Source organism: Paenibacillus wenxiniae (assembly GCF_039822605.1).
Taxonomy (GTDB): domain Bacteria; phylum Bacillota; class Bacilli; order Paenibacillales; family Paenibacillaceae; genus Saccharibacillus; species Saccharibacillus wenxiniae.
Window position 1 is genome coordinate 687,852 of sequence record NZ_JBCGUH010000001.1, and the last position, 113,311, is coordinate 801,162.

General features: G+C 45.8%; 83 protein-coding genes, 2 tRNA genes, 2 pseudogenes and 2 riboswitches. Of the genes and pseudogenes, 15 read left to right on the forward strand and 72 right to left on the reverse strand.

The window, feature by feature from the left end:
- Positions 1-394: 394 nt before the first annotated feature.
- The 6 genes from AAHF22_RS02870 to AAHF22_RS02895 all read right to left on the reverse strand — a co-directional run bounded on the left by AAHF22_RS02870 (position 395) and on the right by AAHF22_RS02895 (position 6,487).
- Positions 395-1,243: a PRD domain-containing protein gene (locus AAHF22_RS02870; RefSeq protein WP_347323451.1), complete on the reverse strand. Its 849-nt coding sequence runs from the start codon at positions 1,241-1,243 to the stop codon at positions 395-397.
- Positions 1,244-1,264: 21 nt separating this feature from the next.
- Positions 1,265-3,103: a PTS transporter subunit EIIC gene (locus AAHF22_RS02875; protein WP_347323452.1), complete on the reverse strand. Its 1,839-nt coding sequence runs from the start codon at positions 3,101-3,103 to the stop codon at positions 1,265-1,267.
- 780 nt (positions 3,104-3,883) lie between these two features.
- Positions 3,884-4,420, reverse strand: coding sequence for a hypothetical protein (locus AAHF22_RS02880; protein ID WP_347323453.1), 537 nt, complete (start codon positions 4,418-4,420; stop codon positions 3,884-3,886).
- A 229-nt stretch (positions 4,421-4,649) separates the two neighbouring features.
- On the reverse strand, positions 4,650-4,874 hold the full coding sequence (locus AAHF22_RS02885; RefSeq protein ID WP_347323454.1) for a hypothetical protein: 225 nt from the start codon (positions 4,872-4,874) through the stop codon (positions 4,650-4,652).
- 236 nt (positions 4,875-5,110) lie between these two features.
- Positions 5,111-5,248: a hypothetical protein gene (locus AAHF22_RS02890; protein ID WP_347323455.1), complete on the reverse strand. Its 138-nt coding sequence runs from the start codon at positions 5,246-5,248 to the stop codon at positions 5,111-5,113.
- 258 nt (positions 5,249-5,506) lie between these two features.
- A complete protein-coding gene (locus AAHF22_RS02895; protein ID WP_347323456.1) occupies positions 5,507-6,487 on the reverse strand; it encodes a DMT family transporter in 981 nt (326 codons plus the stop codon).
- A gap of 159 nt (positions 6,488-6,646) precedes the next feature.
- Positions 6,647-6,796, reverse strand: a riboswitch (FMN riboswitch).
- Between the two features lie 376 nt (positions 6,797-7,172).
- On the opposite strand from AAHF22_RS02895, the gene AAHF22_RS02900 reads away from it, so the two are divergent.
- Positions 7,173-7,466 carry a hypothetical protein gene (locus AAHF22_RS02900; protein ID WP_347323457.1) on the forward strand — a complete coding sequence of 98 codons (294 nt, stop codon included), beginning with the start codon at positions 7,173-7,175 and terminating at the stop codon, positions 7,464-7,466.
- Between the two features lie 261 nt (positions 7,467-7,727).
- On the opposite strand, the gene AAHF22_RS02905 is transcribed toward AAHF22_RS02900, so the two are convergent.
- The 5 genes from AAHF22_RS02905 to AAHF22_RS02925 form a co-directional block, all read right to left on the reverse strand.
- Positions 7,728-8,549 (reverse strand): hypothetical protein, encoded by an 822-nt coding sequence (locus AAHF22_RS02905; RefSeq protein WP_371834007.1) that lies wholly within the window; start codon positions 8,547-8,549, stop codon positions 7,728-7,730.
- A 571-nt stretch (positions 8,550-9,120) separates the two neighbouring features.
- Entirely contained in the window at positions 9,121-10,527 is a 1,407-nt protein-coding gene (locus tag AAHF22_RS02910; RefSeq protein WP_347323459.1) for an MBL fold metallo-hydrolase, read from the reverse strand.
- A gap of 7 nt (positions 10,528-10,534) precedes the next feature.
- Positions 10,535-12,208 carry an ABC transporter permease gene (locus AAHF22_RS02915; RefSeq protein ID WP_347323460.1) on the reverse strand — a complete coding sequence of 558 codons (1,674 nt, stop codon included), beginning with the start codon at positions 12,206-12,208 and terminating at the stop codon, positions 10,535-10,537.
- A 30-nt stretch (positions 12,209-12,238) separates the two neighbouring features.
- Entirely contained in the window at positions 12,239-13,282 is a 1,044-nt protein-coding gene (locus tag AAHF22_RS02920; protein WP_347323461.1) for an ABC transporter substrate-binding protein, read from the reverse strand.
- Between the two features lie 157 nt (positions 13,283-13,439).
- On the reverse strand, positions 13,440-14,516 hold the full coding sequence (locus AAHF22_RS02925) for an ABC transporter ATP-binding protein (RefSeq protein WP_347323462.1): 1,077 nt from the start codon (positions 14,514-14,516) through the stop codon (positions 13,440-13,442).
- Positions 14,517-14,737: 221 nt separating this feature from the next.
- Here AAHF22_RS02925 and AAHF22_RS02930 point away from each other — a divergent pair, with 221 nt between their 5' ends.
- Entirely contained in the window at positions 14,738-15,646 is a 909-nt protein-coding gene (locus AAHF22_RS02930; RefSeq protein ID WP_347323463.1) for a LysR family transcriptional regulator, read from the forward strand.
- 357 nt (positions 15,647-16,003) lie between these two features.
- Here the strand turns inward: AAHF22_RS02930 and AAHF22_RS02935 are convergent, their stop codons facing one another.
- The 3 genes from AAHF22_RS02935 to AAHF22_RS02945 all read right to left on the reverse strand — a co-directional run bounded on the left by AAHF22_RS02935 (position 16,004) and on the right by AAHF22_RS02945 (position 19,228).
- A complete protein-coding gene (locus AAHF22_RS02935; protein WP_347323464.1) occupies positions 16,004-17,341 on the reverse strand; it encodes an MBL fold metallo-hydrolase in 1,338 nt (445 codons plus the stop codon).
- A 365-nt stretch (positions 17,342-17,706) separates the two neighbouring features.
- The gene (locus tag AAHF22_RS02940) at positions 17,707-17,952 is read right to left on the reverse strand and encodes a type B 50S ribosomal protein L31 (protein WP_188773884.1); all 246 of its coding nucleotides are present in this window, start codon (positions 17,950-17,952) and stop codon (positions 17,707-17,709) included.
- Between the two features lie 247 nt (positions 17,953-18,199).
- The gene (locus tag AAHF22_RS02945; protein ID WP_347323465.1) at positions 18,200-19,228 is read right to left on the reverse strand and encodes a protoglobin domain-containing protein; all 1,029 of its coding nucleotides are present in this window, start codon (positions 19,226-19,228) and stop codon (positions 18,200-18,202) included.
- A gap of 440 nt (positions 19,229-19,668) precedes the next feature.
- Here AAHF22_RS02945 and AAHF22_RS02950 point away from each other — a divergent pair, with 440 nt between their 5' ends.
- The 4 genes from AAHF22_RS02950 to AAHF22_RS02965 all read left to right on the forward strand — a co-directional run bounded on the left by AAHF22_RS02950 (position 19,669) and on the right by AAHF22_RS02965 (position 23,990).
- On the forward strand, positions 19,669-20,385 hold the full coding sequence (locus AAHF22_RS02950; protein WP_347323466.1) for a DUF2161 domain-containing phosphodiesterase: 717 nt from the start codon (positions 19,669-19,671) through the stop codon (positions 20,383-20,385).
- A gap of 103 nt (positions 20,386-20,488) precedes the next feature.
- Positions 20,489-21,490, forward strand: a complete 1,002-nt coding sequence (locus AAHF22_RS02955; protein WP_347323467.1) for an ROK family protein — start codon at positions 20,489-20,491, stop codon at positions 21,488-21,490.
- 204 nt (positions 21,491-21,694) lie between these two features.
- Positions 21,695-22,909 (forward strand): MFS transporter, encoded by a 1,215-nt coding sequence (locus tag AAHF22_RS02960; RefSeq protein ID WP_347323468.1) that lies wholly within the window; start codon positions 21,695-21,697, stop codon positions 22,907-22,909.
- Positions 22,910-23,168: 259 nt separating this feature from the next.
- Positions 23,169-23,990 (forward strand): Cof-type HAD-IIB family hydrolase, encoded by an 822-nt coding sequence (locus AAHF22_RS02965; protein WP_347323469.1) that lies wholly within the window; start codon positions 23,169-23,171, stop codon positions 23,988-23,990.
- 235 nt (positions 23,991-24,225) lie between these two features.
- Here AAHF22_RS02965 and AAHF22_RS02970 read toward each other — a convergent pair whose 3' ends face one another.
- A complete protein-coding gene (locus tag AAHF22_RS02970) occupies positions 24,226-25,452 on the reverse strand; it encodes an aminotransferase-like domain-containing protein (protein WP_347323470.1) in 1,227 nt (408 codons plus the stop codon).
- 33 nt (positions 25,453-25,485) lie between these two features.
- Positions 25,486-26,259: a response regulator gene (locus tag AAHF22_RS02975; RefSeq protein WP_347323471.1), complete on the reverse strand. Its 774-nt coding sequence runs from the start codon at positions 26,257-26,259 to the stop codon at positions 25,486-25,488.
- Between the two features lie 275 nt (positions 26,260-26,534).
- Here AAHF22_RS02975 and AAHF22_RS02980 point away from each other — a divergent pair, with 275 nt between their 5' ends.
- Together AAHF22_RS02980 and AAHF22_RS02985 are read left to right on the forward strand one after the other, a co-directional pair.
- Positions 26,535-26,948 carry a hypothetical protein gene (locus AAHF22_RS02980; RefSeq protein ID WP_347323472.1) on the forward strand — a complete coding sequence of 138 codons (414 nt, stop codon included), beginning with the start codon at positions 26,535-26,537 and terminating at the stop codon, positions 26,946-26,948.
- Positions 26,945-28,012, forward strand: coding sequence for a phosphodiester glycosidase family protein (locus AAHF22_RS02985; RefSeq protein WP_347323473.1), 1,068 nt, complete (start codon positions 26,945-26,947; stop codon positions 28,010-28,012). Before AAHF22_RS02980 ends, AAHF22_RS02985 begins: the two co-directional genes overlap by 4 nt.
- A 381-nt stretch (positions 28,013-28,393) precedes the next feature.
- Here the strand turns inward: AAHF22_RS02985 and AAHF22_RS02990 are convergent, their stop codons facing one another.
- The 15 genes from AAHF22_RS02990 to yfcE all read right to left on the reverse strand — a co-directional run bounded on the left by AAHF22_RS02990 (position 28,394) and on the right by yfcE (position 50,706).
- Positions 28,394-31,639 (reverse strand): NACHT domain-containing protein, encoded by a 3,246-nt coding sequence (locus AAHF22_RS02990; RefSeq protein WP_347323474.1) that lies wholly within the window; start codon positions 31,637-31,639, stop codon positions 28,394-28,396.
- Positions 31,640-31,963: 324 nt separating this feature from the next.
- Positions 31,964-32,218 carry an AbrB/MazE/SpoVT family DNA-binding domain-containing protein gene (locus AAHF22_RS02995; RefSeq protein WP_188773877.1) on the reverse strand — a complete coding sequence of 85 codons (255 nt, stop codon included), beginning with the start codon at positions 32,216-32,218 and terminating at the stop codon, positions 31,964-31,966.
- Positions 32,219-32,451: 233 nt separating this feature from the next.
- Positions 32,452-32,916, reverse strand: a complete 465-nt coding sequence (gene trmL, locus AAHF22_RS03000; protein ID WP_347323475.1) for a tRNA (uridine(34)/cytosine(34)/5-carboxymethylaminomethyluridine(34)-2'-O)-methyltransferase TrmL — start codon at positions 32,914-32,916, stop codon at positions 32,452-32,454.
- A 157-nt stretch (positions 32,917-33,073) separates the two neighbouring features.
- Positions 33,074-34,165 carry a 3-phosphoserine/phosphohydroxythreonine transaminase gene (serC, locus tag AAHF22_RS03005; protein ID WP_347323476.1) on the reverse strand — a complete coding sequence of 364 codons (1,092 nt, stop codon included), beginning with the start codon at positions 34,163-34,165 and terminating at the stop codon, positions 33,074-33,076.
- Between the two features lie 301 nt (positions 34,166-34,466).
- Positions 34,467-35,891: a type I glutamate--ammonia ligase gene (gene glnA / locus AAHF22_RS03010; protein ID WP_347323477.1), complete on the reverse strand. Its 1,425-nt coding sequence runs from the start codon at positions 35,889-35,891 to the stop codon at positions 34,467-34,469.
- A 660-nt stretch (positions 35,892-36,551) separates the two neighbouring features.
- Positions 36,552-37,616, reverse strand: coding sequence for a 3-deoxy-7-phosphoheptulonate synthase (aroF, locus tag AAHF22_RS03015; protein ID WP_347323478.1), 1,065 nt, complete (start codon positions 37,614-37,616; stop codon positions 36,552-36,554).
- A 628-nt stretch (positions 37,617-38,244) separates the two neighbouring features.
- Entirely contained in the window at positions 38,245-39,219 is a 975-nt protein-coding gene (locus AAHF22_RS03020) for a 4-hydroxy-3-methylbut-2-enyl diphosphate reductase (protein WP_347323479.1), read from the reverse strand.
- Positions 39,220-39,716: 497 nt separating this feature from the next.
- Positions 39,717-41,333: a sensor histidine kinase gene (locus AAHF22_RS03025; protein ID WP_347323480.1), complete on the reverse strand. Its 1,617-nt coding sequence runs from the start codon at positions 41,331-41,333 to the stop codon at positions 39,717-39,719.
- A 16-nt stretch (positions 41,334-41,349) separates the two neighbouring features.
- On the reverse strand, positions 41,350-42,039 hold the full coding sequence (locus AAHF22_RS03030) for a response regulator transcription factor (RefSeq protein WP_347323481.1): 690 nt from the start codon (positions 42,037-42,039) through the stop codon (positions 41,350-41,352).
- Positions 42,040-42,218: 179 nt separating this feature from the next.
- Positions 42,219-43,937 carry a S1C family serine protease gene (locus tag AAHF22_RS03035; protein ID WP_347323482.1) on the reverse strand — a complete coding sequence of 573 codons (1,719 nt, stop codon included), beginning with the start codon at positions 43,935-43,937 and terminating at the stop codon, positions 42,219-42,221.
- Positions 43,938-44,266: 329 nt separating this feature from the next.
- Positions 44,267-44,932, reverse strand: a complete 666-nt coding sequence (locus AAHF22_RS03040; protein WP_371834001.1) for a response regulator — start codon at positions 44,930-44,932, stop codon at positions 44,267-44,269.
- The gene (locus AAHF22_RS03045; protein WP_347323484.1) at positions 44,895-45,965 is read right to left on the reverse strand and encodes a sensor histidine kinase; all 1,071 of its coding nucleotides are present in this window, start codon (positions 45,963-45,965) and stop codon (positions 44,895-44,897) included. The genes AAHF22_RS03040 and AAHF22_RS03045 overlap by 38 nt, the downstream gene beginning before the upstream one ends.
- Positions 45,966-45,971: 6 nt before the next feature.
- A complete protein-coding gene (gene liaF / locus AAHF22_RS03050; protein WP_347323485.1) occupies positions 45,972-47,198 on the reverse strand; it encodes a cell wall-active antibiotics response protein LiaF in 1,227 nt (408 codons plus the stop codon).
- Positions 47,199-47,548: 350 nt separating this feature from the next.
- Positions 47,549-49,489 (reverse strand): threonine--tRNA ligase, encoded by a 1,941-nt coding sequence (gene thrS, locus AAHF22_RS03055; RefSeq protein WP_347323486.1) that lies wholly within the window; start codon positions 49,487-49,489, stop codon positions 47,549-47,551.
- Positions 49,490-50,160: 671 nt separating this feature from the next.
- Complete coding sequence (gene yfcE, locus AAHF22_RS03060; protein ID WP_347323487.1) at positions 50,161-50,706, reverse strand: phosphodiesterase; 546 nt, start codon at positions 50,704-50,706, stop codon at positions 50,161-50,163.
- A gap of 97 nt (positions 50,707-50,803) precedes the next feature.
- On the opposite strand from yfcE, the gene AAHF22_RS03065 reads away from it, so the two are divergent.
- The gene (locus tag AAHF22_RS03065) at positions 50,804-51,133 is read left to right on the forward strand and encodes an antibiotic biosynthesis monooxygenase family protein (protein WP_347323488.1); all 330 of its coding nucleotides are present in this window, start codon (positions 50,804-50,806) and stop codon (positions 51,131-51,133) included.
- 366 nt (positions 51,134-51,499) lie between these two features.
- Here the strand turns inward: AAHF22_RS03065 and mqnC are convergent, their stop codons facing one another.
- From mqnC to metA, 8 genes are all read right to left on the reverse strand, one after another.
- Positions 51,500-52,636 carry a cyclic dehypoxanthinyl futalosine synthase gene (mqnC, locus tag AAHF22_RS03070; RefSeq protein ID WP_347323489.1) on the reverse strand — a complete coding sequence of 379 codons (1,137 nt, stop codon included), beginning with the start codon at positions 52,634-52,636 and terminating at the stop codon, positions 51,500-51,502.
- A gap of 739 nt (positions 52,637-53,375) precedes the next feature.
- Positions 53,376-54,176, reverse strand: coding sequence for a meso-2,3-butanediol dehydrogenase (gene budC, locus AAHF22_RS03075; RefSeq protein WP_347323490.1), 801 nt, complete (start codon positions 54,174-54,176; stop codon positions 53,376-53,378).
- 478 nt (positions 54,177-54,654) lie between these two features.
- The gene (locus AAHF22_RS03080; RefSeq protein WP_347323491.1) at positions 54,655-55,212 is read right to left on the reverse strand and encodes a hypothetical protein; all 558 of its coding nucleotides are present in this window, start codon (positions 55,210-55,212) and stop codon (positions 54,655-54,657) included.
- A gap of 8 nt (positions 55,213-55,220) precedes the next feature.
- Entirely contained in the window at positions 55,221-56,642 is a 1,422-nt protein-coding gene (locus tag AAHF22_RS03085) for an AAA family ATPase (protein WP_347323492.1), read from the reverse strand.
- Positions 56,643-56,928: 286 nt separating this feature from the next.
- Positions 56,929-58,182, reverse strand: a complete 1,254-nt coding sequence (locus AAHF22_RS03090; protein ID WP_347323493.1) for an aminotransferase class V-fold PLP-dependent enzyme — start codon at positions 58,180-58,182, stop codon at positions 56,929-56,931.
- Between the two features lie 5 nt (positions 58,183-58,187).
- Positions 58,188-59,378: a PLP-dependent transferase gene (locus AAHF22_RS03095; RefSeq protein ID WP_347323494.1), complete on the reverse strand. Its 1,191-nt coding sequence runs from the start codon at positions 59,376-59,378 to the stop codon at positions 58,188-58,190.
- A 74-nt stretch (positions 59,379-59,452) separates the two neighbouring features.
- On the reverse strand, positions 59,453-59,977 hold the full coding sequence (locus AAHF22_RS03100; RefSeq protein WP_347323495.1) for a DUF6756 family protein: 525 nt from the start codon (positions 59,975-59,977) through the stop codon (positions 59,453-59,455).
- Positions 59,910-60,851 (reverse strand): homoserine O-acetyltransferase MetA, encoded by a 942-nt coding sequence (gene metA, locus AAHF22_RS03105; RefSeq protein WP_347323496.1) that lies wholly within the window; start codon positions 60,849-60,851, stop codon positions 59,910-59,912. Before metA ends, AAHF22_RS03100 begins: the two co-directional genes overlap by 68 nt.
- A 146-nt stretch (positions 60,852-60,997) precedes the next feature.
- Positions 60,998-61,134, reverse strand: a riboswitch (SAM riboswitch).
- A gap of 885 nt (positions 61,135-62,019) precedes the next feature.
- Here metA and corA point away from each other — a divergent pair.
- Positions 62,020-62,955 (forward strand): magnesium/cobalt transporter CorA, encoded by a 936-nt coding sequence (corA, locus tag AAHF22_RS03110; RefSeq protein ID WP_347323497.1) that lies wholly within the window; start codon positions 62,020-62,022, stop codon positions 62,953-62,955.
- A 602-nt stretch (positions 62,956-63,557) separates the two neighbouring features.
- Here corA and AAHF22_RS03115 read toward each other — a convergent pair.
- Positions 63,558-66,791 (reverse strand): HAD-IA family hydrolase, encoded by a 3,234-nt coding sequence (locus AAHF22_RS03115; protein WP_347323498.1) that lies wholly within the window; start codon positions 66,789-66,791, stop codon positions 63,558-63,560.
- Between the two features lie 245 nt (positions 66,792-67,036).
- On the opposite strand from AAHF22_RS03115, the pseudogene AAHF22_RS03120 reads away from it, so the two are divergent.
- Positions 67,037-67,129 (forward strand): annotated as a pseudogene (locus AAHF22_RS03120) (GNAT family N-acetyltransferase); the annotation flags it as partial.
- 279 nt (positions 67,130-67,408) lie between these two features.
- On the opposite strand, the gene AAHF22_RS03125 reads toward AAHF22_RS03120, so the two are convergent.
- The 13 genes from AAHF22_RS03125 to AAHF22_RS03185 form a co-directional block, all read right to left on the reverse strand.
- Positions 67,409-67,870 carry a disulfide oxidoreductase gene (locus AAHF22_RS03125; protein WP_347323499.1) on the reverse strand — a complete coding sequence of 154 codons (462 nt, stop codon included), beginning with the start codon at positions 67,868-67,870 and terminating at the stop codon, positions 67,409-67,411.
- 5 nt (positions 67,871-67,875) lie between these two features.
- Entirely contained in the window at positions 67,876-68,643 is a 768-nt protein-coding gene (locus tag AAHF22_RS03130; protein ID WP_371834002.1) for a DsbA family protein, read from the reverse strand.
- Positions 68,636-69,535, reverse strand: a complete 900-nt coding sequence (locus AAHF22_RS03135; RefSeq protein ID WP_347323501.1) for an ROK family protein — start codon at positions 69,533-69,535, stop codon at positions 68,636-68,638. Before AAHF22_RS03135 ends, AAHF22_RS03130 begins: the two co-directional genes overlap by 8 nt.
- Positions 69,536-69,830: 295 nt before the next feature.
- Positions 69,831-70,940, reverse strand: coding sequence for a phosphodiester glycosidase family protein (locus AAHF22_RS03140; protein WP_347323502.1), 1,110 nt, complete (start codon positions 70,938-70,940; stop codon positions 69,831-69,833).
- Positions 70,937-71,800, reverse strand: coding sequence for a 5'-3' exonuclease (locus AAHF22_RS03145; protein WP_371834008.1), 864 nt, complete (start codon positions 71,798-71,800; stop codon positions 70,937-70,939). Before AAHF22_RS03145 ends, AAHF22_RS03140 begins: the two co-directional genes overlap by 4 nt.
- Before the next feature lie 349 nt (positions 71,801-72,149).
- Complete coding sequence (locus AAHF22_RS03150; protein WP_347323504.1) at positions 72,150-72,623, reverse strand: GNAT family N-acetyltransferase; 474 nt, start codon at positions 72,621-72,623, stop codon at positions 72,150-72,152.
- 296 nt (positions 72,624-72,919) lie between these two features.
- Positions 72,920-73,282 carry an arsenate reductase family protein gene (locus AAHF22_RS03155; protein WP_347323505.1) on the reverse strand — a complete coding sequence of 121 codons (363 nt, stop codon included), beginning with the start codon at positions 73,280-73,282 and terminating at the stop codon, positions 72,920-72,922.
- Between the two features lie 310 nt (positions 73,283-73,592).
- Entirely contained in the window at positions 73,593-74,630 is a 1,038-nt protein-coding gene (locus AAHF22_RS03160; protein ID WP_371834009.1) for an RluA family pseudouridine synthase, read from the reverse strand.
- An 88-nt stretch (positions 74,631-74,718) separates the two neighbouring features.
- Positions 74,719-75,291 carry a cob(I)yrinic acid a,c-diamide adenosyltransferase gene (locus AAHF22_RS03165; RefSeq protein WP_347323506.1) on the reverse strand — a complete coding sequence of 191 codons (573 nt, stop codon included), beginning with the start codon at positions 75,289-75,291 and terminating at the stop codon, positions 74,719-74,721.
- Between the two features lie 307 nt (positions 75,292-75,598).
- Entirely contained in the window at positions 75,599-76,162 is a 564-nt protein-coding gene (locus AAHF22_RS03170) for a hypothetical protein (protein WP_347323507.1), read from the reverse strand.
- Positions 76,163-76,404: 242 nt separating this feature from the next.
- Positions 76,405-76,641 carry an aspartyl-phosphate phosphatase Spo0E family protein gene (locus AAHF22_RS03175; RefSeq protein WP_347323552.1) on the reverse strand — a complete coding sequence of 79 codons (237 nt, stop codon included), beginning with the start codon at positions 76,639-76,641 and terminating at the stop codon, positions 76,405-76,407.
- 160 nt (positions 76,642-76,801) lie between these two features.
- The gene (locus AAHF22_RS03180) at positions 76,802-78,004 is read right to left on the reverse strand and encodes an aminotransferase class I/II-fold pyridoxal phosphate-dependent enzyme (protein WP_347323508.1); all 1,203 of its coding nucleotides are present in this window, start codon (positions 78,002-78,004) and stop codon (positions 76,802-76,804) included.
- A 15-nt stretch (positions 78,005-78,019) separates the two neighbouring features.
- The gene (locus AAHF22_RS03185) at positions 78,020-78,520 is read right to left on the reverse strand and encodes an Lrp/AsnC family transcriptional regulator (protein ID WP_188773844.1); all 501 of its coding nucleotides are present in this window, start codon (positions 78,518-78,520) and stop codon (positions 78,020-78,022) included.
- A gap of 243 nt (positions 78,521-78,763) precedes the next feature.
- On the opposite strand from AAHF22_RS03185, the gene AAHF22_RS03190 reads away from it, so the two are divergent.
- Positions 78,764-80,023, forward strand: a complete 1,260-nt coding sequence (locus tag AAHF22_RS03190; protein ID WP_371834003.1) for an NAD(P)/FAD-dependent oxidoreductase — start codon at positions 78,764-78,766, stop codon at positions 80,021-80,023.
- A gap of 653 nt (positions 80,024-80,676) precedes the next feature.
- Here the strand turns inward: AAHF22_RS03190 and AAHF22_RS03195 are convergent.
- From AAHF22_RS03195 to AAHF22_RS03205, 3 genes are all read right to left on the reverse strand, one after another.
- Complete coding sequence (locus AAHF22_RS03195) at positions 80,677-81,291, reverse strand: hypothetical protein (RefSeq protein WP_347323510.1); 615 nt, start codon at positions 81,289-81,291, stop codon at positions 80,677-80,679.
- Positions 81,292-81,352: 61 nt separating this feature from the next.
- Positions 81,353-81,772: a DUF350 domain-containing protein gene (locus AAHF22_RS03200; RefSeq protein ID WP_347323511.1), complete on the reverse strand. Its 420-nt coding sequence runs from the start codon at positions 81,770-81,772 to the stop codon at positions 81,353-81,355.
- 108 nt (positions 81,773-81,880) lie between these two features.
- Positions 81,881-84,250, reverse strand: a complete 2,370-nt coding sequence (locus tag AAHF22_RS03205; RefSeq protein ID WP_347323512.1) for an endonuclease MutS2 — start codon at positions 84,248-84,250, stop codon at positions 81,881-81,883.
- 507 nt (positions 84,251-84,757) lie between these two features.
- On the opposite strand from AAHF22_RS03205, the gene AAHF22_RS03210 reads away from it, so the two are divergent.
- A complete protein-coding gene (locus AAHF22_RS03210) occupies positions 84,758-85,177 on the forward strand; it encodes a cupredoxin domain-containing protein (RefSeq protein WP_347323513.1) in 420 nt (139 codons plus the stop codon).
- Between the two features lie 713 nt (positions 85,178-85,890).
- Here the strand turns inward: AAHF22_RS03210 and AAHF22_RS03215 are convergent.
- Positions 85,891-86,184: pseudogene (locus tag AAHF22_RS03215) on the reverse strand (ArsR/SmtB family transcription factor); the annotation flags it as partial.
- 254 nt (positions 86,185-86,438) lie between these two features.
- On the opposite strand from AAHF22_RS03215, the gene AAHF22_RS03220 reads away from it, so the two are divergent.
- Positions 86,439-87,839, forward strand: a complete 1,401-nt coding sequence (locus tag AAHF22_RS03220) for an MFS transporter (protein ID WP_347323514.1) — start codon at positions 86,439-86,441, stop codon at positions 87,837-87,839.
- Between the two features lie 401 nt (positions 87,840-88,240).
- Here AAHF22_RS03220 and AAHF22_RS03225 read toward each other — a convergent pair whose 3' ends face one another.
- The 14 genes from AAHF22_RS03225 to leuB form a co-directional block, all read right to left on the reverse strand.
- Positions 88,241-89,182 carry a serine hydrolase domain-containing protein gene (locus AAHF22_RS03225; RefSeq protein ID WP_347323515.1) on the reverse strand — a complete coding sequence of 314 codons (942 nt, stop codon included), beginning with the start codon at positions 89,180-89,182 and terminating at the stop codon, positions 88,241-88,243.
- A gap of 411 nt (positions 89,183-89,593) precedes the next feature.
- Positions 89,594-93,154 (reverse strand): cell division protein ZapA, encoded by a 3,561-nt coding sequence (zapA, locus tag AAHF22_RS03230; protein ID WP_347323516.1) that lies wholly within the window; start codon positions 93,152-93,154, stop codon positions 89,594-89,596.
- A gap of 601 nt (positions 93,155-93,755) precedes the next feature.
- On the reverse strand, positions 93,756-96,197 hold the full coding sequence (gene pheT, locus AAHF22_RS03235) for a phenylalanine--tRNA ligase subunit beta (protein WP_347323517.1): 2,442 nt from the start codon (positions 96,195-96,197) through the stop codon (positions 93,756-93,758).
- A gap of 69 nt (positions 96,198-96,266) precedes the next feature.
- The gene (gene pheS, locus AAHF22_RS03240; protein ID WP_347323518.1) at positions 96,267-97,298 is read right to left on the reverse strand and encodes a phenylalanine--tRNA ligase subunit alpha; all 1,032 of its coding nucleotides are present in this window, start codon (positions 97,296-97,298) and stop codon (positions 96,267-96,269) included.
- A gap of 638 nt (positions 97,299-97,936) precedes the next feature.
- On the reverse strand, positions 97,937-99,907 hold the full coding sequence (abc-f, locus tag AAHF22_RS03245; RefSeq protein WP_347323519.1) for a ribosomal protection-like ABC-F family protein: 1,971 nt from the start codon (positions 99,905-99,907) through the stop codon (positions 97,937-97,939).
- 607 nt (positions 99,908-100,514) lie between these two features.
- On the reverse strand, positions 100,515-102,239 hold the full coding sequence (locus AAHF22_RS03250) for a hybrid sensor histidine kinase/response regulator (RefSeq protein WP_347323520.1): 1,725 nt from the start codon (positions 102,237-102,239) through the stop codon (positions 100,515-100,517).
- Positions 102,240-102,662: 423 nt separating this feature from the next.
- A tRNA-Gly gene (locus AAHF22_RS03255) sits at positions 102,663-102,733 on the reverse strand.
- A 10-nt stretch (positions 102,734-102,743) separates the two neighbouring features.
- Positions 102,744-102,817 (reverse strand) — tRNA-Pro (locus AAHF22_RS03260).
- 277 nt (positions 102,818-103,094) lie between these two features.
- Positions 103,095-104,066, reverse strand: coding sequence for an aldolase catalytic domain-containing protein (locus AAHF22_RS03265; RefSeq protein WP_347323521.1), 972 nt, complete (start codon positions 104,064-104,066; stop codon positions 103,095-103,097).
- A 170-nt stretch (positions 104,067-104,236) separates the two neighbouring features.
- Positions 104,237-105,604, reverse strand: a complete 1,368-nt coding sequence (locus AAHF22_RS03270; RefSeq protein ID WP_347323522.1) for a DUF4129 domain-containing protein — start codon at positions 105,602-105,604, stop codon at positions 104,237-104,239.
- A gap of 399 nt (positions 105,605-106,003) precedes the next feature.
- Positions 106,004-107,155: a DUF58 domain-containing protein gene (locus AAHF22_RS03275; protein ID WP_347323523.1), complete on the reverse strand. Its 1,152-nt coding sequence runs from the start codon at positions 107,153-107,155 to the stop codon at positions 106,004-106,006.
- A gap of 1 nt (position 107,156) precedes the next feature.
- Positions 107,157-108,305, reverse strand: coding sequence for an AAA family ATPase (locus AAHF22_RS03280; protein WP_347323524.1), 1,149 nt, complete (start codon positions 108,303-108,305; stop codon positions 107,157-107,159).
- Positions 108,306-108,717: 412 nt separating this feature from the next.
- Positions 108,718-109,122 carry a hypothetical protein gene (locus AAHF22_RS03285; protein WP_347323525.1) on the reverse strand — a complete coding sequence of 135 codons (405 nt, stop codon included), beginning with the start codon at positions 109,120-109,122 and terminating at the stop codon, positions 108,718-108,720.
- A gap of 173 nt (positions 109,123-109,295) precedes the next feature.
- Positions 109,296-110,378, reverse strand: coding sequence for a 3-isopropylmalate dehydrogenase (leuB, locus tag AAHF22_RS03290; RefSeq protein ID WP_347323526.1), 1,083 nt, complete (start codon positions 110,376-110,378; stop codon positions 109,296-109,298).
- A gap of 848 nt (positions 110,379-111,226) precedes the next feature.
- Between leuB and AAHF22_RS03295 the strand changes: the two genes are divergently transcribed.
- Positions 111,227-112,216, forward strand: a complete 990-nt coding sequence (locus AAHF22_RS03295) for an aldo/keto reductase (protein ID WP_347323527.1) — start codon at positions 111,227-111,229, stop codon at positions 112,214-112,216.
- A 398-nt stretch (positions 112,217-112,614) separates the two neighbouring features.
- On the opposite strand, the gene AAHF22_RS03300 is transcribed toward AAHF22_RS03295, so the two are convergent.
- Positions 112,615-112,971, reverse strand: coding sequence for an immunity 51 family protein (locus AAHF22_RS03300; RefSeq protein WP_347323528.1), 357 nt, complete (start codon positions 112,969-112,971; stop codon positions 112,615-112,617).
- Positions 112,972-113,311 lie beyond the last annotated feature (340 nt).

A 113,311-nucleotide genomic window follows, 5' to 3' on the forward strand; every position in this document is an offset into this window, starting at 1 on the left:
GATATGCTGTTGCTGACACCTATTCTATACCGCTCGCTCTGAACAAGACTATAGACAGAACGAACCAATTTGGAAGTTGAAGCAAAATGACCTTTTTCGCAAATTTTCATAAATAAACATCTTTTTTAGTCTTATTCTCACATTTTCAAAAGTGGTATTTTGTCGTTAACCGTTATCGTCTAGCTACTTTTCAACTAGATAAAACTTGAAAATGAACCATTTTGCTTAGTCGCTATGGCAGGTATATGGAACTGTATCCATATGACCCATAAGCTCATCCATTACTGTATCGACTCCAACATAGTTAACTTGTCTAGCTCATTTGCTACTAGCATACGAATGTCAGCACAACTCTGTACACTTCTATACACGATCGTATACTACAACCCCGATGTCAACGGGCAGGATGACCTAACCTTTCCTGCAAACGTTGCAGTTCAATCGCGATCAATACACGCTGACTATCGGTGCACGTATATCCATATTCATCTTCCGCATGATCGGTCATTTCCTGTGCATGCTCATACCAGTCAGCATATTTTTGACGAGCGATCACAATAATCTCTTCGTCCAATTCAGCAGCAGGATGACCGTCTACCGACGATTGCAAAATGCTTTTCAATTGACTGATTAATCGTTCATAAGCTGCCGATTTGCGATCGAGCGGTTGATTTAACGCATATTCAATATCTTCGACCAAATCGCGAATGAGCGCCGCCAAACCAGCGGATGCAGCCCCGGAGCCTGCATTCATCACAGCGGTATGAATGTGCATTGCGATATACCCTACCTCATCCTCAGGAATATCCACATGCAGCTGCTCGGCAATTAACTGACGTGCATATAGCCCGATACGAAATTCCGCCGGATACAAAATACGTATTTCCTCCAGCAGCGTATTATGAATCATCATCCCGCTGCGCAGTCGTTCCAGCGCATGGGAAAGATGATCGGTCAGCGCAATATGAATATGCTCGTTAAACGATACGTTCAATTGCTGTTCAGCATAGGAAATGATCCGCTCGGAAACGGCGATTTCTGCTTCCGGTAGCTTTTGCAGCATTTCCTGCAAGTAGCCGTATCGCTCTTGATCTTCCAAAATGAATATTTTCTCGATGCGGCTCGGATCGACCACGTCGTTTTTACCTTTTTCAAACGCGACACCGCCGCCCATCACAATTTTCTCCTGTCCCTGATCGTCGACGATGACCGCGTTATTGTTCAAAATCTTTTTGATTTTCATCGGATTCACCTCCATCGTGCTTTATGATGAACGTCCGCCTTTGCCCAGCAGCAAGGTCAGCATAAATGCCGTCCCTGTCGCCAGCACAAATCCGGTCATATAATGAACAAAATTAGACCAGCCAAACGGAATAATAAATGCCAGCATCGGAATGCCCGTCAAGCCAAATGAACTTGCCACCACATGATGCCAGCCAATATAAGCGCCCCCGATCGCACCACCTGCGGCGGCAGCGAGAAACGGTCGCACTAGCTTTAGATTGACGCCAAGCGCTACCGGCTCTGTAATACCGAGAAAAGCAATGAGCGCTCCAGGTAATGCCGCTTTGCGTAGCCCAGCATCGCGGGTACGGAAATATACGGCTAAACCGGCACCACCCTGTGCTACATTAGCCATCGACCAGATCGGCAATAAAAAATTAACCGCAATCGTCGGGTTGGAGATCAATCCCGCCTCAATTGCCTGCAAGCCCTGGTGCAGTCCGGTCAGTACAATGCTGCTATACACGCCGCCCAGCACAAGTCCAAACCATGTCCCTCCATAGGCGTACAACTGCGCTAGCAGGGCGGCACACCAGTGACCGAGTAGCCCGGCAAGCGGCCCGATAACAAATAAGGCAAGTGCACTACCACCTAGCAGCGATAGTACTGGAATGACCAGTACATGCACCGAGCCATGAATGATGCGGCGCAGATACATTTCCAGCTTTGCCATCAGCAGCGCCGCTACGATGACCGGAATCGCCGTTCCTTGATAACTGAACTGCGGCAATGCCACCAGGCCAAACGACGAAATAACCGATGGTGGCATGCCATCGCTGCCGACAATTTCCGGCCTTGACATCAACATGCCAAGCACTGCACCGAGCACAGGTGTACCACCAAACCGTTTGGCCGCATAATACCCGAACATCACACTAATAATTTGAAAAATCGATCCGGTTAACAGTTGCAACAACCGGAACCAGAGCGCTCCTGCCGGCACCCAGCCAAGAAATTGCAATAGACTGACCAGACCAAGCAGGATACCAGCTGCTACGAATACCGGAATCATCGGTACGATAATATCGGAAAAGAATGCTACCGCATCCACCATACGTCCGATTGGCGAACGAGCGGCAGTAAGTGGGATATTCGCTGTTGGAGCAGAAGCGGTAGTTGATGGCAAAGGCGGCCGTTCTGCTAGTAGCGATTCACCGGATGCAGGCAGTTGTCGTCCTGTCATATGCTGTTGTTCTACTGCATTATGTTGCTGGCTTATACTCTGTTGTTGCTGGGTTGTACGCTGTTGCTGTTCCATTGCGCCGATGCTGTGATTGCGATTTCCTCTGTTCTGTTGGACTATACGCTGTTGCTGTTCTATACGTTGTTGCTCTGCCATGTTCTGTTGCTCTGCCATGTTCTGTTGCTCTGCTATATTTTGTTGGGTTACCGACTCTGCTTGTCTCGCCGGTTTCGTTGGCTCTAACGTGTGCTGTTGCTGCGGACCTAGCTCGACTTTAGCCATTTCATTAGGCAAATTCGCCTGTACATTGTCAGCTGGCGACGGATCGCCAGCTGCACGCTGCAATTGACGCTCAATTTGCCGATGCAGCCGAAACGTTAGCTCCGGTCCTACGATAATTTGCAGCTGACTGCCAACCTGGCGTACATTGTGCACCTCTGCAAGTTCGGTAAGAGCCGAATGATTCGCTAGCTCAGGATGATGCAGCCGCAGGCGGAGACGGGTCGTACAGTGAAGAACACTCTGTACATTGGCTAGTCCACCGGACTGTTCAATCAACTGTTCTGCGAGCTGCTGCATCTGTCGACGCTGTTCACGCCGTTTCGCAGCTGGCGAATGACGCTCCTCCTGCCGCATGATCCTTCCTCCTTCGCTGATGATTGAGTATGCCTGTGTCACGTACTGCATATATCGAACGATCCTGAAGTACGTGATATCGGGTTAGGGTATGATCACTAGTTGTTTGGTGATCATAGATTGTAGTATGACGCAATTTTTTTATTTTATTTAAACGATTGTAATGAGGCATAATATGCTGAATGATCACCTGTCAGAGACAATTTATACATGGCATACTTGTGCAGCTGTATTGGTATACAATGCTTGCTTACATTGTTTATATGCTTTACTTTGCATACATGGCATGGTGGTTGGATATTCAGCACGGTATCAAATCATCGTGTACGCGCTCAGCATCAAACATCATGATACATACGCCCTGTCTGTAAAGTATCGAATCATCGCATAGACGCTCAACCCTTGATATCATGCAACTTTGACAGTATACGGCACATTTCTGGCTAAAACAACTTTATCAAGAACCGGTTCCATTTTATCTAACTTAAAATACAGAATTATAGATACTCAAACAATTTCCCATAGCAAAGTGGTCAAATTCATTACAATCGAATCATCAACTTTTCTCTGTGCCAGCAATAAAGTGAACAGGAAAAGACTGTTGACGTTAATAAAAAATAAACCACCCGTCTGTTCTATATTATAGGATAGACGGGTGGTTTGGATGAAAACGATAGATTCCAACTTCGCGTATTAGCGTATAGGTTGGTACGCTTATTGTTATTTGGAACAGTAAGAGACAGTAGATCTGATTCCAACATTACTAACAAACATGCTCCTTTAATAAGATCGGGTATCTATTCGCTTCTCATCCGGTATCACATAAGAAATCGTACCGGATTGATCAGAAACACTTCCACCTACGTTATAGATTCTCCCTGTTTGATGATAACTATTGTTCGCTTTAATAATAGCGGATACTTGCAAATAACTATCGCCCCAACCTCCACGTAAATAATAAGCGAAGTTTGCATACTTTAATGGAATATTGCCCCATTTGTCTTTCAATTGAAATGTAAGCAGATCATTCACAATATGAAAATCGTCTGTTGCAGCGCTTAATCCATGAGCCTGCCATGTAATAACCGGAAAATCCTGTTTAAATTCGATCAACGAAATGGTATCTCCATAAATATGGTAGAACCGTAATGCTTCGCCTTCTGGAAATAGAAACTCCTGATCCAACCGTTCACCATCGGATTTGACATCCAGCGGTTTGCGCAAGCTCTGATTTCCCGGAATAGGTATCGGCAAACGTCCACTTGTGATCAATTCACGTGCTGCTGCCAGATCTCCTTGATATAAAACTTGTTTCATTGATGCGTTTATTGGCGATTGCATGGTCAATATATAGTTATTGTAATGATAGGAATACCCCAATTCCTCAACAAAAGACAATGGAACATACAGTTGACTATTCTTTTTCCATACCGTTTCGCTATTACGCGTATTCCACATTCTGCTAGTGTCATTTAGTATGTAGTCAGTTGCATTGACTTTTAATGTATAAACTTCACCTGGCCAGCGCGCAAACGTCACTGTATTATTATTGCTGTTCACACTCAGATGAGCGTGGGTTGGCCTGAGCAAACTGACGCAATGGAACAGCGAGCCTTTGTTTGGGTGTAAATACCGTACCTCTATCCAGCTTTTGTCCATCTGGCGCGATAATCGTTAGGACGCGATGGGCAGTTGCAGCTTGTATCGTTACAGGCCACAGCAGTCCGATTATAATCGCGAGTAGTGGGATCGTACAAAATACTTTTTTCAATCTCCATCTTCCTTTCCATATTTTTGAAGTGCATAGGATTAGACTTCACTATTGTTAAAAAGGTTGCATCCCCACTACAGGCTGCCACTATTATGTGTGGAATTGCTTTATTATTTCGTTAATCACCGGAAGCGCTATAACTCACTTTAGTGATGGAGTGCTTCTTTTTATCCTCATAGGCACAAATACTAAAGATCAGCTTCAATTACAATCGCTTTACACTGCGCGCTACGTTCTCATCTAAAATAATGATTAAGCAGTATAATAACAACGACAACAATAATCCCTCCTATACCAAATGTACCGATATGTCCTTCTCGTTCACGCCTGCTCCTGTCATCCTGCAAAAACTTCAATTCATTGCGTTTCTTCATTGTAGGCTCCTCCTTCATCATCTTTCCTTTTTACTTTAACGGAGTTGAACTCCTAGTCGCATGTGATAAAAGTTCCTTTTTTATCAATTTCTTTCATTCTAAGGAAAATAGAAAAGCTTCCAACTGGTGTATACATCATCCAGTGGAAGCTTTTGATCAGAAGCTATTTTACTTATCTTATTTATCTTATTTATTTATCTTAGATTGTTTTCGTTGTTTTCATTATTTTCGTTATACCGAGTGGAATCATAGTGTAGCTTACGAATGAGCAGGCACTACATCTTTCGCTTCCGTCGGTTGCTGTTGTCTGGAAATTGCGAACAACACACCCCAGATCAGCATAAAGCCGAGCAATTGCGGCCATGTGATCAGCTGTTTGTACACGATCCAGTTGACCAGTACCCCAACCATTGGGAAGCTTAGCTCTGCCAGTGTAGCGACAGAAGCTTTAGTCGTCGACAATCCTTTATAATACATCAGCAGACTGAGCAGACCCGGCAGCAACGCCTGTCCGAACAGGTTAAGCAAGATCAGCAACACCGGAATCGTGCCTGCTGGCAGCCCCCATGCTGCATTTTCATGCACAGTCAGTACGATCAGCAGTGGAATGGCTAGAATGAAGCGCAGTGATGTGACCGTTTCATACTTCATTTTACCAACCATCAGGCGTCCCATAACGGTAGAACCGCCCCATAGTGCGGCTGCACCCAGGGCGAGCAGTGAACCTACCTGGGCAATATCGTTCATATGTCCGATCGGCAGTGTGAAGCCGAACGTGAGTAAATACGTACCTGCCAGTGCCAGACCGAACAGCCAGCCAAAACCGCGTGGCAATACTTCCTTCAGTAGCAGACGTGCCAGAATGATCGCGAACAGTGGTTGTAGCTTTTGCAATAACAGCACAGCGTTCAAATCGCCATAGGTCAAACCCATCGTGAACAACACGGTTGCGATCGCCGAGCCACCCCATGATAGGAACAACAGTGCGCCGACATGCTGCCATTTCAGTCCTCTCAGCTCATGACGGTTCACCCATAAAATCGGAGCTGCGGCAAGCATAGCCACCAGATGCTCCAGCAAAACGATCTGGGTTGAAGTGAACGTCTCCAACAATAAAATACGGAATAACGGATCGACACCCCATAATGCCGCCCCGAAAAATACGAGCCAAAATCCACTTTTAATTGTACGTTGCTTCGTTTCCTGTGCTGACTGAAATTGATAATTGACATTTTCCATCATTCAAACTCCTCATGTGATTAGAATTTGAATAGGCGATCTCATACGGAAAGCCCCTGAGCATCGAACATCGACATTCAGGGGCTGATCAAATAAACATGCCAGTATCGTTATCTGCGCGCAATATGCGTCAGCAAATACACCTGAACAGGTTCATCCATTGATCTTCTCCCATCCGGACTTTACCGTCGGCTCTGGAATCGCACCAGATCAGTCAACTGCTCTCTACAGAACAGCGAGTCGCGGGCTGCTGCCGAATAGATCGACATTCACCGCCGGTTAGGAATTTCACCTACCCCGAAGATCTCTATTCGATTAGTTAAAATCATAGTCAAATCGTACCATAATGCTTCTTTTCATTAACGATACGAAACTTTTTTGAAAATTCCAAAAATTAATCGTTCAATAAATCTCATTATAAAGATACTTTTAGTAACTTGCAACTGGTTTAGTTCAAAAATTTCAAATTTCTTTAATTCTGATCTGTAAACACGGAATTACCCTATAATCGGTCTTACATAAACTTGATTTTTTTCACATTTATGCAAATTCTAATCTTCTATAGGTCTAAACTAACATTTCATCCCTTATTTTGTTGTTATATGGGTGTTAGGGCGCTATAATGAAGCTGATTTAACGTAAGACCATCTTTACATAATCTAATACGTGAAAGGGGTAGGGTCATTTGGATTACAATAACGCACCTCCAGGCTATCCGCCACAACCAGGTCAGCCGACACAAGTTATTAGTGTCAAAGAATGGATGATTACACTGCTGTTGCTGGCGATCCCAGTCGTCAACCTCGTCATGTTGTTTATCTGGGCATTTAGTGGAGGAACGAATCTGTCCAAGTCGAACTATGCAAAAGCAGCTCTGCTATGGGCAGCGATCTGGATCGTCGTTTACATTGTGTTCTTTGTACTGTTTGGTGCAGCCTTCTTCGCCAACATGCAACATCTGCAAAATAGCGGCTATTGATCCCCTCGCAGGAGTGATCTGGCCTCGTTATCGCATGCTGTAAACAACGTACATGTTGTTTCACAGTTGAACACTAGAAGAAGTACATGAAGTTAGATGAGCAAGTGATATGAAGAAGTTTAGCTTGAAGGAATGGTTCACTAACGAAAAGAAGCCCTGTATCAGGGCTTCTTTTTTTGCTTCGTTCTCCGTCCATATCATGTCCAATATAAAAAATAGGCATATATACAATGCAGCAATACTGATTGATAACGATTCAGCTTAATAACGATCCAGCACCAGCTGTGTTTTAAGTGAATCTTGCGGTACAAGCCAGCCTTTATCCTGCAAAGCTTGCATCAATTTGTCGCGATTGTCGGATGCATCGGAATAAGTATCCGCTTTGAACGAAATTTCGATAACTGGCTCGGTTCCTTCTCCACTTGCTTTGCGGATCGGCCATACTTCCACATCGATATCGAGACCGTTCCAGCTTCCTTCGTACTTGCTTGCTGTAATCGGGCCATACACACGGGAGTTTTTGAGTCTATCTTTACCCCAGCCGGATGATTTCCAGTTTTCCAATTTGCCTGGAATATTATCGACAACAAGCTCCAACGCTTTTTTCGCGGATGGCAATGACGCACTCGTATCCGGTGCTTTGCTGTCTTTATCGTTGGACAGACTCAGTGTTTGCTTGCCATAGCCCCAATCGACTTCGGCATCATAATTCGTATCATTCGCGTCAAACCCGTCTTTATTCGCCTGAGTTAAAGCAGCGTCAATATCGCCGTTTTCGATCGCATAGCGCTTTTTGTAAGTCATTTCGTATTTGGTTTTGTTTTCTTTTTTACGCAGACGCACATTCCAGCCTTCTTCATTCAATTTCTGGTTGTTCGTGTCAAAGTATTCGATGGCAATTTTTTGCGGCTTGGACGGCAGGGCAAATGCACGGTTTAACTCGCTGGTCGGTGCACCATCTGCATTTAACACATCTTGATCCAGTACAAATTTCACCTCGTATGTTGGCGTCATATTTGCCGCAGCTTCCGTTGGTGCTGGCTGCGCAACGATAAACGTCCCGGCAAGCAATGTGCCGCTCATCCATACGGCTACCGTCTTTTTCCATTTCACTGTTAATTGATTCATCGGTTCCTTCTCCCCTTTATCGTTTGGAATGCGTGTTGTATGAACTCTTTTAGTTTAGAAAATGGGCATTAGCGTGGAATCAACATTTCTATGGCAGAGCGTCAATTTTCCATATAGTCTCTATATGGAAAGGATGAATTATTCGATAAGCTGGTACCAAATATAGATTTATAGGTGCCAAAGCAGTGCCATCGTTTACTATGTAAAAATTACTATTTTATTAAGCAGATGTTAGCAAATAAGCATATCTTAGCAAATCGCTACTATGATGAGTTTCACCCTCTTGTTCCTCATCTCCATTATGTGCTTTTTGCAATCTCTAATTATTGCTCGATTCGATCATTCAGAATAGGGTTGGAAGCTATACCTCCTACTTTGAAAAAGAAAAACACCAGACCAGCATGAAGGCTGTGTCCAGTGTTTGGGTGATTGAGAAGGCGTTCAAGTGCATATTCATTTTGCTTTGTCCATTTGTGTATGCCATAAAATCAACCATCACTTGCTCACAGGCTATGCGAGCAATCACTTAAAAATCGAGCTTTGCTGTCGGGATCAACGAATGAATAGATCGATAACCGTGTTGGCGCAAGTAGGAAGCTAGTTGATCCGTGCGTGCCTTAGGAGCATGGACGAGCACAGATGGCGGACGATTCAGATCGTTGAGCATCTGTTCTACATCCGGTAAGCCCTGATGTACTTTGTAGCCAATCCTTTTGATTCTACAGCCGCTGAGCGGCGGTGTAGCTACGAACTGTCTACCGGGGGAACCTTTAGCAAGATGACCGGTGAAGATCATTGTGCTGTGTGGATCATATTGCAGACGTTCATAGTGTCGGCGTGCCAGACTTGTTTGCAACATACCGTCGGGGGTGAAGATGATTTTGCTACGATGCTGTGTATAGAGGGCATCGGTCTGCTCTGGATCGTAAAGTGAATACAGCTGTGCATGATGGAGTAAACGCTCGATTCGCGGCTGTATATCGTGATACAGCCAATCCCTATAACTCGTAAGAAGCTGTATGCCTTCTAACAGTACCGATTCTACTAACAGTGGGATATGTGAATAGTGTTCACTTGCCCACAGCAGCAGCTCCTGTCCACGTCCATAGAGCGGTACAGGCAATAAAATGGAACCTCCTGTTTGTAATGCGTCATCTATATGTGTCTTAATCTGATGCAGTTTGTCGGTCTGTGATTCTGAATCGTCTCCATAAGCAGCATCGACGATTGCCAGATCGAGATCGGGTAATATCGGTGAAGCAGTTAGCGCTGAATACTTCGATTCCGATATTGCTGTATATGCTAGTTGTTCATGACTATGCATCGTCTGTATAGGCACGGTCTGTAGCACCTGTGCTTCATTGTACTTGTATGACTGATGCAGTGGTCGATCTGCAACGAGCATTTGAGATTCGGACGTATAATCACCGGAAAAGAAAATGGATTTCCCTTTCCATTTCAGTGCCAGCCAGATCGAACCGGGCAAGTGCCCTGATCGTCCCCAGCAGATGTCTAGTCCAGACTGTAGCTGCCCCCATTGTCCAGGCGTAACTACATCTTCCAGATAGCGATAATGAATGAGCTGCTCGTCCTCATCATCATAAGGACGCGTCACATGACGTTGATCGGTATACTTTTTCCATGCGTTAAAATAGGCAGGTAACTGCTGCACCGTCGCTCTTGTCGTCCACACTTCTCCACGATAACCATGCCGATACAAAATCGGCAACCCGATACAATGATCCTCATGAGCATGAGACAGAAACACCGTCTGCAAACCGCCAATCAGTTGTTCCATATTTTCCACTACCGGATATTGTCCGCCGTCTTCCTTTTTCACACCGTAATCTAGCAAAATATGCGCCTGCTCTTCGGTGAGCAAATAGCTAGAACGACCATGCTCCCCCGCGCCGCCAAGTACCGTCAATTGCATACGATGCTCACGGCTGCTTGCTGCCTGTAGCAGGCAACGCGTTCAGGATGAGCAGCAGAATGGTCGTAATGCCGACCGATACGACGGCCATCGCCATTCCCATCGAGACCGCTCCCTGTTCAAACTGGGCAAAAATATACGTGGCAGACGTCTGCATCGACGGCGGAAGAATAAGCAAAGACGCTACCAGCTCACGATTGGAAATTGTAAAAGTCATCATCCAGCCAGCAATAATGCCCGGCACAAGCAGCGGTAGTAAAATACGGCGGAATACATACCACGGACGACCACCGGACATCGCTCCTGCCTGAAGCAAAATCGAGTCGATTTGACCATAATTCGCTTTCACATATTGCACCGTATACGGCAGAAATAGAACCACATACGTTAATACAACCATGCCATATGTATTGTACAGGTGCACAGGCATCCAGGTTGAATTCCAGAATAGAATCAATCCAACTACAATAACGATACCGGGCACCGTATTGGGCATCAGACTGAACAGATCGATCCATTTTTGCGATAGACGGCGGCTACGATCAACTTTGAGCGCAAGGAATGTGCCGATCACGACCGCAATCGTTGATGATGCGAGTGATAGTGTAAAGCTGTTCATTAATGCCTGCATGCTATCCGAGCCTGGCTGTAGCAGCTCAGCATAATGCGCGAATGTCCAGTTGCCTGCCGCAATGCCTATACCGCGCAGCTTGAGCAGCGAAGCGGTAATAACGGAGAAGTACGGAATGCCGATCGATAGCACAAGCAATGCGATCACATATGTCCAGCTCAGTACACCTTTCCAGCCACCGAGACGATAGCCACTTTGACGACTCCCTTTGCCACCTGTCAGACGATACGAATAGCGGCTGCTCAGCACGCTCTGAATATACCACATCACCAGGCATACACTGAGCAATAACGATGCCAGTGCAGTCGCCTTACCAAAATCAATCGGCCAGCTGGAAATATATTTGTGAATTTCCGAAGTCATCACATAATAACCAATCCGGCGCCCAAATGTAGCCGGTGTGCCAAACTCCGCAATCGTTTTGACGAAAATAAGCAATGCACCCATGACATAGCTGGATAGCAGTAATGGCAAAATAATACGCCGAAAACGATACGCTGGCGAACCGCCATGCAGCGCCGCCGCTTCTTCGGTACTGCCGCTAATTTGTAGCAATGTATTCCGCAAAATCAAATACAAAAATGGAAACAGATGCAAACTCATAATGAGCACCATCCCACCCAGACTGAAAAAGGCAGGCGTCCATGCCGCAGATGCTGGCAGCAATTGCTCCATATAGCCGTTTTTTTGCATAAATAACATCCAGCCCATCGAACCGATATACGGCGGTGTCATAAATGGAATGAGCAGCACCACATCAAGCAAGCGCCAGCGTCCAAGCGCCGAGCGCGCCATAATCCATGCTAGCGGCAATGCCAGCAGTGTGGTGAGCACAATAACAAGCGCGCCGAGCCAGATTGAATTTAACATTACAGAACCAAGACTGCTACTCGCAATCGTGTGAAACGGTGCGAGCCAATCGATCGTTCCATCACTATCGATCGCGGTTCGGAAAATAAGCAGCAGCGGTAAAACAATCAGTACGGTCAGCAGCATAAATGCCGCGACCGTACTCCATCTTTGAAACCAGTGTCCTGATGCCTGTATCATAGATCCATCCCCTTTACGTGAAGCCCGAACTTACTTGTACAGCTCTGTGAAACGAGCCGCTACGTCTGCGCCATGCTCGTCCATCCAATCCCATTTCACCGGATACGTTTTAATATCCGACAGATTGGCACGATTGTCAGCCTTAATGTCGGTACGTCCTGGCAGCAGGGAAGCTTTAGCGACCAGCTGTTGTGCTTCATCAGACAGCAGGTAATCGATAAATTGTTTCGCCTGCTCTTCATGCTTCGTCGTTTTAATGATCGCCGCTGGACGTGGGCTGATGACTGTACCTTCGGATGGATACACGATATCTACAGGCTCGCCGTCTTTTTTAGCTTTGTAGGCCATATAATCGACACCAGCAACGACCACATCTTTTGCCCCCGTAACGACCGGATCAAGCGCCTCCTGGTTAGCACCTGCCATCGCTACTCCATTTTGCTTATATTGCTGGAACAGTGACCAGCCACTATCGCCTTTGACACTCAAATAACCTGTAATAAAGTCTAATGCCGAACCGGACAGGGATGGATCAGGAATGTTCACTTTGTCTTTCCATTGCGGCTTCGTCAACTCTTCCCATGATGTTGGCGGTGTTTTCACCTGCTTGGTGTTGTATACGATACCGAGTGCCGAAGCGCTATAGCTAAAATAGTTGCCATTTGCATCCGACCAATCTTTGACCAGCTTATCGTGATTGGCTGCTGCTGGATAAGGCAATGTTAGCCCTTCCTTCGCCATCGATTGCATCGAAGGTAGCGAGGCGAGGACAACGACATCAACGACCGGATTTGATTTTTCCGCTTCCATCCGAGAGAGCACTTTACCGGTCGTACCCTGGAACATTTCCACCTGAATACCGGTTTTCGCTTCAAAGCCAGCTTCGATTTTTTTCGCCAGTCCTTCCGGGCCTGCACTGTACACTACGAGCGTATTGTCGCCTTTGCTAGCCGAACTGCCTGCTGCACTTGTCGTGCTGTTGCTACCTGTATTGCCGCAACCTGCCAGTGTCGTACCGAGCATTGCCGTTACTGCGAGTAAACTTGTCGTTTTCCACATTTGATTCCAATTCATGCGTTATTCCCCCTCATATATATGTTGGTGCTTGTAAACGAGTGCCATAACGACCTGCGCTATCATGACCTACCATCCTATCGACTCTAAACCTTGCGCCATCTCGCCAACATTTCACTTATCCTACTTCGTGCTATCGCTCGCTTGCGATCATCGATCATGAAATATGCTGCCTGCCACCGGGTGAAGGCGCTGATCCATGCTGAGCATCCTGGACACTTGGAGCAATCGGCACATCTTCAGCTGAACGATGATGCTCGCCAACTTCGCATAGATGCTGGGCAGATACATAGAGCTGCACTTTACTCCCAATGCTCATGCGCTTGTCATGGTACGCTGTCCACATTCGTCCTTCCCCTGCATTCAGTTCGATTTCATATCGATCTCCCATATAACTCACACGCTGAACTGTAGCAACATACGAATGCTCTTCGGATTCAGATTCAGCTATCGGTTGCCAGCGTGCATGCTCTGGACGGAATAGCGTTTGCTCCGGCTCAATCCAATTGGATCGACCGATAAAACGCGCGACAAAGGGATGCACAGGCTGTCGATAAATTTGCTCTGGCGTACCGCGCTGCAATACATGACCAGACTGCATAACTAGAATCTCGTCCGACATCGACATCGCTTCCGTCTGATCATGGGTCACATACAGTGCAGTCAATCCTAGCTCACGCACCAGGTTCATCAGTTCATCTCGCATGTCCTCTCGTAACATCGCATCCAATGCGCTAAGCGGCTCATCAAACAGAATCAGACCGGGCTGCATCACAATCGCACGTGCAAAGGCAACCCGTTGCTGCTGACCACCAGACAGCTGATGTGGCTGACGCTTCTCCATTCCGGTTAGCCGTACCTGATCCAAGGCATGCTGTACACGCTCACGGATATTGTTTTTCTGACCGTTAGCTTTTAAACTAAAGGCTACATTTTCGTAGACGGTCATATGCGGCCAGAGTGCAAATTCCTGAAATACCATGCCAAAATGTCGTTTATGCGGCGGCAAGTTCACTCTGCGCGCCTGCGAGAACACCGGTTCACCATCCACCAGAATTTCACCGCTATCCGGCGTTTCCAGTCCGGCGATCAGTCGTAGCAAGGTAGTCTTACCGCAACCCGACGGGCCTAGCAATGTTGTGAACTTGCCCGCGGGAATGATCATATCGACTGGTTTTAGCGCCTGCACGCCGTCATAGCGTTTGCTCACGCCTCGAAGCGTAATTTCTGTCATCTGCCTTACTCCCCTCTATGTACTTGTTGCTTGATCGGTCATCTATGAATACTGGCTTACATATACCAGCAGGCAGCAATCGTTTTGTTCAACTGAATTCAGTATAAAAGGTGAGTTTGTCCGGCATATGTGGGGAATGTAAACGAAATATCAATTTTTACTATGCTCTATTTTGATAATCATCGAATAATTCTATGCTAGATTGAACATGGAGGTGTGAGATGAATCTGATCAAATTACAAATCGTTGAGCTGCTAAACCGACATCAGAAAATTACAGCAGTCGCTGATGAGCTAGGACTTAAGCAGCCTACCGTTACGTTTCATATGAAAAGTTTGGAAAAGGAAATGGGCGTGGCGTTATTCGAATCCCGTGGCGGCAAAATTGTACTGCGCGAGCCGGGCAAAGCGCTGCTGCATTATGCAACGAAGATCAATGCGCTTGCCGCAGAATCGAAGCGCATTGTGCAGGAATTTGGTGCGTTAGAGCGTGGGCAATTGCGGATTGGCGCAAGCTATGTACCGGCAACGTATTTTTTGCCGGATCTGATTCATTCGTTTAGCCATCAATATCCGGGCGTACAGCTCTCGATTGCGGTCAAGACCGCACCGGTCATACGTGATATGCTCATCAATCATGAAATTGATATGGGCATTATGCTAACCGAGCCATTTGAACATCCTGCTCTGGTCAAAGGATTAATAGGTGAAGATCAGATGGTCGTCATTTTCACACCGGATCATCCGCTGGCAAGCGAATCAGAGCTGAATCTGGACATGCTTCAGCGCAGCCGGTTCGTGCTGCACAGTCACGATTCCAGCACACGTCAAATTAGCGATCGCTGGATGCGCGATAACGGACTGGAAACCAGTTCTTTTATCGAGCTTGATTCTGCCGAAGCGATCAAACGTGCCGTGATGCTGGGCGGCTATGCAGCCTTTCTGTCGCGGATGGCTGTCGAGGAGGAGCTGCGCAGTGGGAAGCTACAGATGCACAGTTTGCCCGATCAAGCACTACGCCGATATTTGTACTATGCGTACAACAAGGAGCGTCATTATTCCGGCTTGATTCATCGCTTTGCTGCCTGTCTGAACGAATCGACAGCAACGTCTGATGCTGCCGTAACTTGATTATTTTTTCCACATATCAATCGACCTCTCTGTTACAGTGCAAGTTTTCCCTATAACACAGGCTCTTTTTCGTGATGTGGATCGCTGCCTCTTCTACACTACAAATTACTTTTCTATACTAAAATCAATACTATAAATCGATATTTCTACACTTCTACACCATCATAATCTGTTATCACCACGTCAGTCGGTGCTTCTATTACACATTCCCTTCCTAAACGTGCCTACAGATGACGGCATACAAAAAAAGAACGTACAGCTGCATTCCCGCTCTGCTGTACGTTCTTTTTATTATTTCATACCGATATCGCTCAGTATATTACTATAGATCAGCCTACTCACATCGATCAATATCGATCAGCCAAACGAAAGCTGCTCTTCTGCCAGCAAAGAATGCACCTGCTGAAACCCTTCCTGCTCCAAACGCAGTGCAAGTCCATCGGTGCGTGAAGCTGGCGCATGCACGAGCAATGCGCGTGGACTTTTCAGATCAAGCAGCATTTGCCGTACATCTGGCAATCCTTGATGCACCTTGTAACGCACATGCAAAATCTGACAGCCGCGATGTTCCATATCCATCATGAGCATTCGCCCGAAGGAACCCTGCGCCAGATCGCCTGTGAAAATAACACGGTTATCGTCTCTAGCAGCAATACGCATATAATGCTGCTGCGCCTTACTCGACTGCATCATGCCATCATCTGTAAAAATGAGCGCCGATGGATGCGTCTGAATGAGCTGCTCACGGGAATGATCATCGGTCATCTGATATAGACGTGGCGATTGAAGGAGTCGCTCAATCCGTTCCGCTCCATCCGGCTGCAACCATTGCTCGTCGGAAGCAAATAGTTGTAGCGCATCAAGCAAATCTTGCTCGACTAGAATCGGAACTTTCGGAAACTGCTCAAACGCCCATAACATCAACTCTTGACCACGGCCATACACAGGCACTGGTAACAATACTGTACCTGCATGCAGCAGCGTTTCTTTCATATACCGACCTAATTGAGCGAGCTTATTGCCCTGTCGATCGGTATCGACACCATACGCTGCATCCACAATAGCCAGATCGAGATCAGGAATTTGTCCGGGTAATGGATAGGCGCGTGACACAATACGGGAATGATGCAGCGGACGATCCGCTTGCAGCAAACGCGATTCTGCACTGTAATCACCGGTGTAAAATATGTTCTTACCATACCATTTCAGCGTAATCCAGATCGAACCTGGCACATGCCCGGCTCGTCCCCAGCAGATTTCCAGCTCTGGACGAACCGATATCCATTGCCCCGGTGAAACGATATCTTCCACATACCGAAATTGTAGCTCATCGCTGCTGTTTGCCGCTGCTTGCTGCGTATGCATTGCACCTGCCTCAGCCAGAGCGTAATGCTGGTACTCCATTTTTTTCAGACAGACAGGCAACTGACGCACTGTAGCTCTTGTCGTCCAAATCTCACCCTGATATCCATAATGCTGTAAAAATTGAAGACCGCTACTATGATCTTCATGGGCATGCGATAAAAATACCGCCTGTAACCCGGGTATAATCGGTCTGAGCCTAGCATGCTCCTCATCATATTCCGGCTGTATGTCAATTCCGCAATCCAGCAGTATATACTGATCATCCCGCCGAAGCAGATAGCTGGAACGGCCATGTTCTCCGGGACCACCGAGAATAGTAAGCTCCATCATGTTAATCAACTCCATCTGTTTTCGCCGTTTTTTCAGCAGAACCGGCTTCCATCATTTTACGTAGCTTTGAATGTATACAAGAGCAGCACGTGTCTTGAACAGTATATCGCCTTAATTTGCAGACAGTGTATGGACAATGTAAACGCAATATAAACTTTTCCTACCTCATGGTCCCTTTCGTTTAATGATGCTCGTACAATACTGTACATCCTCTTTACGAATAGGCTGTATAGATCTATCCTATCCATCTATTTATGTATACAAAAAAAGCGTACCAGCCTGCATTCAACGAATGCTTGCGGTACGCTTTTTATGACGGTTCACAACCGAAACGGTTATGAAGAAAAGTTCATCAACAATCGGTCTTATTTCAAGCCGTATTTTTTGTTGAACTTGTCTACGCGGCCACCCACGTCTGCGTTTCTTTGTTTACCAGTGTAGAAAGGATGAGAAGCAGAGCTGGTATCAACACGAATTACAGGATACGTGTTACCATCTTCCCACTCCATAGTTTCGCTGGAATATTTCGTTGTTCCACTCAGGAATTTATATCCACAGCTAGGGTCCAGGAAAATAGCCTGTTGAAATTGAGGATGTCCTTCTTTTTTCATGAGTAATCACCTTATTTCATAAAATTAATCGCACTATTCCCATTATACACTGTTGATTCAAAATGTCAAAGAACTTCTGCTTTTTTCTAGCGTGAATTTTCGAGTAGAATGAGGCAGCTTTTCACGTCGCCCATCACACTTTAATTCGTTGTTATATGCTCTAAATAAACAAATTCGCCGTCTGTTATTCCGACAGACGACCAATTGTTAACTTTGCTTATATCTAAAAAAATTTACAATCTCTGCATTATGCTTGAGACATACTATCGTCACGCTCTTGAAGCGCGGATAGCTCGCGTGCTACCTCTTCAATTGTACGTGCAAAAATCGCCAGTTCCTCTGAGCTTTGCGCTTGCTGGTGGGATAACTCTACGTTTTGTTTGAAGTCGCCCTCTACCTGATCGAGCTTGCGTAAAATAACGTCCAGTGTTGCCGTAATATCCTGTAGTGCACTATGCGACGAGCCTGCCAGTTTGCGTACTTCCTGCGCAACAATACTGAATCCTCGTCCATATTCTCCAGCATGTGCCGCTTCAATCGAGGCATTCAGACCGAGTAAATGTGTCTGATCAGATAGCTCTCTCATCAATGAGCCTACTTTGCCGATCTGCTTCACTTCATCGCCCAGCGTATTCATCTCTTGCAGTGAATTTTCCTGCGTGGAAGCGATATGACTGGCAGAATCTGAAATAGCACGCGCATTAGCATTCAAACGGGCGATCATATCGCTAATCCGATTCACTACTTCCGTAATGGCGGCAAGCATATGCTCCTTTTGCTCACCCATTTTACGAATCTGGCTTTGTTCACGCTCCCCATACGCTTCCAGCACAAGCTGTGAATCCAGATTGAACATTTTGGTCAGCGCATTCAGCACATCGATCCATTCATCCGGTAGCTCTCGGCTCAGCACACGAGCGGAGATGTCGGTATAGGTCATGTACGTACCGAGATAATAATCCAGGTTCAGACCGATTTGCGAATGAATACGTCCTATTTTGAGGCGTGTTTCAATAAATTCATCATCGATCTTGCCGGCAGCTAAAGATAGCCAGTAATCCCGCTGAGTTTGCTTGAGTCGATGTACCGATGATTGATTGCGCTGGATCACCTGCTGTAGATCGGGATACCGCTCGATATGATTGTAAAAATAATCAACTACCTCATCGACGACCTTTGCGAATAGGTCACGATGTTTATATAATAACTGTACTTCTTTATCGGTCAAACCCATATATTCTAATTGTCGCTGACGTGTTGCCGAAACATGAATCATACTCTATATCCCCCTTTTTCTATATCCCCTGTACGAATTTGATGCTGTACAACTCCACTTATTTTTACATAAAATTAATAATTTCTTATTAGTATTACATCGGATCAATTATCATGTTAGTTTAGTAAACAAATGACGGATTTTGAAATAATTTGGCGAACAATCATGAGCGTGATTGGCTTGTGAATGACGCATTGATCATGTGAGTCTTCTCGCTCTGACAGGCATGTATCAATAGTTTTATCCCTACTCCATATATGTTTAGGATGGGAGATCACTCATTGCTTTTTCCACTTGTCCTTTTAGTCGCGCCTATCCTTTTAGCTTGTTCGTTTATTTGCTCCTTTATTTTGTTCCTTTATAATAATAAACAGAACCAAAGCTTGAATAGGCTCATCGATCCGCTTGATGATCCTACAATGAAGGAGAACCTATACGCTATGGCTGTACAACGAGAAACGGAACTTTATTTACCGATCAAGCATTTCTTTGTCAAACAGGGCTATGAAGTAAAGAGCGAAGTACGACATTGCGATCTGGTCGGTGTCAAACATAATGACAATGAACCGCTAATTATCGAGATCAAAAAAACGTTTAATCTAGCGCTGCTGCTTCAAGGCATCGAGCGGCAAAAGCTAAGCAGCAATGTGTATGTTGCTGTAGAACGCAATCGAGCCAAAAAAGGCGCTGCCAATCAGCGCTGGAGCGAACTGATCGTCCTTTGTGAACGGCTAGGGCTGGGACTGATCACGGTCACCTTTTACAAAACGAAGTCGCCGCTGGTGGAAATTTTGTGCGAGCCTAGTGTGGCTGCGACTACAGTTAAGCCGCGCAAAGGTAGTCGCCGTGAACGACTTGTGCGCGAGCTGGCTGAACGCAGCGGCGATTACAATCTGGGCGGTAGCTCAGGCGTCAAACTCGTAACAGCTTACCGTGAAAAGGCATTGCGAGTAGCTCAGGCGCTTGGTTCCAGGGAAGGGATCTCCCCACGCGAGCTAAGAGAACAGAGCGGTGTTCCCTCTGCCGCCGCAATTATGCAGGACAATCATTATGGCTGGTTTGAACGCATCGCCCGTGGAAGCTACCGTCTGACCGAAGCTGGCAAGCTGGCACTTGATGAATATGTGCATATTAGGAATCGCTTTGGTTCCTTATAGATCATGTAGCTTGAACCGAAGGGCATCTGTACAACACGATACTATGCAGCAATGCGGATACAAACCAAAATCTAGCAGCCGATATCCGCATGGAAAGGAACACATGAAAACAGCAAATGCTAATATGATGAAGCAAATGAATCTCCATCATGTACGTCAGGTGATGAAGCAAGTCGAAACAGCGACCAAGCCACAGCTGGCCGGATTGACAAAGCTTAGCGTCGTTACGATCAATTCACTTGTACGCGAGCTGCATAAACGCGGTGAGATTTTTGAGGATGCGCTTGTACCGTCCAATGGTGGGCGACCCGCACTAACGTACCGTTATAATTACGATTTCAGTCTCGGCCTGGTCATTTATATGAAGGATTGTGGCGGAAAGTTTATGTTATCCAGTGTGGTCATTAATCTGGAAAATCGGGTGTTAAGCAAGCGAGAACAGATCGTATCGTCATTTAAGCAGGACACGCTCGATCAGCTCATGGATGAATGTATAGCCGCCTATCCAGCTATCCAGGCTATTGGAATTGGTGTGCCCGGTCAGGTTGTCGATGGCGAGATTATGACGAGCAGTCATCGAGAGCTGGAGGGCGTGCGAATGATTGAACAGATCGGACAGCGATTCAACTTGCCTGTCTTTCTTGAAAATGATGTGAATGCGGCTGTGTATGGCTATCATACGAACCATAAGCTTGATCCAGACCATACCGTTACCGGTCTTTATTTTCCGGATCGGTATCCACCGGGCATGGGAATTCATCAGGAAGGCAGACTGATTCGCGGCAAAAGCGGAATGGCGGGTGAAATCAAGTTTCTGCCTTTTGATATCGACTGGTATACAGAATCGAATTCAGAGCGACTGGCGGATGCGATCGGCTGGATTATTCAAAGTGTCAATTCCATCCTTGCACCTGAACATATGGTGATCTATCAAAATAGTGTGGCTGAGGGCGCATGGCGACAGGCACTGGAGAGATATCAAGCCCGATATCCAAGCCCTGTCTATCCCGATATTTTTCAAAAGCATAATTTTGAGGATGACTTTGAGACCGGTATGCGCTGGCTGACACTGCAAGCATTACAGCCTGCTACCTCCTACGAATGATTAGCCTACTCCAACACGATCGAATAGCCATGCATCGTTTTATACGATTTATGGCTATTATGATTTCTGTCCCTTTCACACCCAATTCGTCTTCGCGCGTTTATTTGCAGATACTTAATAAAATATCTTTATAAAGTTAATAAAGTATGTTATCTTGAACTTGTTATTTGAAGCTTAGCTACTACACAGCAAAGGGGTATGAACATGGCAACATGGTTTTTAGTAATTGTGTATCTCGCATTTATTAGTCTGGGCTTACCAGATTCGCTACTAGGCGCAGCATGGCCTGTTATGCGACAGGACTTGAACGCTTCGCTTGGATCAGCAGGACTTATTTCGATGATCATTGCGGCAGGAACGATCGTATCCAGCCTATGCAGCGGCAAATTGATCGAAAAGATAGGCACTGGCAATATTACATTGCTTAGCTGCCTGATGACCGCGCTCGCGTTATTTGGCTTTTCCTGGTCACCGTCCCTATTATGGCTCATGATACTCGCCATTCCGCTTGGACTGGGCGGCGGTGCGGTCGATGCAGCGCTCAATCATTATGTAGCTGCCCATTATAAGGCTCATCATATGAACTGGTTACATTGCTTCTGGGGTATTGGCGCTACACTCGGTCCGATTATCATGGCACATCATCTCGCTAATCAAGGAGCATGGCGACAGGGCTATACTACCGTCTCGATGATTCAGTTTGGACTCGTCATTGTATTGCTATTTAGCTTGCCGCTCTGGGGCAAAGTCGCTGCGGCACGCAGACGGAATAATGGAGCTTTAGATAATGAACCTCAGCAATCTACTGAAACGGATGGAATCACTACGTCCGCATCCACTTCCATTTTCAAGCTATATGGAGTGAAACCGACTCTGCTCGCTTTTTTACTGTATTGCGGTGTGGAAACGACGGTCGGATTATGGGGTGCCAGCTACCTTGTTGGCATGCGTGGGATTACAGCTCAAACCGCTGCGGTCTGGATTTCTCTATATTACGGAGGGATCACACTTGGTCGCTTCCTTACAGGCTTTCTATCGCTTAAGCTGAGCAATCTGTTAATGATTCGGTTTGGACAATGGACCGCTCTGGTCGGCGGCATTATCGTGCTATTGCCGTTACCTGAAGGCTTTGCTTTGACTGGCTTAATACTGATAGGTCTCGGTCTGGCACCTATTTATCCGAGCCTGCTGCATGAAACACCTGCTCGTTTTGGTCAAGGGAACTCTGCTCGCCTGATGGGTTATCAGATGGCTGTTGCTTATACCGGCACTACCGTATTGCCGCCACTGTTCGGTGTGATGGCAGCATCGCTATCGGTCGGACTATTTCCGTTTGTGATTGCAATTTTTCTGCTCTGTATGCTAGGCAGCACTGAACGTGTGAATCGTATACTGGCATCCAGAAATAAGGAGGCGTAACCATGATCGTATCGTTAATCGGGCTTATAGTCGTATGTGCTGCTTTAGCAGCAATCGTCTGGTTGAGCGCATATGGCTGCATGCGAATGTCCAATGAAACTATAACCGTAAAACCGATTTGTTCAGCTAATGACTGGTTTGAATAATTGTTGAATAAATAGAAAATAATCAGTTGACATGTAACGGGTTCCAACAGATATGCTTGGTCTAGGTACTTAATAAACAATATTTATAAAGTCGATAATGTGGAGGTTGTATGATGATCAAGCTGGTCGTAACCGATTTAGACGGGACATTCCTGAACAATCAAAGTAGCTTTGACAGAGAGCTATTTCAAAGTGTGTATGCACGAATGAAGCAGCAAGGAATTGCGTTTGCTGCTTGTACAGGCAAACAATGTGAGCGTGTAGAAAAGCTATTTGAGGATGTCGGTGAAGGGATCTGGATTCTTGGAGATAGTGCTACACGGATCAAGCGTGACGGTCAGCTCATACGTGAATTTACACTAGAGCGTGAGTTGGCGCAGCAGGCGATCCGCCTGATTACGGAATTTGATCCGCAATTGACGATTATCGCCTGCACGAGCGACTCTGCCTATGTGCATTCATCGATTGATCCAGCGATCTATGATATTGTCAAAGGGTCATACCAGCAAGTTATTCAAGTGGATCAGCTAGAGCAGATCGATACACCGTTCATTAAGCTGACTGTCTACGATCCGTGGGAGCGCAGCACTGCACTTCGCGAGCATATTGAACACAGCATGCTTGGGCAAATTTATATTGTTGATTCCGAGGCACGCTGGCTTGATATTACCGAGCTTCATACGCACAAGGGAGAGACGGTTCGACGCTTACAGGAAATGCTTGGAGTAAGCATGGCAGAGACGATGTCTTTTGGCGATGGTGAAAATGATATCGAGCTGATGGGCGTTGCCGAATACAGCTTTGCTGTACGTAACGCATGTGAAAATACGAAGCAGGCCGCTCAATTTATTACTCGTTCCAATGAGGAAAATGGCGTTCTGCTCACGCTCGACAAAATGTTATCTCTACAGGCGCTGCGTCAGTCGATCTCATAGAAGCAACTACCTGATCAGGAGAAAAGTAACTACCTGATCAGGCGATTCAGCAGCCCTTTCTCTCCTGCTCCAAACAAAAGCCGCAGAATGGACAGCAGTCCCTGCGGCTTTTTCATATATGTACACCATGTCGGTGCATTCATCAGCCTGGTACCTGTATAACGCGTACATCAAGCATTGTATATGTATAGCAGCATCGGCTGCTTGTCCCTCTGTCCAACCATTGCGGTTGCGATCAACCCTGTTCGTTTCTCATTTCAGCAATAGCTTCTGAAATTAGATTCATACCAAGCAGCAATTCCTCACGCCCCGGATGGGTAAAATTAAGCCGAATATAACTGCCGCCCTGTCCGTCAGCATAACATCGTCTGCCCGGTAAAAACGAGACCCCTTTCACGAGTGCACGTTGCAGCAACTGCTCGCCATCCAGCTCATCCGGCAAATGCGCCCATAAAAACATGCCGCCTACGGGTACTTCTACTTCTGTACCACGCCAGTTCGGCCGTTTGAGCAGCTCCAACATTAACTTAAGCCGAATATCGTATTCCCGATTGAGCATCGTAATATGGCTATCCCAGTCAAAACGCGGCGATTGCAACAAGCGTAACAGAATCGCCTGATTCATCGTGCTGGATTGCCAGTCTGCGGTCTGCTTCGCTGCCGATAGCACCTCAATCAACTGTGGATCGCCTGCCGCCCAGCCGATCCGAAGCGCAGGCACAATCGTTTTGCTAAAAGAACCGATATACAGCACATGGTTCCCACCAAGCTCCCGATCGAGCTGAAATAAGCTTGGATAGCGGCGCCGAAAAGAACGTACTTGCTCCGATCCAAAATGCAGATCGCCATACGCATCATCCTCCGCAACGAGCAGCTCATGCCGACGGCATAGCTCTAATACGGCTTTCCGCCGCTCCAGCGTCCATGCTCTGCCCGTCGGATTGCCAAAATTCGGCGATACAAATAACAGCTTGGGTTGATGATCGGCAATCAGTCGTTCCAGCTCTTCGGGTTGCATGCCGTCTTCATCACACTCCACATGAATAACATGGGCGCCCTGCAAATGCAGCACCTGCAAGCAACCTGGAGGTGCAGGCGACTCGATCAGCACCACATCGCCATGATTTACATAAATACGAACGAGCAAATCAATCGTCTGCTGACTGCCTGAAGTGAGCAAAATATCCGCTGGGTCCACAACAAGCTTCTGATCCTTTTGCCAGCGACTGTGCAGCCATTGTCGTAATGCAAGCGACCCGGCAACATCACCATATTGCAATGCAAGCGGACCCGCTGAAAATACCGCACCTGCCGCTTCACCGAGTTGAGCAAGCGGAAATAGCTCCTCTGCCGGCAATTCCTCTGCCAGCGAAATCCATGATTCACGGCGCTGGGCACGGCGATCCGGCCGAACCGAAAAGGGCGGCATTTTGCTTACTCTGGATGCAAATGAAAATTTCACCGTTTCAGCCTCCTGTACGATGCTTTTTCAAGATCATACACCTGAACTTGAATCCAGAGCAACCTTTTTCGAGGTGCCTTTCGCCTTTAATGTACGGATCGGCTCGATACCTACTGATGACTCTACCGCAATCACATTCGGGTGACTTTCCAGCGCACCCTTAAACGATGCGGTATGCGAATACAGCGTATACTTCTCAATCGCCTGTGCGCGACTGCTCACGCCCAGCTTGTCATAAATTTTGCGCAAATAATTATCAACAGAACGGCGGCTTACACGGATCGTCTCAGCGATCTTATCGTATGTAAACCCCTGTGTAATCTGCGTCATAATCGTGTGTTCAATTTGAGACAGTTCAAAATAGCCATCGGTCGGAATTTGAGCAGGCACCGGAACGACACCTTGACCTAGCCACGACAGCGGAATAACCGTTAATCCCTGACGCAAACCACTGATCAGATGCAGCAGTTGGGCAGGCGAAGATTCTTTAGAAAGCACACCACTTGCACCCATGCTCATCAATCCAGCAAATAGGGACAGATTATTATCTCCAGTCAATACAATCACATGGCTATCTGGACTACTACGCTTAATTTGACGCAAATAAAATTCAGCATTGCCCTCTGGCAGTGAATCATCAAGCAAAATCAGATGAGGGTTTGTGCGTGTAGCAAGCTTAACCCCTTCTTTTACCGAACTTGCAGTGCCAACAACACTCAAGCTTTCGGTTTCTTCTAATATGATCTTAGTTCCCAGCATTAAGGCTGGATGATTATCGATCATAATAACCTTCCACATACTATCCATTGGGGCACTTCCTCCCTGTATCCATCTATCTATGTTGCGGACGTCTGGTTGCTAATTATTATGACTGTATAGTTACATATCGGTCAGTAGTAGTGGAATTTTAATCCTATCTGCCGCTTTTCTTCTATTATTCATGCAAGTAAAATATTATTTTCTGGACTTACAATATGTAGTGTATTTCCCTTACAAACTGTACTTTTCGGAAATGGACGCCCCCCTACCCGCATGTTAGAATAAAATTTGTTCAAAATAATAACAAAATGAGGTGATCCGACATGGATTCCAAAACAGCGCCTACTTCGCGTTCAACTACACGTCCGAAGCCCTCAGGCGGAACCTCTACCTCTGCACGATGGTTTTTGGTGTTTTTGATCGTCATGATTGCGCTCGGAGCTACAGCGGCGTATGTATATAGCAATCACTTGAAACAGCAGATGATTACCGCCATCAAAGCGGACACCGAGCGACAGATCGCTACCCTGCAAAGCGACTATGAGACTCGACTGACCACGATGTCAAAGGAAATGCAGCAGCTTCAAAGCAAGGTCGATTCCTTTAACGAGCTGCTCACCTTTACAAAAGATAATGCCAGCAACAAGACGGACAATAGCAACAAGCTGTATACGCAGCTGAATGAAGTACAGAAACAACTTGATACGCTACAAAAGAAAATGGAGCTGCTCAAATGAACAACAGGATTAAACGGTTGAATCGGCTGCTGTTGTTAGCCATCGCGCCATTTGTCGGCGTGTTCGCGGTATTGGTGCTTCAACCACATGAAACCCATATTCCGCTTGATCTGGAGTCGTACAAGCCCCTTACTGCATTAAACAAACAGACGTCAGACATTATGACTGGCTTGCAGCAAGCAGAGCAGGTTGCTGTGCAAACCTCAGCCTCGATTGAGAAAACGACACGGCTGTACAATCGTACCACGGCTGCCATGTCGTCCATCGTACGTACCGCATCAACGCAGGCGCAAAAGCCAGAACAGATTTATAACAGACGCATTACTACCAGGCTTGGTGCTGCGGTAGAACGTGTGAATAGCCAGCGTATTCAGATTGAGCTGTATCGTCTCAATCCGGGTTCGTATCATGCGTATGCGATGAAAATTAAGCTGCGTGATCCAGATGCGATGCGGATGACGCTGGGCAAAGATTCGTTTGGCGGTGCGGAAACGACATTGACGGCGACCCAGCGCTATGGAGCGATAGCGGGCATTAACGCAGGTGGGTTTGCCGATTCAGCAGGTAAACGCTATCCGCTCAGCACAACGATGCTGGACGGTCAGTATGTAAGTGGATTTCAGCCTAGCTTTAAAGACTTATTTTTTGTCGGTATGAATCATTCGGGACAGCTGATCGGCGGCAAATTTTCCAATCAGCAAAAATTGGATTCATTATCGCCTTCATTTGGCGCTTCCTTCGTACCAATCCTCATTCAAAATGGGCAAAAAACACCGATTCCCGACAAATGGCAAAAGACGCCACTCCGTGCTCCGCGTACCGTTATCGGCAAATATAAAGATGATCAGCTGATCGTCATTGCAGCCGATGGCTATAATGAAAACGGCAGCTCTGGCGCCACCCTTCAGGAGTTGCAGGACAAACTCTACAAAATGGGTGTCATCGATGCCTACAATCTGGATGGCGGCGGCTCTACCTCACTTATTTTAAATGGGCGTGTCGTCAATCATCCATCTGACGGTTCGCTGCGTCCGGTGGCAACGAACTTTCTGTTTTTTAAATAGTAAGTATATGAACAGTTGTATCATAGTATACCTAAACACGAAGCCACTCCATACACAGAGTGGCTTATTTGTATAAAACTTCTTTATTATCGTCCTTTCATTCTTTAGCGAGACAATGACGCATCAGTATCTAACACAGTAGGTATACCAATCTCTATTAAATAGAAGACGTGGGATAAGTTCATTGCGCACTCGACTAAAGCAACTATATATTGAAACGGAATATATGTACCACTATATGCAGATAACATTCTCTCAACTCTACTTTTCAGTTGAACTTGAGTTGTGATCTCGCTTATTTGTGATACTACTTCCATGTAATTTCTAAAAAAAGCAATAAGCTTATCATTAGGTGGCTAATTTCTATTGAATCCAATCGAACTACCTCAACTTATTATTAAGATCAATATCGTAAATTAATGACTCTTTTAAAAACCATTTTAAAACTTCATACATTTTTCTCCAGTCAACATCAATCTTATATTGTTCAAGAAATTGCGGGATATTACCAATCAACAAATACCAATTACCAATGTATTCTCTATCCGATACTCTAGAAAACATGGAATTATGAATTATTTTCAAGTAGTGCATTCTAATTTCGTCCAAATCGAAAAGAGAGTAGACATCTACAAAAGGTAAACAAGTATACCATCCATCTGAGTATCTTGATACTTCAAGATATCCGATTTGATTATCTTTAATATAGTCCATGTCTTCTTCATGAATACATCCATTTCTAAATGGAATAAACTCTCCCTGTTCTTCTTTTAATTTCTTCAAAGTCTCTATTCCTCTTTCAATAATCATTTCCTCAATTTTTTCATCATCAATCAATCCTAATATTTTGTAACCATAGTAAACTATAGCATCAAGAACTCTTCTACAATACTTGCTTTGTAATGGGTTTTCTATAGTTGCGTATTCAATTGTCCTACCATAATTATGATATGAGAGCATTTCATGTATCCTATCATCAATGTGCTCAATTGAAAGATGATTTATCTTCTCAGGTAATAAATCGAATATATCTACTCGGAAATCACTATCATTAAATGCACCTATTTGATCTAATTTGTCTATTATTGAGTTATCTTTCATATTTATATAGCTTCTAAGTAAATGTCTAATGCCTTTTTCACTTTGATTCATAACTTTTTTTATTATATCAATCGACTTTAATTCTTCTAAAAAACCAAATTTCTCAAAAATTATTAATGCAGTGTCAAGTGCAAACACACTATAATCTTTTCGATTATAATACATTGTCCATACTCGATTAACTGAATAGATATCAATTTGTCTCTTTTCATGATTTGCTAACCTTATAAAGGATGTCGCATATTCTACTACCTCAAAAGATCCATTTGCAGCTTTTTCTTTAATAACATCATCTAAATTTTTATTATAAAATAAATTGCCCTCTCCAAATAATCCTAATTCGTTGAGTTGGTATTTGAAAGATGACAGCATGGTAGCTGACCTTCTGCCCTCAATGCCATACTCTTCGACAATTCTGCGTAGTTGGTATGTTGATATCTTTTCATCATTATTCAAATACTCATCTAGTATTTTAAAATAAATATCCTCTTGGTCTTGATTAATCCAAACATTAACCATATGTCTTATTAAAATATCTTGCTTATCAAACTTAGATATATCATTATTTTGTAACTCCTCTAATACTTTTTTATAATTCGGCTTACTTTCTCGTTTCTTAAAGTAATACTTTTCATTATTACATGTCTCATATAGATCATATATTTGATTTGAATCGTACATATTATCTGTTAAGTATTTTTTATATAATGCTTCATTCTGTAACTTTAAAAGGATAAAAGTGTTCCATAGAGCGCCCGTACTAAATATCTCCTCTTCTATAGTTACATGATCATTCATATATACAAGAATTTGATATACCAAACCATCAAACCCCAGCATATCAGTACGATTAGCCATTTGATAAATCAAGGCAAACGAATAATAATGATATACATCTAGTATTCCTTCTCTATGTTCCAAAACTCTCCTTAGTTGGCTATAAAATGAGGATATTGAATTAAAGTCTAACGTCTTTTTAAGTAAAGTTGAAAAGTTATCAGCTTGGCTATATATAAGTAATAGTTCTTTGTAGAAATCATCAATAAATTCAAATGAGGACAATCTTGACATAAAATCAACATTTTTATTCAACAAACTATTCTGTACAAATTGATTCACTCTGTCTGTTAATTCTGGATAACTTTTAATTTGATGTCTCAGGTATGTGTTAAAACTATCATGAATTAACGATATCCTATTTATTGTCCTTTTAAACAAGTATGGATGCCCTTTAATAAACTCCATGATTGTGTCTACCAGAAAAGGATTTTCAAGAATGGCTCTAAGCTCAGACTCTATAAAGAAACTATTGTTTGTTGCAAAAATAGATAATAAGGATTTTGGATTAACCCTTTCAAGTAACATGTCATAATATTGATTTAAGTTTTCAATTTCTAATGTAATGTTAATCTCTTTATGAATTGTATAATGTTCCGCAATAAAGTGAGTGATTATTGGATAGCCATCGGTAACTACATAGATTTTGCTAGCAACTCTGTATTCGTGAATGTTGTAAGCTAATGCAAGATATAATATGGTTTCTTCAGAATTCCAATTCATCAATTCCATTGGTCTCCAACTCACTTCAGCTAAAAGAGGCCTTGATAAAACAATGAGACGAGCATCCTCCAATGAATTAATGAAATCTATATATGATTGAAGTTCTTTCGAATTATAATTTTCAACATGATCAAGACCATCAATAATTAATATTTTTTCTTGTCTTATAATTTCTTGAGTCAGGTCTTTGATAGTATAACTTCTTGGAGATTTGAACACTCCTAACGCCACATCATTTAAAAACACATCAAATTGCAATCTTTTCATTAATAGTTCATCTTGAGATCCAGTCCAAAATCTATATACTATTGCGTCATCATACTTTTTAATCAATTCTTCAACATAATGGCTCTTACCTACCCCAGGCTTACCATATATCCATAAAACTCCCTTCTCTACACTATTTAATGGTTCTCGAATTAAGATTGTTTTGTCACTTAAATCTAAAGACATCCTAATCACTTTTGGTAGCTTCTCTTCATCTACCACGAAGTTTGATGAAGTTATCATAGAAAATGCAAACTGAATTATCTGGATTTCTCTACTTTCAGTACTAAACATCTCATCAAGTAGATTTTGCACGCCAATAGGAGTAAGTGGTATTATCACAATGCCATCTAATTCGGTTGCTGGAAATCCCATAAATTCTGAATCTGTTTCAATTTGATCAGTATTAATAATTACAATATTATTTTCTTCTTGATTATAGTTATTAAGGTTTTTTTTAATTTTCACACTATCTCCTGTTACAACAATATCATCCAATGTAGTATTTGAGTAATTTTTCACCTGAACTCTATAAGTTTCAGTTGCCTCTATATATAAATCATCAAAATTCCCACCTATGATTGCTTCCGACTCAAGCTTTTTGATTTTTCTTTCAACGTCCATCTTTGCTAAAAAAAGAGTAAATATATAATGTTGAAATGTATAACCTTTAAGTGCATTTCTTGCAGCTTGTCCCATAATATCACTCCTGTATAATTAATTTTTTATTTTACCTTTAATATAAATAATAAAATTCCGTTTTTAATTATGATACAGCTCTCTTCATCATAAACAATATTTTCCATACAGAGTAGCACAAACAATACCCAGCTGGCAAAAAAGACCTTCTCGCCTCATTACAGGCGGGAAGGTCTCTATATTTACAATCAAAATAAAGGGAGATGATTCCTATTTGTATGGGACCCATCATCATGGCATGGCGCAATGTGCTTCCTATCTATTTGTTTTTGCACCGGCGTTATCCTGGTCACTCATCCCCTCAAATGTTACTCATTAAATGAATTAGGCATTTTTCGGAATCAAGTTCATTTCCGTTACGCATTGTGCGCAAATATAGCGATCTTTAAACTCGCTTACTTCTTCCATCGAACCACAGAATACACATTTCGGACGATATCTTTCCAGAATGATATGATCACCCTGTACAAGAATTTCAACCGGGTCTCCTTCATTCATTTGATATCTTTTACGCAGCGACTTTGGCAACACAATTCTTCCCAATTGATCAACTTTACGTACAACGCCTGCCGGTTTCATACAATTATACACCTCTCTAGTAATTGATACTGAAGTGTCTGCATTATATACAAACACTCGATGACAAGTGAAGGAAGAATAACAGTTTTATAAAATTTGGAATATAAACTATATATTCTCTATTTCACTATTCTGTATATTCTTCACTTACTTGTTGAATCCTGCTAACTTTTACTAATTTCTATTCTTTCTTTTAGAAACGAGCCTTTTCTCACTGCATCCGATTCTGAAAATTAGCTCAGTCCAGGGAAATCCAATTGCCGTAATGCTTCATATACGATGATGGCCGCTGAATTGGACAGGTTCAGCGAGCGGACATCACCGGACATGGGCATCCGCATTGCCGTTTCCGGATTAGCTGCGATCAGTTCAGGTGGCAGTCCCTTCGTTTCCTTACCAAACACAAAAAAATCACCATCTTGAAACGTAAAGTCACAATATCTGTTTTCAGCCTTAGTCGTGGCATAAAAGAAACGATGCCCACTGTAGGACTTTTGAACCTCTTCAAAAGAGTCATGATATTCAATATGGACAGCGTGCCAATAATCAAGACCCGCTCTTTTGAGAGTAGCATCATCTGTTCTAAAACCCAAAGGATGCACAAGATGCAGGTGAATCCCTGTAGCTGCGCATGTTCTGGCAATGTTGCCAGTATTCGCTGGTATCTCTGGTTCGACCAATACAATGTGTAGTGCCATAGTTCTGTTTCCACCTTTTATCTAGTTCTTTTTGATTATAACCTATCTCGGTAAATTGCGACAGCTTTTGACAAAAAATAGTTGAATTTTTTTAAAAAAAGCCTTCCCAGAAGGGAAGGCTTGTACCTTTTAACGCAAACGAGCTATAAAAGTTGCTCTATTCGCCGTGTTTTTTCTGGAAATCCCGCATAAATTCTACCAACGCCTTACAGCTTTCGTACGGTACAGCGTTATAAATCGATGCACGTAGGCCCCCTACGCTACGATGTCCTTTCAAACCAACAAAGCCTGCTTGCTCGGATGCCTTAATAAAGGCTTTTTCCAGTTCTTCCGTTTGCAACCTAAATGTAATGTTCATATGGGAACGGCTATCGCTATGCGCAGCTCCTTTGTAAAAACCGTTGCTATTATCGATTGCATCGTAGATCAGGTTAGCCTTTTGCGTGTTCAGACGCTCCACGCCTTCCAGACCGCCTTGTTCCTCAATCCATTTCAGCACTTCATTAACCATATAAATAGCAAACGATGGCGGTGTGTTGTACAGCGATCCATTGCTAAGATGAGTGTCGTAACGGAAAATAGTCGGAATATGTTTAGGTGAATGGTTCACCAGCTCTTCACGTGCAATCACAACCGTGACGCCGGAAGGACCGAGGTTCTTTTGCGCACCGGCATAGATCATACCGAATTGGCTCATATCCAGTGGACGGCTCAAAATGTCACTCGACATATCCACAACAAGTGGAACATCCCCTGTATCCGGGAATTGCTTGAACTGTACGCCACCGATCGTTTCATTAGAAGTTAAATGCACATAAGCCGCATTCGCAGCAATCTGTAGCTCTTCAGACGTTGGCACGCGCATATAATGATCTGCTTTCGTAGAAGCAGCAACCTGCGTTTCACCGAGCAACTTCGCTTCGCTGATCGCTTTGCCTGCCCAGCTTCCCGTATCCACATAGCTAGCTACCTGTCCTTCGCCTAACAGGTTCATCGGAATCATCGCAAATTGTGTACTTGCTCCACCTTGCAGAAACAACACTTTGAATCCTTCCGGGTTACCGAGCAAAGATAACAGACGCTGCTCTGCTTCTTTATGTACGCCTTCATATACCGCTCCACGGTGCGACATTTCCATAATCGACATTCCAGTGTCTTCATAGTCTACAAATTGCTTCTGAGCACGCTCCAGCACTTCTAGCGGCAATGCAGCTGGACCGGCATTGAAATTATAAGCTCTCTTCGTCATCTCTTACTCCACCCTTTCAGATTCGGCATGACATCTTTATCCCTGTAAAGAGATGATGTCAGGTTTGTGGTAATTATCGCTATGATATCAGCATTTTCCAGGGTGAGCAAGTGTCTTTTGTCACTCTGGCTTGGAAAGCGAATACTTTTTACACCATGCACGGAATTACTCCCGTTTATAGCTATTTCCGAACAAAGCCTTTACATTGCGATAACTTATTAAAAAATCCTCCGGAACAGTCATTCCGGAGGATTCATTCGCCTTGCGGCTTGTATTACCGTGTAAATCGGCAGTCAGCCGATTAGCAATCGTAGTAGAGGCTGAATTCGTGTGGATGTACACGGATTGCAACGTCTTTAGCTTCAGCGCGTTTGAACGCGATGTAGTTCGCGATGAAGTCTGCTGTGAACACGTCACCTTCCAGCAGGAACTCATGGTTTTTCTCCAGTTCGTCCAGAGCTTCATCCAGAGAAGCAGGTACACTGCGGATGCCTTGTTTGTCTTCATCAGACAGCTCATAGATGTTTTTGTCGAAAGGACCATAGCCCAGTTCGCGTGGATCACGTTTGTTTTTGATGCCGTCCAGACCAGCCATCAGCATAGCGGAGAACGCCAGGTAAGGGTTAGCAGTGGAGTCCGGTGTACGGAACTCGATACGACAACCTTTAGGTGTTACAGCTGCTACAGGGATACGTACCGCTGCGGAACGGTTACCTTTAGAGAATACGAGGTTAACCGGTGCTTCATAACCAGGAACCAGACGTTTGAACGAGTTAGTACTTGGGTTAGTCAGCGCGATCAGTGCAGGTGCATGGTACAGAATACCGCCGATGTAGTGCAACGCCATTTCGCTCAGGTTCGCGTAAGCGCCTTTTTCGTAGAACAATGGCTCGTCACCGTTGAAGATGGATTGGTGAACGTGCATACCGCTACCGTTGTCACCGAACAGTGGTTTTGGCATAAACGTTGCTGTTTTACCGTACTGTACCGCTGTGTTGTGCACGATATATTTGTATTTCAGCAGGTTATCTGCTGTGAATTTAAGAGTATCAAAACGGAAGTTGATTTCCGCTTGTCCAGCTGTTGCTACTTCATGGTGATGACGCTCGATTTTCAGGCCAGCTTCTTCCAGCAGACGACACATTTCGCTGCGGATATCTTGCTGGGAGTCAACTGGAGCAACCGGTACATAACCGCCTTTTTTGCGGATTTTGAAACCGAGGTTGCCGCCTTCTTCTTTACGATTCGTATTCCAGAAAGCTTCGTTGGAATCTACGGAGTACGAGGATACGTTTGTATCGCTCTGGTAGCGAACATCGTCAAAGATGAAAAATTCGGATTCTGGAGCGAAAAATGCCGCTGTACCTACACCGCTGGATTGCAGGAACTCTTCTGCTTTCTCGGCGATACCGCGTGGGTCACGCTCATAGCGCTCGCCATCCGGTGTGTAGATGTTGCACATTACGTTGATTGTCGGATGAGCGGTAAATGGATCGATAAACACGGATTCTGGATCCGGCATCATAACCATATCAGACTCTTCAATACCGCGGAAGCCTGGAATAGAAGAACCGTCAAACGCTACACCATTCACAAAAGTATCCTCATCAACTTCGCTAGATGGCAGTGAGATATGGTGTGCACGTCCCGACAAATCTACGAAACGGAAATCGAACCACTCAATATTGTTTTCCTGTGCGAGCTTCAATACATTTTCTACCGGCATTTGTACTTTCCTCCCCAAATTTCCGAACATTGCAACTTTTTCTAATGTCAAATGTTCATGTTCTCGTTTTTTTTCTGTCGTCATTATAAAACCAAAAACCTGACATCGTCAATAGCCATGTGATATATTTCTGGTTGAAATGTAAGAAATGCTTACACTTCATAGCTTACCAAAAAAGAAATCGCTTCGTCAATCAACGATTGCATAGCGTGTAAGAAATCTCATCACGTATAGAGCACTCCCTATCTACTACGGAGTATACTATACGCTTTAAAGCGTCACACCAGCAAATAAATATAATATTTAAAAGGCATATTACTCCTTTCACACACAAACTACAAGCCCTGCTTAGTGTTTGATACGGCTTTGTTCGATCCATATCGTCTAAAAACAAGGTCGGATCGCTATGAAAAAACGCAGTAAATGCTTGATCTAGCAGCATTTTTTGAAGCAGGTTTGTGATTAATGCTCATTTTTTTGCATTCCTTTGCATGAAATGATGAAAACGATATCTAACAAAGAGAACGCTATGTGAAAAAGAGGCTGATCCGCTCAAGATCAGCCTCTTTACTGTTCAATTTGAAGCAGGAGTGTTCAGCTGTACAAACTGAACACTCCTGCTTCGCTAGGATATAGGAATATATGGTCAAGTGGTTTGTTTTAAGCGTGTGCCGATACGGCAAATTGCTCAGCTGGTGCTTTCGCTGTATTAAAGCTTTTACCGAGAATTGGAGCCAGTTGTTCTAGCTCACGCAGTAAACGAGCAAATTGATCCGGGAACAACGATTGTACACCGTCGCCAGTCATCGAGTTGTCTGGATCGGTATGCATCTCAATAATAAGTCCGTCTGCTCCGGCTGCGACGGAAGCGCGCGTCATCGGCTCAACCAGCTCACGGCGACCTGTCCCATGACTTGGATCGGATATGACCGGAAGGTGGCTCAGCTGCTGGAGCACAGGAATAGCTGACAGATCGAGCGTATTACGCGTGTAGCCTTCAAACGTACGAATGCCGCGTTCACACAGCATTACATCTTTATTGCCGCCAGCAAGAATGTATTCCGCCGCATTTAACAGCTCATCGTATGTGGCGCTGAAACCGCGCTTGAGCAAGACAGGTTTACGAATTTCACCCAGCTTGCGCAGCAGATCAAAGTTCTGCATATTCCGCGTACCGACCTGCAAAATATCCGCGTATTCTGCACAAATATCGACGTATTCTGGTGTCATCACTTCGGTAATCGTCAGCAAGCCATGCTTTTTACCGGCTTCTGCCATCATAATTAAGCCTTCCACACCAACGCCCTGGAAGCTGTAGGGACCGGTACGTGGTTTGAACGCACCGCCGCGTAGCACCTGACCACCAGCCGCTTTAACTAAACGAGCAATCTCATCGATTTGCTCTGCCGATTCGACGGCACATGGGCCACCCATCACGACCAGTTCACCGCCACCGATGCGTACATCACCGATCTCAATGACTGTATTTTCAGGATGGAACTCACGACTTGCCAGCTTGTAAGACTTGGACACTTTGTTCACTGCCTGTACAACGCTATGCTGCTGAAGCCGTTGCTGTAGTGCTGATGTCACGTTGCCGATCATTCCGACGATGATACCATCGTTCGCATGTGACACATGTGCTTGCACACCTTCTTCACGAATGATGCTTACAATTTCATTCAATTGTTCTTGTGAGGCTTGCTTGGATACTTTTGCGATCATGATCATTCTCTCCTTTTTATGTGGACATTGTATGGTTTTGTACAGGTATAGGCATGAATAGAATAATGTCGTTGCGATACAGTTCTTGAATAGCTAGCATGGATTCGAACATCGCGCGTATCGATCGTTGAGAACTGTTGAATTCGATGTATTACTCTTTACGATGTATTACTTCTTTACTTTGATCAATGTTTGCCAGCATTCACTTTAACGCTTGTTCGCTTTTTAGCTTACACGCTTTTAAGCTTTTAATCACTAAAGCAAATATATCGGTTTAAGCTATTTTTGTCAAGCCCAATATATTCTCTCTTTATAGTACCTCTTTACATAGCACCTCTTTTATAGCAACTTTTTTTATATCATCTCTCTTAGTTATGTTCGTTATCCAATCTATACGATCCAATCTGCGCTGCCTGGTGCTCCCCATTTCTGTAATCCTTTTTTCGCTAACGACATAAATTTCACCGCAAATAACAAAAGAGCGCCGCTAATTATTCCGCGACACTCTTTCTTTTTTGGCTAATTACCCATTTCTTTACAACAAAAAGAAACATATTGGCATAGTACAATCGTATCTACAAGTGATAAAAGCCTTATAAGACGCCCTCAGCAGCGATATAAGCGACGTTTAACGACGAACCGGTTGATTGGTCGTTCTACCCTTTTTCTCGCGCACAGGCGGCAATAGACGGTTAGGATTTACGGTACGAACAATCTCCCATGTGGATGGGTCGTCATTATCGTATTTTTCCAAATAATTAATTACTTCTTTGGTGATCGGTGTCGGTGTAGACGCACCGGCGGTGACAGCCACTCTGGACTTGCCTTTTAACCATTCCAGATCCAGCTCAGTAATATCGGAAATTCGGTAAGCTTTCACACCGGCAATCTGCTCCGATACTTGTGCGAGTCGGTTGGAGTTATTACTGCGCGGGTCACCTACGACAATAACGAGTTCAGCCTGTCCGGCTTGCTCTGCAACCGCCTCTTGACGCACCTGTGTAGCGAGACAAATCTCATTATGCACTTCGGCACCAGGAAATTTCTCCAGCAGTCTATTCATAATGTGGCGAATATCCCACTGGCTCATCGTCGTCTGGTTCGTGATTAGAATCCGATCCGCCTGTACTTCCAGCTCAGCGATCTCTTCTTCCTTCTCGATCAGATGTACATGATCCGGGGCAACGCCAATCGCACCTTCTGGTTCAGGATGATTTCGTTTACCGATGTAAATGATCTCATAGCCTTCAGCTGTTTTGTCGCGAATCAGATCATGGGTACGTGTCACGTCAGGACAGGTTGCATCAACGGTAGTCAGCCCTTTTTCACGAGCGATTTTACGCACTTCTGGCGATACACCATGAGCGGTAAAAATAACGGTTCCACTCTCCACTTGATCCAGTATATCCAGTCGATTCGGGCCATCCAGTGTAACGATGCCTTGATCTTCAAAAGCCTGAGTCACATGACTGTTATGCACAATCATGCCTAGTATATAAATCGGGCGCGGCAGATCCAAATTCTGCGCAGCCTGTTGTGCGATCACCATAGCGTCAACGACACCGTAACAGTATCCACGTGGCGCAATTTTTACGATTTCCATCTGGGCTATACACCTGCTTTCTGGGGTTTGCTCATAGTAGCCATACCTTTCCATTATAACGCATTCTGACAACAACAGAAAGGCACCGCCCGCGAAGCCGGTAACTTTATTCCGACTCCGCACGGCTGGTGCCTGACAGAGTGAACTTGCGCAGTGGATCGAAACCGCTGAAACAGTACATATTAGCTTTGTTCTACCATGTTCACCTTTCCATAATCCAGTAACAAATCTATCTGCATCACATCAAATGAAGATTAAATACCTACTGGGCCTAAGCGTTATTTCTTTACGTGTTAAAGCGGAGCTAAGTTTCTGATTCTTACTGTAATGATATTCCCATATCAGAAAACGAACAGATCAAGCAATCCATGTACTGCCGCACAAAGGATACCAAACGGATGGAAATATATTTCTACACCTTATCGGAACATGCTAATTTGTACGAATACCGTATTCGTTTACAGGGAGGTTATTATCAATCGAACGTGCTCCGCTTGCTACTGCTCGTCATTCGCACTCCGGTCAGTAGAACTTTCTTCCTTATCCGGCTTCTTTTTAATCGACTTTAGGATCGTTTTCTTCGGCTCTTTTTTCGGTTGTTCTTTTTTCATATCCGGTAGATCCAGTACCTCTTCACTATCGGGCAGACTTTCCGGCAAAATCTCTCCTTCGACCGGCACGGCTGCCAGCGGAAGCCAGATTACAAATGTCGTTCCTTTTCCTTTGGCCGTTACGACTTCCACCGAGCCTCCATGCGCATCGATGATCCATTTGGCAATCGATAGACCGAGTCCAGTGCCTGGCGTTACACCACGCGATTCGTCGGCACGATAAAACCGCTCGAAAATATGCGGGACTTCCTCCTGATCCATCCCGATGCCTGTATCGCTAATACGCACCCCGATCTGCTCTGGATAAATGACCGTATCCAGCGTCACGGTGCCTTCTGGCGTATACTTAAACGCATTTTCGATAAAAATAAACAGCATTTGCTGTAAATAATCTTTGTTTCCATACACAAAATATTTATGCAGCTCGGTCATATCGGCTGGCTTCCACTCGGCACGATGTGGAATAAATTGCGCACGACGCACAACTTCTTCCAGCAGTTCACCGGCCGGCAGACTATCTTTGATGATCGTCTGTCCGGCATCAGCACGCGCAAGCGAAAGCATGTCATTGACCAGCCTGCTCATTCGCTTCGCTTCGTCGGCAATATCATTAATCGACTCCATCGATAGCTCTTTAAGCATTTGCTCATCCAGATGCGGCGCTTCATCCGGTTTTTTGTTCCATGCTTTTTGTAGTAGATCAACATTACCGCGAATCGTCGTCAGCGGAGTACGTAGTTCATGGGAAGCGTCCGAGACGAAGCGACGCTGTGCGGTATACGCTTCTGCTAGCTCCTTATAAAATACCTCGGTACGACCAAGCATCCCGTTCACCGTACTGATCAATTGACCAATCTCATCAGATGGGCCATCGTAATCGATCCGTACGCTCAAGTCCTTCCCATTTTGAATCTGGTTCGCTGCCTTGATCACTTTGCCGATAGGCGCCATCGATTTGCGCGCCAGAAACAGCCCCAGCGTGAACGCAATAAATAGCGTTGCCAGTGAGCCAACAATGAGTGTTACCCGCAGATCATCGAACAACTGATTGGAATCCGTCATATCGGCTGCAATAATCATCACACCGAGCAACTGATTCGGATTGGTAGTGGAAAAAATGCCGCCATACGCAACTAGATACGAGCGTCCATTGTAATCGACCTGCTGTAGATCGGTCGGAATTTTATTAGGTGGAGGCACTGCAAGAAAGCTGCCGTTATAGGAATGTTCACGAGAAGCATCGGTATAATTACCGATTTTGATCCGAAAGCCGGACTCCATCAGCCGATAATAATCTTTTACCGATGGCAACAGATCGACATGCCCCTGACTATCTGGTACACCTGCCGACACTTGAATACGATAGACTTGATCCAGGAGCCGTGTACGCAGTTCCTGATACGTATTAAAATAAACAAACGCATAGATCGCTACACTGAACAGCATTAACGTCACCGCTAATATGCCAGAATACCATACTGTTAGTCTTAAGCGTATTGACATACTGTCAGTCCCTTCCTTAGGTGTTGCTTCTCAAAATGTAGCCTGCCCCCCGAATCGTCTGAATAAGACGCTTACCGCCATACTCTTCCGTCTTCTGGCGCAGCATCGCAATATATACTTCCAGCACGTTGGATTCACCGCTATAATCATAGCCCCATATTTTGTCCATAATTAGATCACGGGAAAGCACACGCTTCGGATTTTGCATAAACAGATGCAGCAGTTCAAATTCCTTCGCAGTCAGCTCCAGTCGTTGCCCATCCCGCATCACTTCGCGTGCATCTGCATCAAGCGTCAAATCTTCAAACGATAAGCGGTTCGTATTTGATGAATCCGCATCCGGTTTACGGCGCAGCAAAGCACGCACGCGCGCAAGTAATTCTTCCAGTGCAAATGGCTTGACCAGATAATCATCGGCACCTGCATCCAGTCCACGCACCCGATTTTCCACTTCATCTTTCGCAGTCAGCATCAAAATCGGTACGGAAATACCGGCTTCACGCACGCGACGGCATACTTCAAATCCATCGACCTGTGGCATCATCACATCGAGTACCATCAAGGCAGGATCATTTTCCAGCATCTTATTCAAGCCTTCTGCTCCATTGGAAGCCGTCAGCACTTCATATCCTTCAAAAGCCAGTCCACGTCGCAGCATGGAAATAATTTTTTCATCGTCATCAATAATTAAAATAGTTGGTCTCATCGCGGCTTCTCCTTTGGTCAACGTTCTTAGATCAATCACTGGTTCTATTGTAACAACGAAATCGATTTTACACTACTTTGTATCTATAATCGCACAAAAGGCGGAAAGGATATCCCTTCCGCCTTTCATTTATATAAACCGACTATGATCATGTAGCCGGATTATGGAACTGCTAATACTTATTGACCGCCTTCATTTTGTGAGCTACCGATCGTGTTTTGATACTGGTTGCGGTCGCCAATTTTCACTTTAAGATCCATTTTCTTACCATCACGAATAATGTTCAGTGTCACGGTATCGCCCACTTTCAGCTTCTGAATCGCTGTGATCAGATCCTGACTGTTGGAATAGGCTGTACCGTTAATACCGGTAATCACATCATAAGAACGCAGATCTGCTTGATATGCAGGGGATCTGTACATCACTTCGGTTACAACCGAACCGCTAGTCGTATCAATGCCCAGTTGTTTGGAAATTTCAGGTGTCAATGTCATCAACGATGCACCGATAAATGGTACTGGTGTTGCTGCCACTTCTTTACCTGCTTTCAAATTTTCAACGACTTTAGCAACAACATTGGAAGGAATCGCAAAACCGATACCCTGTGCATCCTGACTCACCGCGGTATTAATACCGATCACCTGACCGTTCATATTGAGCAGCGGACCACCGGAGTTACCAGGGTTAATAGAAGCATCCGTTTGCAGCAAGTGCTGATAGTTCGTCGATTGACCATTCTCTTCATCCGAAGCGGTGATGCTACGTTCCTTCGCACTCAGCACACCAGCTGTTACGGTATGATCAAAGCCCTGTGGGTTACCGATGGCAACGACCCAGCTACCGATTTCCATATTGTCGGAGTTACCGAGCGTGATATAAGGGAAGTCGGCTTGACCTTCGGTTGGCTCAATTTTCAAGACTGCCAGATCAAGAGCGGTGCTTTTCCCCATCAGCTTCGCTTCATATGGTGTTTTATTATTTTCCAGTGTCACCTGGATCACGTCTGCGTCACCCACAACATGGGCATTTGTCAAAATATAACCGCTTTTATCGAAAATAAAGCCGGAGCCAATACCGATTGGTGTCAATGAACCGGAAGAGCTGCTACCGCCACCATTGCTGGAGCCGCTACCACTACCGCCGCTTCCACCATTGCCGAATTGATCACCGAAGAAGAAGCGATACATCGGGTCATTGTAGTACGGGTTGTTGCTGCTACCGCCACCGCTGTTACCGGAGCGGGAATACGTTTCAATTTTTACGACTGCTGGACTGGCTTTTTTCACTACATCCGCCACGTCAGCCGAGCCGACCGGCAATGCTGCCTGGGTGACCGAATTGCTTTCTGTCGGTGTCGTTGTCGTCGCTACATTATTGGACGTTGCCGCAGCGTTGCCGCCTGTGAACAGGTTCGCGCGATCTGCGCCGTACATGCCGCCTGTCATGATAATCATTCCGGCGAGCACAGAAGCTATAATCGTTTTGACCGGGCTTTTTGGTTTATTGTACTGGAATTGCGGCTTGCGGTTGTTGCCGTCATTACCACCAGTGCCACTACCATTATAGCCATTGTAACCGCCATTTCCATTACCTGAGCTGTGCAGTTGATTGAGCGGGTCCTGTTGTCCACTATGAGGTGTGTTGTTGAAATCCGAGCTATAGATCGGACGAGTCGGAGCAGGAGGCGTTACTTCAACCTGTGACTGAGATGGATCTTGTGTAGCCGGGCGTTCTTCGTTGCCTTCACGACCGTCTTTGTTGAACGATTGGAATGGTCCGTAGGAATAGTAGTGCGATTGTTCGTTGTTTGGTCCGTTCGGAGTAGCGTTCCCTGTATGGTTGTTTTGGCCGTCACCAGACATGCCGTTGCTCAATTCATTTTTGTTCTTATCTTCCATGAAGAAAACCTCCCAGATTCCCATGATATAAATGCGTTGTGTAAGCCGTGTGTAACTCAGTGGGTACATTGTTATATTCGCTTATTAACCTTAACTTCACATTAAAATCAATTAAAAAGAAAATAAATCCTTGCCGTCTCGTATTAGATTTGTCTGCAAGCTGGAGGAAAACAGCAAAAAACCGCCACATCTGGCGGTTTCCGTGTATGTAATGCGTAAAAAAAGCTCGATCTTAAGCGTTTCTGTATACAATCAAGTAGTACGCATAAGGAAGAGGTTTTCAAGTTTAACTGGCCCACAGCGAGCAATAGCGCATAGGAAGAGGATACTCACGTCTGACTAACCCAGCCTTTACGATGGGCAAAAATCGCCAGCTGCGTCCGATCTTCCAACTCGCATTTCATCAGTAAATTACTCACATGCGTCTTGACCGTCTTGATGCTAATATGAAGTTCCTCCGCAATCTCCTTATTGCTCATGCCTTCTGCAATTAGCATCAACACTTCACGTTCACGTCCGGTCAGATCAGACGATTCTTCCTGTGCTGTGCTGCGCTGACGAATCCCGCGTGTGAGCGCCTGCGAAATATCACCTGTCATCACCGGCATGCCACGGCTTGCCCCTTGCAGCGCATAGATCAATTCCTCCGCTGAGACGGTTTTCAAAATATAGCTAACCGCTCCCGCTTCAATCGCTTCCACGACCAGATCATCTTCGATAAAACTGGTCAAAATGACAATTTTCAAATGCGGATAGCGGTGTAAAATATGCCGCGTCGCTTCAACTCCGTTCATGACCGGCATCATCATATCCATCAAAATCAAATCCGGCTGCTGTCCATCCAATCCCTGTTCCAGCAGATCGATCACTTCTTGCCCATTCGCTGCTTCGGCAATAACCTCAAATCGTTCATCCAGCATCAGATATGTTTTGAGACCCATCCGCACCATATCATGGTCATCTGCCAGCAATATTTTGATTTTGTCCACCTTCATCCGCTCCCTTGTACAATATATCGAACTTTGGAATATGAATGCGGATCGTCGTTCCTGCGCCAGGCTTGCTAATAATCTCTGCCTGTCCGCCTAACTTTTCCGCACGCTCCGCCATAATGGTCAATCCGTATGAGCCTTGTTTCTGCACGCTCATATCAAAACCGCGTCCATCATCACTAATATGTAAAGCTACATGATGAGACTCCTCCTGTAGCGATAAGCTAACAATCGAAGCTTCCGCATGCTTGACGATATTCGCCAGCCCTTCTTGAATAATGAGAAAAAGCTGACGCTCTTTGGCCTCAGTCAATTTTCCCACCAGTTCAATGTCCTGTATTCCTTTTAATCCATTATGTCGGCAATAATCGGGAAACCACGAATCCAGCGCTTCCGGTAAGGAACGCCCTTCCAGCTCCATCGGACGAAGCTGGGTAATGAGCGCTCTCATCTGCTTCTGGGCAAGTTGGGACATCTGGATTAACTGCTCCATCACAATGGTCGCCTGCTGCGGATTGATTTCCAGCACTTTGGGCAGTGACGACGCGGACATATGGATCGCAAATAGCTGCTGACTGACCGAATCATGCAGATCACGAGCCATACGGCGGCGCTCTTCCAGCACCGCCAGTTCTGCCTCGCGTTCACGCTCGATCACTTCGCGCTCACCAAGCTGCTGCAAAATACGCATTTTGCGCTCAACCGTGCTCATCATTTCGTTAAATTGCTCATGGACACGATTGAACGATTCGTCCTCGATCGGTTCCAGTCGTGTGCCAAAGTTGCCTTTCGCGACCTGTGTCATTTTTAGATGGACATTATCGATACGGCGCTGTACACGCTGTCCGGCAACATAACCAGCAGTTAGCCACATGGCGATCAGCCCGATCAAATAGTAATACCATTTTTCCGGTAAATGGAGCAGCTGATAATCTCTGCTCAGCATCACATAGATCGTAATGGTCGTTAACAGGCTGACCGTACTGAAAAAGCCGATCAGCTCCCATTTGATATTTTTAAACCATTTTGTCCGCATTGTCGTTTATCCCACCCGGTTAATTCGAATGTCTCCAATAAATACGTTTACTGTAATCTCGACCCGCTTACCTGTCGCATCCGCTTCGCTCGTCTCGCTGCTCAGACGATTCATCATGCCATCGCTGTTACGACTTAAAATATCCATATCACCGATAAACGAGTTGCCTTCCGCTTTAAAACTCACCTCTACCCCACTCGGAATGAACACCTTCACATCACCGATAAAGGCAGAAATGTTAATACGGGTCTTGCCATACGGAATTTGTGCGCGTGTCAGATCAAGCATCGTATCCCCGATAAAATGAGAGATATTCATCGGCTTGAGTTCAAAATACTCCTTACCGATATGCACATCACCGATAAAGCTGGAGCGTTCTTCGGTATCGACACCTGTACCGTGCTCAGCACTGTATTCATTGCGATACTGATCATTGTAGGACGAGTGATGACCGCCTTTAAACTGCTTTTTCCACTGGTCATGATGCCATTGTTTTTGCTGCTTCATATTACGCACATGCTCTTTAAAATGCTGCTTATGCTGCTTCCAGTTCTCCTCATGCATCGCGCCATACTGACGGAACAGAGGATCTTGATCCGGACGCTGAGTATGCAGCGGTTCTTTACGCAAATTCGGTCCGCGTCCAGGTTCGCGTCTAAACTCTCGTTCAGCATGCTCTGGTCGACTGCCAAATGAAGTATGCTCAGACGATGTTTGTCCTGCTTCATGACGATGCTGTGCATCGCTATGATGTTGACGACCTAGCTTCTCATCAAACAGATCATCCAGCGATGAAGGAGCTGGTGGTGGCGGCGGTGTTGGAGGCGTGTACGTCGAACCCGGTACGCCGTCATTACCGTTCATTCCTGAATAATCATAGTTGTCATGACGCTTGTGGGGCTTCCCTTTGCCTGACATCATACGGAAGCCGAAAAATACTAATCCTAACGGAATCATCAATCGAATCAGATCACCGATCGAATAATCATACAATCCAAGATTGCGGCCAATAAAAAATACACCTAGAATCGTCATAATCCAGCCGCCCACATCACGCTTGCATTTGAACAATAGTTCATTCAAGCCAATTTCGAGCAAAATTAGCGGCCATAACAAAAAGATAACGTCGCGTACGCCAAAATCAATAATGCTTAGTCGATCCAGCAGGAACACCAGTCCCAGACCGATCAAACTGAGTCCCCAGAACGTCTTACGGAACATATGTCTATTCATGCCGTTTCCTCACTTTCTTATGCGGCGGTTGGGACAAGGCTTTACTTGCCTTCTGCTCGCCGTCACCGATGTTTACGATACACTCAGTGTAAATGAATATGGCGTCTCACCATAGCGGCAACAGAATGAAATCGTTCTCGGTCTCAAGACCGATACACAGTCACAAATAAAAGCACCGGCGACGTTCACCGATGCTTTTATTATAAAGGAAATGGAAGCTAGTGCCAGTGAATTCGGCAGAAATTGCGTCCATTCCCAATAATTTATTGTAATCCTATGTCTCTATTCGTATTTCTCTATTCATCTTTCTCTATGAAGCGATAAAGCCGTTCACTCGCCTACCGATTCATTTAGAAAATAGAACGATCCGCAATTTGCTGACGCAGCAGCTTCGCCGCTTCTTCCAGTGGCATAGAGCCGATATCGCCTTCGCCACGTTTACGTACCGAGACGCTGTTCGCGTTCATTTCATTTTCACCGATAACGAACATGTACGGAATTTTCTCCAGCTGGGCTTCACGGATTTTGTAACCGAGTTTCTCGTTACGCAGATCCGCTTCCACGGTTACACCGCTCAGACGCAGCTCGTCTTCCACTTTGCGTGCATATTCGTCAAATGCAGTCGATACCGGAATGACTTTCGCCTGTACCGGGGACAGCCACAGTGGCAATGCACCTGCAAAATTCTCCAACAGGAAGGCAGTGAAGCGTTCCATAGTAGAAATCACACCACGGTGGATAACGACCGGACGATGCTTCTGTCCATCATCACCGATATATTCGAGTTCAAAACGCTCTGGCAGCAGGAAGTCCAGCTGTACAGTCGACAATGTTTCTTCTTTGCCCAGTGCTGTGCGAATTTGCACGTCGAGCTTTGGACCGTAAAATGCTGCTTCGCCTTCCGCTTCAAAAAATGGCAGATCCAGATCTTCCACAACTTCACGCAGCATACGCTGGGACATTTCCCACATTTCGTCGTTCGGGAAATATTTCTCTGTATCCTGTGGATCGCGGTAGGACAGACGGAAACGGTAATCGTTAATACCGAAGTCTTTGTACACTTGCTGTACGAGTTGAATAACACGAGCAAACTCATCTTTAATCTGATCTGGACGCACGAACAGATGCGCATCGTTCAATGTCATCGCACGTACACGGTGCAGACCAGTCAGGGCGCCGGACATTTCATAACGGTGCATCATACCCAGCTCAGCGATACGGATTGGCAGATCACGGTAACTACGCAGATCGCTTTTGTATACCATCATATGGTGCGGACAGTTCATCGGACGCAACACCAGTTCTTCATTGTCCATCGACATGACCGGGAACATATCTTCCTGGTAATGTTCCCAGTGACCGGACGTTTTGTACAGGTCTACGTTACCGAGTACCGGTGTGTAGACGTGGCTGTAGCCCAGCTTTTCTTCCAGATCCACGATATAACGCTCCAATGTACGACGCAGCTTGGCACCGTTTGGCAGCCAGATCGGCAACCCTTGACCGACCAGATTGGAAAATGTGAACATACCGAGTTCTTTACCGAGCTTACGATGATCACGTTTCTTTGCTTCTTCCAGGAAATGCAGATGTTGTTCCAGTTCAGGCTTTTTGTTAAATGCAGTACCATATACACGTTGCAGCATTTTATTTTTACTATCGCCGCGCCAGTATGCACCTGCCACGCTCAGCAGTTTGAACACTTTCAGCTTGCCTGTGGATGGTACGTGTGGACCGCGACACAGATCGAAAAATTCGCCCTGATCATAAATCGTAATAATGCTGTCCTCTGGCAGTGCTTCGATCAATTCGATTTTGTACGGATCTTCCAGTTCGCGGAAAATGTTCAGCGCTTCCTCACGGCTCACTTCACGACGTGTAATCGGCAAGTTTTCGTTAACGATGCGTTCCATTTCCTTTTCGATCTTTTGCAGATCTTCCGGATTCAAGGAATGCTCCATATCCATGTCGTAGTAGAAACCGTCTTCGATGACCGGACCTACACCAAGTTTCACTTCTTTAGCGCCAAACAAACGTTTTACCGCCTGTGCAGTCAAGTGAGCGGTACTGTGGCGAATCACTTCCACACCGTCTGCGCTATCGGCAGTTACGATCTCGACCAGTGCGCCGTTATGCAGCGGTGTGTTCAAATCAACGACGATACCGTCGAGTTTGCCAGCCACCGCGTTTTTGAACAGACTTTTGCTAATGGAATTCGCGACATCACCGATGTTGCTACCTTCCTCATACTGACGCAGCGAGCCGTCAGGCAGTTTGATTTCGATTGCCATCATAAATCTTCCTCTCTGTACATAGGTTGAATTGAAGCTGTTCTGTTGTATGGACAGCAAAAAACGCCCGTCCCGGTAAAGGGACGAGCGTTATATACACACGTGGTTCCACCCTGATTCGATTCTGTTGATCACATGGCAAAAAGCATATGCAGAATCCTTCATTGAACATCCGGTAACGGGGATGAACCGATGATGCTTACTGCCATCTGTGCTATAGGGCACAATATGGGTTCAATATCATTGCTCCAAAGGGGTAAGCAACCATCGTCAACCGGAGGAAATTCCAGCGTGAATCTTTTCCTCTCTCTGAACGGGACTGTATTGATGCTCATGTCTTTGTCATTGCATGGATGGGTATGATCAGCTTTGCTTTCATCATTATAGAAGTGTGTCGCATGTACGTCAAGGGTTAGCTATATGTCGATGCTAATGTTCGAGGAATAGCAGTAAAACAATTAAAGTTTCGCTGTATCTTATAACTTCGTTTTGGATTGAAATAGCCTATTCGTTCATTTACATAAACTTAATCAATATGAGCTATAGAGAACAAAAAAAGAAATAAAAGGTAAGGATGACTGAACATGTTAACAATCTCCTGACACGAGCTTTAATGAAAGCTAATTTTTTATATCCAAGTATCTTACTGCTTCGAACTTATCAATTAAAAGTTATGGAAAGATGATCGACTTGATCGTATTGCCTTCGAAGTCTTTAATGGTGAAACTATCGTGATCCAGAATGCCGTAGGAATGTGGGAAGTTTTGTTTCGGTAATGCAATGGAACCCGGATTAAGAATATAGAGATCGTTCTTGGTATCGGCGACAGGAATGTGGGTATGACCTTGAATAAAAATATCGCCTGAACGTAAGTCGGGCAGGTTATCGATGCTATAGCCGTGACCGTGAGTGGCGTAGATGCGGCGTGTGCCGTTGTAAAGCTGTACGTAATCGCCCATCATCGGGAATTGTAGTAGCATCTGATCGACCTCCGCGTCGCAGTTGCCGCGGATGCCGATGATCTGGTGTTTGTGAACGTTGAGTGCATCGGCTACACCGGCAGGGTCATAGCCTTCGGGTAACGGATTACGTGGGCCGTGGTACATGTAATCGCCTAGCAAAATGAGCTGGTCAGGTTGCTCCATCTCGGCTTTTTCCAGTGCGCGGTTTAACCAGTATAGAGAGCCGTGAATATCGGAGATAAACATCCATTTCATCGTTTCATCACTCCTTCGTCAATAAGTAATTCCTTCTGATCAAGAACGGCTTTATACTTTAACTGTAGCATATTGGAAATGGAAAAGGAGGATTTCGATGCATGTACCACTGGAACAGCAGCAGACTCCGTATTATGCGGTCATTTTTACGAGCAAGCGTACAGAAGGGGATCATGGCTATGGCAAAATGGCGGATATGATGGTGGACATGGCGGAGCAGCAACCCGGTTTTCTAGGTGTGGAAAGTTATCGTAATGCCGAAGGCGCTGGGGTGACAATCTCGTACTGGAGCGATCTGGAGGCGATTCGTAACTGGAAAGCGAATCCTCTGCATCAACTCGCGCAACAGCAAGGTAAGCAACAATGGTATGATCAGTATTCGGTTAAAATATGCAAAGTAGAGCGTACATATTCATTTGAAGCGTAGCAGACAGATAGCTACCCTGTTAATGTTCAGGCGGATCTATGGGTCGGAGAGTTGGATGTAGGTTTTATGGGATGCATGCTTTATTAGACGTATGATCTATCACCAATGGATTAGCGCCATTTTGAGTGAACCGTGTAGGCGGTTGGTGGCACTTTTACAATTCTGATCGTTTCATACGGTCATCTCGTGCTACAGTGCACATTTAAGAACACAGCAGCTCAAACCAATCATAACCTCGCCCATAAAAGAGATCGCAAAACTACCCACCGAGTAAAAAAGGCGCTACATTCCCCAGCAGGAATTGTAGCGCCTTTTATTCATACTATATTCGTTTTATATTCGCTCTGAGTTTTATATCCACTCTGATTAGTTTTGCATAATAAAGTCACGTTGAATCTTATAGCTCTCATCATCAAATACTTTAAGGATATTGTATTTCGTATCGCGTTGTGCTGGAATTTTGCCAGCGGCGCGGATAATATCCAGCGTTTGCTCAATATTGACTTTATGCGTTGTACCTGCGGCAGAGACGACATTCTCTTCCATCATCGTACTACCAAAGTCATCGCAGCCATATTGCAGCGATAGCTTACCCACTTCAGGACCCATCGTTACCCATGACGATTGGAAATGCTTAATGTTGTCGAGTACGATGCGGCTGATCGCTACATTTTTCAAGTATTGCTCTGGTGTTTGCTTTTCGGCCTTCATGTTAGTGTTATCCGGTTGGAAGGTCCACGAAATGAATGCCAGGAAGCCTTCGGAATCATAGCCATTGCGGATACATTCATCCTGTGCGTCACGTACACGCATCATATGCAGCGCACGCTCTTCAAACGATTCGCCAAAGCCAATCACCATCGTTGCGGTTGTGTTCATGCCGACTTTGTGTGCCGTTTGCATCACATCCATCCAGTCGCGCCATGAGCCTTTCAAACGGCTAATTTTACGACGTGTACGATCATCCAAAATTTCACCGCCACCGCCTGGCAATGAATCCAGTCCGGCTTCATGAATCGCACGAATGGTATCTTCCATCGACAATCCAGACAGCTTTTGCATTTTCATAATCTCGGCTGGCGAGAACGAGTGCATCGTAATATTCGGAAAATGCTGTTTAATTTTGCGCAAAATGTCCAGGTAGTAATCAAATGGCAAATCCGGGTTAACCCCGCCCTGCATCAAAATCTCAGTACCCCCGACATCTTCTGTTTCCTGAATTTTCTGCAAAATCGTCTCATCTGGCAATACATAGCCTTCCGGCGAACCCGGACGACGGTAAAATGCGCAGAAACGGCAATACACATCACACACATTGGTGTAATTGACGTTACGACCGATAACAAATGTAGTCATCGGGTCGGGATTTTTGCGAATCATGAGCTGGTTGGCGACATGACCCATTTTCTCAATCTCATCCGATTCATATAGCGCAATCGTATCTTCCACATCAAGGCGTCCGCCTTGCAGCGCTTTGTCCAGAATGCGATCTACTGTATTCATATGATAGCCTCCTAATCGATTCAGGCACCAAAGGTTGATGTCGAACAGTCAATTTGAATATAGGTTGATGATAGGATACAGGTTTCATTTACATGCACGCCTATCCTTAAAAATTGAAATAATTTCATAACGGCATGTATTATCGTAACATATTTCACATTTTAAAAACAGGCATGGAAGTGGCAGGTTGGTGATTTTTTGTAAGGTAGTTGTGGTAGGACGATATTTAAAAATGGAAACTGAATGGGTTCGTCATCGTTATCTAACATCTGTCAAGTTGGTACAAGATGTAAAAAAATGCAAGTCTACTCATTCATCCTATTCACCTATAACTACATCAAGTATGTGCCTGAACGTATAGCTAAAGCAGTAAAGCAGGCTCCTGTACGGAACCTGCTTTGATCTGACTGTATATTGCGATACGTTCAAAAGAAAGGGACTACTCGTTCATTTAACTAGCCCATTGACGGAAAATCAATTGCACTGAAATACCATCTACATAACGGATGTACGCTAGAAGGTTGTCGTTCTCTCGATCGATGTTTCTGTATCGATATTACTCAGTCATAATAGGTATTGCTGATTGATGTTCTGTATTTGTAAGAACATAAAGTACACTTCGTACATCCAGTATTTATATTACGCGACATCTATTACGCCTATGCTGCGGATTAATCAGCTTACGTATACTGAAAGATAGGCTGAAAGCCAAACTTGCGCTTACCTAGTAGGTTACCGCTTAGTGATCGCCAAATTCACGCGGCGAATTGCCCTGTCCGTTCGAAGCCGTTGTACCGCCGTCTACTGGCAAAATGACACCGGTAATATAGCGTGCATCCGGGCTTGCCAGGAACAGATACGCTGGTGCAACATCTTCCGCCTCAGCGATGCGCTGCAAAGTGACACGGGACTTGAACTTTTCGACGACTTCCTGTCCGCCTTCATCGATCATCGGCTGGGTCATCTCGGTCACGGTAAAGGCTGGTGCGATCGCGTTCACACGCACTCCTTTTTCACCAAGCTGGAGCGCAAGCGATTGGACGAGCAGGCTAACCGCTCCTTTGGTCGCATTATAACCCGGATGTGGCCAGTCGCCTGCCATACCGGATACGGACGATGTGGCAATGAGCGAACCTTGCGATTGGACCAGATGCGGAGTGACCGCGCGTGCCAGATAGATTTGAGCGTCCACGTTCGTTGCACGCATATTGTGCCAGTCTTCGTCGGTCAACTCCTCGATCGGACCGGAGACGTTCACACCTGCATTGCTAATCACGACATCCAGCTTGCCAAAACGCTCGACGGCTTTTTCTACCAGTGTATCCACCTGCGCACGCTCACGTACATCGGTCGGTACGATCAAGTAGCGGTCATTGTTATAACGATCGACGACCTCGTATAGCTTATCTTCTCTACGTGCAGCCAGTACGACTTTAGCGCCATTTTCCAAAAAGGCAGTCGCTACCGCACGTCCGATGCCCGCGCTTGCGCCTGTAATGAGTACGACAGAATCTTCAAATGGGTATGTGTTGTGTGTCATGATGAATCCCTCCATGTGATGATATTTGAAATTAAATTATGCTATTTTGTCCTCATACCTCTGTACTGCATGTTCACTCATGCATACTGCAACTGTTGTTGCACATGTAGGGTCATTACCCGTTGAACGTAAAAATAAACGAGCTTTACAGTGAGCTTTAAGATCGAAGAATAGCCTGTTAACGCTATCATTGCAGACTGTAAAGCTATTGAATAGGCATGAAATAAAATGTGTTTGTGAAACAAATATACAGCTGTTATGAACTATGTAATGAAAAAGACAGCCATTCATCACGGCTGTCTAATCGCTATTAAGCTTTGATTAACTTAAACTTACTGTACTTTGATAAAAAGCGAATTGTACCGTCTAACCTGTTGTTATAGAACCCTTAACATCTTCTACACGAGTCACCGCATTATGCAGATCGGCAACGACTTGCTCATTTTCAGCTAGTAGCTGGATGATTTTTGTACCTTTTTTATACATAAACTAGAGCATCTAATTGAACTTCTTCACCTCTAAATGTAATTAAAGGTTCACCGGCAACATCTTTCAAAAATAATAAATCGACTTTATGATCTGTCGTATTCTCTTTAGCAGGGCGTTTTGATTTGGAAGGTCGTTTTCGCTCGTAACGAATACCTACATTAACAAATGACCAATCCTGTACAACCGATTCGCATCTACTGCAAAAAAGTAAATGCTGCAACCAATACGCACCAGCACGAAGTTGTTCCATAAATTCGCTATTGCTTCTATTCGTATTTTTCAACTCGATATAATATACGGTTTGTTTTAATAAATCTAAAATAATATAGTCGCAATCATTAGGATACTTTTTCAAAAAACGAGAATACTGTGTTTTTAAAATCTCCAAATCTTGAATGATCAAAAATTTGTTTTCTGCACGTCCTACTCGTAATCTCACTTGATACGGATTGCCTTTATTTTCATGTAAAACAATCTCATTTGTATTCTCTACTATATAAAAAAAGCGCTCATCAATGTATTCATTGAAATTTTTTACGATATCCATAAATGTGGTCACACCTTATTAGAGCGCTCACCATGTGCACTTTGCGACAACAAACGGTCTCGCAAATTAAAGTAAGCATCATCTAATTCCCGGTTCGCATTATCGAAAATCTCAATATAATCCATAGCTTCAAGATTAGGCAACGGTCTAACTGTACCATCATCGAAATAATAGCCCATTGTATCCCATTTCTTTTCGTCGTCCAGTTGAGCTTTTAAAATCTGGTTCGTAGTAGCTCTGATCAGATAGTCGCTATGACTGGAAACAATAACACGTACCCCATTTTGCGATAATTTACTGATTAACTCAGCAAACTTGATTTGTCTCATTGGATCAAGATTCATTTCCGGTTCATCGATAAATAGAATGTCTCCAGCAGTTACTTCATGCTTCAAATAAAATTCCAGACCAAATAAAGATTTAACCGATGAAGAAGCATGTTGCAGAGCGATTCTTCCATTTTTATATTCAAGCTCACCATTTGAACGTTTAAGATTGTCAGGTAAATTGGAAATAAGCTCACGATAATAATATTCATTTGTATTGTGATCATATTCGTATTTACCATGCAATATTGCTGTAGAAAATAATGACCAAATATCGGCCTGTAATTGATCCAAATTTTCGTTATCAAGTTCATCTAGGTCGTTAAAATCTTCCAGTTGTTCTATTTCAACCAAGTAACGAATATAGTCTGAAATCGGAAGAGGATAAATCTCTGTCTGCCGAGTATGTGAATCAAAATCAAACGAGTCTACGCTTCGCTTTAAAGCCAATTCTTTTCTGAATACATTAATTCCGTTTCTCTCTGCTGGAATGTAAAGAATATCGGAAACACAAAATACATTACTAATCAAAGCACGTGATACACTTCGCTTAAATGCTTGTTCAATAATAGAAGTACTTATTTCATCTGTATCCCTCTTGTTTTTGCGTATATCTTGAATATTAATGAGTTTGATTATAATTGCATTATTGTTTTCTTTCACTTCAATCTCAACTGAATAAGGCAAAATGATAAACTTTAATATAGTAGGAAGTTCGATTTTAGTGAAACTTTCTAAAAAACTTGCAGTATCAGATTCTTCAATTACAATTTTTGTTTGTTCAAATTCAAGCTCATTTATATTAAATAATCTAGGCAATAAGATATGGATCTCATTATTTAGTCTTAATGTGCAGTATTTAATTAGATAATCTGTAAGCGTTCTTTTATTAATCGTAAATGTCAGCTCATCTACATATTCATCAAAATGCTCTTTAATATACGTTTCTAACAACTCATCTTTAAGCTCATTCAACTTTTTAAATATTCCATAATATAAATAAGAAATATACGTTTTACCTGTATTATTTTTTCCCATAAACATAGTTTGTTGACCTAAGGTCAGCTCACAATCTTTAATAGGCCCTAAATTTTGTACGCGCATAGTTATTCACCATTTTCTTATAAAAATTTCGCGTTTCCAAATCATTAAAACTTCAAATCTCTGCATAGTCTAATTTTAAATTAGATGGGTCTCATAAATTATATCTAAACCCTTGTTACTTTGAAACCAAATCAATAAACAAAAGCTTAACTTCATATATAAAACCCTTTTCGATAATAAAAAAGCAATGATGCAACGAGACTCCGTTTACATCATTGCTTTTTATTTATTTTGCTAATATAAGGTCCATCCTATCCATTACATATTTAATAAGATCGTACATCGATCAATCCAGCGCCTGCTCCAAATCCGCAATCAAATCCTCCACGTCCTCCAAGCCCACCGACAACCGCAGCAATCCATCCGTGATCCCACGCTCTGCACGCACAGTCGCGCCCATCGCTGCATGTGACATCGTTGGTGGATACGACAAAATACTTTCCACCGCTCCCAGACTCACCGCTACAATCGGTAACTGCACACGATCTAGCACCTGCTTGGCGCGTTCGCCTGAGCCGACATCGAATGAGATCACCGAGCCATAGCCAGTTGATTGCGATGTATGGATCTCATGACCGGGATGGGTCGATAAGCCAGGGTAGTAAATCGCTTCGATATCACTGCGCGTTTGCAGCCATTCGGCGATGCGTGCTGTGCTTTTCTCGCTATGTGACATCCGTGCTGCCAGTGTTTTCATGCCGCGCATAAGCAGCCATGAATCCTGTGGACCAAGCACCGTACCGAGTCCATTTTGCAAATGCTTGAGCTGTTTGCCGAGTTCCAGTGTGCGTGTGACCGCCAGTCCAGCCAGCACATCACTATGACCGCCGAGGAACTTAGTTGCGCTATGCAACACGATATCCACCCCGAGTTCGATCGGACGCTGATAGTAAGGGGTCATAAATGTATTGTCGAGCAGCGTCAGCAGATGATGCTCTTTCGCCCACTCGGTGACCGCATGAATATCGGTAATTTTCAACGTTGGATTGGATGGCGTCTCCATATACACGGCACGTGTATTCGGACGAAGTGCACTTTTTACCTGCTCCAGATCGGTCATATCGACAAAGCTAATCTCGATATTCAGACGGTTAAGCACCGTCGTTAGCAATCGGTACGTACCACCATACACATCTTCAGTCACGATCACATGCTCGCCAGCCGACAGCAGCAGAAATGCAGTCGAGATCGCGGCCATACCGGAAGCAAAGGCAAATCCGCGTGTGCCGCCTTCCAGTAGCGCAATATAATCTTCCAGCGCCTGCCGGGTCGGATTCCCTGAACGGCTGTAATCATGCTGCGGTGGATTGAGAATATCATCCTGATGAAAAGTCGATGCCTGATAGATCGGTACACTGGATGCACCTGTCGCCTGATCCACCGAACCGTTAAAATGAATCAGCTTCGTTTCCAAACTGCGTGGTGGAATATTGCGCTTCGGCGCTGTGCTACTCCCAGTAGATGCTGTCGATGCTGAAACCGGATTCGTTGCCCCCGTGTCTGTTCCTGTTGGCGGCTGATTTGAATTGTTTTCACTCATTCCATTCACGCTCCTTCAATTTCAAGACGAGCCGCTTCCAGCGCTGCATCCAGATCGGCAATCAGATCATCCACATGCTCAATCCCGACCGAGAAGCGCAGCAGACGTTCATCCACGCCGACCGCCTCGCGAATTTCTACAGGAATATCCGCATGCGTCTGTATCGTTGGATACGTCATAAGCGATTCCACACCGCCCAAACTTTCCGCAAAAGCGATCAGTTTAATATGACGCAAAATTGGCGCGATATAACGGGCATCGGTTACTTTAAAGGAGAAAATGCCCGTGTTTCCGCTCGATTGGCGATTTTGCACATCATAGCCTGGATGATCCGGCAAGCCTGGATGGAACACCTGCGCAATTTGCGGATGCTGTTGTAAATGCTTGGCGATCGTAAGCGCATTGTATTCGTGACGCTCCATCCGCAGTGCCAGCGTCTTCATCCCTCTCATCAGCTGATACGAGTCACTTGGCGACAGCACGCCACCGATCGAGTTATGCAGGAAAGCGATCTCTTCTGACAATGCTTCACCTTTGGTCACGATCAGCCCTGCTAATACATCGTTGTGACCACCTAGATATTTACTTGCACTATGAATAATAATGTCAGCGCCAAGCTCGATCGGACGCTGGAAAAATGGCGTTAGCAACGTATTGTCCACGATCGTAATCAGTTCATGCTGCTTTGCCCAGCCGGTCACTGCTGCGATATCCGTAATCATCATCAGCGGATTCGTTGGCGTTTCAATAAATACAGCACGTGTATTGTCCTGACGTACACGCTCCAGCGCGTCCAGATCGTTCGTATCCACATACGAAGCGCTCACCCCAAATCTGGACATAATGCGTTCCAGTAAACGATACGTACCGCCATACAGATCAAGCGAAACGATTAGATGATCACCCTGTCCAAACATCGCAAAGATCGTTTGTAACGCCGCCATACCGGAACTACAGGCAAAACCAGCATCGCCTGCCTCCAGTTCAGCAATCGATTGTTCCAGTATCGCCCGCGTAGGATTGGTCGTGCGAATGTAGTCAAAGCCCGTGCTTTTGCCAAGCTCCGGGTGACGGAATGCGGTCGATTGATAAATCGGGAAATTAATAGCTCCTGTTACCGGCTCATCCACCGATCCGATCTGGGCAAGCCGGCTTTCAATACTAAGCGATGATTGCTGATTCTTTTTGTACGTCATTCGTTACGTCCTCCTCAGATATCCAATCAAATTTAACATCGTTTCTAAACATAGTTTCTAATAAAAAATGAAAATTATGAACTCATACACAATAAAAACTCTCCGTGTTCGTTCTCACACAGTAACCAGCTATAATCATGGGGGCAAATATAATATTCAAAAAAGCGGCATTCCGCGATCACATGCACCATTTCATCCCATGTTAATGTGTAGACATGATGCCTTTCATTATCTTCATCAATCATGAACAGCAGCTTCTGATCCGTTGGGCTAACGGTAGCACCATATTGCTGCACAATATCTCGGATCGCTATATAGGACGACTCATGATCCATATACTGTCGATGTACGAGATGTTTTAGCCCTAACCACCAGGCTCGAGGTTCACCTTCTACATATATATGCTGGGCCGCCTGGATCACATGTTCTGGATTGGGCACTTCATAGTCGCGAATAGGTCCTGTCGAGAACGCTTCTTCCAACTCCTGAAGCAGACTTCGATGTAATGGATATGTTCCATCGGTATCCATATCAGATAGAATACGTTCCAGCAGCGGCCTTCTCGCTTTCCAGATCGTATGGTGTTTCCTGGTACACATAATAGTTCAGCCAGTTAGAAAAGAGCAGATTGGCATGTGCGCGCCATTTAGACGGTGGCGTGCGGGTTGGGTCATCATTGGGAAAATAGTTTTTCGGTACGGCGATATCCATTCCTTTAGCGATATCGCGGTCATATTCCCATTTGAGCGACAATGGATCGTACTCCGAATGACCGGTAACAAAAATCTGTTTGCCATCCTGGGTCGCTACAATATAGATGCCTGCCTCATCGGACTCTGACAAAATTTCAAGGCCTGGCACATTCTCAATATCTTCACGACGCACTTCGGTATGACGTGAATGTGGTGCATAGTACCATTCGTCAAAACCACGCAGCAACGGTACATTATTTTTGTTTAATGTGTGCGGGAAGACGCCAAAACATTTTTCTGGCAGATCGACTTTTGGCACACCAAAATGATGATACAGCCCCGCCTGTGAAGCCCAGCAAATATGCATCGTCGACGTGACATTTGTTTTGCTCCAATCGAAGATTTCCTGAATCTCTTCCCAGTAGTTCACATCTTCAAATTCCATCGTCTCGACGGGTGCGCCGGTGACGATCAGACCATCAAAGCGTAAGTGTTTCACTTCAGGGAATGTTTTGTAAAAGGCATTCAGGTACTCTGCCGATGTGTTTTTGGAAATGTGCGAGCGAGTATGCAGCAAATACACATCTACCTGTAGTGGACTGTTACTGAGCAAACGTAGCAGCTGGGTTTCCGTCGTTTCTTTCGTCGGCATCAGGTTCAGCAGGGCGATGCGCAGCGGACGAATGTCCTGCTGGTACGCACGCGATTCGTCCATAACGAAAATATTTTCTCCGGTCAGAATTTCTTTTGCCGGTAAACTGTCTGGAATTTTGATTGGCATTGTGATTCACTCCTTGTAAGTGGTTGGTCATGCAGCGAACAGCGTGCCCGAATTATGAAAGGAGGTGCGCAAATACGCAAAAAGACCTTTCTCGTTGGAGCTGAGAAAGGTCGTATACGCAAACAAGCTGCGTCTGTATAGCGCCTCTCTCATCTGTCAGCAGATACCAGATACTTCATCGTAGGATGTACCTGTATCTCTGCTAGAATTAGCACCGTACAGTATATGACTGCCGGTTGCCGGGCTTCATAGGGCTAGTCCCTCCGCCTGCTCTTGATAAGATTCGCTGTATTGGATTGTAGGGTAAAACAGGAAATACGGAATTACTTATACCATAATTTATACTACTTTCCTACCTATCGTCAAGAGATTGTTCAGCCGATAAATAAGTTAGACTAGTAAAATGGAGTTGGCGCACTAACACTGGGATCAGTACGATATTTTGCTGACGCAAAAATCCTTTTTATTGTACCCCGTGTTAGGAAATCGCTAACACTGGATCAGTACAATATTTTGCTGACGCAAAAATCCTTTTTATTGTACCCCGTGTTAGGAAATCGCTAACACTGGATCAGTACAATATTTTGCTGATGCAAAAATCCTTTTTATTGTACCCCGTGTTAGGAAATCGCTAACACTGAATCAGTACGATATTTTGCTGACGCAAAAATCCTTTTTATTGTACCCCGTGTTAGGAAATCGCTAACACTGGATCAGTACAATATTTTGCTCATGCCAAAATCCTTTTTATTGTACCCCGTGTTAGAAATTCACTAACACTGGATCAGTACAATATTAAGCGTGCGCCAAAAATTCTTTCCCATTTCACTCCGTGTTAGAAAATCACTAATACTACACTTGAAAGCCTGCTGTCTCCACGGTATACTTAACAAGTATTTGACGTATTTTCATGTTTTTCATAAAACATTGCGTATACGATATCATTCAAAAAGACTATAAAGAGGTGAATTTCAAGATGGAAGGCGACCCGAGGGCGAGCTTACAAGAGCGATATACACAATTACAGGAATGGAACGACAATAGGATACCGAAGGAGCGCGCCATGTTGAAAAGATCATTTTCATATAATAGCGAAGCTTTATAGAAGTGTGTACAATTGCCGTCTCTTTTCCTGCTCATTTAAGATGAAAAAGGAGTAGAGCATACTATGAAAATTCGGCACGTAAACGCCGGCAATTTCACGCTGGTTGAGGATGTTAATGAAACACTAGTTGCACCGGAGGAAGGCTTTTACTGGATTGACGCTGGTCTTGATGATCTGATCTTGCTTCAACCACTCTTTATGCTACATGATCTGGCGGTTGAGGACATGATGGGCGATGAAGAGCAGCGGCCAAAAATCGAAATTTACGAAAATCACTACTTTATCGTTGTGAACAGTATTCGTTTCGACGATGAAGAGATTTTTTTGCGCGCACTAAATATTTTTCTCGGACGGCATTTTATTATTACGGTAACGAAGCAAAAGATCAGCGAGCTGCGCACACTCAAGCCGATTTTGTGGGAAGAAGAAGTGAGTCGTCCCGACAAATTTATGTATCTGCTCGTCGATTTGGTGGTAGATAACTACTTTACCGTCGGTGACCGGATCGAGGATCAGATGGAACGGCTTGAGGAAAGCATTTTGATGAGTACAAAAAAGTCGCATTTGAACGAAATTATCGGTTTGCGCGGTGAGATTTTATGGCTCAAACGTGTACTTGGCCCGCAACGCGAAGTGATCAATACACTGAACAAAAAGGATCTGCGTCTAATCGATGATCAATTGCAAAAATATTTTAGTGACGTGTACGAGAATGCGGTTAAAGTATCTGAGATGTTCGATACGTTCCGCGATCTGATGGGCAACTTACGTGAAGCATATCAGTCCAGTATCGCTAACCGCGCCAACGAAATTATGCGCGTGTTTACCGCGATTACGACCATATTCATGCCACTGACCGTAATTACCGGTATTTATGGGATGAACTTTGAAAATATGCCTGAGCTGAAATGGCATTATGGCTATCCAATGGTCATCGGCATTATGATTGCGCTCGGTTTAACGATGTTCTTTACTTTCCGTAAAAAGGATTGGATCTGAACGTTTGGATGTTATCGTGATGTAGCTCTACCGACTCGTAAGGTAACAAATATCCCGAAATTTCGTATTTCGTATTTCGTATTTCGTATTTCGTATTTCGTATTTCGTATTTCGTATTTCGTATAAAGATACAGCACCTACTCAAGCGATGCTTGGGAAAATGCATAATAAAAGCCCCTTTCACTTACGAAAGGGGCTTTTATTATTTGATATCGATTTTATTCCAGCTGACTATTTACTTTTCACGCCTCTGTATCTGATTGATAGCAATTGCCTATACGTTTGTTTTAGCTTTATATCGGATGTGTCCACGCTTCATTGCTCTACATCTGCTTTGTATCGATGTGTATCCACACTTCACTGCTCTACATCTGCTTTGTATCGATGTGTGTTCACACTTCACTGCTCTACATCTGCTTTGTATCGATGTGTGTTCACGCTTCACTGCTCTACATCTGCTTTATATCGATGTGTGTTCATACTTTATTGTTGTTTCATATCGGCTCCATATCCGCCTTGTATCCTCTATGCAAATAACCGTACTACATAGTGCGAACACATAACGTTCCAAACAACAACTGTCCCTATACACGATCTCACCATTATGGAATTTCCATCCACCGTTCCATCGTCTCTGCATTCAAATGCTCCAGACTGGCAACAGTGAAATGGGCGTTGTCCACAATATGATGCAGGCTCACGCCAATCGTTTTCATGCCCGCCTGACGAACCGATTGCAGACAATCCGGCGAATCCTCGATGACCATACAATGGTACGGATGAATGCCTACCGACTCGGCGACGAGAATAAAACCTTCTGGATCTGGCTTCGGATGCGTAATATCCTGCGCCTGCACGATGGAGGAGAAATAATGTTCCATTCCAAGTCGTTCCATAATTCGGCGTGCATCTGGACGATCAGATGCCAGCAGGACAGCTACATTTTGCTCACGAAGCTGAATAAGCAAATCCTCGGCACCTGGAAGTAAAAATTCGCGTTTGAGCTGCTCTACATCCATCGTCTCTACCCGTAAAATCGGCGCTTCGATATGATCCGCCTGGATTTGCTTCTTCGCAGGCGATACTTCCGCATTGGCTCCTTTGGCTGCTGCACCTGCATCCTGTGCTGTAGCCGCTTCTTTACTGCTCGTATCGTTCTTTTTCAACGACTTTTTGTTAGAGGCAGTGGATTCTTTGGAGCTAGCATCTGCATGACGTGTTGCAGCACTAGGATCAGGTGCAGACGATACCGCAGCTTGTTTGGCCTTCTCATTCTGTTTGTTTTGCTTTTCCTCAGCAGCGGCAGCCGCTTGTGCTTCTGCCTCTTTGCGACTTTCTTTTTCATTATGCCGTTTTAACGAAGCCTCGGCGTGGGCGGCTCTCTGCGATTCCTGCTCTGTTCGCTCGGACTCTTCCTCTGGAATAGCATCCGGTGTGTAGGCTTCGGCATAGCTTGTATCTTCCATGCTCGGCATCGGAATGAGTACACCTTCCAGACCGAAAATGACGGCTTTCAGCATCCGGTTTTTAATTTCCAGCGGTCGTGTCATCGCGACTACACGCTGTTCATCATAATGCGATATCGTTAGCGGCTCACCGCGAATGATGCGATACGTCGTCATATTTTGCTCGATCGTAATGTCCAGCAGACGGTTCTGGAATTGCACACGGAAGCTATAGCGCGTCCAGTTGGGCGGTAGTTTCGGTTCAAAATGCAGCATTCCATTATGCTGACGCATGCCTGCAAATCCGCCCACAATCGTCAGCCAGCTTCCTGCCATCGATGCGGCGTGAATACCATCTTTAACATTGTTATGAAAGTCATCCAGATCCATCCGTGCCGATTGAATAAAGAACTCATACGCCGGGTCCATCGTGCCCAGCTCGGCAGCCATAATCGCATGAATCGCGGCAGATAGAGACGAGTCATGCGTCGTTAACGGCTCATAATAGCCATAGTTACGCACTTTCTCGATCTTCGTAAACCGATGACCAAGCAAATACATCGATAGGATCAAATCCGCTTGTTTGAGCACCTGATGACGATAAATGACGAGCGGATGATAATGCAGCAATAGCGGGTATTTGTCAGACGGTGTATTTTCAAAGTCCCAGATGCCTTTGTCCAGGAACGAATCATCCTGACCGATTAGACCACTCTGGCGATGAATGTAAATGGAATCAGCCGCACGTTCCCATACAGCGATCTCGTCATCGGTCAGTCCCATCGGACTACCAATAAGCGACTCATAATGGGCAAAATCGTCTTCTTTCCACTTTTTCAGCTTACGCGCTGTAAATTCCAGCTGATCTTTAACCATCATATTGGTATAGGTGTTATTGTTCACAATCGCTGTATATTCATCCGGGCCTGTAACGCCGTTAATGCAGAAGCCTTTACCTGGAATCCAGTCCCCTACCGACAGGAAGAAGCGGCACGTCTCGACCAGCATCTCCAAACCTTTCGTTTGCAAAAAATGCTCGTCATCGGTCGCTTCTGCATATTGAATCACCGCATGCGCCACGTCCGCATTAATATGATATTGCGCCGTACCACCCGGGTAATATGCAGATACCTCTTCCCCACCGATTGTACGCCACGGGTACAATGCACCCAGTGCAGCCATCTCTACGGCACGCTCACGCGCCTTCGGCAACGTATGGTAACGGAATTCGAGCAACTGGGAAGCTAACTCAGGCTGCGTATACAGGAAAAATGGCATAATATACGTTTCGGTATCCCAGAAATAATGCCCTTCATACCCTTCACCAGTAATCCCTTTTGCACCAATATTCGTTTTACCGTCTCGACCAACCGACTGGAACAGATGGAACGCGTTAAAACGTAACCCTTGCTGGAGCTTCTCGTCTCCTTCCACCTGAATATCTGCCGTTTCCCAGAAAGCGTTCAGGTGATCCTGTTGTAGCTTGGCAAGCGTATTAAAGCCGTCTTTTAACATATCATCCAGTGTCGATTCTGCCAGAATAGGCAAATGAGCAGGCTCGTAATCGCGGGAAGTGTAATAGACGATACTCTTTTCCAATACGGCTTCCTGATCCTGTTGAAGGTTGAACACAAAATGTTTTTCGATGCGTTGTTCCTGCTCTTCCGTTTTCAGCTCGTATTTGCGATTGGCACGATGATCTGCGGCACAGTACAGATTAAACTCCGTTTCCGATGTGCGCTGTTCCAATGCCATCCGTGTGCGTTCACTCAGCTTACCGATCGTATTTAACACCTGTCCGGTAAAAGCAGCCCCTGCACGTGGATCACCTTCGCTTATTTCATTGTGCACTTCACCATTCAGCGCCGATACGAGTGTGATCTCGCCGGAGAAATTGAGTGGCTTCACGGTATAACGAATCATCGCCATATGTTTATTTTCAAACGAAACAAGGCGCTCGATACAGATCGAAATACATTTACCTCGGCCACTCTCCCATGTCATTCGACGTGTCAAAATACCGGTCTGCATATTCAGCACACGCTCATAATCGATAATACGCCCAGCCATCAGATTGAAGCGTTCACCTTCGATCCACAGTTCGATAATCTTGCTGTCGGTCACATTGAGCATCGTCTGACGCTTACGCGCATAGCCATACGCTTCCTCACCATAAATAATATCTGCCGAATCGTAAAAACCATTCAGGTATGTACCATTCAGCGCGTCGACTTCCGGCACATCCATGCCTTCCTCAAAATGCCCGCGCATTCCGATATAGCCATTGGCAACGGTAAATACCGTTTCACTACGACGATTGTATTGCGGATTAAATGAAGTTTCCCGAATTACCCACGGTTCCACTTCATAGATAGTTGATCCTTCTCTCATCAGGTCGTGCCCCTTTCTTCAGGTAAGCTAGTAGATGTGTTGGTATCACTTAATTATCGCTGATGCTAATCGACCACTGCCACGTTCCGGCCGTGCCGGACAGGTTCCGATGATGTCGTCCTGTTGAAGGTCACTCGGGTGCTATCTATTCATTAACCACATTTTGAGGTAGAAAGCCCTTACAGAAAAATATTAACTGGTTTAAGGGGGAAATTAAAGTGGAATATTGGTGGTTGTGGAGGAAATTCGTGCTGGAAGGAATTTTGAAAAATGAGGATTTGTCTGCGGATGGGCTTCGTTGGACGGATACTTGTATTTATGCCAGAGTGAGCATGTAGTATGGATGATTGCTAGATAGACAGATAAATAAATAGACAAAGAGTTCCTTCTTCGATACGAAAAAGGAACTCTTTATTATTGCGATTTTAGGACATGTACGCCAACTCATATATGTGTCAACAACATAAACATGTTGCTTACACGCCTTAGTTAAGATTTCGCTTTGTTTTTCTTTTTTCCAGTGGATCGAATTTCTATGCTACATCATCATTGATTGCTAGATCATCATTCGATCGGTATCACTTTAGACTAATCCACTTCCTCCCATCTTATTGCGCTTATTCCGCCTCTTCCGCGCCTGCTACCTTATCATATGCACGGCTACCGAGCCAGAGCAATAGGGTGATGACGGCAAACGCAACCAGTGCCATAAATGGAATCGTGATGAAGCCCAGGTATTCGAAATAATCTTTGCTGCACGATACGCCGCCTGTGCAAGGGACGAGTTGATCCAATGCAGGGATATGCTGCTTTGCATAATGATAGATGGCGATCAAGCCGCCGATGATCGTCATCGGCATAGCATAGCTGACGATGCGGCGATCATGGCGATAGGCGGCGATGCCAAGCAGAATCACCTGCGGGTACATAAAGATTCGCTGGTACCAGCACAGCTTGCACGGTTCCCAGTGAAGGACGTCACTTAGAAATAGACTGCCGCCTGTGGCGATGATGGCGACAATCCAGGCTAGATACAGATAATATCTCGACAAAAACAGCTTAAAGCCGCTCGTCCCCATATCCGTCAGCCCTCCGATCCAGTCTGATTTTTCGCTTCAGCCTGTGCTTTTTCGATAGCTGCTTTGATTCCGTTATAGTCTCCGAGATCACCCGTATATTGCACGCCGTTAATAAAGATCGACGGCGTACCCGGAATATTCAGTTCCTGCCCTTTTTTGTACTGGGCATTGACCTGATCGGCATACGTTTTGTTATCGATATCTGCGCGTAGCTTGGTAGTATCGATGCCGAGCTTCGCTTTCTCCGCTAACTGAACGAGATAATCCGGTGTTGCCCAGTTCGTATTCTCATCCTTTTGATTCGTATACAGTTCATCCAGATAAGGCCAAAATGCATCGCTCTTCTGGTGATAGACCGATTCTGCTGCGAGCGCCGCTGTCGTGGAATCCGGGCCGATAAATGGGAAGTTGGCAAAGTACATCGATACTGTACCGTTGTCAACGAAATCCGCCTGAATTTTCGGCACGATCTGCTCGTTAAATAGTTTACAGACCGGACACTTAAAATCGCCAAACTCCACAATTTTCACCGGTGCATTGGCATCGCCTTTCACCGGCATTTGACTGTAATCAAATGTCGTGCGGACACCTTCTGTTTTGTTGTTTGGAATCAACACGATCAGCGCGACGACGATCGCGATAACCGCTACCGTACCGATGATCAGGTTACGCATCGTTTTGCGTTGACGTTCTTGTTCCTTCTGCTTATACGCCTGCTGTTGCTGACGCTTCATCTCAGGATTACTTTTCTTTTTCTGATTTGGCTTAGCCAATCGTTGCACCTTCCTCTCCCTCTAGTGCGAGCTTCGCTAGCGCAATGGCACCGCACAGACCTGCATTATCCCCAAGCTCTGGATAGACGACATATTGATCCAGGTTCTGGGACAGACTAGGATGCTGTACGTAACCGTTTAATAGCTCGCTCAGTTTGGTGCGAATGAGCGGGAACAATTGCTCTTGCTTCATCACACCACCACCCATAATAATCTTTTGCGGAGACAGAATGAGTACATAATTCATCAGAGCCTGGGCGAGGTAATAAGCTTCCATTTCCCATGCTGGATGATCAGGAGTTAGCTCGGAGCCTTTCATATTCCAGCGCTTTTCGATTGCTGGACCTGCCGCCATCCCTTCCAGACAGTCACCATGATACGGGCAAAAGCCTTCAAATGTATCTTCTGGATGACGACGAACGAGAATATGACCCATTTCCGGGTGAGATAGACCGTGCAGCATTTTGCCATCCACGACAGCACCCGCACCGATGCCTGTACCAACTGTAATGTACATACAGCTATCCAGACCGCGTGCTGCACCCCATGTGTACTCGCCTAGCGCTGCACCATTCACATCGGTATCAAAGGACATCGGTACCGAAAAATGCTGTTTCATATGTCCTACCAGATCGAACTGACCCCAGTGTGGCTTCGGGGTTGTCGTTATGTATCCGTATGTCGGACTACCCACAATCGGGTCAATCGGGCCAAACGAACCGATACCCATCGCCGCAATGTCTTTGCCTTCAAAAAACGATACGACGTTTTTCATCGTAATCTCTGGCGTTTCGGTCGGGAAGCTTGCCCGTTCCAAAATTTGTCCATCCTCTGTTCCGATTCCACATACGAATTTGGTACCGCCTGCCTCAATTGCTCCAAGTTTTCTCATTAATCATGCGTCTCCTTTGCAGCATCCTATGGATGGTCAATAATAAGTATGTGCAGGCTCTTCATCATAACGCAGCAATATGTCGATTGCATGTCAAAATGTCACACCGCGTCGATGCTTTTATTATGATGAAGAGCCTTAACATGTGAATAGGAATCAAGCGATACATCATTTTTAAAATGAATACCTGCATGTCGTACACGGTTTGATTGCAACGATAGGCTTTGTTTCTACCTATAAAGTTAGTCCTAACTTCCAGGCGCAAGCAAACGCATTCCTATCGTCGCACCTGCAATTAATTTGAGGTGCCACCGAATACAAGTGTATTGCTGAGCAAACGTCCTGGTGAAGTGACCACTTTACCGCCAGCCAGCATGCCGGAGGAAGCGCCTCCATCCAGATTCATCGCCTGTACCGCGCCAAGCTTCTGCATCACCGCTGCCCATTGCTTCATCGTGGCACCGGGCACCGTGGCGATCATAACAGAGCCATCTGCCATAATAGCGATGCCGCTACGTGCACCGGCAGCATTCAGAATTTTCGGGTCTTGAAAACCTTCTGCCGCAGCGTTTAGAGACAGCTTACTATCCGTCACCAATCGTGGACCTGCGCCGACAGCGGTAACTACATTTTCCCACGGAATTGCCTTGCCGTCGATATTGGTATAACGAATATCCATCGTTACTTTGGAGCCGACGACAAAACGATCTGCCATCGATTTCATATCGCCACTAAACACGATCACATAACCGTCAGATGGAATGGCACTGCTGGCATTGTTTTTTTTCGAAACGACCTTGCCACTACGGACAGTGACCGCTACACCACCTGTATAACCGGTTGTTAGCCCACGATCAGGTGTGTACACAATTGATGTACCACTTGCTGTTGAAGAGGGGATACGGTTAAACCAGACGGCATACCAGCTTGAGCTGCGCCCCTCTGGTGGCGAAACCTGACCGGACACCTCGATGCGCAGTGAATCCATCATTGCGGTACCATTAGCTGTAAAACCAATCGTCGTACCATAGCGTCCGATATGCATCAGCCGACCGCCGGATATTAATGTACCGTATGGATCAGGTGGCCCGCCATACGAATCGAAAAAGGCTCCATTGATCGCCGCCTTCGCTCCATAGGAAGAAGCGATCGCCGCTAAAGAGGCGGTACGTCCCACACGATGATCTGCCAAACCGACCGCCGTTGCTGTTCCTTTCGGAATACGCACCGTTTTGACGGTAAAATTGCGACCAGCTGCCTTAACGGTGACCGTCTTCGCACTAAGACTGTTACCAGCTGCGCTCATCTGTTGCGCAGGTGCGATCGAGACCAGACTGATCAGCAGCACACAAGCAAGCAGCAACGCCAGCAGACGCCGCGGCCTGCGCATGAATCTTATGCTCAAAATACGCCAACCCCCAGCATAGAGCACAGGCTTTTGATCTCAAGCTCCTCAAATTTATCGATAATTTTGTTATCTTCCAGCAGTAATAAACATTCGTCGAGCGTACATACGACAGGCACTTCGCAATGAATCGTAGCCAAACGACGCGACAGATGCAGCATATCCAGATCCGCTTCGATCTTTTTACGAACCGATGGAGTCAGCTTGTCCAGATGTTCGAGAATGCCTTCTACCGAGCCGTATTCCTTCACCAGCTTCACAGCCGTCTTTTCACCGATGCCTTTAACGCCTGGATAGTTATCGCTTGTATCGCCCATAAGCGCCTTCATATCGATAATTTGCGCGGGTGTCAGTTCTTTTTCTTCCATCAATGATTCCGGTGTGTATACCTTATAGTTGCCATAGCCTTTTTTCATAATAATCACGCTCGTACGATGATCCACCAGCTGTAGCATATCATGGTCCCCGGTCAAAATCATAACCTCCATGCCCTGCTCCAGTTCGCGTGCCAGTGTACCGATGCAATCATCTGCTTCATAGCCCGGTGCACTCAAATTCGGAATGCCCATGCTCTCGGTCACATCCCAGATCAGATCGAATTGCGGAATCAGATCGTCCGGTGCTGCTGTCCGGTTACCCTTATAATCGGCAAACTCTTCACGCCGGAACGTCTGTGTACCCAGATCCCAACAGCAAGCAATATGCGTCGGTTCGTACAGGCTAACCGCATCCCATAAATAGCGCACAAAGCCGTAAATCGCATTGGTTGGCACGCCTGCTTTTGTACGACGAATATAGCCAGTCTGTGCTGTGGCGTAATAAGCGCGGAACAAAAGCGCCATACCGTCAACGAGCATCATTTTTTGTTGTTTCAATTCAGTCAATGTGTATTCTCCCCTATGCGTGTAAAACCAGTTTGATTCTATCATACCGAATTTGTTCAAAGCTGTACAACTATTCACAACGTTTTATAGGGCATATTTATGAATAGAAAAAAGCTCCTCAAGTGAATCAGGAACCTTTTGTATATGCGCCCGGGATGAATTGAACTGTTCTCTGCATACTCTGCTTTACGAAGCGTTGGATTTGAACATCATCTTCAATAGAAAATACAGTTTAGTACATTGATATCGCATACGTTTTCTAAATAATAGCAGAAGATCGATAGATCACAGGATACAACTCGATTCATTATGCAAAATCTTTCATTTACGCTTCGATCGATCGCTTCATAAACACATCGATTTCATCCTGTTCACTCTGTTCAAAGCCATGCCGCTCATATAAGCGACGTGCCGGACTGCCCTGCAATACATTTAATGTAACGGTATGTCCATACAGTTTGGAATCCCATAGCACCTCATTCAATACGGCGTTGCCAATGCCCTTTCCTTGATGATGGGGATGAATATAAAAGTGTTCCAGCACATAACCACCTTGCTGCTCCGGGCGTAAAGCAATACAGCCTACAGGCGATTGATCCACCATAATCAGCTTTGTATAATCCGGTTGAAAAGAGTTCAAAAACCGCTCTCGCACACGCTTTTCATCGTATCGATGCAGACGTGTCAAATCCTCTTTTAAGACAAGTGCACGCAACTCGGCTATCCAGGCCGCATCGCTGAAAGAGGCTGGTTGCAGCTCATAATGAGGGAACCCAGTAGATGTAGCATCGTCAGACATAACAAAAACTCCTCCTTATGTAAGTTAGGAGGAGTTTATCATGAATGATCGCGACTTGCACAGACACTGTGCTTGTTTATAAATTGTGTATACAGATACTACTAGCGTTTGTTAGATGGCTGGAATCACAATCGATCGATTGTGCAACGATGTTAGCTTTAACGGTCTTTATTTAGCTGTAATTAGATGTAATTAGATGCAATAAAATGTAATGAGATTTAACAATATTAAAGAGCTTGAGTAGACGTTAATGAACGCTAAGGCTACCAGCTATCTTTTAGCTAGCTCGGTATATGTTAAGCTTTCCACGCCTGTTCATACATATCTGCTTTAAAGCCAACTGTTACTTTGTCGCCATCCGTAACAATCGGACGCTTGATCAGCTTCCCATTTTGCGACAGTAGCTCCAGCTGTTCTTCTGCACTCATCGTGGGCAACTTATCTTTCAAACTAAGACTTTTATACACTTCACCACTTGTATTAAAAAACTTTTTCAATTCTACATCGCTATGCTCGACCAGTTCACGTAATTGCTCAGCCGTTGGCGGCGCATCAACGATATGGATCAGATTCAGCTCGTGCCCTTGCGCTTTTAACCATTTGATCGCATTGCGGCAGGTGCTGCATGGTGGGTATTGATATACGGTTAATTTACTCATAATTATCGATCGTCTCCTTTAGAAAATATATAAAACTTGTACAGGGTAACATATATTTCACTTCTACGAAGAAATGTAGAGGTGAGTATGACTTGTAATGTACTCGGTCCTTGTAATGTATTCGATCCATGTAGATTAATATGTGTTGAGTTAGGAGCAGATGCCCACTATCGTATCGTTTATTAATCAAGACTATTCACGTTTAGCCATCCTGTTCATGTTGAGCAATCTTACTCGTATTGAGCACTCTTATTCATGCGGAGCTATCTTATCTGTGTTAAGCCATTTCACTCATGTTGAGCACTCCCGATCACTGGATATCTTCCTGCTGACGCAGATGCTGATCCAATCGCTCCAAATCAGCCGGCAATGGCGCTTGAAATAGCAACTGTTCTCCAGTTGCCGGATGGACAAATCCAAGCTCATACGCATGCAGCGCCTGCCGATTTACGATACGATCTAGCTCGCTAATACGATCTGCATCCGCTGTCGTTGCTTTTGGTGCCAGCTCATTGTCTGCTGGATAGCCATACATCGGATCGCCAATTAGCGGACATCCGATATGTTTCATATGCACTCGAATCTGATGGGTACGCCCCGTTTCCAGCTCCAGCGATATTAGCGCTGCATCATGCCCGGCGAATGTGTCCAGTGTCACATAACGAGTAGCCGCATAATAACCGTCTGGTGTAACGGTGCGGATATGCGTATGCTCGGGATGACGATCAATCGCCCCTTCAATGCGACCGGAGGACGGCTGTGGGCAATGATGCACATATGCTTTATACGATTTGAACACTTCACCACGAATCATCTGTTCGGAAATATGTTGATGGGCGTATGGATTTTTCGCAATCGCCAGTACGCCTGATGTTTCTTGATCGAGGCGATGCACAGGACGAAACCGGAATTGTACACCTTTCTCCTTCCAGTAATGCACCACACCATTCGCCAGTGTATCGGTATAATGTCCATGCGTTGGATGCACAATTACACCCGCAGGCTTATTTAAAATGAGCAGATGCTCATCTTCAAACAAAATATGAAGCTCCATCGGCTGTGGCAAAATATCTTCCGAACTTTCACGCAGCATACGCACTTCAATCACATCATTGCCCTGTACTTTGTGATCGACATACACACGCTGTCCGTTTAACGCCACACCAAGTTGCGTCATTTTCAATCGGGACAACAGCTTGCGCGAAATCCCCATACGGCGATTCAGTATCGTTTTGAGCAACATGCCTTCATCTTTTGGCTCAACCGTATACACAATCGGTGGATAATAATCCTGCACATCGGGATGGCTAAACTTAGCTTCATTGCCATTCCTATTACGGTCATTCATATTGTTGCTGTCATTCATATTGCTATATAGTCCTCTCTTTCAACGCTGTATCAAACATAGCTTACGCCCCTATTCGTCAGCGTCTACCTCACTCTTCATTACGCCGAAATACACGCGCACTGCGCACATATTCCACATCGGCTACACCAGCTCGTACATTCGCAGTACGCGCCACCACAAAAAAATAATCCGACAGTCTATTCAAATATTGCCGTACCGCCGGATTGATCTCCTGCTCTGCTGCCAGTGTAACGACGCGACGTTCAGCACGACGACATACGGTACGGCACACATGCAGCGATGCAGCCAGCGCACTACCTCCCGGCAAAATAAACCGTTCCAGCGCCGGATTCTCACTCTCATAGCGATCGATCCACCGCTCCAACCGCTCTGCCATCGTGCCATCTACCTTGTAGCGATCCTCTGACAATTGTACAAAAGCAAGATCCGAACCGCAATCGAACAACTCCTGCTGAATCTGAATCAGATCCTCCCGCAAATCGGATAAGTGATCTTCCATCGTCATCGCAGCCGCCTGACCGACAAAGCTATTCAGCTCATCGATCGTACCATAGGCCTCTACCTGTACATCATCTTTACGCACGCGCCCACCAATGACCGAAGTCTGCCCTTCATCTCCAGTACGTGTATAAATGTTCATTGCTGTACCCCTCTCTATTTCAACTTTTCGTTATACTCAGCTTGTATTCGACATTCCAAACGAACTCGAGAATATCAAGTTACTCCTGCGAATGACAATATCCTATTAAAATATATAAATACAATCCATGTCTATATCCAACCTACATCAGAATCGACCACATAATACAAGACAAGCCGCAACGTGAGCATATGATATGCACGGTGTGGCTCGTCCGATCGATATTTTTTTATGCGTAAAACGGTATATGTGATACATGTATTGGAACTGTACCATTATCGTCGACATCTATCACATAACAGCTCATTCAATCCGTCAACGCCTTCAACACCTTCACCGCTTTATCATGATTGGCAAAAATCGGAATGGTCGCATACAGATCATTGCCGGTGTAGCCAATCGCTTTAAACGAAGACATCTGACTTACCGGGATCGCAAACAAATGCTCGGTTTGTTTCGCCGCGTCTGTATCATTCTGATCAGCCGCTCCTTTAGTCACGCCTTCTTTATACTTCTTCGCATCAAAGTCTTGATCCAGCACCATATGACCGCCATTCACCGCATAGCCTTTCATATCCGCTTCTGGCAAAATGACAATGTCGTCGGTACGATCTACATATTCAAGCACAAGCTTCTCCGCAGAATACACCGGCGTTGTGCTAACAGTTACAGTCATATTATTGCCTAGCTTCTGCTGCAAATTTTTCCCGATCTGATCTGCATACTCCTGTGGAAATCCATCTTTACCCATAATAAAAATCTGCACATGATTCGGATCAGCCGCACTTTCCGTACTGCCACCACAGCCTGCCAGTATAGCAATCATACTCATTCCTAGTACCAACGCGATTCCTTTTACCCATGCTTTCACCGGTGTTCCCCCTTCGACTTCACTATGTCTCATCATACCATATCCATAACACGCAAAAAAAGAAGACCCTGTTATAGGATCTTCATTAGTTAAAAAGCGTTCTGTACCGCAGTGCGGCCAGAAGTCGCCCATTCGAGCTGTTGGAGTGCTAGCGCCTTTGTAAAAGGCTATGTATGGGATGACCCCTGGTTGTTGCTCATCTGATATCGATTCCATGTGTGTAGCTGGATGGCGATTTCAAGCTAGTTCCCCTGTTTGCTATTGTAGCGCATATGCATGTACTCATTAATTCGGATATCAAGCAACATACTAATTTCAAGCACGTCTTCCACAGTAAACGATTGTTTTTCGATAAACATCTGCTCCATACGTGTACGAAGCATATGAATCTCATTTTCCAGAGAAATTAGTTGCCTCGCGTAATCCGGTTGTTGTGGCCAAGATGCTTTATTTTCTGAGAGCATAAGTCCTCGGTACATTGGTACCGAATATTCAGCACAATACAAGTAATTCCCTCCTTATAACAAAAAATTCCTGCTTCCGAAGACCTATTATAGCACAGGTCTAACGAAATGGAAGCAGAAATTTGGTGTAAAGGTTAAATTAACATTTTTTTATTTACCGTACCATTACTGGTAATTATTTTATTTTATGCAAAAATGAACCTATGCGTTCTAACGCTTCACTCAGCTGAGCTACAGAAGTTGCATATGAACAGCGAATAAAGCCTTCTCCGCCAAGTCCGAATACCGTGCCTGGTACGGCCGCCACACGCCCTTCTACTAGCAACTGCTGGGCAAATTGTTCAGAACTTAAGCCAGTGGAGCGAATGCTTGGGAATGCATAAAATGCCCCTTGCGGCTCATGGCAATCCAATCCGATGCTACGGAATCCGTCCACAATCAGACGACGACGGCGATTATACGACTCCACCATCTTGTCCTTCTCTTCCAGTCCATTCGTCAGTGCTTCCAGCGCAGCCACTTGCCCCATCACCGGCGCACACATTACCGTATACTGGTGAATTTTGAGCATCGCCGAAATAAGATCGGGATGTCCACAAGCATAGCCCATCCGCCAGCCTGTCATCGCAAATGCTTTGGAAAAGCCGCTAACGAGAATTGTACGATCCTGCATACCGGGAATCGCAGCAAAGCTTACGTGCTTCGTGCCATACGTCAGCTCCGCATAAATTTCATCGGAAATGACGATCAGATCATGCTTTTCCACCACTTTGGCAATCGGCAACCAGTCTTCATAGGTCATGATCGCGCCTGTCGGATTGCTTGGATAACAGAGGATCAGAATTTTCGAACGCGGTGTAATGCTTTTTTCCAGCGCTTCGGCGGTCAGTTTGAAGTTATTTTCAGCAAAGGTCTCGATCCCAACGGGTACACCGCCGCCAATCGCCGTAATCGGCGAATACGAGATATAACATGGCTCAGGGATCAAAATCTCATCGCCCGGTGCGATCAGTGCACGTAGTGCCAAGTCGATCGCTTCACTGCCGCCTACGGTTACAAGCACTTCGTCTTTTGGATCATATGACGTGTTAAATTCATTTTCCAAATACGCGGCAATCGCTTCACGCAGTTCCGGCATGCCGGAATTGGACGTATAACGGGTGTAGCCGCGCTCTAATGAATAGACGCATGCTTCACGTACATGCCACGGTGTAATAAAGTCGGGTTCGCCCACGCCCAGCGTAATAATATCCTTACTGGCGCTAACCAGATCGAAAAATTTGCGGATACCGGAAGGCTGGATGCCACGAACGAGCGGTGATAGATACGACTCCATTGATTTCTGCTCTCCGGCAGTCTGATCTCGGTTGACAATCATAGCATGCATCTTCCTTTACGGGGAAATAATCAGGCGGCGGTCATCTTCATGGTCTTCAAAAATAATTCCGTCCTGTTTGTACTTTTTAAGAATAAAGTGTGTTTTGGTTGATAATACCGATTCAATCGGAGACAGCCGTTCGGAAACGAAGCTCGCCACTTCCTTCAGGTTGTGCCCTTCTACCTCCACTAGCAGATCGTAGGCGCCGGACATCAAATAGACCGATTTCACCTGTGGATACAAATAGATGCGCTCTGCAATACCTTCAAAGCCACGTCCGCGCTCCGGTGTAATCTGTACCTCGATCAGTGCAGTTACGGTCTCGTCATCCACTTTGCTCCAGTTGACTACGGTTGCATATTTGACGATCACATTATCGTCTTCTAGTTCCTGAATCGCCTGTTTGACCTCGGCTTCTTCAATACCCAGCAATGTGGATATGAGCTGTGGGGTACGTCTGGCGTCTTCCTTGAGTAGATCAAGAATTTGCAGCTTTAGCTCGCTAAGTTCCTTCATAACGATATAGCCTCCAAGTGCGAAAGATTAATAATAAATATTACACGAATCGTACATTTCTGCCAAGTGTCTACGCTTATTTTCACGTTAATGCGGACAAGCGATAAATTGCAGCGGCATGATTATACCTTTTCTACTAAATGTACTGCTTCATTATACACCGGATTAGGTTAATGTATCTAATTAGGTTACTTAACGCTAACAGCGAATCATTCCACCTAACTTCCAAAGGAGCGAATACACATGAATTTGCACACCAGAGACACAATGTGGGGACACACGATGCCCCGGACACCAGCATATGAACAATTAACGGAAAATCTGGAGTGTGATGTGCTCGTGATCGGCGGAGGCATGGGCGGCGCACTGTGCGCTAGAGAATTCGCCAAACGCGGGCTGCGTACAGTCGTAGTGGAGAAACGTAAAATTGGGCAGGGTAGCTCGATTGCCAACACCGGACTGCTACAATATACGAATGACAAGACATTGACTGCATGTATCAATACATTTGGTGAGGAAAATGGGGTACTGTTTTATCGCTTATGCCGTGATGCGATGGAATATTTACTTCACACTGCGCCACAGTTACCGATTCCGGTTCAGATGATTCCGCGCAGCAGTTTGTATTTTGCCAGCGAACCAGATGACGTAGCTGGATTGCAAGAGGAATATGAGAATCTAAGCCGACACGGATTCGCAGCGGATTACTGGGATGAGGCGCGGATTGCAAAGCATTTCTCCTTTAGTCGAGCAGGTGGCATTTATACACATGGTGATGCTGAAGTGAATCCGTATCGACTCGTTCATGGCTTGATGATGGATGCACGCCGACATGGCGCACGTGTCTTCGAACATTCAGGTGTGACCGGACAGACGTTTACTGACAATGGTATCGTGCATTATGTCGGTGAGCATACGATTCGAGCGAAAAAGGTTGTATTCTCCACCGGCTACGAAACACAGGAAATTAAAAAAGATCGCGGTGCTTTCCTGATGAACACTTACGCGATTGCCACTACGCCAGTTAGCAACTGGGATGGCTGGTACAATCGCAGCATGCTGTGGGAAACGGCACGTCCTTATTTGTACATTCGCACCACTGCCGATAACCGTATTATTGCGGGTGGATTGGATGAGCCGCTGACCGATATCGCCAATATGGAAGTGCGCAAAATCAATCAAGCCCAGCGTCTACTGGCTGCTGTTGAAGAGCTATTCCCACGCATCGGTTCGCTCACGATCGAATCGGCATGGGCAGCACCATTTGGCTCCAGTCGTGACGGCTTGCCTTATATGGGCAGTCATCCAGAGTATCCAGATTGCTACTTTGTTGAAGGATATGGCGGAAATGGTACGGTGTACAGTGCTATTGCGGCGATGCTGCTAGCAGATGAGCTGACTGGCGTGAAGCGACCAGAATTGGAATTGTTCAGTTTGACGCGGAGTGCGAAGCCATCGCCAGCTCATACACCGCAGATTGTCGTTCCAGATATTACAGCTTAACATACGATGTGCTAATCTAATGCAGCTTGTTCTGCCATAACGCATCATTCACTCAGGCAAGGAATAAGGAGGATACATTCAGAAGAAGTGAGCTATTTTGCTTCGCCAAAATCACTTTTCATTGAACACCTTGTTAGAAGTACACTAACATGATTAGTCGTCCTTTTTGCCTTATTTGCTTGCCTTTGTTCCGTAGTGAGTATCATTTATAAAACAGAAAAAGTCAGACGTTCAATGTTAACTGTAGCTACTTCTTCGATCCAATATGGATAGCGAAGCAGTATGTCTACAGTACATTGAATGGTCTGACTTTTTATTTTCATGCCGTAATCGGTTATTGCAATCGCAGTGAGTAAGCAGTAAGTAAACTGTACTTATTCAAGACGATAAAGTTGCACAATAGAGCTTGTAGAGCTTGTAGAGCTTGTAGAGCTTGTAGAGCTTGTAGAGCTTTTAGAGCTTTTAGAGCTTTTAGAGCTTTTAGAGCTTTTAGAGCTTTTAGAGCTTTTAGAGCTTTTAGAGCTTTTAGAGCTTTTAGAGCTTTTAGAGCTTTTAGAGCTTTTATTCAAGCATAGCGCCTACTGTGAACGATTGTCTAGCGGGCATCATCTGCAAGCTTTGCTATAACATTATCCCTTTAACTTTGCTGCTTTTCACTGCTCTTTCGAAGCGGAAAGCGCATCGATCATATGCAATCGGGATGATTCGTCCAGGCTCTGGTGTACATGGAAGCAGCTTGGGCATACGTATACATTAACGGTATACGGTGTTGGCAGGAATGCAGTGCCTGCTGATGTTTGAGCGGACGTAAAACCAGTTGTGCCCATTTGCTGTGTACCGGATAGCAGCATATATTCCTGACAATGCGGGCATTGTGGAATTTCTTCCTGTCCGTCCAGTAGCTGTTCCACCTGTTCTTCGTAATCGACCATATTAAAGCTCTCATCGCCGTAGCTTTCAACGGTTTTGAGTGAACTCAAATTCGGTTGTTGGAACAGTTCGGCTTCGTCCAGCAATGTGGCTGCACGGCTTGCCAGACCGCTGCCTTTTTCACTTGTAGCAGGCTGTATACGTTGTGCCGGGTCTGCCGCGATCTCGCGAGCCGTTGCATACGCGCCGCCTTCTTGCTCTTCTTCGTCCTCCAGCTCGATATTGAGTGTGCGGTATCCGCTCAGCTCGTTACCACAATGAGGGCAAAATTCTTCAGGACCTAGCTCAGGGTCCCATACGATTTCACTATGACACCACGGACATACTGTTGTATCCATTATTCCGTTCCTTTCATGTTGCAAATTTGGTGCTGGATGATCCGTTCGTATCCTGCCACTGCTACAAAATCGAAGCTCCGATCACATAGGACAGAGACACGGATATAATCATCGAAATCAAGCCGATTGCCCGGTTGTCCGAAGCAATCTCTTTATCAATATTAAAGACCGGGGTCAGAAACTCAAATAGAAAATAGGCAACCATCAGCAGCAAAAAGCCGATGAGCGACCAGCCAAGGCTTCCGTACACCGAGCTGTGTGCCTCGATCGAGAATCGCATCACATTACAGATTCCGAAAATCTTGCCGCCTGTCGCCATCGCCACAGCCATATTGCCACGCTTGATTTCGTCCCAGCACTTATACTTCGTTACGAGTTCAAAACACCATAAAAATACGATTAATTGCAGCACAGCCACGGAAAAATAACCGACCATCATTCCGACCGGATGCGCCAGCAACGGATCTACGTAGTCCTTCACGCCACTTTCTAACTCCTTCCGGTAGTGAAATCATTACAGATCATCCTAGTCTCTACGCATGAACGCCGTAATGGTTTCAAACGGATTCGGGGTGGATGATAGCCGCGCTTATTTCAGCTCGGCTACCGTCACCCCTGTTCCGCCCTCATTATAATTGCCGATCCGGAAGCTTTTAACATGCTTGTGACGGCGCAGGAAATCTTGAATCCCAGTACGCAATACACCTGTTCCTTTACCGTGAATAATATACACCTGTCCGAGATTGGCGAGGAAAGCTTCATCCAGGAATCGATCCACATCGAGTAGTGCTTCTTCTACGTTGGTACCGCGCAGATCCAGCTCAGAATGCGTGTTATCTTCACGCGAACGTGTAACGGTCGTGACCTGCTTCCGCTGCGGCTGTGCCGTCGGCTTCGCAGATTCGATAAGTTCCAGATCGCTCAAGGAGACTTTCATCTTCATAATTCCCATTTGGACAAGCGCTTCTTTGGAACCAGACAGCTCGACCACATGACCACGCTGCTTGAAGCTGTTCACCATCACTTCGTCGCCAGGTCCGATCGGCTTTGCCTTTTTCGCCGCCGTTGCTGGTGCCTTTTTCTTCTGACGCTGAGCAGGTGCTGCTTCGTCCAGTTGACGACGTGCTGCGATCAGACGGTGTTCTTTGACCGACGCGCCTTCCTCCTGCGCCATTTTGCGTAGCGAGCTAATCACTTCATCGGCTTCAGTGCGCGCCTTCTCCAAAATCGCACGCGCTTCATCTTCTGCTTTTTCCAGACGCTTGTCGCGCTGTTCTTCCAGACGATTCAGATCGCGCTCATACTTTGTACGCAGCTCTTCCAGCTCTCTACGCAGACGCTCGGCTTCTTCGCGCTCCGCTTCAGCGCCAAGACGATTACTTTCAAGCGATGCAATCATATGCTCAATGCGCTGATCTTCCTCGCTCACTTCGCCGCGCGCATGATCCAGAATGTTTGAAGGCAGTCCCAGACGCTCCGCAATGGCAAATGCATTACTGCGCCCCGGCACACCAATCAGCAGACGATACGTTGGACTGAGCGTATTCACATCAAACTCCATGCTCGCATTAATAACGCCTTTACGGTCATACGCATAGGCTTTCAGCTCGCTATAGTGTGTCGTTGCAATCATACGGCAACCTTGACTATGAATATGTTCCAAAATGGCAATCGCCAGCGCTGAGCCTTCTGCCGGGTCTGTACCTGCACCCAGTTCATCAAACAGTACCAGACTTTTCGGTGTCATTTTGCCCAGAATCGAAATGATATTAGTCATATGACTGGAAAAGGTACTCAGATTCTGCTCGATACTTTGCTCGTCTCCGATATCGGCATAAATAGCATCAAATACGCACATCTGACTGCCATCCTCAGCCGGTACAAACAATCCAGACATCGCCATCAGGCTCAGCAGACCGACCGTTTTCAAGGAGACCGTTTTCCCCCCTGTATTTGGTCCGGTCACAATGATGCTCGTATAGGAATTGCCCAGTTCCAGATCGGTTGGCACAACATGGTCTGCTGCAATCAACGGATGACGGGCTTTTTTTAGCTTAAGGAAGCCGCGGTCGTTCATCATCGGCTTGCTTGCTTTCATCGCATGTGCCAGACGCGCCTTCGCAAAAACAAAATCAAGCTGTGCCAGCGTCTCCACATCATAACCGATCAATTCTGCCTGCTCAGCTACCTGAGCCGTCAGCTTTTGCAAAATCACTTCAATTTCGCGCTCTTCACGCAGCTTCGTTTCGCGTAGTTTATTGTTCATCGCTACGATCGACTCTGGCTCGATAAACAGCGTTGCCCCCGAACCGGATTGGTCGTGCACAATACCGCCAAAGTACGAGCGATATTCAGCTTTGACTGGAATAACAAAACGATCCCCGCGAATCGTCACCAGTTGATCCTGGAGCATTTTCGCTACCGTCTGTGAACGGATCATACCGTCCAGCTTCTCCCGAATACGGGATTCACCAGAACGAAGCTCACGGCGAATCGTCGCCAGCTCACTGCTTGCCGAATCCATCACATGCGCCGATTCGTCGATACAGGCACGAATGGACTTTTCCAACGGACGCTGATCCGATAATAGTTCGATCAAATCAGCGAGCAATGGAACCGGCTCATCCTCATGTACACTTTCCACATGGCGTGCCGCACGGCGACCGCCCATAATCGTATTCGCAATGCCTAACAGCTCACTTGGACTGAGCGTCCCCCCGATACGCGCCCGGCTCACTGCCGGACGAATATCAACAATACCCCCAAATGGCGGCGTGCCTTTGAGACGATCAACCGTCGATGCCTCATCGGTAAATTGCAGCATTTTTTTGACATATTCCAGATCGGTATCTGGCTGTAGTGAAAGTGCTGCCTGCTTGCCGATTGCGGTTGCCGCATAACTAGCCAGCATATCCAGAATATGCCCATACTGCATCGTATGGAATATTTTATCGTTCAACGTTATGACACTCCTCTATACCGGAACTGCAACTGATGTAGCCACTCCGGTTCAATGGTTCAATATAATATAATGGTAAGTCGTACCGCCTAATCGTGAACATTTCTTCGGATGACCTACGGGATGCAGTGTCATTCTCTGTCTGAGCCATACCATACAGCCATACTAGCTATAAGGATACGTTACAGGTGCAAAGATTAGTATACATGATATGGGTTACGCTTCCCCGTTCAGTTTTGCATACTGTATTTATTGCTCCTCGTCTATTGCTCACCGAATAAAAACCTTCCCCTAGCAACCACAGTGAAATGAATGATCACAGCTGTTCCGATACGACGATTTCCAGTCTCGATCTGCCCTATCGCAATGAATACGGGCACCGGAATTCCATTCTATTATACACCGTGACTGAATTTTCACAAAAGGTTTGAATGACAGGAGGTGACAGTATACGATATGATGAAAGGGATTGCAATCGACACTACTACTAACAGGGAGGCCTATGTGATGAAAAAATATCTTCTTGTCGGCGTGACTGCAACGATGTTGCTGCTGACAACAGCCTGTGGCGGACAAAATGGAAGCAATACAAACTCCAGCCAGCAGAGCGGTGTGACCGATACCGGTGTAGCCACTTCGGAAAATGGTGCGGCTAGCGGTGAACAGCTCGTTGTGAAGGCGACTAACTATGCATTTGACCAGAAGGAATACCATGTCAAAAAAGGACAGCCGGTCACGATCGTTTTTGAAAATGAAGAAGGTAATCACGGTCTGGCTATTCCTGCGTTGAAGGTGAATCTAAATTCCAGCAATTCTACGATGACCGTCACTCCGCAAGAAGCCGGTCAATTCGATATGGCATGTTCAATCATGTGCGGCTCCGGTCATAGCACGATGGTTGCGAAGCTGATTGTAGACGAAGCGTAAGCGAAGAGCTACAACGTCAGTTTGGGTATGCTCTAGCAAGTACAAGCAATACATGCATGTAGATGAGACTACATTACATCTATAGCATATGTATCCAAACTATTTTTCTGGGGCAGACATCACTCCAGACAATAGCAAAGGAACGGCTCCCCGTCTCACACGGGAATGTATGGAGTAAGAGATGGTTGTAGATTGCTTTATTTTCTTCCCGCAGTGAAGGCTTGCTTACACGTATACGAATTTTTGTACACGCTGTAGTCTGGTTTAAATATCCTTTTAACCCTCTATATCTATAACTTGTAAATATAGATATAGGGGGTTATAGAAAAAACGTAAATCGCGTAATTCATCTATCACATATAAAAACACGCAGTCGTTCATGCAATGACTGCGTGTTTTATTTGTGTTTACATCTCATATCCTATACTCAATAAATACAGATGTGCTTACAAATGAGTTGTGCTTGTCTGCTCTGTTCATGCTGTGTCTATCGATCATTGTTCTGTATTCGGTGCAGCATTTGTTGTAGGAGCAACGTTTGCCATAGGAGTCACGTTTGTTATAGGGGCAGCGTTCGCTGTGGGAGCAATGGCTGTAGGGGAACTCTTCATGGACGGACTTGCTGGGGGAATAGAATCTCCATCTTCCGTAGAAACCGACTTATTCGCTGCGTCAGCTTCCATTGCCAGTATCGATATAGCACTGGCATCATACGCCCCAAGCACAGCGTCCAGCACGCCGGGAAAACGTTCATTCAGATCGTCCACCCGTACGGTGAGCAAACGCTGTGTGCCATGACTGCGTGTAAACACAACCCCACTCTCACGCAGTGTGCGTAAATGATGCGACAGCGTTGACTTGGCAATCGGGACTTGAAAAGCGTTGCATGGACTTTCGCCCTCATGAATAATTTGCGAAATAATATGAAGTCGGATCGGATCACTGAGCGCATACAGCACCGAAGTCAATTCGATCTCATGACGATCCGGATGATATAACACTTTCATAAACAGGTCTCCTTTATAGTGGAAACATTTATCTATTTGAGCTTTAAACGTCTACAGCTGATGACTACGGCAGCGAAATGATCATCACCTAAATGCTGTCGAGCACCGTCCTTATACCAATACATACATGTAGATTATGCGATTACGTTAACAATCATTTACAAATCTCTAATTGAATTTTAAACCATTGCATGCTATATTTCAATTGTTCGATGATATTCGAACTATATTCTAATCATGCAGGAGGAACTACCATGTCAACTACTGCAACAACATCTGTTGCTGCTTCCGATAAGGACGATGTGAACCACAATACATTGCAAAAAGAAGGGCTACTCACTGTATTGCTCGGACTGGCGGTGGTCATAGCTATTATGAACACATCGATGTTCAATCTAGCATTGCCGAAAATTACCGCTTATTTTCAACTGACCGAATCGGTCTCGTCATTGATCGTAACCGGCTATTCGATCATGTTTGCCATTTCTTCTATTACATATAGCCGACTATCCGACTTTGTACCGCTCCGGCGTTTGCTTGTGATTGGTCTCAGCATTCTCGGATTGGCTGCAATCGGCGGTCTGTTCAGTACAAGCTTCCCGATGCTGCTGACGATGCGAGTGCTGCAAGCGATCGGTGCAGGAGCGGTTATTTCACTGGCAATGGTATTATTCACCCGCTATATTCCGTTGCAGCGACGCGGCAAGGCGATGGCGTTCATCATGTCTGCCGTATCGCTTGGTCTCGGACTTGGTCCGGTTGCAGGTGGCGCCATTGTTGATTATATGGGCTGGCGTTTTCTGTTTTTGATTACGGCGATTAGCCTGCTGTTAGTGCCACTGTTTTATTTGTTTTTACCGAAAGAAATGCCGAAGCGTGGCGTGTTTGATACAGCTGGTGCGTTATTCGTAGCAGCAGGCACGAGCGGCATTCTGCTATTCCTGACGAACCATTCCTGGCTGGCACTCGGTATTGGACTGGTTGGACTGGCATTGTTCATCGTTCGGATTCGCCTGGCTGCGGAGCCATTTGTACAGCCGGCACTGCTGGCGAACTCGGCGTATGTTACATTATCGTTAGTTGGCATTTTGTCGTATCTGTGTAGCTTTGCAACACTGTTCCTAATTCCACAAATTTTAGTGCATCGGTTCGACTTTAGTGCCAGTCATGCCGGATTTATTATTTTCCCAGGCTCATTATTAACGATCTTCGCCTCTCGTAAAATTGGGTCGATCATTGATCAGCATGGCAACTCGTCGATTTTACGTTATGCACCGCTAATGGTGTTGCTTGCTATTGTGCTGTTTGCCTTATTTGCCGGCAATTCATGGCTGTCGATTTTGTTTATTTATTTGCTGAACAGCTTGAGCTTTTCGATGTTATCCAGTAGCGTATCGAATGAAATCTCGCGCATTTTGCCTGCCTCGCAGGTTGGTTCAGGTATGGGATTGTTCCAGTTAATGCAATTTTTCAGCGGTGCATTCAGTGTGGCGCTCGCTTCCAGTGCGATGGAATGGCAAAAAGGACTGTCGCTGTCCGCTGCGTACTCTAACATTTTCTGGGGACTGGTCATTATGGCGCTGCTCGCATTCATCTCGTCTTATGTGTACTTACGTACGATGCGGATGTTGAATGGGAGTAAGCAGCTCGGTTGATGGGATCGAATAAAATAAGAACGTATAGAAAATGGTAGCGTTGCGCTAAGCGATACATCACCATTGTGAATCTCCTTTGTATTGCAATGTGTGTAATACATCACCATTGCATATCGCTCCTTTACTGCAATAGTAGCTAAGTTTAAAAGGAAAAATAAACCCCGCGAACCTTTTTCAGAATAAAAGGGATCGCGGGGTTTTACTATATATAGCTGGTATAACTAGAGCAATGTCGATTCCATAAACATCAATAAAACAGCCGTCCTGAATCACAGCGAACACGCCTAAAGGATAGTATCTTAATAATATTCTCTGTACACCAGATTCAGCTTACCGATCAGAACGGCAAGCTGATGGTATGTTAATACTATTACTCTGTACACGCATCGATCGTATATCCATTAAAAAGCCTGCTGTAGCAAAATCTTTTGGATCATCTCCAGCGGTTTCATCGTATCTGCGTAAGTATCGCTTATGATCGTAATGTTCATTCCTAGCGACGGAATAATACAGCAATATTGCCCTCCCATACCCATTGCAAAATAATATTTACCGATACGCGGCGCTTCGGATACCCACCAGTGTCGTCCATAATGACCAAAACCCGGATAAGTTAAATGTTTGGGTTCTGTCGTACGAGCGATCCATTCTTCACTCAGCAAACGCTTTTTGCCCCATGTTCCGTTGTTTACGTACAAGCTGCCAAACTTATGTAAATCGTGCACAGTCATATGAAGTCCAAAGCCACCAATGTTGATGCCCTGCGGATCTTCATGCCAGATCAAATCACTAAAACCAAGCTGTGAAAATAAATGATGAACAGCGAACTCGCGAGCGCTTTGTCCCGTTGTTTTTTGTAAAATAGCGAGTAACAGCTGGCTGCAACCCGAATTATAGTTCATCACCTGTCCCGGTTCGGTTATCAATGGCCGCTCAAGTACATATTTTACCCAATTTTGACTATGAATCATATGCGGCCATCCGCCCCACTCGCCCATCTCTGGCCAATCAAAACCAGCGGTCATCGTGAGCAAATGATCGATCGTAATAAGCTGCTTTTTCTGATCGGGATCTTCTAACAAGGATGGGAAATAGTCAACAATTGGCGTATTCAAGTCCGGGATCATTCCTTTGTCAAAAGCGATGCCAATTAAAGAAGACGTTATACTTTTCGTGCACGAATTTACTTTGTGTTGCTTTTTTTCCATTTTCTTATTTTTAAAAAATTGATAGATGATCTTTTGATCCACGCTGATTAAACAGCTATATATTTTGTCCTTCACTAACCATTCTGACAATAGACCATGATCCCAGTTAACAAGACGATCTGTAGAATGCTTCAATCTGACCACTCCCTGTCGCTTCTTATACGTTAAACGTATCGTTCCTTCGTTATTATGTATAGTATCGATATCATTACATTCCAGTAATATTGTAACTTACAACAGCCTGATCGATTGTGTTGAATCGTTGTTCCTTTTTAAAATCTATACTTCTTTAAATCTATATTTCTTAAAAAGAATACTTCTTCTGACATCAAGATGCACCCTGAATGTGCATTCGTGTACCAAAATAGGTTACCAATGTCCATTTGCAGGGTGCATTCTATATTGAAATGTCATTATTAAATGTCACTACTATTAGTTTGATATCGATTGGATTAGCACATAAAAGTAGCTTGCCTACAGTTCATTACGCTTACAGGCATAGGTGCTCATATAAACATAATTCCCTTCCTTACAGCTATCCGATCTCTATTTCTGATCCTGCTCGATTAGCTCCATCCATTCGTTATGCTCGACTTGAAGTTGCTCATGCTGCGCGCGCAGCTGTTCCAGTTCGTGCTGAATGCGCTTCTTCTCCTCGATTTGCGTATCTCGCTCGATATTTACAATGCGCAATTGATGGGTAAGCATCTCGTACTGGTTCAGCAGGTCGTGAGAATCGTCACCGCGTTCTTGTTCGGCAGAGTGCAGCTGTTCATATTGCTCTCGCCACTGGCGTTCGCTTGATTCCAGCTGACGGAGTTGCTCATCCTGCTGACGTTGAGCAGCTTCCATTTCTGCCAATCGCGCTTGTCCCTGTTCCAGTTCCGTTTGCAAACTAGCCAGTTGTTGTTCCAGGCGTGCAATCTCTTCCCGATATCCTTGCTCATTTTGTACCGCATGGCGCTGCTGAGCTTGCAGCTGTTCATATCGTTCAGTCCAGCTATCGATATCCTGCATCGCCTCATGCAGCAATTGTCCCTGTTCATGTTGCTGGGATTGCAGGACAGACAATTGTTGCTCACGGGTGGACAGCTCACTACGAAGCTGCTCAGTCTCGCCTTTTGCCTGTGTTGCTTCTTCCTCCTGCTGTCGTGCAAGTTCACGCCACTCGTTCAGATCGCTCTGGACAGCAGCTTGATCCTGTCGAAGCGAAGCCAGTTGTTGTTCCAGCTCACTCGTATGCTGCTCCAGGCTCTGGCGTTGTTCATGCAGGTCGGTCCATTGCGCTTGCAGGCGCTGTACTTCCACTTCACGCTGACTGGACAATTGCTCCCATGTATCGGCTTCCTCGCGTACACTTGCCGCAGCTACAGTCAATTCCTCCAGTTGCTGTTGCAGCTGATCGATGCGGACGGTCAGCTCATCACGCTCCGCAGTCATCAGTCGCAGGGCTTCTTCCGTCTCTGCCTGCTGCTCATCATACAACTCGTTCAATTGCTGCATTTCCAGTTGTAGCGAAGTTAGCTCTTCTTTATGCTTCTCCGACAGTCGTTGCCAGCTGTCTGACTCCTCACGGATATCCGCAGCCTGACGTTGTTGCTGCTGGATTTGCTCGTTTTGAGCAGCTAGCTGCTGTTCCAGCTCGGTTGTACGTTGCTGTAACTCCTGTTCCAAATGAACATAGCGCTCATGCAGAGCAGATAGCTGTTGTTGCAACGAAGCGACCTGCTGCTCTTGCTGTCCCGACAGCTGCTCCCACGTGCCTGCTTCTTCCTGGAATTGTGCAGCTTGTGCTTGCACGGCTGTGAGACGATCGCCGGTCTCGCTTAGCTCTTGTTCTAATTGCTGACGGTGCTGCTGGATTTCGTTCAGACGCGTTTCCAGTTCCTGCACCTGCTGCTCATGCTCACCGGATCGTTGCTCCCATGTGTCTGCTGCTTCTTTCGCCTGTGCAGCTTCGGCTTGCACAACTGCTAAACGCTCGCCTGTCTCGCTTCGCTCTTGCTCTAATTGCTGACGGTGCTGTTGAATTTCATTCAGGCGTAATTCCAGCTCTTGAACTTGCTGCTCATGCTGGCTCGATAGCTGTTCCCACGTGCTAGCTGCTTCTTTTGCCTGTGCAGCTTCTGCCTGTACAGTTGTCAAATGCTCGCCTGTCTCGTTTAACTGCTGCTCTATCTGCTGGCGCTGTTGCTGTGTTTCATTCAGGCGCATTTCAAGCGCTTGAATCTGCTGCTGCTGTTCACTTGATAGCTGTTCCCATGTGCCCACTTCTTCTTTTGCCTGCGCAGCTTCTGCCTGTACGACTGCCAAACGTTCGCTCGTTTCGCTTAGCTCCTGCTCCAATTGCTGACGCTGTTGCTGCGTTTCGTTCAAACGTGTTTCCAGCTGTTGGATCTGTACTTCATGCTGCACTTGCAGTGCTGTCTGCGCTTCATCACTCTGCTGCTCCAGCTCGGCATAACGCGTTTGCCATGTTTCCAGCTCGCTCCATACCTGTGTATGCTCGCTGCGAATACTTTCCAGTTCACGCTGACGCTCATCCAGCTGTCCACGGAGTTGCTGTTGTTCCTCCTCCAACGCTGCGCGACGTTGCTCGGCTACTTCCAGTTGTGTACGTAGCTGCTCGCTATTCTCTTGCAAACGTTCTAGCTCTTCGCTTCGCTGTACCAGACTCGCTTCCAGCTCACGATACTGTTCTTCCAAACTGCTATACCGATCCTGCCATGATCCTAGCTCAGTCCAGACCTGACCATTTTCTTCACGTAGCGCTTCGAGACGTGTCGCCTGCTCCGCCAGCTTCTGTTCGGTCTGACTATGCAATGTGATTCGTTCCTCATATTGTGCATGTAGCTGCTCCAGCTCAAGACGTAACTGTTCATTCTCATCCTGTGCCTGCTGCAATTGCCCACGTACCTCATCCAGTTGTTGCAATGTATCCGTATGCTGGGCTTGTAATTGCTCCTGTTGCTGTTTTAGCTCGGATAATTGCGGATGTAGCATCGCATTTTCCTGTAATGCCAGTTCCAATTCATCGGTGCGTTCGCTTAGCTGAGCCTCTGTTGCTTCTGCCTGTTGCTGCAATTGTTCGTAACGCTGCTCCAGCGCTCTGATTGCAGACTGGCGTTCCTCCTGTTCAGCTTGCAAATCTGCAAGCTCGGATTGCCGTTGCTGTAACTGATCTTCCAGCTCGGTTCGTTGCTGCTGGATTTGCTCCAATTCAGTGCCTTTCGCGGACAGCTCAGCAGACAAGCGTTGCTGTTCTTCCTCCTGCTGTACAGATAGCTCGCGCCATGTGTCTGACTCTTCCTGTATCTGGCTTATCTTCTGCTCCAGCTCTGTTTGTTTCACACGCAGCTCTTCCATTTGCGCATGGGTAAAATCATGATCTTCCTCCAGTTCTTGCACCCGTTGCTGTGCCAGATCGTGTGCCTGCTGAAGCGTATGGATGCTCTCTTCCAGTTCCTCGCTACGCAGACGATACAGTTCTTCATTTTCATTCGACTGCATAAGCTCCATTTGCAGTTCTTCGGTCGCCTGTTTACTGTTCGTTTCCAGATTCTGATACTGATCATTCAGCGCTTGAATCTGCTTGCGTGCTTTCTCCAATTCGTTTTGCAGCTGACTGCCTGTTTCACGGTAGTCCGCGCTTTGCTGCTCCAGCACTTCATTTTGTCCCTGTACAGTCGATAGATCGGTCTGCACCTGTTGCAGTTCCTCGTTCGCGACAGACAATTCGTCGGTGAGACGCTGTTTCTCCTGTTGCTCCAGTGCAGCGTCATCCTGTAGCTTACGAATCACTTCCTGCTGTTTGAGCTGCACCTCATGCAATCGCTCCAGCTCCTGCTGTAGACGATCCCGTTCATTCATCGTTGCATCCAATTCAGACCGATCCGTCGTTGCCTGAATCGCTTCCTCTGCCATATGTACTGCCGACAAAATGGCAAGCTTCGTGGTGTCCAGATGATTGTGTGCCTGCGCCATATTGTGCATGTGTCCATCCACATACTCGGCTACCTGTTTCATGTAGTCGGCACTGCTGCCAACCAGCTTGTATGTTGTACCGTAAATATTCACAGTGACTCGAATCCGTTCAGGTGTTGTCACAGCCTTGCCCTCCTTTGCATTCATGCTATCTATACGTAATCGTAACGTTTTATATCGGGTATACGCACAAAATGTTGACGGAGCATCAGCGTTCCCATCAACATTTGGCATCTTTATCGCTGTCTATCCTTCCTTTAAAAAGGAATAACAGCGCATCCTATTCCATTGCACAATAGTGTCATCTTTGTGCACATGTATGTTAGCCTGCTTCGTGGGTTTATGTTCATCCTGATGTCTCTGATCCCATTGTACAAAATGTCCTTCTGTATATTCTAGTGCCGGATGAACAAAAAAGCCACATCGACGACGAATTCGATGTGGCTTCTACCATTTCCTGCTTCATCTGCAACTACACAAAGGCAGTTATTACAAATAAAGACAGTTTATATCTTGTAGTTTATTTGTACATTTATGCTCGGTCTAAAAAGAAGCATTTTATTTATTCCTTTACGTGTGAGCGAGCTTCTAACACAGGCTTTCCTAAAAAAGCTTATACCTTAGCCAAACATTTTGCATGTGAAGTGTTAACTAATCTCTACACGCAGTTCAACGAAAAACGCTAGTTATATGGACAGGTTGCATTAGTAAAATAGCTTATATTTTACTTACGCAGCTCCGCGCCGAATTGCTCGGACAGACGTGCCAGCACACCATCGTGTACTGCCGTTACTTCTTCATCAGTCAGCGTATGCTCGGCATGACGGTAAACGAGCGCAATCGCCACACTCTTCTTGTCTGCGCCAAGACGTTCGCCTTTGAACACATCGAATACGTGTACGGATTCCAGCAGTTCGCCCGCAGACTCGCGAATGGACGCGGTCAGATCGCCAGCTGGAATCGCATCGTCTACGACAACAGCGATATCACGTTGTACCGAAGGATAACGCGGCAGCTCGTGATACGTAATCTGTCCGTTCACATGATCGTACAACGGTGTCAACTCGACCTCAGCGACATACGTATCTTCCAGATCGGATTCACGCTGAATGTCTGGATGAATTTGACCGATGGTACCGATACGCAGTTCCTGTGTACCTGTGTTCAGATAGACGGACGCTGAACGCCCTGGATGGTAGCCTTCTGGCTGATCCGCTTTGTACGTTACGTTCGGCTGAATACCCAGATAGCTGAATACGCCTTCCAGTGCGCCTTTAATATCGAAGAAATCCACGCGCTCGGCGGACGTGTTCCACTGAGCAGGCTGACGACGACCGGTAAGCAGCAAGCCAAGCAGCGGAATTTCATGCGGCTGACGGGTCAGCTTTTCTTCTTCGCTGAAAAATGCCATGCCGATCTCGAACAACGCCACATTTTCCTGCTTACGATTACGGTTGTACGAAGCGATCTCAAGCAGCTGGGAGACGAGTCCGGTGCGCAGTACGCTACGTTCTTCACTCATTGGCATTGCCAGCGCTACATCATGATGATTGCCGCGTAGCTGTGGGAAACGCTTGTTTTTATCCGGGTGAGTGAACGAGTAGCTAATTACTTCCTGATAACCGCCGTGGACAAGCAGATGACGAATGGTACGACGTAGACGTTGTGGTGCTGTCAGGGCACCTGGTGTCGTTGCACCTTCAATCGGTGTCGTCGGGATGTTGTCATAGCCATATAGACGTGCCACTTCTTCGATCAGATCAACATCACGTGTAATGTCGCCGCGGCGTGTAGGTACACGTACTTCGATCAGATCATGCGCTACATCGCCGCAAGGGAATTGCAGACGAGCGAAGATCGTTTTCACTTCCAGCAGTGACAACTCTGTGCCGAGATAGCTGTTCAGTTTGCTTAGCGACAGTTCTAATGTGAGTTCCTGTGGCTCGCTAACGACTTGCTCGACGACACCTTCATGAATCATACCGTGCGCATAACGCACGATCAGTTCAGCCGCACGATTGAGCGCAGGCACCACAGCAGCTGCATCCACTTCTTTTTCAAAACGAAGACTGGCTTCGGAACGCAGTCCGAGGCGACGGGATGTTTTGCGTACCGTACCGCCATCAAAGCGTGCCGATTCTAGCAAAATGTTAACCGTTCCTTGCGATACTTCACTATCGGCACCGCCCATCACACCAGCCAGACCGACCGCTGTACCACCGCTAGCGATCACGAGCATACGCTCATCCAGCTTGCGCTCCTGATCGTCCAGCGTCGTTAATACTTCACCTTCACGACCCATACGCACTTCAATCGCACCGTTGTTCAGCTTGTCTGCATCATAAGCATGCAGCGGCTGTCCGTATTCCAGCATCACGAAGTTTGTAATATCGACCACATTGTTGATTGGACGCACACCTGCGGCAATCAGACGATTTTGCAGCCAGAGTGGAGAAGTTCCCACCTTGATACCACTAATATAGCGTGCGGAAAAGTGACTACATGCTTCTGTCGCTTCAATCGCAACCGAGATATGATTGCTTGCGGCATCGCCGCCTTCAACGGACTGCACTTCAGGCAATTTCACATCACGACCGAGAATCGCGCCCACTTCATAGGCTGCACCGAGCATGCTCAGACAATCCGAACGGTTCGGTGTCAGGTCGAAATCGAGAATTTGATCGTTTAAGCCGAGCAGATCTACGATCGGCGTACCGATTTCCGTTTGTTCAGGCAGAACGAGAATGCCTTCTTGCTGTTCTTTTGGCAGCAGCTTGTCGTTAATGCCCAGTTCTTTAGCAGAACAGATCATCCCCTGTGACAGCACGCCACGCAGCTTCGCTTTTTTGATATGCAGATCGCCTGGCAGCTTTGCGCCTACGAGTGCAACCGGTACTTTTTGTCCGGCATCTACGTTTTTCGCGCCGCACACGATTTGCAAGTCTTCTCCCTGTCCAGCGTCAATAATACACACATTCAGCTTGTCTGCATCGGGATGCTTTTCCTTACTTTTCACATAGCCTACTACAACTGTCGTAATGCCCGCATTACGGGACTCAACGCTATCGATTTCAATCCCTGCGCGTGTAATGCGCTCAGCCAGATCTTCAGCCTGTACGCCTTCCAAAGACACATACTGAGACAGCCAATCCATTGATACTTTCACAGTCCGTTCACTCCTTTAACATGAATCATGTGCTTGATCGTTATCTTTCTATGCTACCCGTATCATGTATTAAATGCGGGAAAATTGTTTTAAGAAACGCATATCGTTGCTATAGAAATGACGGATATCATCGATACCGTATTTCAGGATTGCAATCCGCTCTACACCCATACCGAAGGCGAAACCGCTATATACTTCAGGGTCAAAACCGCCCATTTCCAGCACTTTCGGATGCACCATACCGCAGCCTAGAATCTCGATCCAGATCCGCTCACCGTTTTTCTTCGTGAACGTCACGTCTACCTCAACGCTTGGTTCTGTGAACGGGAAGAAGCTTGGACGCAGCCGAATTTCAGTCTGCTCGCCGAACATTTCACGGGCAAATTGCAGCAACGTTCCTTTCAGGTCACTCATACGAATGCCTTTGTCGATCACAAGACCTTCGATCTGGTGGAACTGGAACGAATGCGTCGCATCGTCATCATCACGGCGATACACTGCACCCGGACAAATGACTTTCAGTGGTGCCTGGCCTTTTGCCGCTTCCATCGCACGAATCTGAATCGGAGACGTTTGTGTACGCATCAGCAGATCTTCCGTTAAATAGAATGAATCCTGCATATCGCGTGCCGGATGGTTTTGCGGCAGATTGAGCGCTTCAAAGTTGTAGTAGTCCGTCTCCACCTGCGGACCTTCTGCTACACGATAACCCATACCGAGGAAAATATCTTCCAGCTCCTCGATCACTTTGTTTAACGGATGAATACCGCCCTGTGTCAATGGACGACCTGGCAAGGTAACATCCACTTTTTCCGCTTGCAGACGTGCATTCGTCTCCGCACGTACAAAATGCTCCTGCTTGCGATTAATGACTTCTTCGATCGCTTCACGCACTTCGTTGGCAACCTGCCCAACGACTGGACGCTCCTCTGCACTCAGTTTGCCCATGCCGCGCAAAATCTCGGTCAGTGCACTCTTTTTACCAGAGTATTTGACACGCAAATCGTCAAGCTCCTTTGGAGTACCGACTGCTTCCAATACATCCAGCGCTTCTGCTTTCAGCGCTAGCAACTGCTCTTTCATTTGAACCGTTTCGCTCATTATAAAATCCCCTTTCAGCGTGCTTGTACAATCCTGCCAGCTTCTTTGTTATTCCCACTCTAAAGAAAACCAACAAAAAAAGGCCTTCTCTCCCGTAAGGGACGAAAAGACCGTGGTACCACCCTTGTTAGAAACAATGCTGCTCTGACGGTATTCCGCTTATTTCAATCGCTTGGTGGGTCCATCTTCATGGACGACAAAGCCAATTGAACCGCCGAATCCATACCTTCACCAGATGGTGGCAGGCACGTCATTCACAACGCTTGTCTCTCGCTCAAAACGATGATAACGGATCGTTAACCGGCTTGTCCTACTGAATTGTATTCTCAATGCACCATTCACGAGCCATGCAAGCGACTGCATGATCGATGCTGAATACTTTCGTTCAACAAGCTGCTCCGGAGTGAATTTCGACAGCCTTTTCCTTGTAAAATGCTCTCAATCTATGGCATTTCATCCCTGTAAGGCAGTGCTGTGTACTTGTCTCCATCGTTGCAGATATCCATGTGCTTCACTGTACTCTGTGGGTGCTGTACGAAAACATACCGCTATAGCAGTGAACATTCAACGTGTTTCTTTTACACGAAATGTAGTTTCGTATAATGTACACCTTATTGTACAAACTTCCCTGCGTGCCGTCAACGATTGTTACCGAATTTGTATGGCTCTAGTTCACGGCGCAGCTCCCGAATCTCCGCCTGCAATTGCTGCTCGCTCTCGGAACGTTCACCTACAGCCAGCCCGGACGGAGCGGATTGCTGATCGGCTGCTGCCATTAAGCGCGCAAGCTGTAGCTCTAACAACATCCGGCGATCATCGCCCTGCTTACCACCGGATTGCTCCTGCCGTTGTCTGCGCGTATGAAATTGCTCATATTCATCCATATTGCCGTCAAATAGTTCATAGCCGCCCTTTCCGTCCAGCATAAGCAAACGATTCGCCAGCCGGCGCACCAGCATCCGATCATGAGACACCAGCACAATTGTACCACCGAAATCTTGCAGCACCGACTCGATCACTTCCTGAGCGGAAATATCCAAATAATTCGTCGGCTCATCCAGCACCAGTACATTCGCACCGCCAAAATACAGTCGAATGAGCGCTGCCCGACATTTCTCCCCCATACTCAGATGAGCGATCGTTTTGTGTACATCTTCGCGCCGGAACAGGAAGCAGCCCAGAATCGTTTGCGCTTCGGTTCGTGTCATGCCCGGCAGCACTAATAGACTATCGAGCAACGTCTGCTCCTGTGGCAACCCTTCCAGCTCCTGTGAGAAATAGCCTACCTTAAGCGCTGGATGACGATAAATATGCCCTTCGCTCGGCTCCAGTTGATCCAGTAGCAAACGCAGCAATGTGGTCTTGCCACTGCCATTCGGTCCGATAACCGCCAGGCGTTCCGTCCGATGTAGCTGCACGCTTATATCTTTCAGCAGCCATTGCTCTGGCTTGATTGGATGCCCATGCTCCGAGTAGGTATCATTAACCGGTTGAGCATCATAACCAAAATACACATGCTCTAGCTCCAACAGCGTATTCCCACGAAACTCGCTGGCTTCCAGCTCAAAATGCAACTGATCCGCATCACGTGGACGCTCCACACGCTCGGCTTCCAAACGCTCCAATGCCTTCTGTTTGGCATGATAGCGAGAAATATTTTTTTTGGCCCTTGCTTTGTAAAAGCTCGCCGTAATCTTAACCTCATTTTGCTTGGACGCTCCGGCATGTGCCTGCTTAAACCATTCGCTATACCGCCGAATCGATTCCTGAAGCGCCTGCTTTTGTTGCTCCTGTTTTTTATATAGTGCTTCCTGTGCACGCAGCTCGCGCTGTTTGTGCTCACGATAAGCGACATAACCTCCCTTATATACAGTGATGCCGTCGGGAGAAAGCTCTGCTACTGCCGTTGCTAACCGATCCACAAATTCGCGATCATGTGATACAAATAGCAACGCTCCAGTATACTGTTTGAGCCGCTCTTCCAACCATTCCATCGTCTCCACATCCAAATGGTTCGTCGGTTCATCCAAAATAAGCAACTGTGTATCTCGCGTTAATACTGCCGCCAGTCGAACTCTCGTTTTCTGTCCGCCGCTCAGACTGACATACGGACGCGACCATAGCTGCGAGCCAATACCTAGCCGAGCAAGTTGTTTTTCCACTTCGGTTTCCCAGTGAAATCCATCCTGCTGTTCATATTGCTCCAACAGCAGACCATATCGTTCCAGCAAACCGGTCATATGTTCATCCTGTATGGTCGAAGCATATTCACCATTCAATTGTCGTTCGATCTGATCTAACTCCTGCCGAAGCGACCATAGCTCTCTTTTCCCCTGGCGAGCCATGTCTAGCACCGTCACCTCAGACGCAACCTCGCCTTCTTCCTGCCGCATCCAATCCCAATGCTGCAAAGGCAAAAAGCGCTCCACTTCACCGGCAGTCTGGTTTTCTTCACCCATCAGAATGCGAATGAGCGTTGTCTTCCCACTACCATTTGGCCCAAGCAGCGCTAATCGCTCACCGCTCTCGATTTGTAAATGAATATGTTCAAAAATCGCTGTACCTTTCCAATCTTTCGCCACATTACGTATCATCGCTAATGTTGTCATAGTTATCGTCCTCCTCCCTGCATTCGCAGGACATATCAAAAAACCGCGCGGCAGCAGCCACGCGGTCGATCAGCAATCATTCAGATATGCCACTAGTTTCAAGCGATCACAAAGGGGAAAGGAAAGAATAGACTGTATGAGCGATAAAACGCTAGTCATAGCTATCCCTGTTTAATCGTGCAGCAAACCAACATTTCGGCGTAGTCATTCTCTACACAATCAGCTCCTACACAGCTACATTGCTGTTCTGTATTCAGCTATTGCTTCTAAGAGATTCTATTCGCTAATTTGTCTATATTGGTTCGGATTAAACTCGAAAATACAATAGCTAATTCGATGATTGTCATTAGCCTGCATTTTCTATAATCCGTCCAAAAGCTCCCATTTGTCGTATCGATGAAAATGCACATACGAATCCCGCTGCATCGGCCACGAATGGCTGACTGCCTGTACAACATATTCTGTACATGGGGACGTTCGTATTGTTACTTCATCAGACAAATGGTTACCTCTCTTTTCTACGGAATACGTCTATCGTTTCTCCAATAGACACATTTATTGTAGCAGAAGCTACCCCAAATGCCAACTATTCATCCGTTCAGCCCGTTTACACGATAGGGCTGATCGAATCAGATTGATTTGTTAATGCGAAAATAAGTGCATTTAGCAAATACATCCGGCGCATTGGCTTCACAACGACACTCGTCGACCAGCTACGAGCACCCTCATCAATTACCGTGCCAAGCGATGCTAACAAAATAACAGCTACGCCCTTCGTTTCATATAGTTCTCGCAATGCCGCTTGTAGCGACTCTGGCTGCAACTTCATCCATTCATAATCGACCAGCACCGCATCAAGCGTCGTGCCGTTATCGAGCCAGTGCAGCGCTTCTTCCCCATTATTCGTAGCAAGCAAACGCATTCCCCAATCGTCGACGAGTCGTCCAATCCAGCGCTGGATTTTCTCATTATCATCGATAAGTAGAATTTGTTTATCATGCAATACGGGCTGGCGTAAGGATGGTGTGGTTAGCTCGTGGCGCAATACCGGCAAATTAAAGGAAAATATGCTACCTTCACCATGTACACTTTTTACCTCAATCTGCCCTTCCATCAATTCAATCAATTGCTTACACACCACCAGGCCCAATCCGGTTCCATTATAGGCGGATTCACGTAAGCCTGCACGGTAATAACGTTCAAACAGACGCTCCAGCTGCTTCGGCTCCATTCCGATTCCGGTATCGGTAATGCTAATCTGTAACGATACACGCGGCTCGGATACGATTGAAGGTACATCTAGCAGCTCCTCATGTTCAGAGATCACGGTTGCCTGAATAAGAATATCTCCTTGATGGGTAAATTTGACAGCATTACTGATCAAATTGATCAAAATTTGACGGATTTTGCGTGTATCTCCATATAATAAAGGAATCTCTTCTTCGATATCCATAATCAGCTCAATATTGCGCTCCAGCGCCTTCGCCGCAAACACATAGGCTGCCTCTTCCACAAGTGTAGGCAGATCGAATAATTCGCTTTCGACTGTCATTTTACCCGATTCCAATCGGCTCAGCTCAAGCACATTGTTCAGCAGATCCATTAACGTATGACTGCTTTTTTTAATAATTTGGATATACGCATGCTGCTCTGGGGTTAGTCCTGTCGTTTCCAGCAATTCAATGACGCTAGAAATGCCATTCAGCGGATTACGAATCTCATGACTGAGCACAGCAAGCGTGTCCGACTTATGCTGTAGCTTCAAATCCAGCTGATCTTTCACCTGTTGCAAATCATCATATTGTTGTACAACCTGCTGTTTATCACGATGTAGTTCTTCATTGCGTTCTTGCTCGTATTCAATAATTTCACTTTGCTGATCGATCCGCTTCTCCAGCTCGACCACGTAACTCATAAAGATTGCCATCGAATGAAGCGCCTGAATTTCGGATTTAGAAAATACATAGCCTGGTGCATGGAGTGCACACACCGTGCCAAATAGCTGTCCATTTTGCTTCACGACCGGAAATCCAATAAATGAATGGTCACCCATCCCTTGTGTTACAGGTAGCATACATGTAGAAGGATGCTCAACCGTATGTGGAATGTATACGGCTTTACCCGATACAAGACTGCAATACGTATCACGTAGCGGAAGAACCAGATTATCACTGACTAGCATTTCTTCGCGATTAAAAGCTTTCAAAATTCGGTTATTCTCTCCATCATTGCTAGCAACAAAGATTGTATTAACCTTTAAAAGATTGCCAAGCACATCGGTAATATGACCCGCTGCCTCGACTGCATCATTAAAAAAGGAATATTTACTCATGGCTCACCTTTCCCCAAGCAATCTAAAACTTCTACCCGATTTAGAAAGAAGGACTTTTATCCTAGTTCCAATGGTATTATATATGATTTACCCAATCCTTAAACAGATCAATTATTAAAATTGTGAATAATATGCGATAAATGAAATAGATGCAATCGACGGTGTTCATTGCGAGTCCAGCATTATAGATTAACCAGATCCATTCGTAAACGTTAACTAGATTCATTCATACGACGTACTTCTATTTACCGTATGGAATGCGATAGAGTAGCTATACCAGCACAGTGAGCGATGAAGCTATCATGCTCACTCAAGCACAAATTGCGCCTAACAACGTTCGCTAACGAATCTTTACCCAAAAACAAGAGCGCCGTAAACGTCTCTTCGTTTACGGCGCTCTTGTTTTTATACATTTGTTTGGAAAGCGGGTGATGGGAATCGAACCCACGCTACCAGCTTGGAAGGCTGGAGTTCTACCATTGAACTACACCCGCGTATAAAGTATCGGGATGACACGATTTGAACATGCGACCCCCTGGTCCCAAACCAGGTGCTCTACCAAGCTGAGCTACATCCCGTCAATCAGTTATTCAATCTTAGCGACAAGAATTAATATATCACATTCAAAGGTAGTTTGCAAGCAAATTTATCCAAACTATTCAGCCCCGAATCATAGGCTATGTATAAACAGCCCTGTAATAAGCGCCTAGCATGAGATGGATAGCAGACTTATTTTGTATCGTCCCCTCTATTCAATCGTATAGGGTCAGGTCATTCAGTAGCTTACTCTACTGGCTCCTGATCGGCAAAGCAAAAACCGGTGTAACGCCTGAGCGCACACCGGCTTAAAGCTCATTATGCGTTTTTACCTGATTTATCGAAGCTCACTTCAGGTGTCGTCAGCTTATCGTAGAAATCAACCGAGTTATCCTTCTCATCCGTAGCACGCAGTGCCATAGCAGAGCGTGGATGTTCATCCAGTGTACCAGTGATCATGTAAGGAATGATATAACCCCACTCTTCTTTTTCACGCAGCTTGATCATATGCTTATCGATCATTTCCAATACGGGACGCAGCGTGTACTTCGTGTTTTTCAGGTGAGTGACGAGCAGTTCTGTTGGGCAGTTGCCTGCCGCACGACCCATACCGTATACAGAAGCGTCAAGCAGCTCTACGCCATTATCCGCTGCAATCAGTGTGTTGGAGAAGGCCATTTGCATATTGTTATGGGTATGTACACCCAGACGTTTGTTTGGCAGATGAGTTTTGAACTTTTCCACAAGGTAGATGAAGTCTTTGTAATCCAGACTGCCGTAGCTGTCTACGATGTACACAACGTCTACTTTGCTTTCTTTGATCAATTCAAATGCTTCGATCAGCTCATTTTCCATGACGTTAGACAATGCCATAATGTTGATGGTCGTCTCGTAACCACGATCATGGAATGTTTCAACGAGTTGCAGCGCTTTGTCTACATCTTTGATATAACAAGCGACGCGGATCAGATCCAGCATACTTTCGTTACGTGGCAAAATATCATTTTCGTCCACACGTCCGATGTCTACCAGTGCAGACAATTTCGTATGACCTTTATGCGGGATCACTTCACGCAGGAATTCATCGTCAAGGAAACGCCACGGGCCAGCGCTTTCCGCACCCTTGAGCAGTTTTGGAGAGTTTTTGTAACCGATCTCCATATAATCAACGCCCGCTTCGTTCAGTTTATTGTACAAATCCTGTACAAATTCGACACTGAAATCCCAGTTGTTTACGAGACCTCCATCGCGAATTGTGCAGTCTACAATCTTGCATTGATTGAGTTTCATTTTTGATCTCCTTTCGGCCTCTTCGTTCTCTACATGATACTGTACGCCTAGTTTAATGTAAAGAAAAATCCTCACACGCTTTAACGCATCAATACATTACAGCCAATTACATTCTATGATAGACGTTACGAAGCCCAATGTCCAGTCCTACGGAGAGATTAAAGATTCAGTTACCGTTTCTTGCCACTCTCATACTGTTGCTCCCACCGGGCAAGTTCCTGTTCGTCTACAGGCTCTCCATTATAACGTACCCGATTGTATAATGTGATCAGCTCTCGCGTACCTGATGTGGCTACAGGTTCGTGCTGTGCCGCGGTTGACCCGTTATCCTGTGCACTTGCAGCCCTATCCTGCGCGTATTCCTCTGGTGCAAGTTGGTGCCCTACATGCTCTGGGGTCGCTGAAACAGCGATTGCTATACCTCGCTTGCCTGCCCGACTTAGTAGCTGACGATAGTAGTACCGCACGCGTTCGTCCGTTCGCCCAGGCTTTTTTATCCGCTGAAAAGGGCGACGCGGTGCGCCAGAAGGCTCTGTCAACTTCTGCACTTCATCTGTATAGGTGTCGGTCTGTGCAGATTGTGCTTGTAATTGCTGTGGTTCCCAGAGTGATAATAACCACCGATAAAGCTTCGGTGCGTACCGGCGTAACAAACGGATCATCATATAGCCGAGCCAGCCGATAAATGCACATAATGCTAACAACACGATCAGTTGAGCCAGCTTTTCTACCCAGAATGGGTCGCCGCCTGTGTTGCCAGAATCGGGAAGTTGAAGCGGCTCCATCGGGGGCGGTGTGTACGTATCCGTTGGCATCGATGGCGGCGGTACGATCCCATTACCTATCCAAGCTAGAAATGCTCGCCAGGCCTGCTCCAACCAGATCGTTAACTGATCGCTCGCGCCCAGAATCGCGATGAGCACGATCACTAGCCATGTCCAGCGACGTGTACGCTGGATGACCGCACGCAATGATGCAAACGAAAAGCCCTCATCCAGTGAAATGTAATCAATCTGCTGGGTCGCAAACCGAAATAGTAGCGTGAATAATGTAAATGCACCTGCCGCATACAAGCTACCACGCACATCATGAATCGCCGAGCTGCTTCCAGCGGCAATATAAACCATCCATGTTAATCCGAGCGCCACCAGCTGCCAGCGAATCGGAAATAATCGATCACTATGACTGCGTGAAATCATCATGCCGCGCAGCAGTGCCAGCACACTAAGTATAATTGCCGCAATCCATGTAGCTGCCGCCGGCTGAGCTGCTGCTATGCTGTAGTATGCTATAACGATTAGCACAGCATACATGCAAAACAATAGACCATTTGTCAAACGGTTCAAGCGCACGGTAGGGCGCAGCAATGTGCCAATGCCAGCGATACCCAACAACAGGAGCAACCCGATCCACGGCATCCCATTGTGCAGTCCATACGCATCTAGCAATACGATGAGCGGATAAATAGCCGCCAGCTCGATGGCGATATGTATTACTCCAGCTACAATACGATTACCGACATGCCGTTGCTCATTCATATCTTCACTCTCCTTTCCTACACATACACGACATCGTTCTTGTTTAAAGTCATTAGATCGCATTGTTATATGTTGTTAAAGATATATGCGTTATTGTGGCTCTCGTCGATCGGCTCCACTTGCCGGGGTAATCGAAGCGCTGTAAGAGCTATTCCGCTCGTGTACGACATTTTTAAACATCGTCTGGCTCTACATCGCCTACTTGCACTATCTACGTACACTGCCCACTTACACTACCTACCTCCACTACCTCCTTGCACTATTTACTTACATTACCTCCTTACACCTTTCACTTACACTACCTACGTATACTATTTACTTATACTATTTACTTATACTACCTGCTTACACTATCTACTTACACTATCTACTTACATTGCCTACTCGCTGCGCTCCCGGTCATTGCAGTCGTGCTCCTTTTAGCCCAGCCTGTTCCATCAGCGTACCGTAATTTTGCTTCATCTCTTCTACGGCTGGCAACAGCAGCACATCCACACGTATCCCTGCATGACGTAATTCCACGATCGATGCCTCGATCGCATCGGATACATAAGGGGTCACAAGCAGTACATCGGTTGGCGTACTTCGCTCATCGTCTGGAATCAGGCTTTTGATAAACTGGGCAAATGGACGCCGGATTTTGAGCTGTAGTTCGGCCATCATTTGCAAAATAGAATACAGCTGCTCGGTGCCGTAACCAGGTGCAATGTGAGCACGCTCTTCATTTTCATACGGAATAATCGCATTATGGGCAAAACCTGCTTTCATTCCTCGTCCAAGCAAATCATCAACAATGGTCGCGGTATAGCTAATTGCATATTCTGCGGCAGCTGGCTCGGTAACCGTGCTCCACATTTGCTCAGTTAGCTCAATATTAAGGACGATCATCAATTCCGGGTCAGCGCTGTAGCCATGCTGATACACTTGTAATTGTCCTGTACGTGCCGTTGCTGCCCAGTGTACCTGGTTCATCGGATCACCGGAACGATACGGACGTACCCCTGTAATCAAAAATGGATCTTCATTCATCCAGCGCCGCATCTCAATTTCTCCTTGCCAGCTGCTATAGGCGTCAGGCATATGATGAGATGGCAAATAAGGCGGATAGATCGTCACGTCCAATTGAAGCGGCATCGGTCGATTCACCCGGACGAGTCCGAAAAGGTCACCTACACTCATCGAAACGCTATCGAGCCGATACGTGCCACGCTGACGTGCCAGTAACGGATGACGTCGAACGATACGAACCTGTCGTCCCAGACTGAACAGGCTTTGATGATTCTGGTATACCGTTCCTTCACTAATGACCAAATCGGCAGAACCAGCAAATTGAAAAGCGACCGGCAACATCGCCTCCAGACGCAGCCACGGTAAAGGTAACGCACTGCGATTTTCAAGCTCCTCAATCATTTCCAGCGGTTCGCCCACATGACACTGACCGGCAGATAAACGCCGGGTGTACAACAGCTTGCCCAGCGACCGTTTACCAAACAACACCGCTTGCGCTGCAACGACGAGCAAAGCGACGACCATTAACCAGAATAACGCCATCTTAGCGTGCTCCGCTCACAATGTTTGGCTCTGCTGGCACAGGCTCGGCAGCAAGTACCGCTTCCAGCAACTCTCGTCCTGCTTCACTCCCACCGCGCTGCCGACTACGAAAAACGATCCGGTGAGCGAGTATAGGTACTGCCAACGCCTGCACATCGTCAGGTAGCACATAATCACGTCCATGAATCGCTGCATAAGCCTGTGCAGCCCGTAGTAGTGCCTGTGTAGCACGCGGACTGGCACCAAGCGCAGTATCTTGATGCTGACGTGTCGCTTCGGCAATCCGTACTACATAATGTAGCAGATCATCATGCACTCTAACTTCACGACACAGACGACGTGCCTCCATAATCTCCTGACGAGTAACCGGAGCGCTGCTAACAGACGTAGAATGAGAGATAGTGCGATCAGTATTTGTAAAATGATCTGATGTTCGCTCGCTTGAACTCACCGCTGCTCCTGTAGTCGTATGTACAGTATCGGTACTTTTCGTACTAGCATGGATATTGGATTCAGACGAGCGATCGGTATCAAGTCTGTTAACTAAACGGTCCGACTCCGAACGCTCCAGCCCTCCACCAAGCGTACGCCGCAACACTTCCACCCCTTCATCACGGGTCGGATAGCCGAGTGATAGCTTCAGCATAAAGCGATCCATCTGCGCTTCAGGCAATGGAAATGTGCCCTGATTATCAACCGGATTTTGCGTCGCGATCACCATAAAGGGGTCTTCCAAACGATGGCTTTCTCCATCGATACTAATCTGCCGCTCCTCCATACATTCCAGCAGACTGGACTGTGTCCGCGGCGTCGCCCGATTGATCTCGTCCGCCAGTACAATATGCGCAAACAAAGGACCCGCACGGAAAATAAACTCCGATTCCTTTTGATTATAAAAATAGCCGCCTGTCAGATCAGATGGCAGCAGGTCAGGGGTAAACTGAATCCGTTGAAACCGGCATTGCACCGACTGTGCCAGCGTGCGAGCTAGCAGCGTTTTGCCTGTGCCTGGCACATCTTCCATCAGCACATGACCGGAAGCGAGCAGCGCTGTCAACAACATGCGCACCTCGCGTGTTTTACCTACGATCCGTTGCCCAATTCCTTGTTCCAGCCGCTCTGCCAATTGCTGAACATGATTGATATTCATGATGCTGTCATTCCCTTCGTCATGATGTATACGCTCTCTTCTATCATACAACGAATAGTTTACAAATGAAAAAAGCGACGTGTATGCAGTTATTTTGCTCTATAACCGTTGCTGGTGCTCGGCTCCATAACAATTTCTGTTACTCCTCTTCATGACAGGCGCTAGTACTTGTTCCCATAACGATTTCTGCTACTCCTCTTCATGACAGGCGCTAGTACTTGTTCCTATAACGATTTCTGCTACTCCTCTTCATGACATGTGCTGATGCTCAGCTCGCTAATCCATTCATTTTAACAGCGAATATAGTTCGTTAGGCAAGCGCATACATTATTTTCAAACGCAACAAACGACAGGAGAATAGATCTCCTGCCGCTCGGATAATGATCCGTATCATGATGGATCAGTATTCTAATTATTTATGCTGAAGACGGGCACGACGCAGGCTCATAACAGCCAGACGCTTTTTCAGATCACGCTCCCATTTCTCATCACCGATCTCTTTGGCTACTGCAAGCAAATCCAAACTCATATCAATCTGGCGCTTCACCATATCAACCGGGTCATCTTCTTCGACATTGACACAATTTTCAAACATTGTATCCTCATCTTCTATCACATAGTCCTGAAAATCGATTTCCGGTGTGCCATCATCATGCGCGTACTCGGCCAGAATCTCATATTCGTTCTCAACCTTATAGTGCACTTCGATGCGTTCGCATACAGGACACACCAGAAGGGGGACATTGTGAACCTGGGTTCTAAAATGTTTGAGGGTACCTTTCGTTCCAATCATACTGCCACCACAGCAAAAGCTCATCGTGTTCTCCCTCCAGACATGATTCTATAATCGTCAAAGTGACTTCGCATCAACATTGCATACATGTTTGTGAAAGATTATTAACCAGCTTGTGTACATTCTACACCTTTTCGTGGTAAGACAAAACCCCTTTTCTTTACCAAAACGGCGAAGAAAAGGGGTTTGAACAAAAGTTAGGCCTTTTGGATGGCTGCTACGATCAGATCGCCCATTTGCGAAGTGGACAATGCCTTGCTTTTATCGACCGCAATATCGGCGGTACGATGTCCTTCATCCAGCACTTTCGCTACCGCTACTTCAATCGCATCAGCAGCTTCAGCATAGCCAAATGTCGTGCGGAACATCAAGGCGAGCGACAGAATCGTCGCGATTGGATTGGCAAGTCCTTGCCCGGCAATATCCGGCGCAGAACCGTGTACCGGCTCATACAGACCGAAGCTGCCTTCACCGAGCGAAGCGGATGCGAGCATACCGATCGATCCCGTCAGCATCGCTGCTTCGTCACTCAAAATGTCGCCAAACATATTTTCCGTCACGATCACGTCAAAGCTTGCTGGACGACGCAGAAGCTGCATCGCACAGTTATCGACCAGCACATGCTCCAGCTCTACATCTGGATAATCCGGAGCGATGCGGTTTACCGTTTCACGCCACAGACGGGACGTTTCCAGTACATTCGCTTTATCTACCGATGCTAGCTTTTTGCGGCGACCTTGCGCAATCTCAAACGCCTGACGCACGATGCGCTCGATTTCAGTCACATTGTATGCACAGGTGTCTACCGCTTCTTCGCCGTGCTCGCTTTCACGTCTGAACTTCTCCCCGAAGTAGATACCGCCAGTCAGCTCACGCACAACCATCAGATCTGTACCTTCCAGCACTTCTGGTTTTAATGTCGATGCTTCTTTCAAGCAATCAAACACAACGGCTGGACGCAGGTTGGAGAACAAGCCCAGCTCTTTACGAATACCGAGCAATCCTGTTTCCGGACGTAACTCTTTGGAGTTGTTATCCCATTTAGGACCACCTACTGCACCGAGCAATACCGCGTCCGCGCTTTTACATACTTCCAATGTTTCCTGTGGAAGCGGTGTGCCTTTTTCGTCAATGGCGATACCACCAAACAGTGCATGTTCCGTTTCAAATGAATACCCGTACAATTCTTCCGCACGACGCAGAACTTTTTCCGCTTCGGCTACAACTTCAGGACCGATTCCATCACCAGGGATTACTGCAATCTTTTTCGTTTCGCTCATGTATAGTTCTCCTTTGGGCAGCCTTGCTCTAGGTCAGGGTCTGCATCGTCAGTCTAGTTATGTACATCGCTATAAGTATGTACACGGCTCTACGTACATCGTCGAATGTGCATTCGCTCATTTACTCTATATTCAGTTTTAACACGTAATCGGATTCTTAGCCAAGATATACAAACTATGATAGCTATAGGTAGAACCTATAAAGACGAGATGGACAATTCTGATGAAATAATTTCTTATACAATGATTTCTTATAAAATAATTTGTTATGCAGTCATTTCTTATACAGTCATTTTGTATTACGAGTACATGAACCGAGATTCATTTTAACTTCAAATCTGCTTTAAGCTCTGAGCGATAAACATGCCCTTACAAAATCAAAGATCACATTTAACATGGTCAGCGTATTAGGTTGAACAAGCTTCAGCCGCTTCCCCTAGACAATCACGGAGTATAGGCAAAAAAGAATGATTTTGCACACAAAAGAGCATGACTTTACATATAAAAAAGAATCACTGTATACACACATCTTAAAATAGCTAAACGTTCGCGCGATCAAAACTCAAGAGATCAAAACTCAAGATCATCCTTGCTTTCTAAAGAATGACTACTCATTACGAAACGTTCCTTTTCGTTATTGTTATATACTATATGATCTTAGTCGGGATTACCATATACTGGGCGATTGCATTTGAAGTGGATCGGTACAAGGACTACAATAGTACCCAGGTGTACAATCGTAACTACTTTCTGTGCATCAGCAATAGCTTGGTGCGCCTGTGCGCTACTACATACGGTTCGTACAGACGTCTACTGTCTACTTTATTTTTAAAGGAGTGCGATGATGGATGGATTACACTTATTTGGGCAAGTCAGGCTTGAAGGTTAGTCGCATCTGTTTGGGTACGATGAACTTTGGTCCGGTAACAGATGAAAAGGAATCGTTCCGCATTATGGATGCAGCGCTCGATGCGGGCATCAACTTTTTTGATACCGCCAATGTGTATGGCGGATTTGGCGGAAACGGTCAGTCCGGGTCAACGGAAGAGATCATCGGCCGCTGGTTCCAGCAGGGTGGTGGACGACGTGAGCGAACTGTGCTGGCAACAAAAGTGTATGGCAAAATGAATATCGAACCAGACAGCCCGAACAATGAAGGCGGTCTGTCGGCTTACAAAATCCGTCGTCATCTGGAAGGCTCACTGAAACGTTTGCAAACCGATCATATCGAGCTGTATCAGATGCACCATGTAGATCCAGCCATTAGCTGGGATGAGCTGTGGGGTGCCTTTGAAGTAGCGGTGAATCAAGGCAAAATCGGCTATGTCGGCTCCAGTAACTTTGCCGGATGGAATATTGCAGTCGCTCAGAAAGAAGCGGAGAAGCGTCATTTTCTCGGACTCGTTTCAGAGCAGCATAAATACAGTCTACTCTGCCGCGAGCCAGAGCTTGAAGTACTACCCGCCTCAAAGGAACTCGGTCTCGGTGTCATTCCGTGGAGTCCGCTTGACGGCGGCTTGCTCGGTCGCAATGCGCTCAAAAAGATCGAAGGTTCCCGCAGCGGTGGCAATGCCGAGCGCGTGGAGAAGCATCGTGCACAGCTGGAGCAATTTGACGAATTATGCAAAGAGCTGGGCGAGCCACAGGATGTGGTTGCACTTGCCTGGGTACTTGCAAATCCAGCGGTAACGGCACCGATTATCGGTCCACGCACATCCGAACAATTTGAAGGCTCATTGCGCATTCTGGATGTGAAGCTGGATGAAGAGACGATGAAGCGTCTGGATGAGATTTTCCCAGGACCGGGTAAACCGGCTCCAATGGCGTATGCGTGGTAAGCGCAAGCTTGATTGGACGATCTTTTAAACGATCTTTTAAACTATTTTTTAAATTATCTTTTAAACTTTCTTTCCAGCTATTTTCTGAACAATCTACAGTGTAGCCATAATGAAATGATCAAATAACAGTCGCAGCGGGTATAATCGATCCGCTGCGACTGTTATTTGGTATGGCTATAGTTAAAGTTGCTATGAGGATGGTAACTGTTGGACTAGCCTATCGCTAACGTATTGTAATTGCAAAGCTGCCTTCTGTAGCGATTGCGATGAGGTGAGCGTAATCATTTAATCTAACCGCTTGATCCTATGTGCGATCTACTCTTTTAATAAGCATCGCTTCGTACAACTTGATCCTCACTCCTTCATCATCTGCACGCGTATGCAAATCCTAATTCAAGTTAATCAAGTTCTGCTCTGGAAAACAAATCTGCGATCACATCGGGCTGTTCGCACGCTTCATGAAAACCGATGATGAATTTGCGCAACGCTTCCGTATCATTCGAATACGCACAAAACATATCCGCTTCCGGATCAAAACGTACAATGGACTCCAGTTCTGGCATACGCTCTGCCAAATAGACAGCTGCCAGCGATGCCCAGTCATAGCCGCCGCCTTCAAAGCCTTCATCTGCACGTTGATCAAACACGTCCTGCTTGTACGTACCAGCAACCAGAATAACAGACGCACCTGCATCGGATTCATACGATACCCATTTAAAAGGGGCAATCTGTTCATTGATTTCCTGTTTACTCATCATCATGTCTCCTTTGTGTTATCGGATAGAATGGTTAATAAATAAACAAACATACGTTCGCTTTTATTATACCCTATCCGCATGCTCGGCTACATGATCAGATCGAATCAAATGTATCATTAGTTCGTCTGGTACTTAGTGACTGGACATGAACGCATGCACATGATCGTCATTCATGTTCATGCAAATTTGGATAGCAGAAATGTATAGATGTACTTACGTATAGATTGATCGTTATGATGAGAAAAATATCAATATACGTTTACAGATACAGATACAGATACAGATACAGATACAGATACAGATACAGATACAGATACAGATACAGATACAGATACAG

Bases quoted from the DNA above. Each gene is read 5' to 3' on its own strand.
- AAHF22_RS02870 (WP_347323451.1), bottom strand. From the start codon at position 1,243: ATGAAAATCAAAAAGATTTTGAACAATAACGCGGTCATCGTCGACGAT.
- AAHF22_RS02875 (WP_347323452.1), bottom strand. From the start codon at position 3,103: ATGCGGCAGGAGGAGCGTCATTCGCCAGCTGCGAAACGGCGTGAACAG.
- AAHF22_RS02880 (WP_347323453.1), bottom strand. From the start codon at position 4,420: ATGAAACAAGTTTTATATCAAGGAGATCTGGCAGCAGCACGTGAATTG.
- AAHF22_RS02890 (WP_347323455.1), bottom strand. From the start codon at position 5,248: ATGAAGAAACGCAATGAATTGAAGTTTTTGCAGGATGACAGGAGCAGG.
- AAHF22_RS02895 (WP_347323456.1), bottom strand. From the start codon at position 6,487: ATGGAAAATGTCAATTATCAATTTCAGTCAGCACAGGAAACGAAGCAA.
- AAHF22_RS02905 (WP_371834007.1), bottom strand. From the start codon at position 8,549: ATGAGCGGCACATTGCTTGCCGGGACGTTTATCGTTGCGCAGCCAGCA.
- AAHF22_RS02910 (WP_347323459.1), bottom strand. From the start codon at position 10,527: ATGCAATTGACGGTACTTGGCGGCGCGGGGGAGCATGGTCGTTCTAGC.
- AAHF22_RS02915 (WP_347323460.1), bottom strand. From the start codon at position 12,208: ATGATACAGGCATCAGGACACTGGTTTCAAAGATGGAGTACGGTCGCG.
- AAHF22_RS02920 (WP_347323461.1), bottom strand. From the start codon at position 13,282: ATGAATTGGAATCAAATGTGGAAAACGACAAGTTTACTCGCAGTAACG.
- AAHF22_RS02925 (WP_347323462.1), bottom strand. From the start codon at position 14,516: ATGACAGAAATTACGCTTCGAGGCGTGAGCAAACGCTATGACGGCGTG.
- AAHF22_RS02930 (WP_347323463.1), top strand. From the start codon at position 14,738: ATGAATCTGATCAAATTACAAATCGTTGAGCTGCTAAACCGACATCAG.
- AAHF22_RS02935 (WP_347323464.1), bottom strand. From the start codon at position 17,341: ATGATGGAGCTTACTATTCTCGGTGGTCCCGGAGAACATGGCCGTTCC.
- AAHF22_RS02940 (WP_188773884.1), bottom strand. From the start codon at position 17,952: ATGAAAAAAGAAGGACATCCTCAATTTCAACAGGCTATTTTCCTGGAC.
- AAHF22_RS02945 (WP_347323465.1), bottom strand. From the start codon at position 19,228: ATGATTCATGTTTCGGCAACACGTCAGCGACAATTAGAATATATGGGT.
- AAHF22_RS02950 (WP_347323466.1), top strand. From the start codon at position 19,669: ATGGCTGTACAACGAGAAACGGAACTTTATTTACCGATCAAGCATTTC.
- AAHF22_RS02955 (WP_347323467.1), top strand. From the start codon at position 20,489: ATGAAAACAGCAAATGCTAATATGATGAAGCAAATGAATCTCCATCAT.
- AAHF22_RS02960 (WP_347323468.1), top strand. From the start codon at position 21,695: ATGGCAACATGGTTTTTAGTAATTGTGTATCTCGCATTTATTAGTCTG.
- AAHF22_RS02965 (WP_347323469.1), top strand. From the start codon at position 23,169: ATGATCAAGCTGGTCGTAACCGATTTAGACGGGACATTCCTGAACAAT.
- AAHF22_RS02975 (WP_347323471.1), bottom strand. From the start codon at position 26,259: ATGGATAGTATGTGGAAGGTTATTATGATCGATAATCATCCAGCCTTA.
- AAHF22_RS02980 (WP_347323472.1), top strand. From the start codon at position 26,535: ATGGATTCCAAAACAGCGCCTACTTCGCGTTCAACTACACGTCCGAAG.
- AAHF22_RS02985 (WP_347323473.1), top strand. From the start codon at position 26,945: ATGAACAACAGGATTAAACGGTTGAATCGGCTGCTGTTGTTAGCCATC.
- AAHF22_RS02990 (WP_347323474.1), bottom strand. From the start codon at position 31,639: ATGGGACAAGCTGCAAGAAATGCACTTAAAGGTTATACATTTCAACAT.
- AAHF22_RS02995 (WP_188773877.1), bottom strand. From the start codon at position 32,218: ATGAAACCGGCAGGCGTTGTACGTAAAGTTGATCAATTGGGAAGAATT.
- trmL (WP_347323475.1), bottom strand. From the start codon at position 32,916: ATGGCACTACACATTGTATTGGTCGAACCAGAGATACCAGCGAATACT.
- serC (WP_347323476.1), bottom strand. From the start codon at position 34,165: ATGACGAAGAGAGCTTATAATTTCAATGCCGGTCCAGCTGCATTGCCG.
- glnA (WP_347323477.1), bottom strand. From the start codon at position 35,891: ATGCCGGTAGAAAATGTATTGAAGCTCGCACAGGAAAACAATATTGAG.
- aroF (WP_347323478.1), bottom strand. From the start codon at position 37,616: ATGATCGCAAAAGTATCCAAGCAAGCCTCACAAGAACAATTGAATGAA.
- AAHF22_RS03020 (WP_347323479.1), bottom strand. From the start codon at position 39,219: ATGGAAATCGTAAAAATTGCGCCACGTGGATACTGTTACGGTGTCGTT.
- AAHF22_RS03025 (WP_347323480.1), bottom strand. From the start codon at position 41,333: ATGTCAATACGCTTAAGACTAACAGTATGGTATTCTGGCATATTAGCG.
- AAHF22_RS03030 (WP_347323481.1), bottom strand. From the start codon at position 42,039: ATGAGACCAACTATTTTAATTATTGATGACGATGAAAAAATTATTTCC.
- AAHF22_RS03035 (WP_347323482.1), bottom strand. From the start codon at position 43,937: ATGGAAGATAAGAACAAAAATGAATTGAGCAACGGCATGTCTGGTGAC.
- AAHF22_RS03040 (WP_371834001.1), bottom strand. From the start codon at position 44,932: ATGAAGGTGGACAAAATCAAAATATTGCTGGCAGATGACCATGATATG.
- AAHF22_RS03045 (WP_347323484.1), bottom strand. From the start codon at position 45,965: ATGCGGACAAAATGGTTTAAAAATATCAAATGGGAGCTGATCGGCTTT.
- liaF (WP_347323485.1), bottom strand. From the start codon at position 47,198: ATGAATAGACATATGTTCCGTAAGACGTTCTGGGGACTCAGTTTGATC.
- thrS (WP_347323486.1), bottom strand. From the start codon at position 49,489: ATGGCAATCGAAATCAAACTGCCTGACGGCTCGCTGCGTCAGTATGAG.
- yfcE (WP_347323487.1), bottom strand. From the start codon at position 50,706: ATGAAATGGATGTTTATCTCCGATATTCACGGCTCTCTATACTGGTTA.
- AAHF22_RS03065 (WP_347323488.1), top strand. From the start codon at position 50,804: ATGCATGTACCACTGGAACAGCAGCAGACTCCGTATTATGCGGTCATT.
- mqnC (WP_347323489.1), bottom strand. From the start codon at position 52,636: ATGAATACAGTAGATCGCATTCTGGACAAAGCGCTGCAAGGCGGACGC.
- budC (WP_347323490.1), bottom strand. From the start codon at position 54,176: ATGACACACAACACATACCCATTTGAAGATTCTGTCGTACTCATTACA.
- AAHF22_RS03080 (WP_347323491.1), bottom strand. From the start codon at position 55,212: ATGGATATCGTAAAAAATTTCAATGAATACATTGATGAGCGCTTTTTT.
- AAHF22_RS03085 (WP_347323492.1), bottom strand. From the start codon at position 56,642: ATGCGCGTACAAAATTTAGGGCCTATTAAAGATTGTGAGCTGACCTTA.
- AAHF22_RS03090 (WP_347323493.1), bottom strand. From the start codon at position 58,182: ATGAGTGAAAACAATTCAAATCAGCCGCCAACAGGAACAGACACGGGG.
- AAHF22_RS03095 (WP_347323494.1), bottom strand. From the start codon at position 59,378: ATGACGTACAAAAAGAATCAGCAATCATCGCTTAGTATTGAAAGCCGG.
- AAHF22_RS03100 (WP_347323495.1), bottom strand. From the start codon at position 59,977: ATGTGTACCAGGAAACACCATACGATCTGGAAAGCGAGAAGGCCGCTG.
- metA (WP_347323496.1), bottom strand. From the start codon at position 60,851: ATGCCAATCAAAATTCCAGACAGTTTACCGGCAAAAGAAATTCTGACC.
- corA (WP_347323497.1), top strand. From the start codon at position 62,020: ATGAAAATTCGGCACGTAAACGCCGGCAATTTCACGCTGGTTGAGGAT.
- AAHF22_RS03115 (WP_347323498.1), bottom strand. From the start codon at position 66,791: ATGAGAGAAGGATCAACTATCTATGAAGTGGAACCGTGGGTAATTCGG.
- AAHF22_RS03125 (WP_347323499.1), bottom strand. From the start codon at position 67,870: ATGGGGACGAGCGGCTTTAAGCTGTTTTTGTCGAGATATTATCTGTAT.
- AAHF22_RS03135 (WP_347323501.1), bottom strand. From the start codon at position 69,535: ATGAGAAAACTTGGAGCAATTGAGGCAGGCGGTACCAAATTCGTATGT.
- AAHF22_RS03145 (WP_371834008.1), bottom strand. From the start codon at position 71,800: ATGATGCTCGTTGACGGTATGGCGCTTTTGTTCCGCGCTTATTACGCC.
- AAHF22_RS03150 (WP_347323504.1), bottom strand. From the start codon at position 72,623: ATGTCTGACGATGCTACATCTACTGGGTTCCCTCATTATGAGCTGCAA.
- AAHF22_RS03155 (WP_347323505.1), bottom strand. From the start codon at position 73,282: ATGAGTAAATTAACCGTATATCAATACCCACCATGCAGCACCTGCCGC.
- AAHF22_RS03160 (WP_371834009.1), bottom strand. From the start codon at position 74,630: ATGAATGACCGTAATAGGAATGGCAATGAAGCTAAGTTTAGCCATCCC.
- AAHF22_RS03165 (WP_347323506.1), bottom strand. From the start codon at position 75,291: ATGAACATTTATACACGTACTGGAGATGAAGGGCAGACTTCGGTCATT.
- AAHF22_RS03175 (WP_347323552.1), bottom strand. From the start codon at position 76,641: ATGTACCGAGGACTTATGCTCTCAGAAAATAAAGCATCTTGGCCACAA.
- AAHF22_RS03180 (WP_347323508.1), bottom strand. From the start codon at position 78,004: ATGATTGTCAACCGAGATCAGACTGCCGGAGAGCAGAAATCAATGGAG.
- AAHF22_RS03185 (WP_188773844.1), bottom strand. From the start codon at position 78,520: ATGAAGGAACTTAGCGAGCTAAAGCTGCAAATTCTTGATCTACTCAAG.
- AAHF22_RS03190 (WP_371834003.1), top strand. From the start codon at position 78,764: ATGAATTTGCACACCAGAGACACAATGTGGGGACACACGATGCCCCGG.
- AAHF22_RS03195 (WP_347323510.1), bottom strand. From the start codon at position 81,291: ATGGATACAACAGTATGTCCGTGGTGTCATAGTGAAATCGTATGGGAC.
- AAHF22_RS03210 (WP_347323513.1), top strand. From the start codon at position 84,758: ATGAAAAAATATCTTCTTGTCGGCGTGACTGCAACGATGTTGCTGCTG.
- AAHF22_RS03220 (WP_347323514.1), top strand. From the start codon at position 86,439: ATGTCAACTACTGCAACAACATCTGTTGCTGCTTCCGATAAGGACGAT.
- pheS (WP_347323518.1), bottom strand. From the start codon at position 97,298: ATGAGCGAAACGGTTCAAATGAAAGAGCAGTTGCTAGCGCTGAAAGCA.
- abc-f (WP_347323519.1), bottom strand. From the start codon at position 99,907: ATGACAACATTAGCGATGATACGTAATGTGGCGAAAGATTGGAAAGGT.
- AAHF22_RS03250 (WP_347323520.1), bottom strand. From the start codon at position 102,239: ATGAGTAAATATTCCTTTTTTAATGATGCAGTCGAGGCAGCGGGTCAT.
- AAHF22_RS03265 (WP_347323521.1), bottom strand. From the start codon at position 104,066: ATGAAACTCAATCAATGCAAGATTGTAGACTGCACAATTCGCGATGGA.
- AAHF22_RS03270 (WP_347323522.1), bottom strand. From the start codon at position 105,604: ATGAATGAGCAACGGCATGTCGGTAATCGTATTGTAGCTGGAGTAATA.
- AAHF22_RS03275 (WP_347323523.1), bottom strand. From the start codon at position 107,155: ATGGCGTTATTCTGGTTAATGGTCGTCGCTTTGCTCGTCGTTGCAGCG.
- AAHF22_RS03280 (WP_347323524.1), bottom strand. From the start codon at position 108,305: ATGAATATCAATCATGTTCAGCAATTGGCAGAGCGGCTGGAACAAGGA.
- AAHF22_RS03285 (WP_347323525.1), bottom strand. From the start codon at position 109,122: ATGAGCTTTTGCTGTGGTGGCAGTATGATTGGAACGAAAGGTACCCTC.
- leuB (WP_347323526.1), bottom strand. From the start codon at position 110,378: ATGAGCGAAACGAAAAAGATTGCAGTAATCCCTGGTGATGGAATCGGT.
- AAHF22_RS03295 (WP_347323527.1), top strand. From the start codon at position 111,227: ATGGATTACACTTATTTGGGCAAGTCAGGCTTGAAGGTTAGTCGCATC.
- AAHF22_RS03300 (WP_347323528.1), bottom strand. From the start codon at position 112,971: ATGAGTAAACAGGAAATCAATGAACAGATTGCCCCTTTTAAATGGGTA.